This is a genomic window from Pseudomonas sp. S35 (assembly GCF_009866765.1).
Classification (GTDB): Bacteria; Pseudomonadota; Gammaproteobacteria; order Pseudomonadales; family Pseudomonadaceae; genus Aquipseudomonas.
In genome coordinates this window covers 170837-285671 of sequence record NZ_CP019431.1, presented here as the reverse complement: position 1 = coordinate 285671, position 114835 = coordinate 170837, and the positions used below count along the sequence as shown (strand labels likewise).

Sequence of the window (114835 nt, the reverse complement as noted above, 5' to 3'; positions counted from 1 at the left end):
GCGAAGCCGCTATTGGCGGCGCCCTGGGCGCAGCCGGCGGCAACGTCATTGGTCGCAGTGTCGGCGGCAGCACCGGCGCACTGGTCGGCTCGGCCGCCGGCGGTGGCGCCGGTGGTGCGTTGGGCAACTACATGGGCAACAAGAGCGATGACGATGATCGTCGTGATCGTGGGCGTGACTACCGTCGTTATGACCGTGATGATCACCCAGGCCGTGGCCATGCCTATGGGCATCGCAAGAACAAGCATCACTACCGTCACCGGTAAGCTGGACTGATGTGGGAGAGGGCAAGGCGAATCGTCGCACCGCCCCTCCCACATTTTTTTGCAGTGTTTGACGGATCGAGTCAGGCCACCAACCGCTGCAACGCCTCGCGCAACATCCCCGCAATCGTCACCGGCTGGTTCGTCTCCCGATCCACAAACACATGCACAAAGCGCCCTGCCGCGCAGGCCTCCTCTTCGCCTGTCTTGAATACCGCCAACTCATACTGCACCGAGCTATTGCCCAACTTGCCCACTCGCAGGCCGATGTCGATACGCTCGGGAAAAGCAATCGACGCAAAGTAATCACACGCCGAACTCACCACAAACCCCACGACTTCGCCGCCATGAATATCCAGCCCGCCCTGCTCGATCAGGAAGGTATTCACCGCTGTGTCGAAAAAGCTGTAGTAGGTGACGTTATTCACATGGCCATACACATCATTGTCGTGCCAGCGCGTGATGATCGGCTGGAAGTGAAGGTAATCGGCACGTTGTGGCACTGAGTCGGGCATGGGCACCTCGGGTGAAAGTGGGTTTACAGGGTATTCAAATGAGCCTCGGCCCACTCGCGCACCTCGGCGTAGGGGTAGTCTTGCAGCGCAGCAAAACCGGGAATGCCCCGCGCCTTGAGCTTGGTGAACAACGGCACGCTGATACCGCCCAGGAAACGTGTCAGCCGTTCCGCACCCGGCAATTGGCCGGTGTGCTCATGATGCCTGTGGATAAAATCACCGCACAGCCCCATGAAGTTTTTATCCACAAGCGGCGGCAGGCCCGGCGGTGGCGGCAAGTACGCCACATGGCCGTGACAGACCGAGCAATGGCCACAGCGTCGAGGGGCTTTTTCATCACCAAAATACTGAGCCAGACGCTGCCCCAGGCACTGTTCGGTGGCGAACAGATCGAGCATGGCGTGAATACGCGCCACTTCTGTCACCTCATGCTGCTTGAAGCCTGTGTATAACTCGGCGCTTAACACTTGGGGGTCGAACTCGGTATTCAGCAGGCTGTAGACCTCTGTCATCTGCTTGCTTTCCAGCTCGATCAAGCCTTGCTCCTGGAAGTAATCCAGCGCTTTGACCACGCGGCTGCGCTCAGCATTGTGCTGCTGGTAAAGCGCGTCGAAATCCACCGTGGCCCAGGTTTTCGCACGCTTGCACACTTGGATGATCGCCGCGACAAACTGCTGCCGCTCGCCGGAAAACCGCGCGAGCAAAGCGTCCGGTTCGATCAGGTACTTGAACCGGTATTCGGCATAAAACGCGTAACGCGGTGCGATCACGCCCTTGAGTTCCAACTGCACCAGCAGCGTCTTGAGTGGCAGCTCGCGGATATTGCTGTGGTCCGACAGCGACCTCAGCAAGAATTCCCACTGCCCTTCGCTGCGCGCGGCCTGCAGGTCCTCCAGCACCCGGCGGATACCGTCCTGCTCGGGCGTGTCGCCGTAGACAAAGTTTTCCAGCACGTTGAGGCTGTCGCGGTTGGCCAGCACCAGACAGTCCGACGACAGCCCATCCCGCCCGGCGCGGCCGATTTCCTGGCTGTAGTTCTCGATGGACTTGGGCAGGTCGAAGTGCACCACATTGCGGATGTCACTCTTGTCGATGCCCATGCCAAAGGCGATGGTGGCGACGATGCAATTGGAGCGCCCGCCCATGAAACGCTGCTGGATGCCTTCGCGTTTGTCGTGGGGCAAGCCTGCGTGATACGCCTCGGCCTGGATGCCGTTGCGGTTCAGGTGCTCGGCGATCTGCTCGGCGGTTTTTTGCAGGGTGACGTAGACGATGCTCGGCTGATTGGCGCGCTCGTTCATCCACTGCACCAAGCGACGGCGTTTGTCCGCACCACTCACCGGCTCTACCAACAAGGTGAGGTTGGGCCGGTAAAAGCCGGTGGTGACCACATCGCCTGGCGCAATGGCGAACTTCGCCTGCATATCGGCGATCACCTTGGGCGTGGCCGTAGCCGTCAGCAGCAGCGCCTGTGGGATCTTGAACTGGCGCTGGTAATCCGGCAGCTTGAGGTAGTCCGGACGGAAGTTGTGGCCCCACTCGGAAATACAGTGCGCCTCGTCCACCACCAGCAACGAAATCTGCACGCTTTGCAGGAAGTTACGAAAGCGCTCGTTCTTCAAGCGCTCCACGGAAATCATCAGGATCTTCAACTCGCCCGAGCGGGCTCGCGCCATCACATCATTGGCGTCATCGCGGCTCTGGGCCGAATCGATACTGCCCGCCGAAATGCCGTGGCGTTGTAAAAAGCCAAGCTGGTCCTGCATTAACGCCAACAACGGCGACACCACCACGGTCAGGTGCGGCAGCAACACCGCCGAGAGCTGGTAACACAGGGACTTGCCCGACCCAGTAGGGAAAATGGCCGCGGCCGAACGACCGGCCAGAACGGCGCTGACCGTTTGTTCCTGGCCCAAACGAAACTGTGGATAACCAAAGACCTGCTGGAGGGTGTCGTGCATAGGCTGTCACTCCATTGACCGCTGAAGGGGGCTTAAAAACGTAGCCCAGTAAGCTCAGCCGATCGAGAAAGGTCGCATGGAAAAAAGAGACAGGATGATACACAGGGTGAGGGATGGCCTAGGGCCGAAATGGGAATGGTCTGATGAGGTGGCAGGAAAGACGCAGATAAACATGTAGGAGAGGGCAGGCCCCCTCCCACATCTTAGAAATGCACTACATCTGAATCAGCGGTTGCGCACGCGCTCAATCGCCGTGTCATACACCGGATTAGCCTTCTGTTCCTTGGCCAGTTGGTAATGACGCAGCGCGTCCGAGAACTGACCCGCCGCTTCGTAGATCCGCGCAATGTTGTAGTAAGCACCCGCACGTACCGTCGCAGCATTCGCGCCGGTCGCCAGCGCAATGGCCTTGCGGTTGGCCCAGATCGACTCGGCAGTGTTGCCGGCTTTCTGATAGGCCAGGCCGAGGTTGCCGTAAGCCTTGCCGAAGCCGTTATCCAGTTCGATGGCTTGGCGGAAGTAGTCAATCGCGTCGTTCAAATTGCCCGCCTGGTAGGCGGCCTCGCCTTTGAGGTTCAGCTTTTTCGCATCGGCCTGGGCGGCCGACGTGATAGTCACCGCAGTGACCGCGACGCTGTCGTCCAGCAAGGGCTTGACTTCGTTCAGCACGTCTTTGGAGCTGACGGCGACACCGGTGAAGGTGTTGATGTCCTGGAAGTCGCCGCTGCCGGTCATGCGGAACACGGTCCACAGGTTGCCGGTGCGGTTTGTCGGGACGTAGTACGTGCGCACCAGGGACTGCCCCATGTACACGAACACCTTGGCTTCGCTATTGGACAGTGCGCTCGAACCTGGGCTGCCTTGGTTGGAGTAGTCGTGCACGGCATACACGTAGCTTTCGCCATAGTGTTTTTTCTGCAGGGTGATGGTTTCCGGGCCGTAGCTGTCGGTGTCATCCACGTCCAACGCGGCGTCAGTGCCTTGCTTGCTCGCGTAATAGATATTGTTGCCGGGGAAAATCATGTGGGAATCGAGGTCGCGGGGCGCACTGCCCCAGGTCAGCACCACACGCAGGCCGTCGAGGTTTTCCATCACCGGACTGATGGCGTACGTCATGCCTTTGCACGGGCACTTCACCACCAGGTTGGAATAGCCGGGCTTCTTGATGATCAGCAGGTTGCTGGCATCGTCAGCGGCCTCACTGGTCAGGGTCACTTGGCCCTGGGCATTGGTGCGGCCCACGACGTTTTGCGCGCCGTTACGCTGCAGCAGCACTTCGGCGTCGGCGATTTTCTGATCCTTGACCACCGCGCTGAGCACTTCAATCGGCAACTGCTCGGCTTGGACCGCAAAAGCCACTGCACACAATGACATCGCCGAAGCGACACGAAGCAAACCCATGCTTAACTCCCTTTAAGTAGCGGGCGGAATCGCCCTACAAGATTTTGCGCTGCAACATACGCTGAATTCCGCGCTTTGGCGGATTTTTTCTACAAAATGTGACGTGGTTTTTATCCCGCCTGCCCGCCGAAGCATTGCGCTGCAGTGATGCAGCACGCCTGCACCAGGCTGAGCGGGAATTATCCGAAATCGCCGTAGGCAACCTGCCGCACTTTCCACCGCCTTACGACACCGACCGCCTGCAACAATCGCTGCAAGCCACAAATGCCGGAAACAGCTGTAGGAAACGCTCAAACACCGCGACATCCCATTCCCAAACCGCTCCAAATACCCGCTCAACCCTCTACAGACGTTACCCGCTGCTGAATGAAAATAGCGCGGTCTCAACTTTCTCGGCACAAACCTGTGAACATCGAAAGGACTCAATACATAGGCCACTATGGCGCCACCTTCACACTGATTAGCTTCACTGTCGTGCCTGACAATCGGCATGTTTTAGCCAATCCATGCCTGCGTGAAGCAAAAACGGCAGCGCGACAAGTGCGCGATCAGATTCGCAAATATCACACGGGAGACATCATCGGTCTGAACGCCAATGTGAGAGCAAGCACAAGGCCTCAGCGGTCAACACGCTCAATGCATGTCTACTCTGACGGGTCTTGGTAACATGGCCCCTTACCTTCAATTCGCTTGTTTTTTCATTATCTATGGGGTGCTGCACTACCGAATCACAGACCCAATGCTCAGAAAGCGCTTCGCAGTCACATGCCTCACAACGGGCACTATTTTGACGTTCGTACTACCCTACGTAGCGGTGATCCTCAGAATGCCCCTGCTACCTGCCTGTGTATTCTTGATAGGCTTGGCACTCTTCATCACCCGAAACAAATTCCGCCCGAAACGCGACCGCCCTCTTCACCCACTCCTGCGTGCCCCCACCATGAACCTCGCCCCCAACTTCCCCGAAGACCCCGTCATGCAACAACTGCTGCAACTGCTGCACGAGGAAGTCGGCCTGCCGAAGCACAAGACCCTGCGCCTGCAAACCTCGATCAACTTCGACCTGGGCTGTGACGGCGGTGAAGCCAAGCAACTCATGGAGGCGCTGGAGCAGGAGTTTGCCCTCGACCTGGGCGACTACGACACTTATCGTTACTTCAACCCACCGGGGTTTGACGTGTTCCTCAAGCGCAGGGCAAAGGGGCGCGGCGATAAAGTGCCACTGACCATCGGCATGCTTTATCTCGCAATCAAAACTCACAGCTGGGACACGCAGACGCTGGAAAACCTGAGCTGAGCGAACACCGCCACCCGGCACACCGCAACTCAACGGCGGGAGCGGCGGTGCGACGATTCGACTTGCCCCCCGATGACTGAATATCAGCCGGTACCTCTTTGCCTGAACCACCGTTATCGGGAGCAAGCGCCCTCCCCCATTGGCCTGCACCAACCTGACGAGCCGCGCCTGCCCATCGCCTACACCATGCTCGCCGACTGACCTTTCGCGCACAAAAAAGCCGCCCACAAGGGGCGGCTTTTTCACAACAAACGAGTCTTACAACTTAGGACCCGCCGCCTTGATCGCATCGCTCACTTCAAACTTCTTGAAGTTCTCAACGAACAGACCAGCCAGCGCTTTCGCCGCTTCATCGTAGGCAGCCTTGTCAGCCCAGGTGTTACGTGGGTTCAACAGGCCGGTTTCAACGCCCGGTACGGCCAATGGCACGTCGAGGTTGATGGTGTCGAGGTGTTCGGTTTGCGCACCGATCAACGCGCCGCTCTGGATCGCTGCGATCACGCCGCGAGTAGTCGGGATGTTGAAGCGCTTGCCAACGCCGTAGCCGCCGCCGGTCCAGCCGGTGTTGACCAGGTAGACCTTGGAGGCGAAGCCGCGGATGCGCTTGATCAGCAGCTCTGCGTATTCGCCGGCCGGGCGTGGGAAGAATGGCGCGCCGAAGCAGGTGGAGAAGGTCGACTTGATGCCGCTGCCCGAACCCATTTCGGTCGAGCCCACCAGTGCGGTGTAGCCGGACAGGAAGTGGTAGGCCGCTTGTTCTTCGCTGAGGATCGACACAGGCGGCAGTACGCCAGTCAGGTCGCAGGTCAGGAAGATCACTGCGTTGGGCTCGCCGCCCAGGTTCTGCTCGGAACGCTTGGCAACGTGCTCCAGCGGGTAGGCGGCGCGGCTGTTCTGGGTCAGGCTCACATCGGCGTAATCAGCGTGCTTGGCCTCGTCGATCACGACGTTTTCCAGCACCGCGCCGTGCTTGATGGCTTTCCAGATGACCGGCTCGTTCTTCTCGGACAGGTCGATGCACTTGGCATAGCAACCGCCTTCGATGTTGAACACCACGCCCTCGCCCCAACCGTGCTCGTCGTCACCGATCAGGTAACGGCTTTCGTCGGCCGACAGGGTGGTTTTACCGGTGCCGGACAGGCCGAAGAACAAGGTCACGTCGCCCGCTTCGCCAATGTTGGCGGCGCAGTGCATCGGCAGTACGTCGGAGGCCGGCAGCAGGAAGTTCTGCACCGAGAACATGGCTTTTTTCATTTCACCGGCGTAGCGCATGCCGGCGATCAGCACTTTTTTCTGGGCGAAGTTGAGGATCACGCAACCGTCGGAGTTGGTGCCGTCACGCTCTGGCACGCACTCGAAGTTGGCCACGTTGAGCACTTGCCATTCGTCACGGCCGGCTGGGTTGTACTGGGCCGGGTTGATGAACAGGCAACGACCGAACAGGTTCTGCCAGGCAGTCTGGGTGGTCATTTTCACGGCCAGGTAGTGGTCTTCGGCAGCCCCTACGTGAACGTGGGAAACGAAGTGCTCTTGCGCGTTGTTGAAGGCCTCGACGCGCGCCCACAGGGCATCGAACTTGTCGGCCGGGAACTTGCGGTTGATCGGGCCCCAGGCGATAGCGTCCTGGGTGGAAGGCTCTTCAACGATAAAACGGTCGACCGGCGAACGACCGGTGCGGTGACCGGTTTCTACGACCAGTGCGCCAGTATCGGCAAGCACGCCTTCACCGCGCTGCAGGGCTTCTTTGACCAGATCGTCAACACTCAGATCGGTGTATACGGCGTTATTGGCTTGCGTCATGAGGTTCCCCGTCGGCCTATGGCCGAGTGCTCCAAACGTTTTGTAGTAGAAAGTTGCGCACTACTACCGCGAAAAAAGTGGGCCGGATTATGCCAGAAAAGCCCAAAAAGAGTAGGGCCCTCCCGTCAGAACACCTCTAATCCGGCATTTGTCAGGTGATTTACCTGTGCTTAAACGTTTTAGTGGCGGGTGTCGGAAGGCGTGTCGATGCCTGCGCCAGCGAACAATTGCGCGACATCAGCCGCATCGAACAGGTAGCGCTGGTTGCAGAATTGGCAGTCGATTTCGATATTGCCGCCGTGTTCCACCACCAGATTCTGCGCATCTTCCAGGCCCAGGCTGACCAGCGCGTTGCCCGAGCGCTCGCGGGAGCAACTGCAATGGAAGCGCAAGGTTTGCGCATCGAACAGGCGCACAGGGTCTTCGTGGTAGAGGCGGTGCAGGATGGTTTCGTTGTCCAGGCCCAGCAGCTCTTCGGCTTTCAGCGTGTCGGCCAGGGCGATGGTGTGGCGCCAGCTTTCAGCGCGATCATCGTCATCCTTGATGCGATCGGCCGGCAGTTGCTGCAACAGCATGCCACGGGCGCGCTTGCCGTCGGCATTGAGCCAGAACTTGGTGCCGACTTGCTGGGACATCACGAAATAGTTGGTGAAGCACTCCGACAGGGTTTTGCCGTCGAGGTCGACGATGCCCTGGTAGCGCTGGCCCACCGTCGGGTCGACGGTCAGCGCCAGTACACCGTTGGGCATCAGGTCTGCCAAGGTTGCATCCGCAGCGATCAGGTCCGCGTCGTAACGGGCCAGGCCACGGATTTCACGCTCGCTGGAGCACTCGATCATCAGCATCGGGATCGGGCCTTCCGAACGGGCCTGCAGGATCAGCAAACCGTCGAACTTCATGGTACCTACCAGCAGCGCTGCGGCAGCCATCAGCTCGCCGAGCAGTTGCGCCACCGGCTCCGGATAGGCGTGCTTGGCGAGGACTTCGGCATAGCTGAGCTCCAACGAAACCATTTCGCCGCGGGCGTCGCTCTCGTCGAAAATGAAGCGTTGGGTGAAGTCGGTATCCGGTAGATCAGTCATAGGTCTGGGTATCTGAATTGATGACAAATTGATTACAACGTTTATAAAATTAAACGCTTTAGCACCGTTTTGGTGCGGCTTTCTCCTGGAAACAGAGAGCGTATTTAGAGCGAAGAGGGACAGTTTATGAACAATCCGGGTTTGTTCCAAGCCAAGTGGAACCTCCGGCGATGGGCTCAGTGCAATCTACTCGCTATCGGGCTGCTGTGTTTTTGGCTGTGGCCCACGGGGCAGATGCTCTGTGTAATTTTCGACGAGTGGCTGTTTCATCTGCTCAATGATCCGCTGGCAACCAACGCAACGTGGCTGCACGTGTGGGCTGTGGCCAGTTTGCGGCCGTTTGATGCGGTAGTCGGGGTGGTCCTGCTGACGCTGTTGATTCGCGGCGACTGGGTGTTCAAGGCCGTGCAGGTACGTCAGGCGCTGTTAGGTTTTGTCGGCATTTTGGTGCTGTTGTTGTTCATCCGCATGCTGTTTTCAAAACTGGCGGCGTTGATGGGCTGGCAACACAGCAGCCCGTCGATGGTGATCGGCGGCGCGATTCAGATGAGTGACTATTTTCCGGGCCTGGAGAAAACCTGGGAGCTGAAGGACCGTTCGAGCCAAAGCTTTCCCGGCGATCATGCCTCGGTGTTGTTGATCTGGGGGATGTTCATGACGGTGTTTGCCCAGCGCATCAGCCAGGTACTGGTGATTTGGGCGCTGGCAGTATTGTTCATGATGCCGCGCTTGGTGGCAGGCGCGCATTGGGGGCAGGACGACTACATAGGCGGCGTGTTGCTGGCGCTGCTTGCGTTGGGCTGGGGGTATTACACGCCGTTTGTCGCTCGGGTATCGGGGTTCCTGATGCGGGTTACAGCGCCGCTCTTTGGGTTACTCGGCAAATTTCCCGTGGTCGGACGATTGAGCCTGATGCGCACGGCCTCGTAACAGTTGCGCCATTTGATCTTATTTGTACCGCAGATGTGCGCGCTCAGTCATCGTTACCACTGCCGCGAAACTTGAACAGGTCGCGGCGCTGCTTCTTGCTTGGCTTGCCATCGGTGGTCAAGCCTGAAGCACCCGCCTTGCGCATGGCCGCCGCGTTTTCGCGCTTGGCGACGCTGGCTTCGGTTTCCGCGTACAACGCCTGCGCTTCAGGCGCACCACGGCGCACAATGGAAAGTGCCTGGACAACGATGGTTTTTTCATCAAAGCCCGTGCGGATCTGAAATTCGTCGCCGACGCGCGGCTCCTTGCCTGGCTTGCAGCGCTCACCGCGATGGTGCACCTTGCCGCTCTCTATGGCGGCCTTGGCCAGGGCCCGGGTTTTATAGAAACGCGCCGCCCACAGCCACTTGTCCAGACGGACCTTTTCTTCCTCTTCCTGCTTTTGAGCCACTTGAATTCCTCGCTCTGAAAAATGTCGCAACTGTAACGTTGAAACCCTTCGACGCATAAACCCCAACGCTCACCTAAGATACGCCACACGCCGTGCGATTTGTTGCGTCAACTGATTACCGAATCCTCAGAGATATCTGTCGCCATTTACCGAATATTCTGCGTGAATACCGCGAATTCGGCGCCTGGCGCTCAATGATCGTTTGGGGGTTGTCACAATCCATGCGCACTTGGACGCTACTGTCCTCGACGACCAAGAAATATTTCTGAATTACCGGTTACCCATATTGAAGACATTTGACCATTTGACCGTTGTGGGTCTGCGTGAATGGGTGGCACTTCCCGACTTGGGAGTGGCAGGCCTGCGCGCAAAGATCGACACCGGTGCCAGCACCTCCAGCCTGCACGCCACCGATATCGAGCCCTTTGAGCGCGACGGCGAGCAATGGGTGCGCTTTACCGCACACCTGGGCAGCGTTGTACAACTGCGTCACCGCCGCTGCGAAGCGCCCCTGGTGACGATGAAAACCATCAAGAGCTCCAACGGCCATGCGCAGGTGCGCTATGTGATCAGCACCACCCTGGCGTTGGGTGATCGGGTATGGCGGGTGGAGTTCACCCTGGCCTGCCGCAAAGCCATGCGTTACCGCCTGCTGCTCGGTTCCAAGGCGTTGATTGACGGCCACCTGGTGGTCAGTCCCGGCGTCAAGTACGTTCAAGACAAGCCGGTGTTCCCGGTCTCTACTATTTCTGTCCCAGGTGCTGCATGAAGATTGCTGTGCTGTCGCGAAACCCGCGTCTGTATTCCACCCGCCGCCTGGTCGAGGCCGGCACCGAACGTGGCCACGAAATGGTGGTGATCGACACGTTGCGGGCCTATATGAACATTGCCAGCCACAAGCCGCAGATCCACTACCGAGGCAAGCCGCTGGAGGGTTTTGATGCGGTGATCCCCCGTATCGGTGCTTCGGTGACGTTTTATGGCTGCGCGGTGTTGCGCCAGTTCGAGATGATGGGGGTGTTCCCCTTGAACGAGTCCGTCGCCATTGCGCGCTCGCGGGACAAGCTGCGCTCGCTGCAATTGCTGTCGCGGCGCGGCATCGGCCTGCCGGTTACCGGCTTTGCCCACTCCCCGGACGATATCCCGGACCTGATCGAGATGGTCAACGGCGCGCCGCTGGTGATCAAGGTGCTGGAAGGCACCCAAGGCATCGGCGTGGTGCTGTGTGAAACCGCAACGGCAGCGGAGTCGGTGATCGAGGCCTTCATGGGCCTCAAGCAGAACATCATGGTGCAGGAATACATCAAGGAGGCTGGCGGTGCAGATATCCGCTGCTTCGTGGTGGGCGACAAGGTGATTGCAGCGATGAAGCGCCAGGCCAAGCCTGGAGAGTTCCGCTCCAACCTGCACCGTGGCGGCAGTGCCAGCCTGATCAAGATCACCCCAGAAGAGCGTATGACCGCGCTGAGGGCGGCCAAGGTGATGGGATTGGCCGTGGCGGGGGTGGATATCTTGCGCTCCAACCACGGGCCGCTGGTGATGGAAGTGAACTCCTCACCAGGCCTGGAAGGGATCGAGACCACCACGAGCAAGGATGTGGCAGGGATCATCATTCAGCATCTGGAGAAGAATGGTGGGCCGAACATGACCAGGACCAAGGGCAAGGGCTAACCTGCGGCCCACCGACACAACATGAAACCAAATGTGGGAGGGGCTTGCTCCCTCCCACATTTTGATCTGCATTGTTGGCTAGACCGCGTCTCTTGGCAGCATCAACCCCAGCGGCAAACGCACCCGTGCTTCCAGGCCGCCGCCTTCGCGATTACGCAACTCGACATTGCCGCCATGCATCGAGGCAATCCGTCGAACAATCGCCAAACCTAGGCCCGTGCCCTTGCCACCGCGTGCACGGTCCCCACGGGTAAACGGATTGAAGATGCCCTCCAACTCCGCCGGATCGATCCCCATGCCACGGTCCATCACACTCAGCACCACATAGGGCGCGGCGCTGTCACCCGACACGTATGCCGCCACTTCCACATCCGAACCCGCGTGATGCAAAGCATTGCCGATCAAATTGTTCAGCAGGCGCTTCATCGACACACGCCGCAACGCAAACGGCTGGATCGGCTCAAGGCGTATGCGTACCTGTTCGCCGTTCTGGTTATAGGGCGCGACCACCTCACGCACCAAATCGGTCAAGTCGACTTCCTCGACCACCTCGTCGCGGCCATCCCGGATAAACGCCAGGAACTGGTCGAGAATCGCATCCATGTCCTCGATGTCACGGACCATGTCATCGGTCAGGTCGGTGTGGTTGTCCATCAACTCCAGGGACAATCGCAAACGCGTCAATGGTGTTCGAAGGTCGTGGGACACCCCGGCCAGCATCAGTTCGCGTTCGCGCCCGGCCTGTTCGACATCCTCCGCCATCTGGTTGAACGCGCCATACACCTCGGTCATTTCACTCGGCGTATCGCTCACCGGCAGGCGCACGCTGCGTCCCTGGCCCAATTGGCGGGCGGCAAACACCAGACGCTTTAGCGGTTGGTTGAGTTGACGTACGAAAATCCACGCAGATGCCGTTGAAAGCAATCCGATAGCCAGGAACCATCCCAACACGTTCCAGATCTTCTGTCCCCGCAACGGATGGGGGTAAAGCGGCACTTTCAGCCAGTCCTCACCCAGGCTCGGCGCACGCACCCACAATGCGGGGGACACATGCATACGCAGCCGTACCTCGGTGTCGTCACCCAGTTCGGCCTGCATCTGGCGCTGGTAAATTTCGCTGTAGGGCCAATGCTGTTCGCCCTCGGGCACGCCAGCGCCGGCCACGCGCACCAGGGTGGCGGCCTTGGCGATCTTCTCGCGGTTCTCGGGATCAGCGGCCCAATAGGCGCGCAGCGTCAGGGCGACACCGTGGCTGTACTGTCGATCCACTAGCACGTCTTCGTTCATCAGCAGATAAACCAGCGTGAGTGCTTTGGAAAACAGAACGACGATCAGCACCAGCCAAAGGGTGCGGGAGAAGAAACTTTGTGGGAACCACAGCGGGGTTTTCATAGATGACAGCTGGACACCTTGCAGGAACGAGCGGCGCTCGCAGAATTACAGACGCCGGACATCCCGTCGACCCTCATCGAGTCAAACGCCGGAATGCCCGCCCCTGCAAGTCATCGGTCACTTGGTTGCAGTGCCATCCGGCACAAACACATAACCTACGCCCCATACCGTCTGGATATATCGTGGCTTGGACGGGTCCGGCTCGATCATCCGGCGCAGACGGGAGATCTGCACATCGATGGAGCGCTCAAGGGCGTCCCATTCCCGGCCACGGGCCAGGTTCATCAGTTTGTCGCGGGTCAGCGGTTGGCGTGCGTTCATCACCAAGGCCTTGAGCACGGCGAATTCGCCGGTGGTGAGCATATGCACTTCGTCGCCACGCTTGAGCTCGCGAGTCGCCAGCGACAGTTCGTAGTCGCCAAAGGTGACGCTTTCGTCTTCACTGCCCGGCGCGCCCGGTACTGGCGGTGCCTGGCGACGCAATACCGCTTTGACCCGCGCCATCAACTCGTCAGGGTTGAAGGGCTTGGCCAGGTAGTCATCCGCGCCCAGTTCGAGGCCCTTGATGCGGCTCAGCTCATCGCCTTTGGCGGTCAGCATGATGATTGGAATCTGGTTGTTCGCGCCGCGCAGGCGCTTGCAGGCGGTGAGGCCGTCTTCGCCGGGCAGCATCAGGTCGAGTACGACCAGATTGAATACCTCGCGCCCCAGCAGGCGGTCCATCTGCTCGGTGTTCGGCACCGCGCGGGCACGGTAACCCTTGGAGTTGAAAAACCGCTCCAGCAGGCTGCTCAGCCCCGGATCGTCATCAACGATCAGAATTTTCTCGCCTTCAGCAGTTTGTGCAGTGCTGCTCATTGGATGCTCCTCTTTTCTCGGCGCGCATTATGGCGTAGCTGCCGTTATACGCACCGAGTGCATTGTTAGCAGATTTTTCCTCTAGTGCCAGCGAACCCACGCCCTACAACCGCGGCGCAGTACCCCCCAAGGGCAGAACGCTGGTTATAATGCGGCGCCTTCGTGCAGGGCAACGTCGGATCTTTACCGTTTACTGCCGGGCTTTTTTTTACCCGCTTGTCGTGATTTTTTCGATTTCGAGGGTCAATAGGCTGCCTCTTGACCCAGGTAGCGGCGCCAGTCGGGCCGCTCAACCAGCTGCGCAAGGCCTTGTTTTCCGGGCCTGCGAGCTGCTTTTCAGAATTTCAGGTGGTTTTATGGACAGCATCAACAGCCGCATCGCCGAGGAACTCGGTGTACGCCCACAACAGGTCGAAGCGGCCGTCGCTCTACTGGATGAGGGCTCCACGGTGCCTTTCATCGCCCGTTACCGTAAAGAAGTGACCGGCAGCCTCGACGACATTCAATTGCGCCACCTGGAAGAGCGCCTGCGCTACCTGCGAGAACTCGACGAACGGCGTATCAGCATCCTCGCCAGTATCGAGGAGCAGGGCAAGTTGACCCCACAACTTGAGCGCGACATCAAGCTCGCCGACACCAAGACCCGCCTCGAAGACCTTTACCTGCCATACAAACAGAAACGTCGTACAAAGGGCCAGATCGCCCTCGAAGCCGGGCTGGGCGACTTGGCCGACGGCCTGTTCAACGACCCGTCGCTGACCCCCGACACTGAAGCCGCACGCTTCATCAATGCCGAAAAAGGCGTCGCCGACGTCAAGGCCGCCCTCGAAGGTGCCAAGTACATCCTCATGGAGCGCTTCGCCGAGAACGCCAGCCTCCTGGAAAAGCTGCGCACGTACCTCAAGCAGGAAGCCATTCTCAGCGCCCGCGTCATCGCCGGCAAAGAGGAAGAGGGCGCCAAGTTCCGCGACTATTTCGAACACGACGAACCGCTCAAGAGCATGCCGTCCCACCGTGCGCTGGCGATTTTCCGCGGCCGCAACGAAGGCATTCTCAGCTCCGCCCTCAAAGTCGGCGACGAGCTGCCGGGTACCATGCACCCCTGCGAAGGCATGATCGGTCAACAATTCGGCATCCAGAATCAGAATCGTCCTGCGGATAAGTGGCTCGGTGAAGTGGTGCGCTGGACCTGGAAGGTCAAGCTCTACACCCACCTGGAAACCGACCTGCTGGGCGAGCTCCGCGACGGCGCCGAGACCGAGGCGATCAACGTCTTTGCCCACAACCTGCACGACCTGCTGCTGGCAGCGCCGGCCGGCCCACGCGCCACTCTGGGCCTCGACCCGGGCCTGCGCACTGGCTGCAAGGTGGCGGTGGTCGACTCCACCGGCAAGCTGCTGGACCACGCCACCGTGTACCCGCACGTGCCACACAACAAGTGGGACCAGACCCTGGCGATCCTGGCCGCCCTGTGCGCCAAACACGCCGTGGACCTGATCGCCATCGGCAACGGCACCGCCAGCCGTGAAACCGACAAGCTGGCCGCCGAACTGATCAAAAAATACCCATCCATGAAGATGACCAAGGTCATGGTCTCCGAGGCAGGCGCTTCGGTGTACTCCGCGTCGGAACTGGCCTCCAAGGAATTCCCGGACCTCGACGTGTCGATCCGTGGCGCGGTGTCCATCGCCCGTCGCCTGCAGGATCCGCTGGCCGAGTTGGTGAAGATCGACCCTAAATCCATCGGCGTCGGCCAGTACCAGCACGACGTGTCGCAGCTGAAACTGGCGCGTGGCCTGGATGCGGTGGTGGAAGACTGCGTGAACAAGGTTGGCGTGGATGTAAACACAGCCTCGGTTGCGCTGTTGGCGCGTATCTCCGGCCTTAACACCACCCTGGCGCAAAATATCGTGACTCACCGTGACGAGAACGGTGCGTTCAAGACCCGCGCCGCGCTGAAAAAAGTCGCACGCCTGGGTGAAAAAACCTTCGAGCAAGCCGCCGGTTTCCTACGCGTAATGAACGGCGACAACCCACTGGATTCGTCGGCCGTCCACCCGGAAGCCTATCCGCTGGTGCAGCGTATTGCCGCCGAAACCGACCGCGATATCCGCTCGCTGATCGGCGACGCCGCGTTCCTCAAGCGCCTGGACCCCAAGAAGTACACCGACGAAACCTTCGGCGTACCGACCATCACCGACATCCTGCAAGAGCTGGAAAAACCCGGCCGCGACCCACGCCCTGAGTTCAAGACCGCCGAGTTCCAGGACGGCGTCGAAGACCTCAAGGACCTGCAGTTGGGCATGATCCTCGAAGGCGTGGTCACCAACGTGACCAACTTTGGCGCGTTTGTGGATATCGGCGTGCATCAGGACGGTTTGGTGCACATCTCTGCACTTTCGGAGAAGTTCATCAAAGATCCGCGCGAAGCGGTGAAAGCCGGTGACGTGGTCAAGGTCAAGGTCATGGAAGTCGACATCCCGCGCAAACGCGTCGGCCTGTCGATGCGCATGAGCGACACCCCCGGCGAGAAAATCGACGGTGCCCGTGGCGCACGCCCTGGCTCGGCGCCGCGCCAGTCGCAGAACCGCTCCGAAAACAGTCAGCCGCGCAAGGAGACCGCGACCGCAGCGCCAAGCAACAACGCAATGGCCTCGCTGTTCGCCAATGCCAAGCAGTTGAAGAAGCGCTGATGCAAACTCCTGCCGGCCTGACCCAGAGCGCATTCAGCGAGCTGATCGGCTGCCGCCTGCAACGCCTGGAAGAAGGCGTTGCCGAAGTGGCCCTGACCCTGGAGCCGCACCTGCGCAACCGCGCAGGCAAGCTGCATGGTGGGGCGATTTTCAGCCTGGTGGACATTACGATGGGGCTGGCCTGTTCCAGTTCCCATGGCTTTGACCAGCAGAGCGCGACCATCGAGTGCAAGATCAACTACATCCGCGCCGTGGAAGACGGTGACGTGCTGTGCACCAGCCGGGTGATTCACGCCGGTCGGCGCACCTTGGTGGTCGAAGCCGATGTGTATCAGGACGAAAGACTTGTCGCAAAAGCACAGGGCACCTTCGCTGTCCTATAGCTCCCCACCCTCGATTTGAGTTAATTTCGGCGCTGCGATAACGGCGTCGGAATTTTCTTGCTGCGCTATAGCCCAATTCATGGAGTGAAGTAGGCTTTTTCATAGCGGGTCAAATCGACTCAAAACCAGGCGATCACGCCAGTTTTAACTTCACCCTTGTAGACCGTCCTGCCCACCCCCATATTGGGGCGACTGACGCGTGAAGGAATCCAACTTGAGCGAACTTCTCAACCGCCGCCTGGCCCTGCTCGGCAAGCGCGAACACCTCTCCCTGCTAGAGCAGTGCCTGCATGGCATCGAGCGTGAATGCCTACGCGTCACCGGTGAGGGTCGCCTGGCGCAGACGCCGCACCCGGAAGCCCTGGGCGCCGCGCTGACCAATGAATTGATCACCACCGACTACTCGGAATCGCTGCTGGAGTTCATCACCCCGGCCCTGCCCAACCCGGCCGATACCCTGAGCAGCCTGGACAAGATCCACCGCTTTGCCTACACCAAGCTCGGCAGCGAATACCTGTGGAGCCCTTCGATGCCGTGCCCGTTGCCGGCCGAAGAAGATATTCCGATTGCCTACTACGGCACCTCCAATATCGGTCAGCTCAAGTACGTGTACCGCAAGGGCCTGGCCCTGCGTTATGGCAAGACCATGCAGTGCATCGCCGGTATCCACTACAACTTTTCCCTGCCGGAACAGCTGTGGCCACTGCTCAAGGAAACCGAAGGGTTCGTCGGCACCGACCGCGACTACCAGTCCACGGCCTATATCGCGCTGATCCGCAACTTCCGCCGCTACAGCTGGCTGCTGATGTACCTGTTCGGTGCCTCGCCGGCCCTGGATGCGGGTTTCCTGCGCGGTCGCTCGCACCAGTTGGAAGTGCTCGACGCCGACACCCTGTACCTGCCCTACGCCACCAGCCTGCGCATGAGCGACCTGGGTTACCAGAGCAACGCCCAGGCCGGCCTGACGCCGTGCTACAACGACTTGGCGAGCTACACCGACAGCCTGCGCGAAGCGGTGGCAACGCCCTACGCGCCGTATGTTGAAATCGGCACGCACAAGGACGGTGAGTGGGTGCAGCTCAACACCAACATCCTGCAGATCGAAAACGAGTACTACTCCAACATCCGCCCCAAGCGCGTGACCTATACCGGCGAGCGGCCGATCCAAGCGCTGGTGGCCCGTGGCATCCAGTACATCGAAGTGCGCTGCCTGGACATCAACCCATTCCTGCCGATGGGCATCGACCTGCCGGAATCGCGCTTCCTCGACGCGTTCCTGCTGTTCTGCGCATTGAACGACAGCCCGCTGTTCGCCAATAACGCCTGCGGCAATGCCACCGCCAACTTCCTCAGCGTGGTCAAGGAAGGTCGCCGCCCAGGCCTGCAATTGCAGCGCGATGGCGCGCCGGTGGACATGAAGGAATGGGCCAGCGAACTGCTGGAGCAGATTGCACCGTTGGCCGCCCTGCTCGATCAGAGCCACGGCATCAGCGAGCACAGCCAGGCGCTGGATGCCCAGTTGGCGAAGGTCCAGGACCCGTCCCTGACCCCATCGGCGCAGGTATTGGCGGCGATGGCCGAGCGCAAAGAAAGTTTTGCGCAGTTCTCCCTGCACCAGAGCCAGCTGCATGCCGAACATTTCCGCCAGGAGCCGTTGCCCGCAGAAGAGCAGGCACGCTTTGAAGAACTGGCGCGTAAATCGCTGGCGCAGCAAGCGGAGTTGGAGCAGAACGAAGTGGGCGACTTTGATGTGTTTGTCGGGTCGTACCAGGCAAGCATCCTCGCCATCAGCAACTAATCTAGAGCAGAACCTGGTTCAAAATGTGGGAGGGGGCTTGCCCCCGATGGTGGTGGATCAGTCAGCTTATCTGTAGCTGACACACTGCAATCGGGGGCAAGCCCCCTCCCACATTTGCCTTCACTTGACTGAACACCCGCTGCAGTTTTTCTCCACATAAGCTAATTCGAAAATGTTATTTATTTTCGGATTCTTAGATCATTTAGTCTCCTCACACGCCGACCCTCGGCCGCCTGATTGAGGAGCTTCCCCTTGAAACTGCTTACCCCTCTGCGCCTCTTGGCCGCATTGTCACTGGCCGGTGCCAGCCTGTTTGCCCAGGCGGCGGATGTGACCATCGCTTACCAGACCACCGTGGACCCGGCCAAAGTCGCCCAGGCCGACGGCGCGTACGAAAAAGCCACTAACGCCAAAATCGATTGGCGCAAATTCGACAATGGCGCCGACATCATCGCCGCCATCGCTTCCGGCGACGTACAGATCGGCTACCTCGGTTCGAGCCCGCTGACCGCCGCCATTACCCGCAAAGTGCCCGTGGAAACTTTCCTCGTGGCCACCCAGATCGGCGGCGCCGAAGCCCTGGTGGCGCGTAATGGTTCGGGGGTCAACAGCCCCCAGGACCTGATCGGCAAGAAGATCGCGGTGCCCTTCGTTTCCACCGGCCACTACAGCCTGCTGGCCGCGTTGAAGCACTGGAACATCGACCCCTCGAAAGTGACCATCCTCAACCTCGCGCCACCAGCGATCATCGCCGCCTGGAAGCGCGGTGACATCGACGCCACCTACGTATGGGACCCAGCCCTGGGCGTGGCCAAGGAAAACGGCAAGGTGCTGATCACCTCCGGCGAACTGGCCAAGTTCGGCGCGCCGACCTTCGATGCGTGGATCGTGCGTAAGGATTTTGCCGAGAAGCACCCGGAAATCGTCACGGCCTTCGCCAAAGTCACCCTGGATGCCTACGCCGCCTACCGCAAAGACCCACAAGCCTGGCTCGCCGACAAAGGCAACGTCGACAAACTGGTGAAGCTCTCCGGCGCCAAGGCCAGCGATATCCCTCTGCTGCTGCAAGGCAACGTCTACCCGCTGGCCGCTGACCAAGTGACCCTGCTGGGCGCACCGACCACCCAGGCCGTCACCGACACCGCGGCGTTCCTCAAGGAACAAGGCAAGGTCGACGCCGTGCTGCCGGACTACGCCCCTTACGTCAGCGCCAAGTTCATCACCCACTGATTCAGGAGTTCATCGCGATGGCCTTGCTACAACTGGAGCGCATCAGCGCACAGTACCCAGGCGCCCCGGAACCGGTACTGGCGGATATTTCACTCGACCTCGGGCCCCAGCAATTGCTGGTGGCCCTCGGCCCTTCCGGCAGTGGCAAGACCTCGCTGTTGAACCTGATTGCCGGTTTTGTCGAACCCTCTGCCGGGCGCATTACCCTTGATGGTGTGCCGGTCAAAGGCCCGAGCGCCGAGCGCGGCGTGGTGTTCCAGGACGACGCGTTACTGCCCTGGCAGGACGTGTTGGCCAATGTCGGGTTCGGCCTCGAACTGGCCGGCGTACCCAAGGCGCAACGCGAGGTGCGGGCCCGGGAAATGCTCGCGCTGGTGGACCTGGCGGGTTTCGACAGCCGCCGTATCTGGCAGCTGTCGGGCGGCCAGAAACAGCGCGTCGGCCTGGCCCGCGCCTTGGCCGCCGACCCTCGCGTATTGCTGATGGACGAGCCCTTCGGCGCCCTCGATGCCTTCACCCGCGAACAGATGCAGGAGCTGCTGCTGCAAGTGTGGCGGCGCACAGCCAAGCCGGTGTTCCTGATTACCCATGACATCGAAGAGGCGGTATTTCTCGCCACCGACTTGATCCTGCTGGCGCCCAACCCCGGACAGATCGTCGAGCGTCTGCAGCTGGATTTCGGCCAACGCTACGCCGCTGGCGAATCGGCGCGGGCAATCAAGTCCGATCCACGCTTTATCGAAACCCGTGAACACGTGCTGGGCAAAGTGTTCTCGCAACGGCAGGTGTCCGCATGAGCAGTTACGAACTCCCCGCCACCGCCGTCAAGCCGGTGCTGATCCCGGTGCGCCGCAGCCTGAGTACGCGCTGGATCAGCCTGTTGACGCTCATCGCGTTACTGGCCATCTGGTGGGCCGTCACCGCCACCGGCTTGATCGAACCGCTATTCCTGCCGCCGCCGTCCGCCGTGCTGCAAAAGGGCTGGCTGCTGGCAACCACGGGCTACATGGACTCGACCTTGTGGCAGCACCTGGGCGCAAGCCTCAGCCGTATTGGGCTGGGCTTGGGCTGTGCGGTACTGACCGCCGTGCCGGTGGGCATCGCCATCGGTTCCAATCGCATTGCCCGTGGCGTTCTCGACCCACTGATCGAGTTCTACCGGCCGATTCCGCCGTTGGCCTATCTGCCGTTGATCGTGATCTGGTGCGGCATCGGCGAGCTGTCCAAGGTGCTGCTGATTTACCTGGCGATCTTTGCACCGATTGCCATCGCCACCGCGACCGGCGTGCGCACCGTCGACCCGGCCAAGCTGCGTGCAGCGCAGTCCTTGGGTGCCAGCCGTGCGCAACTGATTCGCCACGTGATCCTGCCAAGCGCCCTGCCCGACATCCTCACCGGCGTGCGCATCGGCCTGGGTGTGGGCTGGTCGACATTGGTGGCCGCCGAACTGATCGCGGCCACCAGCGGCCTGGGCTTTATGGTGCAGTCGGCCGCGCAGTTTCTGGTCACCGATGTGGTGGTGCTGGGGATTCTGGTCATCGCCCTGATCGCCTTCGCTATGGAAATGGGCCTGCGCGCCCTGCAGCGTAAATTAGTGCCTTGGCATGGCCAGGCACACTGAGTGATGAGAATTAAATGAGCAGCCTGACCGTTACCCCACTAAGCACCGCCCTGGGCGCCCAGATCAGCGGCGTCGATATCACGCAACCGTTGAACCCCGAACAGCGCGACGCCATCGAACAGGCGTTGCTGACTCACTCAGTGTTGTTCTTTCGCGACCAAGCCATCACCCCACAGCAACAGGCGCGCTTCGCGGCGAACTTTGGCGACCTGCACATTCACCCGATCTACCCCAACGTGCCGGAACAGCCCGAAGTGCTGATCCTCGACACCGCCGTCACCGACGTGCGCGACAACGCCGTATGGCACACCGACGTAACCTTCCTGCCCACCCCGGCGCTCGGCGCAGTGCTCAGCGCCAAGCTGCTGCCGGCGTTTGGTGGCGACACGTTGTGGGCCAGCGGGATTGCGGCGTACGAGGCGCTGTCCGAGCCGTTGAAAGTGCTGCTCAACGGGCTCACCGCCACCCACGATTTCACCAAGTCTTTTCCGCTGGAGCGCTTCGGCAACACCGCTGAAGACCTGTTGCGCTGGGAAGAAACCCGCAGGAAGAACCCGCCGTTGTCCCACCCGGTGGTGCGCACACATCCCGTGAGTGGGCGTAAGTCGCTGTTTGTGAGTGATGGTTTCACCACCAAAATAAACGAACTGGAACCGGCCGAGAGTGAAGCGATTCTGAAGCTGCTGTTCGCCCACGCGACGCGCCCCGAATTCACCATCCGCTGGCGCTGGCAGGAGAACGACGTCGCGTTCTGGGACAACCGCGTGACCCAGCACTACGCGGTCGATGATTACCGGCCGCAGCGGCGGGTGATGCATCGGGCGACGATTCTTGGGGATGTACCGTTCTAGTCGCCACACTGAAAATCAAATGTGGGAGGGGGCTTGCCCCCTCCCACACTGACCGAGTTATTCAGCCGTCGATGGCTTTTCCCACAAGTTAATCCCACCTTCCTGCGCAAACCGATCGATCTCTGCCAGCTCTTCGGCACTGAAGCTCAAGTTCTTCAACGCCCCGACGTTCTCGATAATCTGCTCCGGCCGGCTGGCACCAATCAGCGCGCTGGTTACCCGTGGGTCGCGTAAGGTCCAGGCCAGCGCCAGTTGCGCCAGGCTCTGGCCACGACGCTGGGCGATTTCGTTCAGCGCACGCACGTGAGCGATGTTGGCTTCGGACAAGTGCTTGGCCTGCAACGAACCACCGCCAGGGCGATTGACCCGCGCATCGGCCGGCACGCCGTTGAGGTATTTGTCGGTCAGCAAGCCTTGGGCCAGCGGCGTGAAGGCGATCACCCCGGCACCGAGTTCTTCGGTGGTATCCAGCAGGTCTTTTTCCACCCAGCGGTTGAGCAGGTTGTAGGCCGGCTGGTGGATCAGCAGCGGTACTTTCCACTCTTTGAGCAGCGCCGCGATTTCACGGGTTTTTACCCCGGAATACGACGAGATGCCGATATACAACGCCTTGCCTTGTTGCACGGCGGTGGCCAGGGCGCTGGCGGTTTCTTCCAGCGGGGTGTCGGCGTCAAAACGGTGGGAGTAGAAAATATCCACATAGTCGACGCCCAGGCGTTGCAGGCTCTGATCGAGGCTGGCCAGCACGTATTTGCGCGAACCGCCGCCCTGGCCGTATGGGCCGGGCCACATGTCCCAACCGGCCTTGCTGGAGATGATCAATTCGTCGCGGTACTGCTTGAAGTCTTCGCGCAGCAAACGGCCGAAATTGATCTCGGCGCTGCCGTAGGGCGGGCCGTAGTTATTGGCCAGGTCGAAGTGGTTTATCCCTAGGTCGAACGCGGTGCGCAACAGGGTGCGCTGGGTGTCGATCGGGGTGCTGTCGCCAAAGTTGTGCCACAGCCCCAGGGACAGTGCGGGCAGCACCAACCCACTGCGGCCTACGCGGCGATACGGGATAGATTCATAGCGGTTTTCGGCAGCAATGTACGTCATCGAATCCTCTCTGGGCTTAGGGCAAATAAGGCCTGGGAATAAGGTTATTCCCAGGCCTTTTAACCAGCTGAATCGCTTAAGTCTGCCCTTTCGTTTTACAGCAAATGGCTGCCCGAATGGAACGACAAGATCGCCTCAACGCACCAGGTGCAGGAACTGCAAATGTCGCTCGTACTGGTCGAGGATGTCGTTGATGATCTGCTCCTTGGTGTAGCCCACCAGGTCGTAGTCCTGGCTGCCTTCACTCAAGTGCACTTCCGCCCGATAGTAGCGGCGGTTGTTGATCTCTTTGGAGCCCATGCCGCCACGGGCGAACGACGGTGTGAAGTAGCCGCGCATCTGCACCTGGTAGATGAACGGATGTTCCTCGCCATGGCCGATTTCCAGGCTGACGCTATCGTTGGACGGGTCCGGTTGAGTCACCACCGAAAGGCCCTTCTCGACAAACACCGCCGTCACTTCTTCAATCGCCGGGCGCACCGTCGATTCAAGGAAGCGGTACACCTCATCACGCGATGGGAAATGCACCGCCTGGCTCAAGCGCTGGCGCCAGCCGCCCTTGCCTTTGCGCGAAGCCGAGATCGGCGCCAACGAATGCAACTGTGCGATCTGCTTTTGCGACTCAAGATAGAACGCCTTGTGCAGCCCCCACATCATCAGCAGCAGGATCAGCGAGAACGGCAACGAAGTCAGCACCACCGCGGATTTCAGCGAGTCGATGCTACCGGCAAACAGCAATGCGCTGGTGACCAGCGCCGTCATCGCACCCCAGAACACCCGCAGCCATTTCGGCCCGTCTTCATCGGCGTTGCCGCCTTTGGACGACAAGGTCGACAGCACCACCGTGCCCGAGTCCGCCGAGGTGACGAAGAACACGAAGCTGATAAACACCGTCACCGCGATCACGGTTTTACTCCACGGATAGGTTTCCAGCAGCAGGTAGAGGCTCATCGACGGGTCATCGATGGCCGACTGGCCGAGGGCTGTCATGCCGTGATTGAGCACCTGGTCGATGGCGCTGTTACCAAAGATCGACATCCACGCCAGGGTGAAGCCCAGGGGGATCAGCAGCACGCCGAACACGAATTCGCGGATGGTACGGCCACGGGAAATACGCGCGATAAACAGGCCCACGAACGGCGACCATGCGATCCACCAGGCCCAGTAGAACACCGTCCAACCGCCCAGCCAGTCGCTGGGTTTATCGTAGGCGTACACATCGAAACTCTTGGTCGGCAAGGCGCCCAGGTAGTCGCCGATGTTCTGGATCAAGGTGTTGAGCAAGTGCTGGGTGGGGCCGGCAAACAACACAAACAGCAGCAGCGCACAGGCCAGCAGCATGTTGATGTCGGACATCACCCGCACACCCTTGTCCACGCCGGCCACCGCGACCAGAATCGCCGCGCCCATCATCAGGGTGATCAAACCCACCTGAATCCACTGGGTGTGAGCGATGCCGAACAAGTAGTCGAGGCCGGAGTTGAGGTGCAGCACGCCGAAGCCCATGTCGGCGCCCAGGCCAAACACCGTGGCGATGATGCCAAAGCCATCCACCGCATAGCCGATAGGCCCGTTGATGCGTTTGCCGATCAGCGGGTACAGCGCCGAGCGCAACGCCAGCGGCAGGTTATGCCGATAGGCGAAATATGCCAGCGCCATGCCGACAAACGCGAACACGCCCCAGCCGTGCAGGCCCCAGTGCAGAAACAGGATCTGCATGGCCTGGCGCGCAGCATCGGCGTTCATCGGCGCGCCTTGCGGCGGCTGCACCAGGTGCGTCAGTGGTTCAGACACGCAGAAGAAAAACAGCGTGATGCTGATCCCGGCGGCGAACAGCATGCCGGCCCAGGACAGGTAACTGAATTCGGGCTCGTCGTGGTCGGCACCGAGTTTTATCTTGCCGTAGCCCGATAGCGCGGTGACCACCACGAAGACCAGATACAGGGTCATCGCCAGCATGTAGTACCAGCCGACCGTATTGGCCGCCCAGTTTTGCGCCGCCAGCAACCAGGCACCGGCCTGTTGCGGGATAGCGATAACAGTGATGCCGAACAGCAGGATGAAGGTCGCGGCGAAGTAGAAAACCGGCGCATTCATGCGCACTTGGCCGCTGGCTGGGGTGGACGATGCACTCATGAACGATGCACCCCGAGGTTGAAGGATGTGGCTGTAGATAACGGACTCAGCAAAGGTAAGCCTCCTGTTGTGAGCGGGCAGCGAACCACCGGGTTTAACTTGAACGAACGTTCAAGTTAAACATGAATAGGTGGTTTTGGACTAATCGCAGGGCTGAGTGGTATGACGGGTGAACAAAGGAAATCGTTCAGCGACTGCTGACTGAAACACGGCCTCGGTGTGGAATGCCCCTTCCCACAGGGTTTGGTGTGATTTTCAAGACCGGCGCTATTTCTGCGCCCCATCCTCATGCTGCAAATTCGCCTGGGTGATGTTCGCCTCAGCGGGCACGCTGCGAGTCAGCCACACATTGCCGCCAATGGTCGAGCCTTTGCCGATGGTGATCCGCCCCAGGATCGTCGCCCCGGCATAGATCACCACATCGTCCTCGACGATCGGGTGACGTGGATGGCCCTTCTGCAACTGCCCATCCTCATCCGCCGGGAAGCGCTTGGCGCCCAATGTCACGGCCTGGTAGATGCGCACCCGTTCGCCGATGATCGCGGTTTCGCCGATCACCACACCCGTCCCGTGGTCGATAAAGAAACTCGGGCCGATCTGTGCACCGGGGTGGATGTCGATGCCAGTGGCCGAGTGGGCGATTTCCGCGACGATCCGCGCCAGCAACGGCAGGCCGGCGCGGTACAGGTGGTGGGCCAGGCGATGGTGAATCACCGCCAGGATCCCCGGGTAGCACAACAGCACTTCATCCACGCTGCGTGCGGCTGGGTCGCCGTGGTAGGCCGCCAGCACGTCGGTGTCGAGCAGGCTGCGCAACGACGGCAGGGCCAGGGCGAAATCCTGGATCAGGCGGATGGCATGGGCGTCGATCTGGCTGTCATCCTGGCCACCCTGACGCGCGGCATAACGCAGTTCCAGGCGCGCCTGGGCGAGCAAGGCATTCAGCGCGACATCGAGGGTATGGCCGACGTAGAAATCTTCACTTTCTTCACGCAGATCCGCCGGCCCCAGGCGCATCGGGAACAGCGCGCCACACAACGCTTCGAGGATCTGCGCAACCGCCTCCCGGGACGGCAACTCGCGGCCGCCATGCTCGCCGCTCAAGCGGCCGTTGCGCGTGCGCCACTGGTCGCGGGCGCCGCGCAACTGGCTGACGATGGTCTGTAATTGCCAATGGCTGGAACGCTCACTCACGGTATTCACTCCTGATGTAATGGCCATCACTTTACGGTATGCACCCTGGCCGCCCTTAAGAACCAATGGTGTGATGCTCAGAACCATCCGGCATAAGCGATTGACGGTTGCCCGATGAAAAGTGCCTGCCTATAGTCGCCTCATCCCTTAGCCACCGTGCGTAGCCATGATCAAGCAACAGCTCGACCGTTTTAACCGTCTGGAACTGCTGGGCGCGGCCACTGCCCTGGAAAAACTCGAGCGGCTGTCGGCCTGGCTGGGCAGGGACATCTACGTCAAGCGCGACGACACCACGCCACTGGCGATGGGCGGCAACAAGCTGCGCAAACTCGAATACCTGGCGGCCGATGCCATCGCCCAGGGCGCCGACACCCTGGTGACGGCGGGCGCCATCCAGTCCAACCATGTGCGCCAGACCGCCGCCCTCGCGGCCAAGCTCGGCCTGGGTTGCGTCGCCCTGCTGGAAAACCCCACCGGCACTGAAGACCCCAACTACCTGGGCAACGGCAACCGCCTGCTGCTGGAGTTGTTCGACGCCAAGGTGGAGTTGGTGGAAAACCTCGACAACGTCGACGACCAGCTCAATGCCCTCGCCGACCGCTTGCGCAGCAACGGCAAGAAGCCCTACCTGGTGCCCATCGGCGGCTCCAACGCCCTCGGCGCCCTGGGTTATGTACGCGCCGGCTTGGAGCTGGCCGCGCAGATCGAAGACAGCGGGGTTGAGTTCGCGGCCGTGGTGTTGGCCTCCGGCAGCGCAGGCACCCACAGCGGGCTCGCATTGGCATTGAGTGAAGTGTTGCCGCAATTGCCCGTGATCGGCATCACCGTTTCGCGCCCTGAAGAAACGCAGTTCCCGAAAGTACAGGGCCTGGCCGAACGCACCGCCGAGTTGCTCGGTGTGGATATCCCCGAAGCGTTCAAGGTGATCTTGTGGGACGAATACTTCGGCCCCCGTTATGGCGAACCGAACGCCGGCACGCTTTCGGCGGTCAAGCTATTGGCCAGCCAGGAAGGCCTGCTGCTCGACCCGGTCTACACTGGCAAGGCCATGGCCGGGTTGCTGGATGGCATCGGGCGTCAGCGCTTTGAAGACGGCCCGATTATCTTCCTGCACACCGGCGGGGCGCCGGCGTTGTTTGCCTATGAGTCGGTTTTCAACTGAATAAACGCGGGCTATATGCGGGAGGGGGCAAGTCGAATCGTCGCACCGCCCCTCCCACATTGGACTCAACCAATATTCCAAAATGGAATATGAATTAAGATTTATATTATTTTCAAGTCTTAAAACCTAGCTTTATCATCGCGCCGAAGGCGAAGACGCGCTTCGTGCTTTAAGGCAGGATACGACTACCGCGTCACCTGCTTCGCTCAACATAAAAACACAGGGGCTCTTCATGACTATTTCTGCATTTCGTCGCACATTGCTGGTCGGCACTTTGGGTCTGGCGCTCGGTGCCAGCCTGCTGGGCCAGGCCGTTGCCGGCGAGCAACTGGGTAACATCAAAAAAGCCGGCGAGATCAAAATCGGTTTGGAAGGCACCTACCCGCCGTTCAGCTTCGTCGACGAGAGCGGCAAGCTCAGCGGTTTCGAGGTCGAGCTGTCCGAAGCCCTGGCCAAGGAGCTGGGCGTCAAGGTCAAGCTGCAAGCCACGCCCTGGGACGGCATCCTCGCGGCCCTGGAATCCAAGCGCCTGGACGCTGTGGTCAACCAAGTGACCATCTCTGAGGAGCGCAAGAAGAAGTACGATTTCTCCACGCCGTACACCGTCTCCGGTATCCAGGCGCTGGTGCTGAAAAAGAACGTCGACAGCATCAAGGCCGCTAACGACCTGGCCGGCAAAAAAGTCGGCGTAGGCCTGGGCACCAACTACGAGCAATGGCTCAAGGACAACCAACCCAAAGCCATCATCAAGACCTATAACGATGACCCAACCAAGTTCCAGGACCTGAAAGTCGGCCGTATCGACGCCATCCTGATCGATCGCCTGGCCGCACTGGAATACGCCAAGAAAGCCCCGGACACCGCTGCTGCCGGCGATGCCTTCTCCCGTCAGGAAGCCGGTATTGCCCTGCGCAAAGGCGAGCCTGAACTGCTGGAAGCGGTGAACAAGGCCCTCGACAAGCTGCGCGCCGATGGCACCCTGAAGAAGCTGTCCGAGAAGTACTTCAACGCTGACGTCACTCAATAATGGAAGCAAGTTTCCAACTCGCGCTGGACTCCGCGCCCTTTCTGCTCAAGGGCGCGTACTACACGGTGATTCTTAGCCTTGGCGGGATGTTTTTCGGCTTGCTGCTGGGCTTCGGCCTGGCCTTGATGCGCCTGTCGCGCTTCAAGCTGTTGAGCTGGACCGCCCGCGTCTACGTGTCGTTCTTTCGCGGCACGCCCTTGCTGGTACAGCTGTTCTTGATCTACTACGGCTTGCCGCAAGTGGGCATCGAGCTGGATCCGATCCCGGCCGCCATGATCGGCTTTTCGCTGAACATGGCGGCCTACGCCTGTGAAATCCTGCGGGCCGCCATCGCGTCTATCGAGCGTGGCCAGTGGGAAGCCGCTGCCAGTATCGGCATGACCCGTGCGCAGACCCTGCGCCGGGCCATCCTGCCGCAAGCGATGCGCACCGCGCTGCCGCCGCTGGGCAACAGCTTTATTTCGCTGGTCAAGGACACGGCGCTGGCTGCCACCATCCAGGTGCCGGAGTTGTTTCGCCAGGCGCAACTGGTGTCGGCGCGCACCTTCGAAATTTTCACCATGTATCTGTCCGCCGCCCTGATCTACTGGGTGCTGGCGAGCATCCTGGCGCATTTTCAAAATCGTCTGGAAGACCGGGTCAACCGGCATGACCTGGAGTCTTGAAGCATGATCGTGGTTGAAAAACTGACCAAACAATTCAAGGGTCAAGTGGTGCTCAACGGCATCGACCTTGAGGTCAAGGAAGGCGAAGTCGTCGCCATCATCGGCCCCAGCGGTTCCGGCAAGACCACCTTCCTGCGCTGCCTGAATTTCCTCGAAGAACCCACCAGCGGCCGCATCAAGGTGGGTGACATCCAGATCGACGGCAGCAAACCGCTCAACCAGCAACAAGGCCTGGTGCGACGCCTGCGCCAACACGTGGGCTTTGTGTTCCAGAACTTCAACCTGTTCCCCCATCGCACGGCGCTGGAAAACGTCATCGAAGGCCCCACCGTGGTCAAGAAGATGCCGCGCGAAGACGCTATTGCCTTGGGGCGCCAACTGCTGGCCAGGGTCGGCCTGGCGGGCAAGGAAGACGCCTACCCACGGCGCCTGTCCGGTGGCCAGCAACAGCGCGTGGCGATTGCCCGTGCGTTGGCTATGGAGCCGGAGGTGATTCTGTTCGACGAACCCACCTCCGCCCTCGACCCGGAGCTGGTCGGCGAAGTGCTGGCGACCATCCGCAGCCTGGCTGAGGAGAATCGCACCATGGTCATCGTCACCCACGAAATGAGCTTTGCCCGAGACGTGGCCAACCGAGTGATCTTTTTCGACAAGGGCGTGATCGTCGAACAGGGCGAAGCCAAGGCGTTGTTTGCCAACCCGCGGGAAGAACGAACCAAGCAGTTCCTGAGCAAGTTTCTGGCCCACTAACACCGCTTGATTGTGGCGAGGGCGCTTGCCCCGTTGGGCTGCGCAGCAGCCCCAGCATTTTGCGCAGCGCTTAGCTCTTCAACGGGAGCAAGCGCCCTCGCCACACTCAGTGTTCCTACAGCAAGTCCTCGCCCGCACCGGGTAAAACAGCCCCGCAATCCCCCCTTAAAATCCCCCGCCCAGTCAGACCCATCTGAATATCCGCGAACCCGCTGTTTAGCCCTTTGCCGCCATTGACGCCCCCAGGCCAACCCTCTTATCTAAGGCCCAGAGGATTGGATCCTATCCCGGCTATTCACTGAATCGTTCCTTTCAGCCCCCTTGCGCACCCGCGCCAAAGGGCTGGAACGATGGCTGCTGGCTGCATCAAGGAGATGACATATGACGCGTACTGCAACCGAGGCAATGCTCACCGCCCCAAGCCTGCCCCAGGCTAATCGGCATGGCATCAACGCACTGGCGGCCGCACAGCTGCTGGTGGACATCGCACCTTACCCCGGCATGGATGAAGGCGACCTGATCGAGCTGTTCTGGAACAACTGCTTTGCCGCCTCACGCAGGGTGACGGCGTGCAAGGTCGGTACCCCCACCCCTTTGCGGGTCCCGGAAAGCTTTGTACAGGACGGCCTGGCACGGGTTCACTACCAGATCATGCAGATCGGCCATAGCCCGGCGCGCTCGCCCGTGACCACGGTACGGGTCAAGACCCGCTGCCCGGGCGGTGAGCCAACGGCGCTGTACAGCGACGAAAACCAGAACCTGGCCCCCGTCGGCTTGCCCGATACCATCCGCCGCTACGGCGTCAACTCAAACCAGGTCCGACGCGGTATTCCACTGACCATCGAGCCCTACCTGAACATGACCGCCGGCGACGCCATCACCCTGCGCTGGGGCGATGTGCGCCTGGACCTGCCCCCGATCCGGGCGAAAGCCGTGGGCCTGGCGGTGCAGGTCTGGATACCCTCGTCGGTGATTGTCGAAGCCGGTGATGACAGTCGCCTGGAGGTGACGTACTGCATTCTGGATCGCGTCGGCAACAACTCGCGCTGGGCGCCGGCCCGCACATTACGCATTGCCGCCTGCGCGCCGAGCCGCCCGGCCGCGACCGCGCAGATCTATCAACCACGCCCCTTCGGCTCCCCCTGTGAACCTGGGTGAAGGCCCTTCTATGCATATTCCCAAAAGTTAGTTTATTTAAATATTTAACAAGCTTAGGGTATATGCACCGGACCACCGGACATCTTTGATTTTTCTGTTTTCATTTCATTGAATGCGAGGTCGGTATGGTCAGGATTACCCCGGTGCACAACGCCAGGGCATTACGTGCAGCCAAGGAGCGGCGCTGATGTCTAACTTGGCTCTAACACCCCCCCAGCGCGATCTGGACGTAGCACCGCTGCTGTTGCCGGCCGCCGTGCTGCGCAACGACGCCGAGGCGCTTGACGCAGCCCACGCGCTGGCCCAGGCCGCGCGCCTGCAAGCTGCCACACGTGATCAGCAACGCAAGCTGCCATGGGCGCAACTCGAACAGTTCACCCGCAGCGGGCTGGGCAGTATTTCCATCCCCCGCGAGTACGGCGGCCCACAGGTGTCATTCACCACCCTGGCCGACGTGTTCGCAATCATCAGTGCGGCAGACCCGGCCCTCGGGCAGATCCCACAGAACCATTTCGGCATCCTGCACCTGTTGCAGGGTGCGGCCACCGAGCGCCAGAAAAAGCAGCTGTTCCAAAGCGTGCTCGACGGCTGGCGCATCGGCAACGGCGGCCCGGAACGCGGCACCAAGAACACCCTGGAGCTCAAGGCGCGCATCACCGCCGTGGGCGACGGTTACGTGATCAGCGGCCAGAAGTTCTACTCCACCGGCGCGCTGTTTGCCCATTGGGTGGCGGTCAAGGCGTTGAACGATGACGGCAAGCAAGTCATGGCATTCGTACGCCGTGGCACCGAAGGGCTGCGCATCGTCGATGACTGGTCCGGCTTCGGCCAACGCACCACCGCCAGCGGCACAGTGTTGCTGGACCAAGTGCCGGTGGATGCCGACCTGGTGGTCGACAACTGGCGCATCGGCGACAGCCCGAACATCCAGGGCGCGGTGTCGCAATTGATCCAGGCGGCCATCGACGCCGGCATCGCCCGTGGCGCCCTCGATGACACCATCGCGTTCGTTCGCGAGCGTTCGCGCCCGTGGATCGACGCCAAGGTCGAACGCGCCAGCGATGACCTGTACGTGATCGCCGATATCGGCAAGCTGAAGATCGAACTGCACGCCGCCGAAGCCCTGCTGCGCAAGGCCGGCCAGGTGCTGGACCAGGTCAGCGCTGCACCGATTACCGCACAGTCCGCCGCCCGCGCCTCAATCGCCGTGGCCGAGGCCAAAGTGCTGACCACCGAAGTGTCGTTGCTGGTCAGCGAAAAACTCTTCGAACTGGCCGGCAGCCGCGCCACCCTCGCCGAGTTCAACCTCGACCGGCATTGGCGCAACGCCCGCGTGCACACCCTGCACGACCCGGTGCGCTGGAAGTATCACGCCGTCGGCGCCTATCGCCTAAACGGCACCTTGCCGGCTCGCCATTCCTGGATTTAACCGACCAGACCTCTGGAGAAATACACATGACTCTTTCTCACCACGTCGCGGTTATCACCAGCGATGAACAAGCCCTTATTGTCGCCAGCGACCTGGCCGAAGACTTTCGCCGTGACAGCATCCTGCGCGACCGCGAACGCCGCCTGCCCTTGCCTGAGCTGGACGTGTTCTCGCGCTCCGGCCTGTGGGGCATCAGCGTGCCCAAGGAGTACGGCGGCGCCGGCGTGTCCAACGTCACCCTGGCCAAGGTCATCGCCCTGATCGCCCAGGCCGACGCCTCCCTGGGCCAGATCCCGCAGAACCACTTCTACGCCCTTGAAGTGCTGCGCGTGAACGGCAGCCCGGCGCAGCAACAACGCCTGTACGCCGAAGTGCTGGCCGGCCAGCGCTTGGGCAATGCCCTGGCGGAACTGGGCACCAAGACCGCCCATGACCGCGTCACACGCATCACCCGCGACGGCGATGGTTTTCGCATCAGCGGCCGCAAGTTCTACTCCACCGGTGCGATCTACGCGCAACGCATCCCCACCTCGGTGGTGGACGAACACGGCGTGCAGCAACTGGCGTTTGTACCGCGCGATAGCGAAGGCCTGAGCGTAATCGACGACTGGAGCGGCTTTGGCCAGCGCACCACCGGCAGCGGCTCGGTGGTGTTCGACAACGTGTGGGTCGCCGCCCAGGATGTGATTGCGTTCCAGAGCGCCTTTGAACGCCCGACGACGGTCGGCCCGCTGGCGCAGATCCTTCACGCCGCGATCGACACCGGTATCGCCCGCGCCGCGTTTGAAGATGCGCTGCACTTTGTACGCACCAAGACCCGCCCGTGGATCGACGCCGGCAACGACAAAGCGACTGAAGACCCGTTGACTCTCAAGAGCTTCGGCCACTTGAGCATCCGTCTGCACGCCGCCGAGGCGTTGCTGGAACGCGCAGGCGAATACCTCGACCGCGCACAAGCCGACAGCAATGCCCAAAGCGTTGCAGCCGCCTCGATTGCCGTCGCCGAAGCCCGCGCCTTGAGCACCGAAATTTCCCTGGCCGCCGGCAGCACGCTGTTCGAACTCGCCGGCAGCCAGGCGACCCTGGCCGAGCACGGCCTCGACCGCCACTGGCGCAACGCCCGCGTGCACACCCTGCACGACCCGGTGCGCTGGAAGTACCACGCCGTGGGCAATTACTACCTCAACGATGAAAACCCGCCACTGCGGGGGACCATCTGATGACGAAGAAAAAAATCCTGCTCAATGCCTTCAACATGAACTGCATCGGGCACATCAACCACGGCCTGTGGACCCACCCACGGGATACGTCCACCCAGTACAAGACCATCGAGTATTGGACTGAGTTGGCGCAAACCCTGGAGCGCGGGCTGTTCGACGGTTTGTTCATTGCCGACATCGTCGGCGTGTACGACGTCTACCAACACTCCATCGACGTACCGCTCAAGGAGTCGATCCAACTGCCGGTCAACGACCCGTTGCTGCTGGTCTCGGCGATGGCTGCGGTCACCAAAAACCTGGGCTTCGGCCTTACCGCCAACCTCACGTATGAGGCGCCGTACCTGTTCGCCCGGCGCATGTCCACGCTCGATCACCTGAGCCGTGGCCGGGTGGGCTGGAACATCGTCACTGGCTACCTCGACAGCGCCGCCAAGGCGATGGGCCTTACCGAGCAGGTCGAGCATGACCGCCGCTACGACCAGGCCGATGAGTACCTGGAGGTGCTCTACAAACTCTGGGAAGGCAGCTGGGAAGACGACGCGGTGATCAACGACCCAGCGCAGCGGGTCTACGCGCAGCCGGGCAAGGTGCACAAGGTCGAGCACCACGGCGAGTTCTATCAGGTGCAGGGGTATCACCTGTGCGAACCATCGCCGCAGCGCACGCCGGTGCTGTTCCAGGCTGGCAGCTCGGACCGTGGCCTGCTGTTCGCCGGGCGCCATGCCGAGTGCGTGTTTATCAGCGGGCAGAACAAGGCGTCGACCAAAGTCCAGGTGGACAAGGTGCGCGCCAGCGCAGTCGAGGCCGGACGCAATCCGGATGACATCAAGGTGTTCATGGGCCTCAACGTGATCGTTGGCGCTACCGAAGAGCTGGCCTGGGCCAAGCACGCCGAGTACCTGAGCTACGCCAGCGCAGAGGCCGGCGTTGCGCATTTCTCGGCCTCCACCGCGATTGATTTTGCCGAATACGAACTGGACGAACCGATCCAGTACGTGAAGAGCAACGCGATCCAGTCGGCCACCAAGAACCTGCAGAACAACGACTGGACCCGGCGCAAATTGCTGGAGCAGCACGCCCTCGGTGGGCGCTATATCACCTTGGTCGGCTCGCCCGAACAGGTGGCGGATGAGCTGGAGTCGTGGATCAGTGAGACCGGGTTGGATGGCTTCAACCTGACGCGGATTGTGACGCCGGAAAGCTATGTGGATTTCATTGACCTGGTGGTGCCGCAACTGCAGAAGCGCGGGTCGTACAAGACCGCGTATGAGCAAGGAACGTTAAGAGAAAAAGTCTTCCAAGGCAGCGCCCGTCTACCCGAACAACACACCGGTTCCACCTACCGCCACTGATTGAAAAATGTGGGAGGGGCGGTGGATCTCCACTGTTTGTACAAATACCTTATGACTGGAAATTAACCATGAAAAAAATACTGCTCTCCTACCCAGTCAAAGCACTGGCCCTGGCCCTTGGTTTGTTCAGCTCGGCGGTGTTCGCCGCCGATGCGCCGCTCAAAGTCGGCACCACCGCCGCCTTCGCGATTCCCCTGGAAGCGGCCGTCGCCGAAGCCGGCAAGCAGGGCCTCAACGTCGAGTTGGTGGAATTCACCGATTGGATCGCGCCCAACGTCAGCCTGGCGGCCGGCGATATCGACGTGAACTACTTCCAGCACATCCCGTTCCTGGAAAACGCCAAGGCCGCCGCCGGGTTTGACCTGGTGCCGTACGCGCCGGGCATCATCAACAACGTCGGGCTGTATTCGAAAAAGTACAAAAGCTTCAACGAACTGCCCGAAGGCGCCAGCGTGGCCATCGCCAACGACCCGATCAACAGCGGGCGCGGCCTGCAACTGCTGGCCAAGGCCGGGCTGATCACCCTCAAGCCAGGCGTGGGCTACAAGGCCACCGAAGAAGACATCGTCGCCAACCCGAAGAAAATCAAAATCCTGCAAGTCGAGGCCGTGCAGTTGGTGCGCGCCTATGACGATGCCGACCTGGTGCAGGGCTACCCGGCGTATATCCGTCTGTCCAAGACCTTCGATGCGGAGTCGGCGCTGCTGTTCGACGGCCTCGACCACCCGGAATACGTGATCCAGTTCGTGATCCAACCCAAGCGTAAAACCGACCCGCGTGTGATCAAGTTCGTCGATATCTACCAGCACTCGCCGGTGGTGCGCGCCGCCTTGGACAAATCCCTGGGCAAGCTCTACCAAGTCGGCTGGGAAGCTAAAAAATGACCGCCGCCAACACCCAACTGCGCGACCTGGGCACAGCGCCCAGGGACGCCGAGCAGACCGAGTTGCACCCGGACCTGAACCGCGCCCACGTGCGCTTTATCAACCTGGGCAAGACCTACGACGGCACGGTGCATGCCCTGCAAGGCATCGACCTGGCGATCCAGCGCGGTGAAGTATTCGGCATCATCGGCCGCAGCGGCGCCGGTAAATCCTCGTTGATCCGCACCATCAACCGCCTGGAGCAACCGAGCAGCGGGCGCGTGCTGATCGATCAGGTAGACATCGGCGATTTCGACGAAGACCACCTGGTGGCGCTGCGTCGGCGCATCGGCATGATCTTCCAGCACTTCAACCTGATGTCGGCCAAGACCGTGTGGCAGAACGTCGAGTTACCGCTCAAGGTGGCCGGCGTGCCCAAGCTCCAGCGCGAGCAAAAGGTGCGTGAGTTACTGGAGCTGGTGGGCTTGCAGGACAAGCACAAGGCTTACCCGGCGCAGCTGTCCGGTGGGCAGAAACAGCGCGTGGGCATCGCCCGCTCGCTGGTGCACGACCCGCAGATTTTGCTATGCGACGAAGCCACCTCGGCGCTGGATCCGGAGACCACTCAATCGATCCTCGGCCTGCTGCGCGAGATCAACCAGCGCCTGGGCCTGACCATCGTGCTGATCACCCATGAGATGGCGGTGATCCGCGACATCTGCGACCGCGTGGTGGTGCTGGAGCACGGGCGCATTGTCGAACAAGGCCCGGTGTGGGAAGTGTTTGGCAACCCTCGGCATGAGGTCAGCAAAACCTTGCTGGCGCCGCTGCAACACGGGCTGCCGGAAGAACTGCAAAGCCGTCTGCACAGCACGCCCTCATCAGCGGATGCCGCTGTGGTGCTGCGCTTGCAGCTCACTGGCGGCGCCAGCGATGAACCCGACCTGGCCGCACTGTTCAGCGCCCTCGGCGGGCGCGTGCGCTTGTTGCAAGGCGGCGTGGAACGCATCCAGGGCCACGCCTTGGGGCAATTGCTGCTGGCGGTGAATGGCTCGCCCCACAGCGCCGAAGAACTGCGCAACCGCGCCGCGAATTGGGCACAACACGTGGAGGTGCTGGGCTATGTGGTTTGATCGTTTATTGCAGGGCGCCATCGACACCTTGCTGATGGTCGGCGTGTCGTCGCTGATCGCGTTGCTGGTGGGGATTCCGCTGGCGGTGTTTCTGGTGACCAGTGACAAGGGCGGCATCTACCAGGCACCGGCGTTGAACCGGGTGCTGGGGGCCTTCGTCAATCTGTTCCGCTCGATTCCGTTTTTGATTTTGATGGTGGCCTTGATCCCGTTCACCCGGTTGATCGTGGGCACCACCTACGGCGTGTGGGCGGCGGTTGTACCGCTGACCATCGCGGCCACGCCGTTCTTCGCACGCATCGCCGAAGTGAGCCTGCGCGAGGTCGACCACGGCTTGATCGAAGCCGCACAGGCTATGGGCTGCCGCCGCTGGCACATCATCTGGCATGTGCTGCTGCCCGAAGCGCTGCCGGGGATTGTCGGCGGTTTTACGATTACGTTGGTGACCATGATCAACTCGTCGGCGATGGCCGGCGCGATTGGTGCCGGCGGCTTGGGCGACATTGCCTACCGCTACGGCTATCAGCGCTTTGATACGCAGATCATGCTCACGGTGATTGTGCTGCTGGTGGTGCTGGTGGCGGTGATTCAACTGGGCGGCGATCGCCTGGCGCGGGTGCTGAACAAGAGGTGAGGTATAGTCGGGCGATCTCAGTGCCCGGTATTCAGCCCCATGCCTCTGCAGCCCGACGACCTCGACCAGATCACCTCCACCACCCTCGGCCACTACAACAAGGTGGCCGAGGATTTCCGTGAAGGCACCCGCGACCACGATGTGAGCCAGAACATCGACGCATTGCTGCGGCATATCCAAGGTACGCCGCCGTTTACCGTGCTGGACTTCGGCTGCGGGCCGGGGCGGGATTTGCAGACCTTAACCCGCATGGGCCACATCGCCGTCGGGCTGGACGGCTCGGAGCGCTTCGCGCAAATGGCGCGTGAAGACAGCGGCTGCGAGGTGTTGCAGCAAGACTTCCTCAAGCTCGACCTGCCCGCCGAACGCTTCGACGGGATCTTTGCCAATGCGGTGCTGTTTCATATCCCCAAGCAGGAACTGCCGCGTGTGCTCAAGCAGTTGCATGGCGCGTTGAAGCCCGGCGGTGTGCTGTTCAGCTCCAATCCACGGGGTGACAACCAGGAAGGCTGGAATGGGCCGCGCTACGGCTCGTATCACGACCTGGCGGCGTGGCAAGGTTTGCTGACGACGGCAGGGTTTGTGGAGTTGGAGCACTACTACCGACCGGCCGGCTTGCCTCGGGAGCAGCAGCCCTGGTTGGCCAGCGTATGGCGTAAACCATAGAAGCAACACATTCCAAATGTGGGAGGGGGCTTGCCCCCGATGGCAGTGGGTCAGTTAGAACAACTTTGACTGACCCACTGCCATCGGGCATAGGTATCTACACAACTCTTAAAGGTTGACCCAGAACCCTGTGGTGAGCGGGCTTGCCCCGCGCTGGGCTGCGAAGCGGCCCCAATCCAGGCACCGCGCTTTTTCAGTCATAACCCATTGGCCGGTTTTGGGGCCGCTTCGCACCGCCCTCCCACATTTTTAACTGCGTTTTTCCTGTTGTTCCTGCTTGGGCTCGCGGATCTTGTACCAGGCCACATACAGCGCCGGCAAAAACAACAGCGTCAGCAACGTGGCAATGATAATCCCGCCAATCATCGCGTACGCCATCGGCCCCCAGAACACTTCCCGCGCAATCGGGATCATGCCCAGGCTCGCCGCTGCGGCCGTGAGCAAAATCGGCCGGCGCCGGTGCTCGGTGGCTTGCACCACCGCATCCCACGGCGTGTAGCCGGCCAGTTCATATTCGTGGATCTGCGTCACCAGGATCACCGAGTTGCGAATGATGATGCCGATCAGCGCCAAGATCCCCAGGATCGCCACAAAGCCCAGGGGCGTGCCCGTGGGGATCAGCGCCAGCACCACGCCGATCAGGCCCAGCGGCGCCACGCTGGCTACCAGGAACATCTTCTGCACGCTGTGCAGTTGGATCATCAGGAAGGTTGCCATCAGGAACAGCATCAACGGCACCACGCTGGCAATCGGGCCCTGGGCCTTGCCGCTTTCTTCCACAGTACCGCCCGTCGCGACCTTGTAACCCACCGGCAAACCGGCGCTGAATTTATCGATCTCGGGCTTGAGCTGCTTGACCAGATCGGTCGGCTGCATCTCGTCACGCACCGAGGCCTTGATGGTGATGGTCGGCTTGCGGTCGCGGCGCCACACCAGCGGCTGCTCCAGCTCGTAGCGCACAGTGGCGAAAGCCAGCAGCGGGATCGAGGTGCCGTTGGGCGTGACAATCTGCAGGTTCTGCAAGGTTTCCGGCGTGCCGCGTTCGGCGTCTTCGGCGCGGCCGACCACGTTGATCAGGTAGATATCGTCGTGCACCTGGGTCACCGAGGCGCCGCTGACCACGCTGTTCATCAGTTGCGCCACGTCTTCCGACGACAGCCCGAGCTGGCGCGCCTTGTCTTGGGCGATGTCGATGCGCAGCACTTTGCCGGGCTCGTTCCAGTCGTAGATGATCTCGCCCAGGTGGGTGTTTTTATCCAGCAGGGTCGCCAGTTCGATGGCGTGTTTGCGCACCTGGTCGGTGTCTTTGCCGGACACGCGATACTGGATCGGACGCCCCACCGGCGGACCCATTTCCAGCGGCTGCACAAAACTGCCGATGCCGACAAAGTCGTCACGCAGGCGTTTTTGCAGGCGCGCAATCAGCTCGCCGCGTTCTTCCAGGCCTTTGCTGACAATCACCAACTGCGCGTAATACGGGTTTTCCAATTGCTGATCGAGGGGCAGGTAGAAACGGATCGCGCCCTGGCCGATGTACGTGCTCCAGCGCGCGATGTCCGGGTCGTCCTTGATGATCGCTTCCAGGCGGTCGACGGCCTTGCGCGTCTCATTGATCGAGGCGTTTTGCGGCAGGTTCAGGTCGACGAGGATCTCCGGACGGTCCGACGACGGGAAAAACTGGTTCTGCACAAACTGCATAGAGAACACCGACGCCACAAACAGCGCCACGGTAATGCCGATGGCCCACCAGCGGTTGCGCATGGCCCAGAGCATGCCGCCATTGAAGGCGCGGCCAATGCGGCCAGGCTCGGCGTCGTGGGGTTTGACCTTGGCGCTGAGGATATGCACGCCGATCACCGGCGCAAACAGCACCGCCACCACCCACGACACCAGCATCGCCACGGCAATCACTGCGAACAGGGTGAAGGTGTACTCGCCCGCCGAACTGGCGTTGAGGCCGATCGGCACAAAACCGGCGACGGTCACCAAGGTACCGGTGAGCATCGGGAACGCCGTCGAGGTGTAGGCATAAGTTGCCGCCTGCTCCTTGGTCTCGCCCTTTTCCAGACGCGTGATCATCATCTCCACGGTGATCATCGCGTCGTCCACCAGCAGGCCGAGGGCGATGATCAACGCGCCCAACGACACGCGCTGCATGGTGATGCCGCTGTATTCCATGAACACAAACACCAGCGCCAGCACCAGCGGAATCGAGCACGCCACCACCAAGCCGGCGCGCATACCGAGGCTGATAAAGCTCACCACCAGCACGATGATCACGGCTTCGAACAGCGCACTGGTAAAGCCGCCGACAGCCTCTTCCACGACTTCGGCCTGGTCGGAAACTTTATGCACCCCGACGCCCACCGGCAGGTCGGCGGTCAGCTCATCCATACGCTCATGCAGCGCCTTACCGAAGGACTGGATATTGCCGCCCTTCTGCATGGCGATGGCCAGGCCAATCGCCGGTTTGCCGTTGAACCGGAACATCGGCCGCGCCGGGTCGACATAGCCTCGGCTGATCTCGGCGATGTCTGCCAGGCGATAGAAGCGGTCATTGAGCCGCAGGTTGACGTTGGCCAGGTCCTTCTCCGAGGCGAACTGCCCCGACGTGCGCACCGAAATCCGCTCCGGCCCGGCCTCGATCACACCCGCCGGGGTCACGGCGTTCTGCGCTTGCAGGCTCTGCACCACCTGGCGCTGGTCAATGCCCAGGGCCGCCAATTTGCGCGTGGAGAAGTTCAGGTAAATCACTTCGTCCTGCTGGCCGATCATCTCGACCTTGCCCAGCCCCGGCACCGAACGGATCTCGGCGCGCACCTGCTCCACGTAATCACGCAGTTGGCGCATCGACAGGCCGTCGCCGGTAAATGCGTACACCGAGCCGAATACATCGCCGAACTCGTCGTTGAATGACGGCCCCTGCAAACCCTGGGGGAAAGTGCCGCGAATATCGTCGATCTTCTTGCGAACCTGGTACCAGATCTCCGGGATGGCCTTGGCGCTGGTGGTGTCCTTGAGGAACACAAACACCGTGGATTCGCCCGGCCGGGTGTAGCTTTTCACGTAGTCGAGGGAGTCGAGTTCTTCGAGCTTTTTCTCGATGCGGTCGGTGACCTGCTTGAGGGTTTCTTCCTGGGTCGCACCCGGCCAACGGGTCTGGATCACCATGGTCTTGATGGTGAACGACGGGTCTTCCTCGCGGCCCAGGTTCATGTACGAGAACACGCCCATCAGCAGCGCGACGAACATCAGGTACCACACGAAGGACTGATGCTTGAGGGCCCAGTCGGATAAGTTGAAGCTCCCTTTCATCGCGGGCTGTCCTCGTCGATTTTGACTTTCTGCCCGGGCTTCAGGCTGTTCACGCCAGCGGTGACTACCCGCTCGCCGGGTTTGACGCCGCCGTTAAGCACGGCGCTGTGGCTGTCACGGCTTACGACCGTGACCTCACGCGGCTGCACGGTCTGGCTTTGGGTGTCGAGGATCCAGAGGCGGGTCTTGCCGTCGACGTCCTGCAGCGCGCTCAGCGGCAATTCCAGGCGCGGCGCGATGGCCGTGCTCAAGGTCACGCTGATGGCGGTCCCCAGGCGAAATGCGGCGGGCGTGTCGGCCAAGGTCAGGCGGGCGCGACGGGTGCGGGTGGCGCTTTGGGCCTGGGGCTCGATCTCGCGCACGATGGCGGTGGTGTTGACGCTGGGGTCCAACTGACCGGCGACCAGGAACACCACGTCCGTGGGCAGCCGCTCAGCGAGGCCGGCGGGCAGGTCAATCACCGCTTCCTTGATGTCCGGGCGGGCCAGGGTCACCACTTGTTGGCCGGCACTGACCACCTGGCCCGCCTCGGCATTCCAGGCGGTGACGATGCCGGCGTGGTCGGTGCGCAGCTCGGCGTAGTTGAGCTGGTCCTTGGCCTGGTTGACCGAAGCGCGGGCCTGGTCGAGGGAAGCCTGGGTGGTTTTCAGGTCGGTCTGGGCGATATCCAACTGCGCCTGGGCGCCAACGCCACGGTTGAACAATTGCTGCTGGCGCCGGGCGTTGGCCTGGGCGTTGATGAACTGCGCCTGCACGCGAGCCAAGTCGCCTTGGGCGGCGCGCAATTGGTTTTGCTGGTCGGTGGGGTCAAGGACCGCAAGCAAGGCGCCCTTCTGCACTTCGGCGCCCACATCCACGGCGCGGCGGGCGATACGCCCCGGCACCCGAAAGCCCAGGTTGCTTTCATAACGCGCCTGGATGGTGCCGGCGAAGCGGCCCAGCGTTTCCTGGTCTTCGGCCTTCACTTGCATGGACAGCACCGGGCGCACGGGCTCGGGCGGCGTTTCTTCCTTGGAGCAGGCCGCCAGCAAAACGCTGGTGGTGAGTATGAGCATCAGGCGCTTCATGGCTGGGCTCCCTGCTGCGCAATCTCGACCAGCATGCCGGGGTGCAGCAATTGCCCACCGGCCACCACGACGTTTTCGCCGCCTTTAAGGCCATCACTGATGATGACCTTGCCGGTGAGGTAACGCGCCACCGTGACCTTGTGCAACTGCGCCTTGCCGTCGCCATCGACCAGCCACACGGCGGGCTCGCTCAGGTCTTTGGTGAGTGCCGACCAGGGCAACTCGATGCTGGGCTTGGCAGGGCCATTGGCGGTGGCACTGACCACCGAACCGAGCTGCATGCCTTTAGGCAGAGATTGCAGCGCAATCTTCACCTGCACCGTGCCGGTATTGGCGGCCACCGCAGGGGTGACTTCGCGCACTTTGCCCTGGGCCTTGATGCTCGGGTTGTCCAACAGGCTGACGGTGATCGGCGCGTCGGGCGGCGGCTCCACCAGCAGCGACTCATAGACATTGAACACCGCGTCGCGCTCGCCATCGCTGGCCAGGCTGAAAATCGGCACCGTGGCCTGCACCACCTGGCCGACTTCGGCCTGGCGCGCCGTGATCACTCCCGGCGCATCCGCAACCAGCGCGGTATAGCCGAGTTGTTCACGGGCGTTGGCCAGTTGAGCCTGGGCAGCGGCCAAGGCGCTTTGGCTGCTGCGCAGCGCGGCCTGGGCGGCATCGTATTCACTGCGGCTGGTGTAGCCCTTGGGCAGCAGCTTTTCCTGACGCACAAAGGCCGCGGCCGTCTGCTTGACCCGCGCCTGCTCGGCCACGACCTGGGCCTGGGCCGAATCGACGTTGGTCTGCAAATCCTTGGGATCGAGCTTGGCCAGCACTTGCTTGGCGGTCACGCGGTCGCCCACGTCCACCATGCGCTGGATGATCTTGCCGCCGACGCGAAACGACAGGTCGGTTTGCACACGGGCCTGGATATCGCCCGTCAGCGTGACCGCCGCGGCAAAATCCGCCGGCTGCACCGTCTGCACAAAAACCCGGGAATGCTGCTTGGGCTCAGCTTTTTCCTGGCCACAAGCGCTCAGCAACACCACTAAACCCAGGCCGACAATACAAGTGGAAATACGACCGCCCATGCAGACTCCTTGTGCGCGATGCGATGTGCCAGTGTGTATGCGACTGTGAGCTTAGTTCAGGGTTCCTTATCTGCATGGAGGCTTTGCGTACGCAAGTGTTCCCACGCCAGCTGACCTGTTAGTTCTAACAGTAGACGGCCGTCGCCAACCCTCGTAAAAACTAATGCCGGTCTTGCTGCGCGGGCATTCACACGTGCTGCTGTGCAAGCACCTCACTCACCCTGTACTGAGGTAGACCCAATGAACAGCAAAAATACAACACAGCTTCCACCTCTGCGGATCGAGGAAGCCAAACCGCCGATTCCCCCTTCGGACGACTGGTTACTGTCTTTAAAGGACGTGCCCGGCGAGGGAGCAACCGTCATCATTCAGCCTACCAAAATAGGCACAAGCAAGGACCGCCTCCAGATTTACATCGGCGGCAAAGTGGTAGTGGATGTGGAGTTCAACAATAATCCGCCGCAGGAAATTCGGGCACGCATTCCCAGGGATGTATTGCTGCGCAACCTTGGCGTGCAGACAATCCACTACATGATCCGAATCGGCCAGGGAAATGGCGAGATGGGCGAATCTGCAAAATTTCAGATCACCCATTGAACAGAGGCCTGGATTATTGAGGATCGTTGGCCGCAATAGGCATCACCTCAAACGACGCCATCGGGGGCAAGCTCCCGATAGCGATGTAACAGTCAGTGCAGAACTAGCCCTGCCACTTCCCACCTTCAACAATCACACTCTCAGGCTTGGTGTCATCGCTCAGTTCTTTACGCACGTATTGGTCGTACAGCTTGAGCAAGAACTTCTCTTCACCCAACTTCGCCAACTCGGCATTCACCCAGTCACGCAGTTCGACGTTGCCCTTCTTCACGGCTGGTGCAATCGGTGCTTCGTCGCCGAGTTTCTCTTCCAGCACGCGGTAGCCGGGGTTCTGCTTAGCCCAGCTGAATAGCACCAGGTTGTCTTGCGCGTAGGCATCGCCACGGCCGGCCGACAGCGCTTGTAGCGATTCGGAGTTTTTCTCGAACTTGAGCAGCTTCCAGTCCGGGTGGTTTTTGGTCAGCCAGATATCCGCGGTGGTGCCGGTGGTGACGATGGTGGTGCGGCTGGCCAGGTCATCCAGGCTTTTGACCGAGCTGTCGTTCGGCACCAGGGCCTGTACCGCGACTTTCAGGTTGGGGTTGGTGAAGTCCACCGCTTCCTTGCGTTCCGGGGTCACGGTCATGTTGGCGAGGATCAGGTCGACCTTGTCGCTTTGCAGGAACGGGATGCGGCTGGCCGGCTCCACGGCGACGAATTCGACTTTGTTCTCATCGCCCAGCAGGTCCTTGGCGAATTGGCGGCCGATGTCCGTATCGAAGCCCACATAGCGGCCGGCTTCGTTGACAAAACCGAACGGTGGCTTGTCGGTAAAGACGCCGACGATCAGCTTGTCCCGCGCTTTGATTTTGTCGAGGTAGCTGACGGCGGCAGGTTTTACCGGCTCTTCGGCCTTTTTATCGCAGCCGGCCAGCAGGGCGACGGCCAACAGGGGCAGCAGTAACTTTTTCATATCAGTTCCAGTTCCTTAGGTTTCTTGGGCAGTGTTGAAACAAAGGAGAACTTCTCCAGGAACTGCTGCGCGCGTGCGGTCTGCGGGTTCGTAAAGAATGCCTCGGGGGTGTTGTGTTCGAGGATGCGACCGGCCTCCATAAACACCACGCGGTCGGCGACGGCGCGGGCGAAGGCCATTTCGTGGGTGACGATCAGCAGGGTCATGCCATCGCGTGCCAGACCCTGGATCACCTCCAGCACTTCCTTGACCATCTCGGGGTCGAGGGCGGCGGTGACTTCGTCAAACAGCATGACCTGCGGGTTCATGCACAACGAACGGACGATGGCGATGCGTTGCTGCTGGCCACCGGAGAGCTGGCGCGGGAAGGCGTCGCGCTTGTCGGCCAGGCCCACGCGCGCCAGCAGTTTTTCGGCCTGCTCGCGGGCTTCGCGGGGCTCGCGCTTTTGCACTTTGAGCGGGCCAAGCAGGATGTTGTCGAGCACGCTCATGTGCGGGAACAGGTGGTAGCTCTGGAACACCATGCCGATGTCCTGGCGCACCTGGCGCCAGTCGGTGTTTTTTCCCAGCAGTTCACGACCTGCAAACCGCAGGCTGCCGCTGTGGGCCACTTCCAGCCCGTTGAGGCAACGCAGCAAGGTGCTTTTGCCGCAGCCGCTGGGGCCGAGGATCACCACCACTTCGCCGCTCTGCACACTCAGGTCGATGCCCTTGAGCACCTGCTGTTCGCCGAAGAATTTGTTGAAACCCTGAAACTCGATCAATGCGCTCATGCTTGGGCCCAGCGCCGTTCCAGCACCTTGGAGGCGGCCGACAACGGGTAGCAGATAAAGAAGAAAAACAGGAACAGCACGCCGTAGATCAAGACCGACTCGTAGGTGCGTTCGATGATTTGCTGGCCGACCTTGATCACGTCCACCACGCCGATCAGCACCGCCAGGGAACTGGTCTTGATGATGCGCGTGTAGACGTTGATGGTCGGCGGGGTCATGCGCTTGAGAGCCTGGGGCAGCAGCACATAGCCGTACAACTGCGGGTCGGACAAACCAATCGACAAGCCCGCTTCACGCTGGCCACGGGGCAGCGAATGCAGCGCGCCGCGCACCACCTCGCCCACCTCGCTGGCGCCCCACAGCGACAGCACCAGCACCGCGCACCAGAAGCTCGGAATACTCAAGCCGAAGAAAATCGGCAGGCCGAAGAACAGCAGGTACAGCCACACCAGCACCGGGATCGCGCGGAACAACTCCAGATACACCCGCAGCACTGCGTTGATCACCTTGTTGTTCAACGTGCGCAGCACGCCATACAGCACGCCACCGACGGTGCTGAAGGCGATGCTCAGAAAGGAAATCGACAGGGTTTGCGCCGCGCCCTTGCCCAATTGCGGCAACGACACCCACAACAACTCAAGACCCGAACTGGCCATGCTGGAGCCTCCTTTCCAGGCGGCTGAGCAGCAGCGACAGCGGCAAGAACAACAGCACGCAAATCAGCGTGAGTACGGCGAGCATTTCGTAGGTCTTGTAGTAGAGCGCGATGTAGCTCTTGGTGGTGTAGAGAATCTCCGGCACCGCCACGGCAGAGACCACGGTGGTCTCCTTGAGCAGGAAGATGAAATTGGCGAACAACGCCGGCAGGCTGAGGATGCCCGCTTGAGGCAGGATCACATGGCGCAGCAGTTGCCAGTCCGACAGGCCGATGGACTTGCCCGACTCGATCTGCGCCAACGGTACGGCTTCCACACCGGCGCGCAGCACTTCGGTAAGGTAGGCGCCGCCGAGGAAGGTCATGGTGATGATTGCCGCCCAGAACCCGGAGATATTGAAGCCCAGGGCCGGCAGCGCGAAGTACACGAAAAACAGTTGGATCAGCAGCGGCGTGTTACGTGCCAGCTCCACGTACAGCGCCACCAGGCGCGACAGGTAGGGCGTGCGAAACACCAGCAGCGCAGCGTTGATCAGCGCCACCAGCAGCGAGGTGGCGATGGCGATCAAACCGACTTGCAGCGTGACCCCCACGGCTTTCAAAAACGCCGGCAAGGTGCTGAGGATAAATGCAAAATCGAAGGTCATCTTGAGTCCATATCGCTGCATGGGTAATGCCGCGAGCGCAGTCCGTTCCAACGTGGGTAACGTCGGGTAGCGCGAACTTTAAAGGTATAAAAACAAAAATTTAAATACCCAAATAGCATATTGATATCACGCAAAAACCTAACCTCCCGGATTCGCGGTTGTGGGAGGGGGCTACACCCCGATGGCCATAGGTATCTACACAACGTTTAGAGGCAGGCACAAAACCCTATGGTGAGCGGGCTTGCCCCGCGCTGGGCAAGCCCCCTCCCATCGTTGGATTGCATTCCAGGTTTCAGGCATAAAAAAACGCCGACGCTCTACAAGCCATCGGCGTTGAAACCTTGAAGGGGGTTTTAACTTACATCAGAACGCCGGCACGACCGCGCCGCTGTATTTCTTCTCGATGAAGGCTTTGACTTCCGGGCTGGTCAGGGCCTTGGCCAGCTTCTGGATGGCGTCGCTGTCCTTGTTGTCCGGGCGGGCCACCAGGTAGTTCACGTAAGGCGAGTCAGAACTTTCCAGGATCAGTGCGTCCTTGGCCGGGTTCAGCTTGGCTTCCAGGGCGTAGTTGGTGTTGATCAGGGCCAGGTCAACCTGGTCCAGTACGCGTGGCAGCAGGGCCGATTCCAGTTCTTTGAATTTCAGGTGTTTCGGGTTGTTGGCGATGTCTTTTGGCGTAGCCAGGGCGTTGGTCGGGTCTTTCAGGGTGATCACGCCGTTCTTTTGCAGCAGCAACAAGGCGCGGCCACTGTTGGAGCCTTCGTTCGGGATGGCAACGGTGGCGCCATCTTTGAGGTCTTCGATCTTCTTGATCTTTTTCGAGTAACCGCCGAAGGGTTCAACGTGCACGCCGACCACGGTGACCAGGTTGGTGCCCTTGCCTTGGTTGAAGTTTTTCAGGTACGGCAGGGTTTGGAAGTAGTTGGCGTCCAGGCGCTTCTCAGCGACTTGCACGTTTGGCTGTACATAGTCGGTGAACACTTTGATTTCCAGGTCCACGCCTTCCTTCTTCAGGGTCGGCTTGATCAGCTCAAGGATCTCGGCGTGCGGGATCGGGGTGGCAGCCACCACCAGTTTCTCGTTGGCCTGGGCGAAGCCGGCAGTCAGGGCAGCCGCCAGTGCGGTAAACAACAGAACCTTTTTCATGCAGTGTCCTTAATCGAAAGTCCGGGTCGTCTGTGACGGCCGCGTGTTATGTGGTGTGCCAGCGAAGTGCTATCGCGGCGTGAAACGGACAATACCTAGATTTTTTATTCCCGAACAATATCTTTTATTCACGTTGATATTCCATTTTGCTCATGTAGGAATTTTCGCAGTGATTCCTGCTCGGCGGGACTGGCCCGATTGAAGATGCGCTGCACTTGCTCCAACGGTGAACCCGCCGCTGGCAGGTTCAAATGCTCGGGCAAAATCTCATCGCCGCTGCTGACTAGCAGGGCAAAGTGAATAACGTTTTCCAGCTCACGGGTATTACCCGGCCAGCTGTGATGTTCCAGTACCTGCTGGGCCGCATCACTGATCAGCGGTACCGGCAGGTCCAGGCGCTGGCTGTAGATGCCGAGGAAATACTCAGCCAGGGACAGAATGTCACCGACCCGCTCGCGCAGCGCCGGCAAATCCAACTGGCCTTCGCTCAAGTAATGGAACAGGCGCTCATGAAACTTGCCCGCCGCCACGGCCTGGGCCAGGTCGATGCTGGTGGCAGCCACCAGGCGCACGTCCACCGGGCTTGGCTGATGGGCGCCGACGCGGGTGACTTCGTGGTTTTCCAGGGCCGCGAGCAATTTGACCTGGATCGGCAGCGGCAAGTCGCCGATTTCATCCAGGTACAAGGTGCCGCCATTGGCCGAACCAAACCACCCGGCGCGGCTACTGGCCGCGCCACTGTGGGCACCGGCGGCATAACCGAACAACTCGGCATCGGCGTACGTCGGGCTGATCGCGCCGCAGTTGACCGAGACAAACAGCCCGGTGCGGTCACTGCCACGGTGAATATGCCGCGCCAGCAGCTCTTTACCGCTGCCGGTCTCGCCGCGAATCAACACTGGCAAGGCACGCGGTGCGAGGCTTTCCAGGTCTTCGCGCAGTTGCCGCGAACGCGGGTCGACAAACACCAATGCCTTGGCACGAATGCTCAGCGGGCTTTTATCGGCGTCGGGGAAGGTCAGCAGCGGCTGGCCGTAGGTTTCATGCAGACTCATGGCAGGCTCCCGCCCCAAATCCACTCAAGGGACGGGGCGTTGAAAAATGTTCAGGCAGTGCGCCGGGCGTGATGCTCAAGGCGGCTTTGCAGGCGATAGAGGTAGGCGAAACCCTGCTCCCAGCGCTGGTGGCCGGACTTCACATTGATATGGCCAGCGCCCGACAAAATGCCGGCTTCGGCGCCCCAGTTGCGCGCCAGTTCCAAGGCCCGTGGGGCGCTGACGGCGGCGTCGTTGTCGGAGCTGACCACTTGGCTGGGAAACGGCAACAAGGTCGTAGGAATCGGCGCGAAATTGCGCAGGGCAGGCGAGCACGCAGGTCGTTCCACATCGGCCGGAGCCACCAACAAGGCGCCACGCACCTGACGCAGGAACTGCACCGGCGCGGTGGCGGCCCAATGGGCCACCGTGATGCAACCCAGGCTGTGGGCGATCAAAATCACCGGCGTGCTGTCGGCCGCGATAGCCTCGGCCAACGCCGCCACCCAATCCTCCCGACGCGGCGTCAGCCAATCGGCCTGCTCCACGCGAGCGCTGTTAGGCAGGCTGTTCTGCCAATGGGTTTGCCAATGATCTTCTGGCGATCCTTGCCAGCCCGGCACGATCAGATAACGAATCGACTCGCTGTGCATGGGTGTGCCCTCCTGCAACCTTTAACGATGCTGAACAGTATAGGGACGAGGGTTATATTCGTTAAGGAATAAGAAGCTATTTATTAATAACCAAAAACTCAAAGCCAATGAAGATCAAAATGTGGGAGGGGGCTTGCTCCCGATAGCGGTGTATCAGCCAGCCCATCTATAACTGAACCACCGCCATCGGGGGCAAGCCCCCTCCCACATTGATCGGATTTCACATTGGAATCGCAGCGTTTGTCAGGTCGTGTGATTGGGCTGCTGCATGCAGTCAATGGTGCGATCCACCACCGTCTTAGCCATTTCCAGCAAATGCCACACCGCATGAATTTTCGCGCGGTCGCGGGGTTGCAGGTGCTCGCAGCAGTCCCACACCGTGGCCGAGGCGCTGTGGATCAGGTGAGCGATATAAAGTTGGGCATCTTCGAAACTGAGGTTTTCGTTGGCGACAAGGCAATCGAGGGGTGGATCGGGAAGTGCTTTGGTCATGGTGTAACTCCTGATTAATTCAGAAGCCGGCCCATTCGCGACTAAACGGTGGGTGGCGGCTGTACGCAGGTTAGTCGACCGGCTAATCAGGAAAACCCGGCGCACCCGAAGGCGCCCTGCGCACAGCCACCATAAACGTCATGGAGGACTTTGCGCCTGATTAAGAGTCCGGGCGACTAAACCCGATCACTGAAAAGGCAGTGACGGATCGCAGACTAGCCACCGATTCCAACAGGCACAAGGCGGCGGGGATTGTCTCGGAAACGTCCTGCAATTTAAAGGGACGTGGCTTGCTGGCCCTTTACAAACCATGACGGTTTTTGATGGCTTCACTGACGAGCTTTCGCTTCTGACCATTGTGCAAGACCGCGTTAAATAGCCGCCTTTATCTCCTCCCCGGCCCGAGCCCCATGGACAACTCCAACATCGCCATCACCCTCGTTTTGATCTCCGCCTTCATGCACGCCACCTGGAACGCGGTCGTCCGGGCGGGGAGCAGTCGCTTCATGACTTTGGCGATGGTCGATGGTACGGCGCTGCTGATCTGCCTGGCGGCGCTGCCGCTGGTCAATGCGCCAAGCCCACAGGTGTGGGGCTATGTGCTGGTTTCCGTGGTGCTCAACACGGCCTATCGGTTGTTTCTGATCAAGGCGTATGAGACCGGCGATTTTGGGCAGGTCTACCCCGTGATGCGCGGGGTGCCACCGGTTTTAGTCGCGCTGTTTTCCTACTTTCTGCTGCATGAGCAGCTATCGCCCTACGCCATGGCAGGGGTGCTACTGATCTGTGCCGGCATTATCAGCCTGACGTTCGTACGCAGGATGACCGCGCGTATGTTCAAGCCGATCCTGATGGCGGTGTGTGCGGGGGCGTTCATCGCGTCCTACACGGTGGTGGATGCCAAGGGTGTAAGAGCCAGTGAGACGGTGCTGCAATACATCCTCTATTTGACGCTATTCCAGAGCATTCCAATTCCGGCGCTGGCGATTATCAAAAAGCGTTTGGCATTCGCAGAGGCCATTCGCAACCATTGGAAGGTCGGCGTCATGGGCGGCGTTTTTTACCTCACTTCCTACGGCCTGGTGCTGTTTGCGCTGTCGCTGGACGCGGTGGCCAAGGTCTCAGCGCTGCGGGAAACCAGTGTTATTATCGGCGCCATTATTGCCGCGCTGTTTTTTCACGAGCAGTTCGGCTGGCGGCGGATGCTTTCGGCGTTCGTCATTGTTTGCGGGATCATCCTGATCAAAGTGAGCACCTGATGGGCCAACGTCCGCCACCCACCCCCATGCTGCAAGCCTTTGTCAGCGCTGCGCAAACAGGGAGTTTCGCGCGCGCCGCCTCCCGGTTGAACCTGACCGCCAGTGCGATAAGCCATCAAATTGCGGGGCTGGAAGAGTGGTGGGGCGTGCAGTTGTTTGAACGCCACTCCCGGGGCGTGAATCTCACGGCCGCGGGGCACGTTTTGTTGCCGGTTGCTGATGGCTTTTTCAAAGAACTTGAAGCAGCGTTGCACACCCTTAACCCGAGCAAGACCCAGCCGCTTTACCTCTCGTGCACGTCTTCTCTGTGTTCCACCTGGCTAATCCCCAGAATGCATGGTTCCCACACCGATGCTTCATTCAACCTCGACCTGGTATTAACCAGTGCGGACATGAACAGCGCCAATCTCGGCGCTCATCAGTTCGATGTAGCGATTGTGATGGGGTACGGCGACTACCCGGATCATCATGCCGAACTGCTGATGCGCGATGCCGTGTTCCCGGTGTGCTCGCCAGAGTTTCAACGCGTCAATGGCGATATTCCGCTGACGAATATCGCGCAGTATCCACTCATTCACCGTGCGGACGATCAGGTGTGTCCGGGGTGGGAAAGCTGGTTTGCGTTTCAGGGCCTGGCGGCTGCGCCTTATCACCATGGGCCGCGCTTTCCGGACTCCAGCCTGGCAATCAGCCTGGCGGTGAAGGGTGGCGGAATTGCACTGGCCAGGACAGCGTTGGTGTATGACCAATTGGAAGATGGCGCGTTGGTCACACTCGGCGGGCCGGTGATGATGTCGCCGGCGGCGTACTACGTTATTTGTCGCAATGGACGGCAATCGGAACCTGATATCGCTCGGTTGATTGGCTGGCTTAAAGAAAGCGCTGGAAAGTTTCAGCGAGAAGTTGAAATCCGGTATCCGCAAATCGCTGGGGTTGGCGCACTTTGAACCTCTGGCATTGCTGAAACGCAGGCAAAAAAAAGGCCGCACCCTGCCAAGGAGACGGCCAAAAAATTGTCGAGGCTTTTGCAATTAACGAGCGGTAATCACCGACAGCTTGGTAATCCCCGCGCGTTCGATAGACGCCATGGCTCGCGCCACTTCGCCGTAGTTCACGCCGTCATCTGCCTGCAGTTGCACCCGCACATCGGGGTCCTTGGCCTTGGCCGCCTGCAGGTTGAATTCCAGCAGGTTCGGCTGGATTTCGTCCTTGTTGATAAACACTTTGCCGGCGCCGTCGATGCTCACCACCAGCGGGTCTTTTTGCTCGACCGGGGCCACAGCTTCGGTCTTGGGCAAGTTGATCGGAATCGCGTTGGTCAGCAGCGGCGCGGTGACGATAAACACCACCAGCAGCACCAGCATCACGTCCACCAGCGGCGTAACGTTGATCTCGCTCAGCACCTCATCACTGTCTTGTGTGGAGAAGGCCATTTCAGGACGCCTCCTTCACTTTCTGCGGGTTGCCGGCATTGGCTTTGTTCAGCGCCGGGTGCAGCAGGACGCGGAAGGAGTTTTTCTGCGCGAGGCTGTAGAAGTCGTGGGCAAAGTCATCAAGGTCCGCAGCCGTCAGCTTCAGGCGACGCAGGAAATAGTTGTAGACCAGCACCGCCGGCACCGCGACGGCGATACCGACGCCGGTGGCCACCAACGCCGCGCCAATCGGCCCGGCCACGGTTTCCAGGCTGGCGGAGCCGGCGGCGCTGATGCCCTTGAGCGCTTCCATGATCCCCCACACCGTGCCGAACAGGCCGATAAACGGCGAGGTACTGCCGATACTGGCGACCACGGCCAGGCCGGTTTCCAGCGAGCGGCGCTCGCGCACGATCTGTTGGCGCAGGGCGCGTTCGAGGCGGTCCTGGTGGTTGATGGCCTGGCTCAGGTCCGCCGCGTGAGGCGTTTCGCCCACCTGGATCGCGGCATAACCGGCCTGGGCCACGCGAGCTGCAGCGCCGGGCTGGGTCTCAGCCAATTCAGCGGCCGAATCAAGGCTCGACGCCGCCCAGAACTGTTTGTGGAACTTGCGATCCTGGGCCTTGAGGCGACCGAACTGCACGCCCTTGAGCAGGGCCAGGCCCCAGGTGGCGACCGAAAAGACCACCAGCAGCCAGATCACCGCGCTTTCGATGGATTCAAGTGGAGATGCTAATGCCATGATGTGTTCCCTCTGTACAAGTCGCGGCGTGTGCAACACACCGCAGCGCAATAGTTAGTGAATCTTGAAATCGATCGGCACGCTGACCCAGCCGTCCTGAGCCACCTCGCCCTGCTTGGCTGGCACAAAGCTCCAGCGCTTCACGGCGGTGAGTGCGGCGTCATCGAGTTGCTGGCGACCGCTGCTTTTCTGGATCTGGATCTCACCCGGCTTGCCGCTGGCCAACACATGCACCCGAAACAACACCGTGCCTTCCCAACCGCGACGCTGCGCCAGTGACGGATACTCCGGCGCCGGGTTCTTCAGGTACGCGGCGTTGGCCGAAGCCGGTGTAACCGGGGCGGGCGCCGGCGCAGCGACCGGTGCCGGCGCGGGTGGCGCAGGGACGGGAGGTGCAGGCGGCTGCTCAACCGGTTTAGCCACAGGTTTGGGCACAGGCTTTGGAACCGGCTTGGGTTGCGGAATCTTTTTCGGGGCCGGTTTGGCAGCCAACTCATCCACCACCGGAGGCGGGGGTTCGACCACCGGGGGTGGCGGCGGTGGCGGCACGGGCGGCGGCGGTTCAACCACCGGCGGCGCCGGCTGGGAAAATTCGATGGTCATCGGTGGGATTTCCGGCGGCACAATCGGCAGCACCGGCGTGGCCTTCTGGCTCACCCAATAGATCACCGCACCGTGCAGGGCCAGCACCAGCAGCCCCAGCAGAATCCCTTCGCGGCGACTCGAAAAGCGCTTTGGCGTCTTCTGCGTTCGCAGTTGCCCCAACGGCGCACGGTGCGGCCGGCCAAGGTCGACCAACTCACCACCCGGTGCCTGGCGCCACGGCGCCTCGTGTGCACTGGCGGCGGTCTGGACATTGCCCATTGATTCACTCCCTACGGTTTTTGAAACAAAAAACCGACAGGCCTGCATCGAAGGCCGTCGAGGGCTGAATCATCGGGGCCAGACGCTTATCTCTTAAAGTAATCTTTAAAGTTATACATAGATCTAAATTGAATAAACGCAGTCGCGGAACATGCCCAGGCCACGGCCTGCAAGGGCTGGCGTCGAGGTGTGTTTTTTCAATGCTTTTCAGGCATAAAAAATATTCATCAAAAGCATGTCTAAACCGGGCTGTTTGCGCATAAATCGAGCAACTCAGCTTGCAAGCATTGCCCCGCCCCATTCAGGCCACTGCGCGCATACAACGCCAAACGCACGCCTTGCACCGCCGGCAAACCGCTGTCCGGCCCCAGTTCCTGATGCCCGGGTTGCAGCACCCGGCGCGGCAACAAACTCACGCCCAGCCCCGCCGCCACCGCCGAACACACGCTGGCCAGGCTGGCGCTGGAATAGCCGATGCGCCAGCGCCAGCCGCCCACTTCCAGGTGGTGCAGCATTTCATTGCGATACAGCCCGCCCACCGGGAACGCCACCAGCGGCAACGGATCGCGGCCCAGGGCCGGCGTGCTGCGGCTGTCGACCCAGCACAGCGGCTCCGGCCATGAGGCCAGGCAGTCGTCGCTGTCGCCCATTTGCTTGACCAGCAGCACATCGAACTCGCCGTTGCGGTATTGCCGTTGCAACTCGGGGCCCAGGCCGCTGGTGACTTCCAGGCGTACCCGTGGATAGGCCAGCACAAAGGCTGAGAGCAACGGCATCAGGCGCTCGGCGGCAAAATCTTCCGGCACGCCGAGGCGCAGCACGCCGTCGCTCTGCTGGTTGATCAACACGTCCGCGGCCTCTTCATGCAGCGCGAGGATGCGCCGCGCATAGGCCAGCAAACGTTCGCCCTCGGCGGTGGCCACTACCTGGCGCTGGTCGCGGTCCAACAACTGGCACCCCGCCGCGTCTTCCAGGCGACGAATCTGCTGGCTGACGGTGGATTGGGTCAAGTGCAGGCGCTCGGCGGCGCGGGTGAAGTTGGCACAGTCCACCACAGCGACAAAGCTTCTGAGCAACACGGGATCGAACATGATCATTACCTTTACCACTGGTTGGCATGGTTATATTTAATTTCAGAATACCCGTGGCGCTGGCCATACTCACGCCTCATTTACCGACCGCAAGGACGCTGCATGACGCGCAACAAATCCCTCGCCGGCTGGGGCCTGCTGGTGGTGCTGGGCCTGAACCTGCGGCCGATCCTCAGTTCCATCAGCCCGCTGCTCGGCGAAATCCGCCAGGCCACCGGCCTGAGCTTCCAGAGCAGCGCCCTGCTTACCAGCCTGCCGGTGGTGTGCATGGGCCTGGTGGCGCTGGTGGGCGTGCGCGTCGAAGCGCAACTGGGTGAACGGCGCGGCATCGCCCTGGGCTTGGTGATGATTCTGCTGGCGTGCCTGGCGCGCTGGCTGATGGGCCAGGCGTCGGCGCTGCTGGTCACCGCGTTGCTCGGCGGTGCCGGGGTGGCGTTGATCCAGGCGTTGGTGCCGGCGATGATCAAACGTGAATTCCGTCACCGTGTGCCGGTGGCGATGGGCGTGTATTCGGCCTCGCTGATGGCCGGTGGCGGCTTGGCGGCGCTGCTCAGCCCGCTGGTGGCCGCGCATTTCCAGCAATGGCAGGCGGGGCTGGGCGTGTGGTTGCTGCCGGCGCTGGGCGCCTTGTTGCTGTGGGCGTGGCTGCCGTTGGGTGCGGCGAAAAACCCGCAGGTGGTGCCGGCGTTCAAAGGCCTGCGCAATCGTCGCGCCTGGTTGCTGGCGTTGTATTTCGGCCTCGTGAACTGCGGCTACATGAGCCTGGTGGCGTGGCTGCCGGCCTACTATCAGCAACTGGGCTGGGGCGTGCTGCCCAGTGGTTCGTTGCTGGCGTTCATGACCATCTTCCAGGTGCTCGCCGCGCTGTTGATGCCGGTGCTGGCCCAACGCGGCATCGACCGCCGCCCCTTGCTCTGGATCAGCCTGTTGGCACAAACAGTGGGTTACCTCGGGCTGCTGCTGGCGCCGCTGCAATTTCCCCATGTGTGGGTAGCGTTGTGTGGCTTCGGCCTGGGTGCGTGTTTCGCCCTGAGCCTGCTGCTGACCCTCGACCACCACCGCGACCCGCGGCAAGCCGGGCAACTGGCGGCCTTTGTGCAGGGCGTGGGTTTTTTGATCAATGCGGTTTCGCCGTGGATGACCGGCTGGCTGCGCGAACTCACGGGCAGTTTTGTCAGTGCCTGGGTGGTGCTGACCGTGACAGCCGTGGCGATGCTGGTGGTGACGCGGGTGTTCAGCCCGGCCACCTATCGCACTGTTGCGGTACCTGCTTAGAAGTCGTAGCGCCCGGTCACGCCCAAAGTGCGCGGCGTGCCCAGCAGGCCTTCGTAGCCGCCGTTACCGCCGGTCCACAGGGTGGTGTAGTAGGTTTTGTCGAAGGCGTTTTTAAGCCACAGCGACACGTCCCACTGCCCTTGCTGGTAGTTGCCACGCAGGCCGGTAGACAAGTTGACCACCGCGTACGCCGGAATCTGCCCGTAGTCGGAGTCTTCCACCGTACCCACCGCCTTGGAGCGGAACGCATAGCTGGCGGTGACATAGGGCTCAAAGCCGTTATCCAGGTTCCACTTGTACTCGCCGTTGGCGTTGGCGATCCATTTCGAGGCGCCCACCACCTGGTGCCCGGTCAGGTCGCAGGAGGCCGGTGCGCCGGGACGCAAGCTGACTTCCGGCGGGCACGGCGCATCCTTGTAAGACAGATAACTCACGTCGTTGAACGAGCCGTTCACGTTCAGCGTGAGGCCCTTGATCGGCACCAGGGTGCTTTCCACTTCCACGCCCCGTGAGCGCACGGAGCCGGCGTTGGTCAGGTATTGCACACGGTTGTTCTGGTCGTAGGCGTTGGTCTGGTAACCGTTGACCTGGGTCCAGAACAGGTTGGCATTGAGTTGAAGGCGGCGGTCCCACAGCGTGCTCTTGAAGCCCAGCTCGGCGTTGTTGGCGCGCTCGGTGCCCACCAACAACGAGTCCGCCCCGGCTGTCGGTGCGGAACCCACCGCCAGGTTGACCCCGCCGGACTTCTCGCCGTGGGACACCGTGGCGTAGCCCAGCAGGTTGTCGTTGAAGCGGTAGCTGAGGTTCAGCAGGCCCGAGGGGCTGGTGCTGTATTGGTTGAGATCACCAGAGTCATAGGCCCCGGCACGACCACGCCGGGCTGTGGCGGCGGCACCGGTAACTGCCGCGCCACCCAATGGCGCGTTGCGGGTCACCCAAGCGCTTTTCTCTTCGTAGGTGCCGCGCAGGCCGGCGGTGAAGTCCAGGCGCTCGGTGAGGTGCCAGGTGCCTTGGGCGAACAATGCAAAACTGTCGGTGCGAATATGCCCGTTGCCGATGCTGGTGACGTTGGCCAACGCACCGGTGGCCGTACCGTTCCAAATATCGGCCTGAGGCCCGTAATAGGAGAACGATTTGTTGTCCAGGGAGTTGCCGAAGTAATAGGCGCCGAGCACGTAATCAAAGAACCCGCCAGTGGGCGAAGCCAGGCGGAATTCCTGGGACCACTGCTTATCTTCCACCGACACACCGGCGTTATAGGACGCCGGCACGTTGAGGCCATCGTCGTTGCGCGGGGTGAAGTTCCAGAAACGGTAGGAGCTGACCGAGGTCAGGGTGAAGTCGCTCGGCAAGGTCCAGTTGGCCTCCAGGGACGTGCCGCCCTGGAACACGGTGACGTGCTGGTCGTTGTCCAGGTTGACCTTGCGATGGGTGCCATCCACCAGCGTCGCCCCGGCCGCAGCGGCACGGGACTCGTAGAGGTTGGTGCCATTGATGGTCGGGCCGGTGCTGTACAGCACGCGGGTGCCGGCGCTGGAATCTTCTTCGTTGTAGTCGCCGATCCAGCGCAGGTTGAAGCTGTCGCTCGGCTTGTACAGCAATTGCCCGCGAAAGCCCTGGCGCGAGCCGCCGTTGAGGTCATGGCCGTTGTATTCGTTCTTGATGTCACCGTCGCTGCGCGTGCGGTACGCCGAGAAGCGCCCCGCCAGGTCATCGGTGAGCGGGCCGGAAATCGTGCCCTTGGTCTGGAAGTAACCGTCCTCGCCCAGGGAGGTTTCGATGCTGCGCTCCGGGGTGAAACTCGGCGCACGGGTGCTGATATTGATCACCCCGGCCGTGGTGTTCTTGCCGAACAAGGTGCCTTGGGGGCCACGCAATACCTCAAGCTGCTCGATGTCCATCAGGTCGAACACCGCCATCCCCGGTCGCCCCAGATAAACGTTGTCGATATACAGCCCTACGCTGCCTTCCAGGCCGTCGCTGGCCGGGTTGTTGCCCAGGCCGCGAATCGACACGCTGGACTGGCGCGCATGCATGTAGGCGACGTTGACGCTGGGCACCAATTGCTGCAAATCCTGAATTCGGTAGATCCGCTGGCTTTCCAGCGCCTGGCCGCCGATCACGCTCATGGGCGTGGGCACGTCCTGGGCACTTTCGGTACGGCGGCGCGCGGTCACCGTGACGGTTTCCAGTTGGCCGCTGGCGCTCTCGCCTTCTGGTTTGGGCGCCGTCGTCTCGGCCGCGTAGCTGGGCGACCAACTGGCGCTGCCGGCCAGCAGCAGGGCCAGGGGCAGGCGTTTGAGCCTCCAGGGAGAGCAAGGTACAGCGGGCTTCAACAGACTCATAAGCGGCTCCGGAACCAGGAAATATCCACCAACCCATATTCCCTTAGGTTATTTATTTATGTTTTTACGAACATTTACTGCATAAGAGATAGCCTTTATAAGGAGTCGACCTAATGCATAGCCAATGCATTTCCCCGATATTTTTGATGTGAAAAATGCATATCGATTTGCGCCAGCTTCGCCACTTCATTGCCCTCGCCGAACAACGCAGTTTTGTCGCGGCAGCGTTGGCCGTGAACCTGTCGCAATCGGCGTTCAGCCGCAGCATCCAGGCGCTGGAACACGCCGCCGGTTGCCAGTTGGTAGACCGGGGCCGCAAGGACCTGGCGCCGACCAAGCAAGGCCAGGTGTTGCTTGAACACGCCCGGCGTCTGGTCAGCGGCGCCCAGCAACTGGCCAATGAGATCAGCCAGTTCAACGGGCTGGAGGCTGGCGAGTTGCGCTTTGGCTGCGGCCCGGCACCGGCGGCCGGGTTGGTGCCACGGGCTATCGGCAGTTTTATCGGGCGCTACCCCAAGGCGCGGGTGCAGTTTCAGGTGGATGACTGGCAAAGCCTGAGCAAGCGCCTGCTCAGCGAAGAGTTCGAGTTTTTCGTCGCCGACACCCGCCACTTCGAGGCCAACCCCGACTACCACACCCACCGCTTGCGCCCACGTCGCTGGGACTTCTGCTGCCGCGCCGGCCACCCCCTGGCCAGCCGCGACAGCGTGAGCGCCGCCGAGTTGATGAGTTACCCATTGGCCGTGACCATCCGCCCGCCCAACCTGCGCAAGGTCATCGTCGACCTCAGCGGCCGCCCGGACTACCTGCCCAATGTGGAATGCGAGAACGGCTACAGCCTGATGGGCGTGGTACTGCGCTCGGACGCCATCGGCATCGTCAGCGCCAACAGCGATGTGCTGCACATGGCACGGGGTGAGTTGGTGTGTTTGAAGATCGACGGCTTGGCCGAGGATTTGGAGGAGCGGTATACCCGTTATGGGATCGTCAGCCGGGCGGGGTATCGGTTGTCACCGTTGGCAGAGGCGATGATTGAGCAGATCAAGCAGATCGATGAGGTGGATGAGGAGGTGTGTGGGTTGGAAAATATCGCCGTCTGAACTGACGCTATCGGGGGCAAGCCCCCTCCCACAGGGGCATGTCCATGCATTCACTGCATCAAACCCAGTCCCCAAATGCACTTGCCAGCACCCCGTCCAAACGGCGAAAAAACCTGCCTGTCCTCCGTTCGGTAAAAGCCCATGTCCCAGCCCCAACCCGTGCGCAATGTGCTCTACATCATGTGCGACCAACTGCGCCGCGATTACCTGTCGTGCTACGGCCACGCCCATTTGCACACGCCGAATATCGACCGGCTCGCCGCCGCTGGCGTGCGTTTCAGCCGTGCCTACACCCAAGGCACCATTTGCGGGCCGTCGCGGATGTCGGCCTATACCGGGCGCTATGTCAGCAGCCATCAGGTGGCCTGGAACGGCGTACCGCTGCCCCTCGAAGAACTGACGATCGGCGACTACCTGCGCCCCCACGGCATCCGCACCGCGCTGGTGGGCAAGACCCACGCCACGCCCAACCTGGATGCGTTGCAGCGCCTGAATATCGACCCAGACAGCGACCAGGCCGAGCCGTTGAACGAGGTTGGCTTCGACGCGTTTTTCCGCCACGACGGCATCTACCCCGACAGCCCGGTGTTCGACGATAAACGCGAGTCAGCGCCCTACACCCATTACCTTCGGGGCTTGGGCTACAACGGCACCAACCCCTGGCACGAGTGGGCCAACGCAGCCGAAGGCGAAAACGGCGAGATCCTCAGCGGCTGGCACATGCGCAACGCCGGGCTGCCCGCACGAGTGGCCGAGGAACATTCAGAAACCGTCTACACCACCGACCGCGCCATCGATTTTATCCACGCGCAAGGCGAGCAACCGTGGTGCCTGCACTTGTCCTATATCAAGCCGCACTGGCCCTATATCGCGCCTGCGCCGTACCACGCACTGTATGGCGCCGAGCACATCCAGGCCCCGATCCAGCCCGGCAACACCAGTGATCACCCGGTGTATCAGGCGTTTCGCCAACACCAGGAGAGCCTGAATTTTTCCCGGGATGAGGTGCGGCTTACGGTGATTCCCACTTACATGGGCCTGATCAAACAGGTCGATGACCAGTTGGGGCGGCTGTTCGATTTCCTGCAAAGCAACGGGCGCTGGGATGACACGCTGATTGTGTTTACCAGTGACCACGGTGACTTCCTTGGCGACCACTTTCTCGGCGAAAAAGAGTTTTTGCTGGAGCCGGCAGTCGGCGTGCCGTTGATCGTGCGTGACCCGCGTGCCAGCGCCGATGCCACGCGTGGTTCGGTGGATGAACGCCTGGCGGAAACCATCGATGCGCTGCCGACCTTTCTCGACGCCCTCGGCCTGCCCGCCGCCGACCATCGCCTGGAAGGCCGTTCGCTGATCCCGCTGCTGCAGGGCCAGGACACCGCTTGGCGCGACTACGCCATCGCCGAATACGACTACGCCTTCCAGGCCCCGGCCCGCGAGCGCCTGGCCCAGCCCATCGACCGTTGCCGCATGACCATGGTGCGCAGTGAACGCTGGAAGTATTTGGCGTATGACGGCTTTCGGCCGCAGTTGTTTGACTTGGAAAACGACCCGCAGGAACTGCACGATCTGGGGGAAGACCCGGCATACGCCACCGTGCGCGAAACTCATCTGGGGTATTTGTTCGAATGGCTGCGAGGCTTGAAGCGGCGCACCACCATCAGCCACACCGAGATCGATCTGCGTGGTCAACGGTTTCGCTACGGTGAGCCAGAGGCGGAAAAAGTGGTGCAGATCGGCGTCTGGTAAAACACCACAAATCCATGTGGGAGGGGGCAAGCCCTCTCCCACATTTGGATGTGTATTGGCTTAGAGGCCCTTGGTGGTATGGCTACGCTGTCCTTGCACACCCACCGGCACGTCGCCCTTGAGGGTCACCCGGCGCACGATGCGCTCCTGGGTGCCGTAGTCGTCCACCGCGTAATGCTGGGTGGCGCGGTTGTCCCAGATTGCCACGTCGCCGGTGTTCCAGCGCCAGCGCACGGTGTTTTCCAGGCGGGTGACGTAGCTTTGCAGCAGGTTGAACAGCTGCGTCGAGTCGGCCTGAGAGTAGCCCTTGAGGCGCTTGACGAAATGCCCCAGCAACAAGGTTTTCTCGCCGCTGACCGGGTGCACGCGCACCACCGGGTGCTCGGTTTCGTAGACGGTGGAGGTGAACACCTTGCGGTACGCCTCCAGCTTCTCTGCCGACACGTCGGGCTTGATGGCGGCGTAGTCGTATTCGTTGCTGTGCACGGCCCACAGGCTATCCGCCAATGCCCGCAGTTCAACGCTGAGGTCGTTGTAGGCGCTGGAAGTGTTGGCCCACACGGTGTCACCACCGGACTTGGGCGCCAGCACCGAGCGCAGGACCGAGGCTTTGGGGTAGGCATCCACGAAGGTCACATCGGTGTGCCACGAATTGGCGCGCTGGCCACGGCCGCCGTCCAGCTCCATCAAAAAGCGCGTGCCGTCGCGCACCGGTACGGTGGGGTGGGCAATCGGTTCGCCGAGCAGGTGGGCGAAGGCTTCCTGGCTCTGGTCGTCGAGGTGGGTTTGCTCGCGAAAGAAGATCACCTTGTACTGCACCAGCGCCTGTTGGATGGCCTCGACGGTGGCGGCATCCAGTTCACCGGACAATTGGATGCCACGGATCTCGGCGCCGATGCGCCCGCCGATCGGGTGGATGTCCAGCGCCTGGGCGATGGGTTGAACAGCTAACGCGGCATTGCTCATTGTGATGACCCTCATGTGCCTGATGGTGGGGACGCTTTCCAGCAACGCTCTATCCATATGCTATTTAGGTCTAGCAAATGGACCAATGCTTCGTTGACGGAATAAGAGCTTGCATTTAAAACCTCAGCTCCCTCGGTCGCAAATGCCTTCGACCTATTTTTAAGATGCCGGGAAAGCATATGGATCTTCGCCAATTGCGCTACTTCATCGCCCTCAACGAACACCGCAGTTTTGTGCGCGCAGCGGACGCCATGGGCATCACCCAACCGGCGTTCAGCCGCAGTATCCAGGGGCTCGAACAGGAGTTCGGCTGCGTGTTGGTGGACCGTGGCAACAAAGATCTGCGCCCCACGCCCGAGGGCCAGGTGGTGTTGCAACATGCCCTGAGCCTGGTGCATGGCGCCGCCTTGTTGAGCAGTGAAGTCACGCGCATGACCAAGCTCGACGCCGGTGACCTGCGCTTCGGCACCGGCCCTGCACCAGCGGTGAAACTGGTGCCCGATGCGGTGGCGCGCTTTATCACTGCCCACGCGAAAATCCGCACCAGTTTCCAGGTGGATAACTGGGAAAAACTCAGCCGTGCGCTGAGCCGCGAAGAGATCGAATTTTTTATCGCCGACATCCGCCAGTTCGAAAACGACCCGAACTTCCAGACCCGCGCACTGAGCCCCAAGCGCGGCGTGTTTTTCTGCCGCCCAGGGCACCCGCTGCTGGCCAAGGACAGCCTGTCGACCAACGACATGTTCGACTACCCGCTGGCGTCGCCGCTGATCTCACAGGGCATTCGCAAGCTGTTGGCGAACCTCAGTGGGCGCATGGACTTTTCACCGAGCATCCAGACCGAACACTTTCCGGCGCTGGTGAAGATCGTGTTGCAGTCCAACGCCATCGGCGTAGGCACCGAGGAAGCGTTTGCTGATGACATCGCCCAAGGCACCCTGGTGCTGCTGCACTGGCGCAACCTGCCGCAGAACATGGAGACCATGAGCGCGCGGTGCGGGGTGGTCAGCCGCACCGGCTCGCGCCTGTCGCCGGCGGCGAAGGCGATGATCGAGACGTTGGTGGAGGTGGACAGGCAGGAGGTGAGTGTGGCGGTCTGAAAGGCCCCTCCTACATGTTGAGTTGTAAACACCGTCAAATGTGGGAGCTGGCTTGCCCGCGAAGATGCCAGCCCAGACACCGAAGAATTTAAAGCCCCGCCGCCTGCAGATTCGGCGCCACCCACTCACTGACCTTGAACGGCTTGCGAATCAGCCTTTCCTTGGCGGCCAGGTCCACCGAGTCCTGCAATTTGCCGAGAAACACCGGGTCGAGGGTCGAAGGGAACAGTTCGCTGAGCTTCTCGTTTTTCAGGTCGTTGCCGAGTATCACCGGCGGGTAACTGGCCAGCCCCGACACCAGGTCGACGTAGGCCTGCTTGTTGTTGTCATCGGTCAACCACTGCACCGCTTGCTGCTGGGCCTTGAGCAATTGGGTGATGACTTCGGGGTGCGCATCAACGAACTTGCCACTGCCCACCAACACCGCCTGGATGCTGCCTGCACCGCCGAGGTCCTTGGTGGTCAAGGGCAAGTCCGCCAACCCCTTGGCCTGCAAGGCACTGAGGCTGGAGCTGCCCCAGGTGGCATCAATCTGCTTGGCGGCCAGGGCGGCACTCGCAGCGCTGTAGTCGAGGTTGATGACTTTGAAGTCTTTTTCACTCAAGCCCTGGCTGGCCAAAGCGCTGTCAAACGAAAGCTGGCTGGCAGTGCCACGGAACACCGCGATGCGTTTGCCTTTAAGGTCCTGCAAGGTCTTGATGCCAGACCCCGGCACCACGCCCAGGTACTGCTTCACACCCCGTGCGGAGGCGCTGAGCAAGCGCGTGTCCAGGCCATTGGAGCGACCGATGATCGCCGCCAGATCGCCCAGGTAAGCCAGGTCGACCTGGCCGTTGGCGAAGGCTTCGTTGATGACGGGGCCGGCGCCCTTGAAGTAATTCCACTGGATCTTGATGCCCTGGTCGGCAAAGGCCTTCTCGTAGATCTGCTGGGTGCGCAATACATCAGTGATGCCCCCACCACTGTGCTGGCTGCCCGCACTGAGGTCAGGCACGGCAATGCGGATTTCCTTGAGATCGCCAGCGTGCACCAACCCGGCCAGCGCGGTACTCGCCAGCAGTGTGATCAGACGTTTGAAGGGCAGTTTCATAAGCGCAGCTCCTTGTGGGCGAGGGTCGCCTGGGAGGCAGAAAGTACGCACAACCCGATCAAAACTTTAAATACTATAAATTCACAATTTAATAGCTTTTAGATCTATGCGGGTTAAAACGCAGGCTCCAGAGGGCTATGCATAAACAGCATCGAAAATATTCTCCGAATGCATTGGATGCGTGTCGGGCAGAGGCTTTAAATGAATTTTCTTATCCCTCAATCATCTTGATTGCGTTTTTGTAAGATCAAAATCACATAACGCCATCGGCGACAACGGAGGTCCACCATGGCCCGAATCTCACTGTTGAGCCTGCCTCTCGCCGCTCCCAGTCAAGGCGGCACGCGCCGTTGGCCTCACCTGGGCGAGCGCCTGCTGCCGTGGCTGTTGCCGTTGGGGTTGTTCGCGCTGTGGTGGCTGGCCAGCCGCAATCACTGGATGAGCGAGCAAATTCTGCCGCCGCCTTCGCTGGTGTGGAGCAGCGCCGTGGAATTGGCCGGCGGCGAATTGTGGAGCCACCTGGCGATCAGCTTGCAGCGCCTGTTCTGGGGTTTGCTGGCGGGTATCAGCGCCGGGGCGTTGTTGGGCGCGCTGCTGGGCTTCAGCACCCGGGCCGAGCGCCTGGTATTCCCCACGTTCAGCGCGCTGTCGCAAGTGCCAACCCTGGCGTGGATCCCGCTGTTCATGGTGTTTTTCGGCATTGGCGAAACCCTGAAACTGGTGGTGCTGGTCAAGGCCATCGTGGTGCCCGTCACCCTGCATACCCTGGTGGGTGTACGTGACGCCCAGCCCAACCTGCGCGAGGCCGCCCGTGTGCTGCGCCTGCCCACTCACCTGCTGGTTCAACGCTTGATCCTGCCCGCAACACTCCCCGCATTCATGGCTGGCGTACGCCTGGCCCTGGCGGCGGGTTGGACATCGTTGCTCGCCGTTGAACTGTTGGCATCCAGCGAGGGCATCGGCTACCTGATGGTGTGGGCGCGCCAGTTGTTCATGCTCGATATTGTCTTTGTGTGCATCGTGGTCATTGGTGTGCTGGGCGTGGTGATGGATCGCGGCATCGGTTGGCTGGACCGCAAGTGGGTGCACTGGCCGCACCCGGCGACCGCGCAGATTCGTCGCGGCCCGCGTTATGAAGGCTGGCAACGCCTGCAACCCTGGCTGCTGCCATTGCTGTTGCTGGCGCTGTGGCAAGTAGCGACGCAACAGGCCTGGGTGGATGCCAACATTCTGATAAGCCCATGGGAGGTGTTGCAGACCACCGTGGCAGGCGTGCTCGACGGCAGTCTGTCCGGCGCCTTGGGTAAGAGCTTGGGACGCACCTTGGGCGGCTTGCTCCTGGGTGGCAGCCTGGGGTTTGCCATGGGCCTGTGGCTGGGCTTGTCTCACCGCAGTGAGCGGGTGTTCGGCCCGACGTTGTCGGCGCTGCGCCAGATCGCAATCTTCGCCTGGGTGCCGCTGCTCACCGCCTGGTTTGGCCTGGGTGAGTTGGCCAAGTGGGTCTTTATCGGGCTCGCCGCATTCTTCCCGTTGTTTATCGCCACCCAACGCAGCGTGCTGAACTTGTCGCCCCAGTTGCGCGAGGCGGCACAAGTGCTGCGCCTTAGCCTGTTCCAACGCCTGCGCCGCCTGGTCTTGCCCGGTGCAGCGGCGGGGATTTTCGCCGGCCTGCGCCTGAGCCTGATCTACGCCTGGCTGGGCACCATCGGCGCGGAATATTTCATGCCGTCCAACGGCGGCATCGGCAGCCTGATGATCGGCGCCCAACAGCTGCTGCGCATGGACCTGATCATGAGCGGCATGCTCCTGGTCGGCCTCACCGGCGCGGCCCTCAACCTTATCGGCCAGCGCATCGAAACCCGCGCCACCCTATGGAGACACGCATGAACGCACCCCTCGTCAGCTTCAACCATGTGGGCAAGAGCTTCGATGTGGACGGCTTCGAACTGGAAGCCATCCGCGAATTCAACCTGGACATTGCCGAAGGTGAATTCGTCGCGATTGTCGGCTCCAGCGGCTGCGGTAAATCCACGCTGTTGCGCTTGCTGATCGGGCTGGACACCCAGTTTCGCGGCGAGATCCAGGTAGACGGCAAGGCCGTGAGCGGCATCGGCAGCGAGCGCGGCATTGTGTTCCAAGAACACCGCTTGTTCCCCTGGCTGACCGTGGCCGAAAACATCGGCCTGGGCCTGGTCAACGAGCCGTTGAGCGAGACCGAGCGCAACCGGCGTATCCATGACTTCATTGAACTGGTTGGCCTTGGGGACTTCACCCGTGCCTATCCGCACCAACTGTCCGGAGGCATGGCGCAACGGGTGGCGATTGCCCGTGGCCTGGTGGCCAGCCCGCGCATCCTGTTGTTGGACGAACCCTTCGGCGCCCTCGATGCCCTGACCCGCCAGCAAATGCAGGACGAACTGTTGGCGATTCGTGCCCGCGCCAAGATCACCACGGTGCTGGTGACCCATGATGTGGAAGAGGCGATTTTCCTCGCCGACCGCGTGGTGGTCATGGAGCCAAGGCCGGGGCGGATCAAGCAGGTGGTCGATGTCGCCCTGCCCCATCCGCGCCAGCGCAGCAGTTTCGAGTTCCATCAACTGCGCGAAGAGCTGCTGCACGAATTGACCAACGATGACCACTACCAGCCGCCGCTGCGCGAACAGATCCGCGACCTGCCCCTGGCCTTTATTGCCTGCTGAATGAGGAGTGCCTTGATGCCGCAACGTCCCAATTTTCTTGTGATACTGGCCGATGACATGGGCTTTTCCGACCTCGGTGCGTTTGGCGGCGAAATCGCCACGCCGCACCTGGACGCCCTGGCGCACAACGGCCTGCGCCTGACCGACTTCCACACCGCGCCCACCTGCTCGCCCACCCGCTCGATGCTGCTGACCGGCACCGACCACCATATCGCCGGCATCGGCACCATGGCCGAGGCGTTGACCCCGGAGTTGATCGGCAAGCCTGGTTACGAAGGCTATTTGAACGACAAGGTGGTGGCCCTGCCGGAGCTGCTGCGCGAGGCCGGCTACCAGACCCTGATGAGCGGCAAATGGCACCTGGGCCTCACCGCCGAGCTGGCGCCCCATGCGCGGGGTTTCGAGCGTTCGTTTGCGCTGTTGCCGGGGGCGGCCAACCACTATGGTTTCGAGCCGACCTACGACGACACCACCCCCGGCCTGCTTAAATCCACCCCGGCGCTGTATATCGAAGACGACACCTTCGTCGAGCAGTTGCCCGAAGGTTTTTATTCTTCCGACGCGTTTGGCGACAAGCTGCTGCAGTACCTCAAGGAGCGCGACCAGGCCCGGCCGTTCTTCGCTTACCTGCCGTTTTCGGCGCCGCACTGGCCGTTGCAGGCGCCCGCCGAGATCGTCGACAAATACCGTGGCCGCTACGACGCTGGCCCCGAAGTGCTGCGCCTGGAGCGCCTGGAAAAACTCAAGGCATTGGGCTTGATCGATGCCGATGTGGAGCCCCATCCACTGATCGAGCTGAACACTCAATGGGCAGCCCTGAGCGACGAACAACGGCAAGTCTCGGCACGGGCCATGGAAGTGTATGCGGCGATGGTCGAGCGCATGGACTGGAACATCGGCCGGGTGGTGGAGTACTTGCGCCAACAGGGGCAACTGGACAACACCTTCATCGTGTTCATGTCCGATAACGGCGCCGAAGGCGCGCTGCTGGAGGCCTTCCCCAAATTTGGCCCCGAGCTGCTGACCTACCTCAACCAGCATTACGACAACAGCCTGGCCAACATCGGGCGCGCCAACTCTTACGTCTGGTATGGGCCGTCGTGGGCCCAGGTGGCGACCGCGCCGTCGCGGCTGTTCAAGGCGTTTACCACCGAGGGTGGGATTCGGGTGCCGGCACTGGTGCACTACCCCCGGCTGTCACTCAAGGGGCGGATCAGTCATGGGTTCGGTACGGTGATGGATATCACCCCGACCCTCCTGGACCTGGCCGGCGTGCGTCATCCGGGCAAACAATGGCGCGGCAAGCCGGTGGCGCCTTTGCGGGGCAAGTCGTGGCTGGGCTTCTTGTCGGGTGAAACCGCCCAGGTGCACGACGAGCACACCGTTACCGGTTGGGAGCTGTTCGGGCGCAGGGCGATTCGCCAGGGCCAATGGAAAGCCGTGTATATCCCCGGCCCCGTGGGTCCGGCCACCTGGCAGCTGTACGACCTGGGCCAGGACCCCGGCGAGATCCATGACCTCGCCTTGAGCCACCCGGACAAGCTGGCCACCCTGATCGGCCACTGGCAACAGTACGTGGACGAAACCGGCGTGATACTCAGCGCATCACCGTTTCAGCCGGACTGACCCCGCTGTTTGCGCGCGCCTGAGGCTCCAGTCGATTGGCCCGCGCAAACGTGCCGAAATCGTTGAAACGCACGCCCATTTCAGCCATCACCTTATGCGCCACTTTGGCCGTCATCTGGCGGATGTAGAACGGCTCCTTCACCACAAAATGGTGGATACCGTGAGTGCTGCCGAAGTTGAAGCAGAACGCCTGCAACGGCCACATCCACCAGGGGTTCAAGACCTGGGTTTGCTGGATCACATTGCCCAGTTCCACATCGCCGTAGTAGTGCATGTTGGAGCTGACAAAGTGCAGGCAAAAGGTGCGCAGCACATTGGGACCGATGATCACCACGGCGGCGATGTTGATCACCTGCATCACCTGCAACGTCGTCGCTGACCATTCAATCGGCGCGCCCAACAGGCTGGCGATGCCATTGGCGGCATGAAAGCCAAGGAATACATACCACGCGCCCCAATGCAGCAGCGCCAGCGGTGCGTACACCAGCAGCGAGCGCTTGAGGATGGTCAGTTTGTGCTTCCAGGTCTTGGCCCGCAGCATGCGGATAAACGCCGACATCACGTTATCGCCGACCATCAACAACCGCGCAAAGCCCCAGGGTTCGCCGTTGGTGATGGCGCGCTCTTCCATATCGGTCTCAGTACCCGACACCTTGTGGTGGTTCAGGTGCAGGTGGCGGCGAATCCACGGGTTGATGGTGCTCGGCCGCGCCAGCCACACCAGGCCCATCATCAGGTTGTGAGGCAGGCGCTGCTTGCGAAAATACATGCTGTGGATCAGGTCGTGCTCCAGCTCGTGGGTCAGCGAGGCGAGGAACGCGTTGAGCAACAGGCACGCCCACCAGGCCAGATGACCGCTGATGTAGAGCGCCGCCGAGCCCACCATACCGACCAGGGCAAAGGCCAGGATGCCCGCCCCCAGCGCATCCTGATGCAGCAGCCACGGGTGCTGCTGGCGCAAGCGCACGCCTTCGGCCAGCACCACTTCGCGGATCTTTGCCGAGCGTTGCTGCGCGTTCATCTGTTGGGGACTTGCAGAAGTACCGTCCATGCTCCCATCCTCTTGTGTATTGATGCGCCCATCCTGCCCCAAGCGATCTGGCAGGACGCTAGCCCCGGACGCCAACCTGTTGACCGCAAGCGCCAATCGTCATGACCGAACCCACCTCCCTCGCCAGCTGGACCCGCGCCCTGCGCAAGCAGCTCGATGCCCTGGGCCTCGACAGCGCCGCGCTGTGTGTGGCCGCCGGGCTCGACCCGCAGCAGATGGACGATCCCAACGCGCGCTACCCGCTGTCGGCCACCACCCGTTTGTGGGAGCTGGCAGTACAGGCCAGCGGCGACCCGGCGATTGGCTTGCGGGTGTCGCGCTTTGTCAGCCCCACCACCTTCCACGCGTTGGGGTATGCGCTGGTGGCCAGTGGCAGCCTGCGGGAGGTGTTCGAACGCATCGTGCGCTATCACCAGGTGGTCAGCGATGCCCTGACGCTTGAGCTCAGCGGCGATAGCGAACGCTACCGCTTTCGCCTGCTGCAACCCAGCGGTAGCCCGGCACCGGCGTTCGAAGCCATTGATGCCTTTGCGGCGATTTATGTGCGCACTTGCCGCAATCGCCTGGGCCGTGAGTACGCGCCGTTGGCGGTGTACCTGCGCAGGCCCGAGCCCGCCGACCCCAAGCCCTGGCACACGGTGTTTCGCGCGCCGGTGTTTTTTGGCGCCGAGGAAGACCGCCTGGAGTTCGCCGCCCAGGACTTCGACAGCCACCTGGACGACGCCAACCCGGAGCTGGCCGAACACAACGAGACCGTGCTCAAACGCACCTTGGCCCAGCTGCAGCCGCTGACGTGGGAGCGCAAGGTGCGCCGGGTGATCGAGGCGCAACTGCCCGATGGTGAGCCCAGTGCCGAACGCGTGGCGCAGGCGCTGCATTTGAGCCTGCGCAGTTTGCAGCGGCATTTGGCGGATGAGGGTTGCCGGTTTGATGCGTTGCTCAATGAATGCCGCGAGAATTTGGCGCTGCTGCATTTGCGCGACCCGCAGTGCTCATTGGCCGAGATCAGTCATTTATTGGGGTTTGCCGATACCAGCAGTTTCAACCGCGCGTTCAAGCGGTGGACGGGGATGACGCCGGGGCAGTTTCGGGAGGGGTTGCGGTAGGTGGGCTTGTGGTGTTTTTGAGGGCCTCATCGCGGGCAAGCCCGCTCCCACATTTGACTGCAGTTCAAGGTTGGAACTCGGTTACCTGTGGGAGCTGGCTTGCCTGCGATAGCGTCAGAGCGGTCACCGCCCACGCCGCAGCAGTTTCCTCACCCGCGCCACCAACGCCTTGTCCTCAAACGGCTTGAGCAAATAGTCGTCCTCGTGCAGCTCCAACCCACGTAGCCGGTCTTCAATCCCATCCTGCGTGGTTAAAAACAACACCGGCGTGTCGCCCTTTTGCCGAATCGCCTGCTGCAATTTCCAGGCGTTCAAGCCAGGCAACATCACATCAAGGATCACCAGGTCGTAATCAGCGCTTTCAACAAAGCGCAACGCCGCCATGCCATTGGCGGCGAGTTCTACCGTGAAGCCGGCCTCACTCAGGCCCTGGGCCATGCGCTGCGCCAGTTGGGGCTGGTCTTCCACTAACAACACCTGCATGCCTTACCTCGTGGTTTGATTACAACTTTGTCATCAAATTGTGCGGCTTCTGACCATGCCCGCTGACTAACGTGACGGCCTGCTTTATGGAGCCTTCACCATGTATCGCACTGCCCTGTTTTTGAGCCTTGCCGTCTGCACCGCCGCTCAGGCTACGCCACAACTGCCGCGCCATGCCGAGCTTGATCTGCGCACCGCGCGCCAACTGGCCGATGCCAGCCTGGCCCACTGCACCGCAGCACTGACCGTGCTCGACCGCGGCGGCAACCTGTTGCTGGGCCTGCGGGCCGATGGCGTCGGCCCGCACAACAGTGTCGCCAGCCAACGCAAGGCGTACACCGCGCTGTCGACCAAAACCCCGACCCGCTTGTTTGCCGAGCGCGCCCGCAACAACCCCGAAGCGGCCAACCTTAACAGCTTGCCCGAGTTGCTGTTGCTCGGCGGCGGCGTGCCGCTGTTTGCCGATGACGAATTGGTCGGTGCACTGGGCATCGCCGGTGCCGGCGGCGCTGCGCAGGATGAAGCCTGTGCCGTGCAGGCAGCCGAGCAATTGGGCTTGAAAACAACCCGCTGATCCCTCCTCGAAAGGACCTCTGAATGAAAACCTTAAGCATGACCCTTGCCGCCCTCAGCCTGAGCGGCCTGTGCAACCTGGCACTGGCAGACGGTAACCCCCTGAGCGTCCACGTGCTCAATCTGGAGAACGGCCTGCCGTCTGCCGGTGTGAGTGTCACGCTCGAACAGCAGGTGGGCGATCAATGGCAATCGCTGTCTAAAGGCGTTACCAATCAGCAAGGGCGCATCGCCGAGCTGTTCCCGGCCAACCGCAGCATGCAGCCGGGTGAGTATCGCGTGGTGTTCAAGACCGGCGATTACTACAAAAAAGCGGGCCGCGAGACGTTCTTCCCAGAAGTGCCGGTGATTTTCCAGGTCAAGCAGGCCGACCAGCATTACCACATCCCACTGTTGCTCAGCCCTTATGGGTTTTCTACCTATCGCGGTTCATAGTTCAACCGCCGACGCCTGCGGCCTGCCGCAGGCGTTGCAGGTCCAGCACCTCAATCGCGGCGTAACTCAAGCCGATGATGCCCTGCTGTTCCAGTGCCTTGAGCAGACTGTTGGTGGTCTGGCGCGACAGACCCAACATCGCCGCCAGGTCTTCCTGCGGCAACTGCAGGACGCGGCGCGCCTGGGCAATTTCGCCGTAGCCTTCAGCGATCATCAGCAGCCGGTGGGCCAGGCGCTGCGACGTGCTCATCAGGCTGATCTGCTCGATATTGATCAACGACAAGCGCAGCTTGTGGCTCATCAACAGTGCCATGTCCCGCCAATACACTGGGTGCTCAGCCAGGATTTCAAGCATCTGCGCCTGCGGCACCTGCAATAGCGTGCAAGGCCCCATCGCCAGCGCGTCGTGGGTGCGCGGCAGGCTGTCGAACAGGCAGATTTCACCGAACCAATAGGGTGCTTCGACCAGGCTCAATACCGCTTCCTTGCCCTGGGCGTTCACCGCGCTGACCCGCACCGCACCGTCCAGCACGGCATACAGGCCGCAAGGCGGGTCGCCGCGCTTGAACAGGTACTCTCCAGCCGTCAGCGAGCGCAACCGCGCCGCCGCCAACAGACTACGCTGTAGCTCAATGGGCAAGTGGCTGAACCAGTGGCCGGCGACCAACCGGGCGTGCCATTTCGACGCGATCATGAGAACTCCAAAGAGTGTCGCCCAGTTGACAGTTAGTCGAAGGCTGACAGGGCATGATCAAACATCCTACAGGAGGAATAACAATGAAAAGCCTCGTCGACCACCTTAGCCAATATGCTGCCTACCACCGCGACCCGCGTAATATCGTCAGCCACTTTATTGGCATCCCGTTGATTGTCGTCGCGGTGGCGGTGCTGCTGTCGCGCCCCGAATGGGCGGTGGGTGGATTGTGGATATCTCCCGCAGTGCTGCTGGCGCTGTTTTCGGCGTGGTTCTACCTGCGCCTTGAACTGGGACTGGGCGCACTGATGACGCTGTTGATGGGCCTGTCGGTGTGGGCCGGGCATGTGTTGGCAGCGCAGAGCACGCTGGTGTGGTTGGGCAGCGGCATCGGGATGTTTGTGGTGGGCTGGGTGATTCAGTTTGTCGGGCACTACTACGAAGGCAGGAAGCCCGCGTTTGTGGATGATGTGTCGGGGTTGATTGTGGGGCCGTTGTTTGTGGTGGCGGAGGTGGCGTTTTTGCTGGGGCTGCGGCATGAGCTCAAGCAGCAGATTGAAGATCGGTCGGGGCCTGTGGCACGCCGCGATCTAAAGCCTAGTGAGGTCTGAATGTGGGAGGGGGCTTGCTCCCGATAGCAGTGGATCAGTCAGTACAGCTGCCACTGATAGACCGCTATCGGGGGCAAGCCCCCTCCCACATTGGCCACATTTCACATTGAGTGATGTGGTGGGTTGTTAAGCCTTTTGCCAGACCTTGGGCTTGAAGAACAAGGTCTCGCCACGGGCCAAGCCCGTCAGGCTGTCGTGGTCCTTGACCACTTCGGCTTCAATCAGCTCGCTCTGGCCTTCCACCTTCAACGTCACACGCGTGGTCGCGCCCAACGGACGAATATCACGCACTTCGGCTGCATGGTGGTCTTCCAGTTCATGGCGCGACAGCGACACTTCGTGGGGGCGGAACAGCACGTGCTTGTCTTCCCCCAGGTGCAGGCGGTTGGAGTCGCCCAGGAAGTGGTACACAAAATCGCTGGCCGGGTTTTCGTAGACGTCGCCCGGTGAACCGATCTGCTCGATCACGCCCTTGTTCATCACCACGATACGGTCGGCGACTTCCATGGCCTCTTCCTGGTCGTGGGTCACGAATACCGAGGTCAGGTTGATGTCTTCGTGCAGGCGCGCCAGCCAGCGACGCAGTTCTTTACGGACCTTGGCGTCGAGGGCACCGAAAGGCTCATCGAGCAGCAACACCTTGGGTTCGACCGCCAGGGCACGGGCCAGGGCGATACGTTGGCGCTGGCCACCAGAGAGCTGTTCCGGGTAACGATCAGACAGCCAATCGAGCTGCACCATGTTCAGCAGTTCGTGAACCTTGGCCGCGATCTGGGTTTCATTCGGGCGCTGGTTCTTGGGCTTCATGCGCAGGCCGAACGCGACGTTGTCGAACACCGTCATGTGGCGAAACAGCGCGTAGTGCTGGAACACAAACCCGACGTTGCGATCACGCACATCGTGGCCGGAGACGTCTTCACCGTGGAACACGATGCTGCCGTCATCCGGGGTTTCCAGGCCGGCGATGATGCGCAGCAACGTGGTCTTGCCGCAGCCGGACGGGCCGAGCAACGCCACCAGCTCGCCACTCTGGATGTCCAGGTTGATGCTGTTCAGGGCCTTGAAGGCGTTGAAGTTCTTGCTGACATTACGGACTTCGATCGACATGACTTATTCCTCACCGGCGCTTTTGCGCAGGCGGTTGATACGGTTCTCGCTCCACTGCTTGAGCAGCAGGATGAAGAGCGCCAGGATCAGCAGCAGGCTGGCCACCGCAAACGCGGCAACGTGGTTGTATTCGTTGTAGAGGATCTCGACGTGCAGCGGCAGGGTGTTGGTCACGCCGCGAATGTGGCCGGACACCACCGACACCGCACCGAACTCCCCCATGGCCCGCGCCGTACACAGCACCACGCCGTAGATCAGGCCCCATTTGATGTTCGGCACGGTCACGTGCCAGAACATCTGCCAGCCATTGGCGCCGAGCAGGCGCGCGGCCTCTTCTTCCTGGGTGCCCTGCTCCTGCATCAGCGGGATCAACTCACGGGCCACGAACGGCACGGTGACGAAGATGGTCGCCAGCACGATGCCCGGCAAAGCGAACACGATCTGGATGTCGTGCTCCTGCAACCACGGGCCGAAGAACCCTTGGGCGCCGAACATCAGCACATACACCAGGCCCGCGATCACCGGCGAGACCGAGAACGGCAGGTCGATCAGCGTCACCAGGATGCTTTTGCCACGGAACGAATACTTGCTCACGCACCAGGCGGCGCTGACGCCGAACACCACGTTGAGCGGCACCGAAATCAATACGGCGATCACCGTGAGTTTCAACGCGGACAACGCGTCTGGCTCCAGGATTGCGCTAAAGAACGTACCCAGGCCGTTCTTCAGGCCCTGGGACACCACGATGAACAGCGGCAGCAACAGGAACAGGAAAAACACCAGCCAGCCAAGGCTGATCAGGATGCGTCGCGACACCGCACTGCCACGCCGGGCAGCGTTGGCCGAGGACGCAGCGGAAATAGACGATTGGGACATGCTCCGCGCCTCCTTATGGACGTTCGATGCGCCGCTGCAACAAGTTGATCAGCAGCAGCAGGACAAAGGAAACCACCAGCATCAGCACGCCAATGGAGGTGGCGCCGCGGTAGTCGTACTGGTCAAGCTTGACCATGATCAGCAGCGGCAGGATCTCGGTTTTCATCGGCATGTTGCCGGCGATGAAGATCACCGAACCGTACTCACCGACGCCACGGGCGAACGCCAGGGCGAAGCCGGTCAGCCAGGCGGGCAGCAGCGCGGGGACGAGGATGTAGCGGAACACCTGCAACGGCTTGGCGCCCAGGCAGGCAGCGGCTTCTTCGATTTCCCGGGGGATGTCGGCGAGTACCGGCTGCACCGTGCGCACCACGAACGGCAGGGTCACAAACGTCAGCGCCAGGGTGATACCCAGCGGCGAGTAGGCGATTTTGAAGCCCAGGTCAGCGGCGAACTGGCCGACCAGGCCGGTCGGCGTGTACAGCGCCGTCAGCGCGATACCGGCCACGGCGGTGGGTAGGGCGAACGGCAGGTCGATCATCGCATCGATGATCTTGCGGCCGGGGAAGGTGTAGCGCACCAGCACCCATGCCAGCAGCGTGCCGATCACGCCGTTGATCAACGCGGCGTAGAGCGCGGTGCTGAAGCTCAGCTTCAACGCCGCCAACACCCGCGGTGCGGAGATAATGGCCCAGAACTGATCCCAGGTGAGTTGAGCGGCGTGTACGAACATCGCCGCGAGGGGGATGAGTACGATCAGGCTGAGGTACACCACGGTGTAGCCCAGCGTCAGCCCGAAGCCGGGTATGACGGGGGAAATACGACGCGACATAAGAGTCCTTGGTTAGCGGGTAGTACCACTGCAGGAACGCACGCTCCTATGGGAGCGCGCGTTCCTATTCATTCGGCTTACTGCGCCGTGTAGATCTGGTCGAACACGCCACCGTCATTGAAGAATTTCGGTTGCGCAGTCTTCCAGCCGCCGAAGTCTTTGTCGATAGTCACCAGGTCCAGTTTCGGGAACTGCTGGGCGTATTTGGCGGCCACTGTTGCATCGCGTGGGCGGTAGAAGTTCTTGGCCGCAATCTCCTGGCCAGCCGGGCTGTACAGGTGTTTCAGGTATTCGGTAGCGATCTCGGTGTTGCCCTTTTTCTCGGCGTTCTTGTCGACCACGGCCACTGGCGGCTCCGCGAGGATCGACAGGGACGGCACGACGATATCGAACTTGTCGGCGCCGCCGTCTTCTTTGAGCGCCAGGAAGGCTTCGTTTTCCCAGGCCAGCAACACGTCACCCTGACCGTTGTTGACGAAGGTGATGGTCGAACCGCGTGCACCGGTGTCGAGGATCGGCACGTGCTTGAACAGTTCTTTCACGTATTCCTGGGCCTTGGCTTCGCTGCCGCCGGCTTTGAGGCCGTAGGCCCAGGCGGCGAGGAAGTTCCAGCGCGCACCGCCGGAGGTTTTCGGGTTAGGCGTGATCACCGACACGTCTTTCTTGATCAGGTCGCCCCAGTCCTTGATGCCTTTAGGGTTGCCCTTGCGCACCAGGAACACGATGGTCGAGGTGTACGGGGTGCTCGCTTGCGGCAGGCGGGTTTGCCAGTTTTCCGGCAGGGTCTTGCCCAGTTTTGCGATTTCGTCGATGTCACCGGCCAGGGCCAGGGTCACTACGTCGGCGCGCAGGCCGTCGATCACCGCCCGGCCCTGTTTGCCCGAACCACCGTGGGACTGCTGGATCTTGACGGTGTCGCCAGGGTGGGACTGCTTCCAGAAGTTGGTGAACTCCGCGTTGTAATCCTGGTACAGCTCACGGGTCGGGTCGTACGAGACGTTGAGCAACTCGTAGTCCTTGGCAACTGCGGAACCGGCAAACACGGCGCTGGCCAATGCGGCCAGGGCATAACGGCGAATCGACGACATAGAAGCTCCTGAAATTCTGGGGTGTTGGCTTTTTCTTATAGTGACGGGTCTATCGCCGTGGTGGCTTAGCTCGGTTTGTTACCCGGGTTCTGCAGACGGAATTTTTCCTTGCGTTCAATCTGGACCACTTGGGCGTTATGCACAGTGATTTCCACCGCGCCAAACCGCAGATCGCGCAAGGCGCTCTGGATCTCACGCAAAATGGCTGCTTCGTCCTGGCCGTCGACGCTACGTAGAGATGCGCTCATGGTCTCGCTCCTGAAATGAATAGTGCCTCGCAGTGGCGGCACTGCTTGCGGCGTAGGGCGATAGTAGATAAGCGCGGATATTCTTAAAAATACTATTTAAGAATGTTTATATAACCAAAAAGAATTTTCTGACAGGGCGCGGGGTTGCGAGAGGAATGCACCTTGCGAATATCCAAATGTGGGAGGGGGCTTGCCGCCGATGGCGGTCTGTCAGACAACAACGCTGTGATTGGCGCACCGCTATCGGGCAAGCCCCCTCCCACACTTGAATGTGTTTCAAGGCTGGAGAGTGGGCGCGCGGTCCCAGTCAATTTCATTCGCTGGCACCGGCCGTCCAAACCAATAGCCTTGGCCCAGATCACAGCCCTGCTCCAACAAAAACCGCGCCTGTTCCACCTGCTCGATCCCTTCGGCGTGAACCTGCATGCCCATGCTTTTGGCCAGCGCGATCACCACGCGCACAATCGCGGCGTCGTCTTCGTCCCACGGCAAGCCAGCGACAAACCCCTGGTCGATCTTGAGTTTCTGCACCGGCAGGCGCTTAAGGCGCAGCAGCGACGAATAGCCGGTGCCAAAGTCATCGATGGCCAGGCGCAGGCCCAGCTCGCGCAGGCGGTGCAATTGCTCAAGGGCTTCCTCGGGGTCATCCATGACGGCGCTTTCGGTGACTTCCAGCTCAAGAAACGCCGGGTCCAGGCCAGTGTCGTGCAGTACCTGGGCGACTTGCTCGTACAGTTCACGCCGGGCGAACAGGCGACTGGACACGTTGATCGCGATAAAACTCAGCGGCACGCCGTCGGCCAGCCATTGGCACATCTGGCGGCAGGCCTGTTCCATCACCCAGGCGTCGATATCGGCAATCAAACCGGTGCGCTCGGCGATAGGGATGAATTCACCAGGCGGCACCAGGCCGCGCTCCGGGTGCTGCCAGCGCACCAATGCTTCGACGCCGATCAGGCGGCTGCCGTGCAGGTCGTGCACGGGTTGGTAGTACACGCGCAGTTCCTGCTGGTCGAGGGCGCGGCGCAGCTCACTGGCGATCTCCACGCGGTTCTGCGCGTGGGCGGTGAGTTCTTCGGTGTACAAGGCGTAGCCTTCGCGGCCCACGCTTTTGGCCTTGAACAGCGCGGAGTCGGCGTTGCGCAGCAGTTGTTCGGCGCTCAGCGCATCGCTGGGGAACAGGCTGATACCGATGCTGGCGCTGATGAACAGTTGATGGCCGTCAAAGATGAACGGCTGCTTCATCACATCCAGCATGCGCTGCGCCAACGCCGCGGCCTGCACCACCTGTGAACAACTCTCGGCGAGCACCGCGAACTCGTCCCCGCCCAGGCGCGCCAGGGTCACGCCAGGGCCGAACAGCGTCTTGAGCCGCTCGCCCACCAGCTTGAGCAACTGGTCGCCGACGTTGTGGCCGAGGCTGTCGTTGATGATCTTGAAGTGGTCCAGGTCCAGCAACAGCAAGGCGCAGCCGCGTTTGTGCAACTGCGCCGAGGCCAATGCCTGCTCGGCGCGGTCGGTGAACAGCAGGCGGTTGGGCAGGTCGGTCAGGGGGTCGTGGTGCGCCAGGTGGGCCAGTTCGTGTTCGGAATCTTTGATCGCGCTGATGTCGGAAAACACCGCGACGTAATGGCTGGCCTTGCCAAGGTCGTCATGAATCACCCGGATGGTTTGCCATTGTGGATAAATCTCGCCGCTTTTGCGCCGGTTCCAGATTTCACCGCTCCACTCACCGCAGCGCTCAAGGGTTTGGAACATCTGTTGATAAAAACTCGACGAATGGCGCCCGGACTTGAACAGGCTCGGCTGCTGGCCCATGACGTCTTCGCGCTGGTAGCCGGTGATTTCCATGAACGCCCGGTTCACATGCACGATCAGGCCTTGCGCATCGGTGACCAACACCCCTTCGCGCGTGCAGTCGAACACTGCCGCTGCCTGGCGCAGGCGCTCGCGGTTCTCTTTCAAGGGTTGCTGCAGTTGGTTCGCCCGCGCAAAACGGGCACAGATCAGATAAATCACCCCGGCACTGAGCGTCACCCACACGTAGCCACGCACCTGCAGCCACAGGGTAAGGTCCCTCGGGTTATCGAGAAACTCGATCAATATGCGACTTGTGAGCCCGATCCAAGCAATCGAAACCAACAGGTATACCAGCCCCGCACGCCGGGCCCCTCGGTATGAAAACAGCATATGTTCAGTAATCCTTACCAAAAAAACAGCATCGCCCTACAAAGGCTGCGGATTATAGAATAAGAAACATCCCGTCACTCCTATCTGAAAGGGCGGCTGGTTTTCTCTGTTGGCTTAGTGATAATGCGTGAGCTGCTTTTTTCTTTATCTGAGGGCCATACAGCCTATGTGGTACAACGGTTTTCTTGACCTGTCAGCCTGGCAACTGGTGGCAGTCACGCTGTTGATGACCCACGTGACCATTGTTGGCGTCACGGTTTATCTGCACCGTTATTCAGCCCATCGCTCCCTGGAGCTCAATGCCGGCCTGAAACACTTCTTCCGCTTCTGGCTGTGGCTGACCACGGCGCAGAACACCCGCGAGTGGACGGCCATCCACCGCAAGCACCACGCCAAGTGCGAAACCGTCGATGACCCGCACAGCCCGGTCATCAAGGGTTTGTCCACCGTATTGCGCAAAGGCGCCGAGCTGTACCGCGCCGAGGCCGAAAACCCCGAGACCCTGCGCATCTACGGCAAGAACTGCCCGGATGACTGGATCGAGCGCAAGCTCTACACGCCCTACCCACTGCTGGGCGTGGCGATCATGGGCGTGATCGACCTGCTGCTGTTCGGCACCATCGGCATCACCATCTGGGCGATCCAGATGATGTGGATCCCGTTCTGGGCGGCCGGCGTGATCAACGGCCTGGGCCATGCCGTGGGCTATCGCAACTTCGAATGCCGTGATGCGGCGACCAACTTGGTGCCGTGGGGCATCATCGTCGGCGGCGAAGAACTGCACAACAACCACCACACCTACCCCAACTCGGCCAAGCTGTCGGTGAAGAAATGGGAGTTCGACCTGGGTTGGGCGTGGATCAAGTTGTTCAGCTTCCTGCGCCTGGCCAAGGTCCAGCGCGTGGCACCGATTGCCCATCGCGTCGAGGGCAAAGGCCACCTGGACATGGACACCGCGATGGCGATCCTCAACAACCGCTTCCAGATCATGGCCCAGTACCGCAAGTTGGTGATCGGCCCGCTGGTCAAGCAGGAGCTGGAGAAGGTCGATCACTCGGTGCGCCACCAGTTCCACCGCGCCAAGCGCTTGCTGTCGCGGGAAACCAGCCTGCTGGATGACCGCCACCACGTCCGCATCCAGAGCCTGCTGGAACACAGCCAGGCTCTGAAAGTGATCTACGAAAAACGCCTGGCGCTGCAGCAAATCTGGCTCAAGACCAGCACCAACGGCCACGATATGCTCGCCGCGATCAAGGAATGGGTGCACGAAGCCGAGGCCAGCGGCATCCAGTCCCTGCGGGATTTTGCCCACCAATTGAAGACCTATTCGCTGCGTCCTGCGGCGGTCTGACCGTGCTGTGGGAGGGTGCGCCCTCCCACGCACCCTCTTTTTGGCGTCATTTTCCGGGCACCGCCAATCGGCACCGTTCACGGAACTTCATCGCATTTACCTTCTCTCAATGAACACTTCGCCATCATGGTGGCCCCTTGTTGTGACCGCTGCTCCATCCTGCGGCGCGCCCAGAGAGAGTTGTGCCGATGGTTCACGAAAAGCCTGTCCCTACCGACATCCCAACCACTGAACCTCCACGTCCGGCTGCGGCGGCGACCCTGCTGGCGCTGGTGCATGCCCAGGGTGAAGTCGAGCGACTGAGTGAACGCGAACAATTGCTGAGCTCGCTGCTGGTCAGTGTGAATGCTGTGCTGTGGGCCATCGATTGGGAGACTCGCCGCGTGCTGTATGTGAGCCCGGCCTACGAGCGGATATTCGGCCGTTCCGCCGGCCTGTTGCTTGCCGACCATCGGGAATGGCGCAACAGCATTCACCCCGAAGACCTCGACTACGCCGAACACAGCCTGGCCCGCGTGCTGGAACAGGGCGCCGTAGAAGATCGCGAGTACCGCATCATCACCGCCGACGGCCAGATCCGCTGGCTGAGCGACAAGTGCTACATCAACCAGCAGGTCGAACCGGGCGAGCCGGTGATCGTCGTCGGCATGGCCGAAGACGTCACCGAAAAGAAGCAGCTGGAACTGGAACTGCACCGCCTCGCCACCACTGACGTGCTGACCCAGAGCAGCAACCGCCGGCACTTCTTCGAATGCGCCAACCAGGCCTTCGACACCGCCTGCGCCCAAGGCGCACCGCTGGCCTTCCTGCTGCTGGACATCGATGATTTCAAGGACGTCAACGACACCTACGGCCACCTTGAAGGCGATCAGGTACTGCGGCGTATCGCCGAGAGCGGTCGCGGTGTATTGCGCCGTGGCGACCTGTTCGGGCGTATTGGCGGCGAAGAGTTTGCCGCCGTACTGCCGGGCTGCGCGCCAGAAATGGCGTTGCAAGTGGCCGAGCGCCTGGGCAAGGAAATCCAGGAACTGCGTTTCAGCTATGAAGGCCAGGCGTTCGGCGTGACCATCAGCCAGGGCCTGGCCAGCCTCACCGAAGAAGACTCGACCCTGGACAGCCTGTTCGCCCGCGCCGATGCGGCGATGTATGAGGCCAAGCGCCTGGGCAAAAACCGCGTGGTTGCGGGCTAGAAGATCAACACAGATCAACTGTGGGAGGGGGCAAGCCCCCTCCCACAGTTGAGTTTCATTGTTCTCTAGGTTTGCGCACCCGCATCAGCTCCGACAACCCGATCTTGAGCAAACGTGCGGTCTTGCCACGGGCCAGTTCTTCCAGGCCTTCACGCTCAGTCAACCGTGCCATCTGCGCCGCCAGGTTCACCACCAGCGCATCGCGGCCATACACCCCGCCTTCCAGCGAATAAACCGCCGCAATCAGCTGGCGCAACTCCAGCGGCAAGCGCCAGCGCGCCCGCAACGCCGAACCATAGGCGGCCCCGAAGGTGTAGAGGGACTCGCCAACCGTCTCGTCATCCAACGCCCCACCGCCCTGGCGCCAGTCTTCCAGGCAGCGCAGCAATGCCAGGTCGCCCAACCGATGCAGGATGCCGGCGCTGTAGCAGCGTTCGTGGTCCAACTCCAGCATGCGCGCCAGGTGACGGGCGTAGTCGGCGGTGTCCTGGGACACCTGCCAATGGCGCTCGGCGTAGGCCACCAGGCCGGGGTCGCCCAGCACCACGTTGTGCTTGAGGGCCAGGCCGAGGATCAGGTTCATGCTTTGACCGGCGCCGAGTGCGTGCAGTGCCGCCGGCAAGGTCTGCACCGGCGTGCCGTGATGACCGGCGCTGTTGGCGGCGGCGACCAGCACGGCGGTGATTTGCGGGTCCATGCGCACCTGGTCCTCCAGGCGCTTGAGGTCCAGCCCATCGGGCCCGAGGCTGGCCTGTACGGCTGCTTTGACGTCGACTCGCAACGGCGCGCCATCGGACGCTTCGCGACGGCGCTCCAGGAACACCGGCAAGGTCATGCCCGGTGCCAGGGCGGGGATTTCGCAGTAAACGGTTTCGCCTTCGTTGAGCAGCAGGTCTTGCAGGCGCTGGGTCAGGCTTTCCATGTTCAGGGGTTTGGTGAGGTACGCCGTCGGCGCCAGGGGCAGTGCTTCACGCACGCTGGCGCTGTCGTTGCGGCTGCTCAGCAGAATGAACGGCAACACGGGCGAGCGCCGCTGCTGGCGCACGTTGCGCAGCAGGCTCAGGCCGTCGATGCCCGGTAGCTCCCAATCTGCCAGGATCAGGTCGTAGGCCTTTTCTCGCAGCAACGTCGCTGCGTGCTGGCCATCGGCACACACATCCAGCCGCGCATCGCAGCGCACGTTCAACAGCACTTGCTTGAGCAGATCCCGCGACCAAGGGTCTGCCTCGGCAATCAACACTCGGGGTACAGCCGGTAAATCAACTGCAGTCATCCAGCACGCTCCATCGGCAATGCTTGCAACCTTAGCCAATGACGCCGACTGCGTAAAATGTCGGGGCACAAAAAACCGCCGAAGCGGTTTTTTGTTATTTGTAGGAGCAAGCTTGCTCGCTCCTACAGGGGCTGCGTTACAGCTCGGAGAAGCACTCTTCGATGATCGCCAAGCCTTTGTCCAACTGCTCGTCTGGCGAGGTCAGCGGCACCAGTACACGCAACACGTTGCCGTAGGTACCGCAGGACAGCAGGATCAAGCCCTTGTCACGCGCCTTGGCCACCACAGCGGCAACGGCGGCGGCGTTCGGCTTGTGGCTGTCGCCGTCTTCGAACAGCTCCACAGCGATCATCGCGCCCAGGGCACGGACTTCGCCGATCACCGGGTACTTGGCCTGGATAGCCTTGAGGCCAGTCACCAGGCGCTCGCCCACTGCCTTGCAGCGGTCCAGCAGGTGCTCTTCTTCAAACACTTCCATCACCGCCAGCGCAGCGGCGCACGCGATCGGGCTACCGGCGTAGGTGCCGCCCAGGCCGCCTGGCGCGATGGCGTCCATGTATTCGGCCTTGCCGCACACACCGGCCAGCGGGAAGCCGCCAGCGATGGACTTGGCGAAGGTGGTCAGGTCGGCGGCAACGCCCATCTGTTCCATGGCGAAGAAGGTACCGGTACGGCCGGCACCGGTTTGCACTTCATCAGCGATCAGCAGGATGCCGTGCTTGTCGCACAGTTCGCGCAGGCGCTTCATGAACGACTTAGGCGCGACGTAAAAACCGCCTTCACCCTGCACCGGCTCGATGATGATGGCCGCGATGTCACGCGGCTCGGCGTCGTTCTTGAAGATGCGTTCGATGCTGGCGATGGAATCGTCGTCGCTCACGCCGTGCAGCTCGTTCGGGTACAGCGCGCGGAACACGCCGCCTGGCATCAGCCCCATGCCGGCCGAGTAAGGCACGACTTTACCGGTCAGACCCAGGGTCATCATGGTGCGGCCGTGGTAAGCGCCGGTGAAGGCGATCACGCCAGCACGGCCAGTGGCGGCGCGGGCGATTTTCACGGCGTTTTCGACAGCTTCGGAACCGGTGGTGACCAGCAGGGTTTTCTTGACGAAATCACCTGGCACCTTGGCGTTGATCTTTTCGCACACTTCTACGTAAGGCTCGTAGGCCAGTACCTGGAAGCAGGTGTGGGTCAGCTTGTTCAGCTGCTCGGTCACGGCGGCGATGATCTTCGGGTGCACGTGGCCGGTGTTCAGCACGGCGATACCGCCGGCGAAGTCGATGAACTCGCGACCTTCAACGTCGGTCACGGTGGCGTTCTTCGCCGACTCGGCGAAGATCGGGTGAATCTGGCCAACACCGCGCGGTACAGCGGCTTCGCGGCGTTTCATCAGGGATGCGTTGGTCTTGCTCATAAAGTCCTCATTCGCCACTCATCGGGTGGCGTGGTTCAAGGAATACGTGGCGGGGAGGCACCTGCAACAGCATGCGATGATCGACTGCCGCAGCGTTCCCGGTCACTACGAATAACGGTGTAAAACACGCAAAGGGTCAGCGCTCTCGTGCCCTTTGCGTTTACTGCAATGCCAAACCGGGGCTTAGATGCCCAGGCAGAGGTATTTGATTTCCAGGTAATCCTCGATCCCGTACTTGGAGCCTTCACGGCCCAGGCCCGAGGCCTTGATGCCGCCGAACGGCGCCACTTCGTTGGAGATCAACCCGGTGTTGACGCCGACCATGCCGTATTCCAGGGCTTCGGCCACACGGAACACACGGCCCAGGTCGCGGGCGTAGAAGTACGAGGCCAGGCCGAACTCGGTGTCGTTGGACATCGCGATCACTTCGGCTTCGTCTTTGAAACGGAACAGCGGCGCCAGCGGACCGAAGGTTTCTTCCTTGGCGACAGCGGCGTTTTTCGGCACGTCGACCAGGATGGTTGGCTCGAAGAAGTTGCCTTCCATCACCTTGCCACCGGCCAACAGCTTGGCGCCTTTGCTCAGGGCATCAGCGATGTGTTCCTGAACCTTGGCCACGGCTTTTTCGTCGATCAGCGGGCCGGTGGTGGTGCCGTCTTCCAGACCGTTGCCGATCTTGAGTTTGGCCACGGCCACTTTGAGTTTTTCGGCGAACGCGTCGTACACCGAATCCTGGATGTACAGGCGGTTGGCGCAGACGCAGGTCTGGCCGTTGTTGCGGTACTTGGAAATGATCGCGCCTTCGACGGCCTTATCCAGGTCCGCGTCGTCGAACACGATGAACGGCGCGTTGCCGCCCAGCTCCAGGGACACTTTCTTGATGTCCTTGGCGCATTCGGCCATCAGCTGACGACCGATTTCGGTCGAACCCGTAAAGGACAATTTACGCACGATCGGGTTGCTGGTCAGCTCGCCGCCGATGTCGCCGGCGCTGCCGGTAACCACGCTCAGCACGCCTTTCGGAATACCGGCACGGTGCGCCAGCTCAACCAGGGCCAGGGCCGAGAACGGGGTTTGCGACGCAGGCTTGATCACCATGGTGCAACCGGCGGCCAGGGCCGGGCCGGCTTTACGGGTGATCATCGCCGCAGGGAAGTTCCACGGGGTGATGGCAGCGGTCACGCCGATTGGCTGCTTGATCACGATCAGGCGCTTGTCAGGCTGGTGGCCGGGAATCACGTCACCGTAGATGCGCTTGGCTTCCTCAGCGAACCACTCGATAAAGGAAGCGGCATAGACGATCTCGCCCTTGGCTTCAGCCAGCGGCTTGCCTTGTTCGAGGGTCATCAGGCGACCAAGGTCGTCCTGGTTTTCGATCAGCAGTTCGAACCAACGGCGCAGCTTGTTGGCGCGCTCCTTGGCGGTCAGTGCACGCCAGGCCGGCAGGGCCTTGTCAGCGGCTTCGATGGCACGGCGGGTTTCCGCGGCGCCCATCTTTGGCACGGTACCGAGAATCTCGCCCGTGGCAGGGTTGTTGACCTTGATGGTTTGACCATTGTCCGCATCGACCCAAGCGCCATCGATAAAGGCTTGCTGGCGGAACAACTGGGTATCTTTGAGCTGCATGTCGGCTTTCCTTAACAGCACCGCGCGCACGCGGAGCGAATTAGAGTTGTTGAAAGGCGCCTTGTGGGCTGCCGTCAGGGAAATCAGCCCCAGCACGCGAGGAAGTTGAATGCGCACGGGAGACAGAGCGTTTGAAATCTCAAACGAATCCTAGGATCAATGGGGGTACAGGGCAATAGTCTGTTCGAAAAAAAGAACGAAAACGGCGCATTTGCCGAATCTTTCGGATCAGCGTAGCGCAGACAGGTTTGCGCACATCGATCCCTGTTGCGCGGCGCAGGGCCTTCGTCAGGAAAATTCCTACCTTTAACGGGCCAAAGACCAGCATGGACGCCCAAGGTCGACATGGGTATGATGTCGCCCGCACAAGCATCCGTAGCTCAGCTGGATAGAGTACTGCCCTCCGAAGGCAGGGGTCGTGGGTTCGAATCCCGCCGGGTGCACCATCTTCTTTCTCTTGTATTACAAGGGGATAGCGCTCCTGACAGAAACCTGTCCTAGTCCTGAAAGTCGTTTTTGCCACAAATTTGCCACACTTAAACGTGGCGGGAATGGTCGAAATGGCAACAATCAGGAATCGTGGCGAGTATCAGTGGGAAGCGCAAATTCGCCGTAAGGGCTACCCAGCCCAGCGCAAAACCTTCGAAACCAAATCCGATGCCCAAGCCTGGGCGCGCATGATCGAAAGCGAAATCGACCGGGGTATATTTGTTTCTCGGGTCGAGGCTGAACGCACCGCCTTTCATCAACTTATTGATCGCTATATCTCTGAGATTGCTCCGAAGCACAAAGGCGCGTATTCGGAAATCAAACGTCTGGAAGCGCTCAAGCGTCATCCATTGGCAACACGTATCGTTGCCACCCTCACCTCTTCAGACTTTGCCCGCTACCGTGACGAGCGCTTGAAAATCCGCAAGGGTAATACGGTGAAGCGTGAGCTGGCTTTGTTTCAATGCGTGATCGAGGTCGCTCGACGTGAGTGGGGAATTCATATGGCAGAGAATCCAGTCAGGATGGTCAGCCGTCCCAGCTACAACGACGAGCGCTCGCGACGCCTTGACCCAATTGAAGAGCAATACATGTTCGACGCTTTGGAGCTTTGTGAGCGCCGTGCTGACGGCACCTATGCTGATGCCTCACACAACCCTTGGATACGGCCCATCGTCCAATTGGCCATTGAGACAGCGATGCGCCGTGGTGAGATTTTCGAGCTGCGCTGGAAGCATGTGAATCTGGATCGTAGAACCGCGCATCTGCCCGCAACCAAAAACGGCCTGCCCAGAACCGTCCCGCTTTCGCCGAAGGCTATTCAGTTGCTGAAGGACTTGCCGCGTTCGCTGTGCGGGCGAGTCTTCCCCACCACCGCTGATGCGCTCAAGAAGGCCTTTGTACGAGGTCTGGAGCGAGCCAGACTGAAATACTTGGGAGATTGTGGGATGGCGCAGGTAACACCTCAGGAAGACTTCCTAGTCAATCTGCGCTTTCACGATCTGCGGCATGAGGCGACCTGTCGGCTTGCGACCAAGCTACCGAATCTGATCGAGCTTGCGAGCGTGACGGGGCATCGGGAAGTGAACATGCTGAAACGGTATTACAACATCACGGCCGAAGAGCTGGCTGCCAAGTTGGCTTGATTAGTCGAACTCAAAACCGAACTCAATGGCCATTTCTTTGAACTGGCTATTGGTTTGAGCTCGATTAACGGTAGCAGCACCCCGCTCAAGTTCTTTGGTTCTGTAAGCCGCATTAAAGGCACTGATCAAATCTGCTTTCGTGAACGTAAAATCTGTAATTTGCCTCCGGGTCTTTTCCTTCAAACCGCGTACTGCAACCTGCGCAGCCTCTCTGTGGAATGATTCCATGATCAAAAACGCAAAAACGTAATCCTGGATCCACCCTTCGGAAAGAGCCCAAATCAATATCCTTTGATACGTCGGCCAAGCCATATGTGTTTGACCGCTAACGTATCGCCGCACAGTCCTTCCGTTTTCCGTGCCTATGATGCTTATCAGTTGATCTTCTAGCGAAATTTTTGACATTTTCGACGTACGTAATACGAGCCCGACCAAGTGTTGAATCCTGTCCGCAGGCACCCGAACCAAGAAATTTTTACGTCCCGACTCGCTATGATTCGTGATTTCAAGCGCCATAAAATCCAGGGCTTCATCAGGCGGCACGTCGGGTAAGAGTAGTTGGGGTTGAGTGCTTACGCTCATAAAGTGATATCCCTCTGCCAAAAAGCTGTCCTAGAAGTAAAACGCTTGGTTAGCGAAAACTGGAGTCACTCCAGAGCAATCGAGCGGAACCAAGATGACAGTAGATTACGAAACCATCCTGAAAATCCAGAAGCTTGGAGATGACGTTCTCATTGGTGTCGCGGAGGTATGAGCCGCCCGTAAGGTCGTTGTTTTCGCTTTCTTCTGAGGACATAGAGAGCTTGCGGGAGGAAATGCGGCGGGATGGTCAGTGGATGCATGAGCAGTTGAAGAGCAAAAATGGCCAGATCTAGTTGGCCTTGCATCCAAGGCCACATTATCTCTTTGCCAGATAAGCCATTTTACAGCGCATGTTGCATGAAGGCGTATCGTGACCTCATAAGCCTAATCGAACGGGACAACCCTACCTGGCGGTCCAATAGCTTGGCCAAGGTCATTTTGAGGACGCGACTGATCTCATCAACTACCAAAAATTAATTATTAGCATTGGCCGATATTCTCGCTCCAATTCACGCTCCCGCCCCAAAAGCGGCTGAATTGGATAGGCGTCCCTTTGCCGTCTCACTTCCTGCGTCGACACACCAAGACGTGCCGCTACGTCAGCGACAGGCACCTTCTTTTCGGTCACCTAGATTGACCACTCTCCGGGCTAACGCGGGTTGCTCGTGGCACCTCCTAATTGGCCTCAGTTTAAGGCAATGACTTGTCTACTAAGCGCAGAACGATTCAAAACCAAGCAGATATCCACCACCTAGGCTGCCAAAGAGGTTAAAGCCCTTAATCAAGGCAATTGCCGCTGGTGGTTGACGAACACAACTGGTTAAAATTTCCTACCGTTGGAAAAATTGTCGTATTTAAGCGCATGAGTGCTGCTAATCGCAGCGAGGACGCAATGATTAGCAAGGAAAAGAAAGAGCTAAGCGAGGCCGACATCAAGGCTAAATTCATCACCCCGGCATTGGTAAACGCTGGATGGGATGAAATGACTCAGATCCGCCGTGAAGTCACCCTTACTCCCGGCCCTGTGGTGGTACGCGGTAACCTGTCTTCCCGCAACAAGAAGAAAAAAAAGTTTGCCGATTACGTCCTACAAAAGGAAAAGGGCGTGCCAGTAGCGGTGGTCGAAGCCAAACAAAACAACTATACCGTCAGCCATGGTCTTCAGCAGGCTCTAGGCTATGCCGGCATCCTCGAGGTGCCCTGCGCCTTTAGCTCCAATGGCGACGGCTTTGCCAGCCACGATAAGACCGCACATCCTGGTGAAGATATTGAAACAGAATTTGCGCTGGAGGCCTTCCCCTCCCCGGATGAGCTCTGGCGACGCTACAAGCACTTCAGGGGCATCCTGGACGAACAGGAAGCGCTAGTTACTGAACCCTATTACGACGATGGCTCCAACAAAGAGCCCCGCTACTATCAAGCCGAGGCCATCAACCGTGTGGTTGAAAAAGTGGCTCAGGGACAGAAGCGGCTGCTGCTCGTCATGGCCACTGGCACCGGCAAGACTTACACGACCTTCCAGATTATCTGGCGCCTGTGGAAAGCGAAAAAAGTTCGACGCATCCTCTTCCTGGTAGACCGCAACATCCTGGTCGACCAAACCCTAGTCAACGACTTCAAGCCTTTCGGCTCGGTGATGACCAAAATAAAGAACCGCAAGATAGATCCTTCCTACGAGGTTTATTTAGGTTTGTATCAAGCGCTTACTGGCCCGGATGAAGAAGACAAGATTTTTAAAACCGTCTCGCGTGACTTCTTTGACCTCATCGTGATTGACGAATGTCACCGTGGCAGTGCCAACGATGATTCCGCATGGAAGGAAATCCTTGAGTACTTTAATGGTGCTATCCAGCTTGGGCTAACCGCCACGCCAAAGGAAACTAAGTACGCCTCCAACATCAACTATTTTGGCGAACCTATTTACACCTACTCGCTGAAGCAGGGCATTCAGGACGGGTTTCTGGCCCCCTACAAGGTGGTTCGAATTGATATTGACAAGGATATTCACGGCTGGACCCCGCCACCCGGCATGAAAGATGACCTAGGTAATGAAATCGAGCATCGCGAATACAGCCAGGCGGACATGGACCGGATACTGGTACTAAACAAGCGAACCAAGCTGGTGGCCCAACGGGTGATGAAACTAATGACCGCCACCGACCCCTACCAGAAAACCATCATATTCTGCGAAGACATCGACCATGCCGAGCGCATGCGCATGGCCATCGTCAATGCAGCTGGTTCGCTGGCTAAAGAAAATAGCAAATACGTAATGCGCATTACAGGCGATAGCCTTGAAGGCAAAGCCGAGCTGGACAACTTTATCGACCCCGAAAGCAGATACCCGGTTATCGCCACCACCTCTGAATTGCTCACCACGGGCGTAGACACCAAGACCTGCAAGTTGATTGTTCTCGACAAGTCCGTGAACTCAATGACCACCTTCAAGCAGATTGTGGGCCGTGGCACGCGCATCGAGGAATCGCAGAACAAGTACTTTTTCACCATCATGGACTTTAAACGGGCTACGGAACTTTTCAAAGATCCGGAATTTGATGGTGAACCCGTGGTGATCTACGAACCTGATGAGGACGACGATCCGGTGCCACCTGATCCCAATCCGGACGAGGATGGCGAAGGTGGTGATGGCGATGACGATGATGGAATTAAGAAAGTCTACGTCAGCGGTGTGGAAGTATGCATTCTCTCCGAGCGCGTCGAATACCTCGGCGAAGACGGCAAGATGGTAATGGAAAGCTACCGCGACTATAGCCGCAAAAACATCCTGAAAGAGTTCACTTCACTGGATGACTTTCTGCAGAAATGGAGCAGCGCCAAAAAGAAAACCGCCATTATCGAGGCGCTAGCTGAATACGGCATCGAGCTGCCAAAGTTGGCGCAGGATGTAGGTAAGGATTACGGCGATTTCGACTTGATCTGTCACATTGCCTTTGACCAGCCAGCTCTAACCCGTCATGAACGGGCCAACAATGTAAAAAAACGAAATTACTTCACCCATTATGGCGATCAGGCCCGCGCTGTGCTAGAAGCCCTTCTGGACAAATATGCCGACGAAGGCGTCGCCAGCATTGAGAATAACAGTGTACTCAAGCTAGCCCCTTTCAACAGGATGGGCACGCCCGTGGAAATCATAAACGGGATATTTGGCGGCAAGGCCAATTACGAGCAAGCCGTGCAGGCGCTGGAAAGCGAACTGTTTACGCAAGCCAACTGACTCAGATAGCCCCCTAATAGGCCTCAGGAATTTTAATGAGTAACGTGAGCAGTATCATCAAATCCATCCAGGACATCATGCGCAAGGATGTGGGCGTCGATGGGGACGCCCAGCGTATTAGTCAGCTGGTTTGGATGTTTTTCTTAAAAATTTATGATGACCGCGAAGGTGAGATAGAACTGCTAGAAGACCACTACCAATCGCCGATACCAGAGTCATTACGCTGGCGTAATTGGGCAGCAAACCCTGAAGGCATTACGGGTGAGGAGCTCAACGACTTTGTGAACTTGCAACTATTCCCCACCTTGAAAACCAAACTCAAACTTGTTGGTGAGACTAGCGCCCGTGCATTGGTAATACGCAATGTTTTCGAAGATGCCTACAACTACATGAAATCGGGCACCCTGATGCGGCAGGTGATTAATAAAATCTGCGAAATAAATTTCAATAACACACAAGATCGTCACACTTTCGGTAGCATTTACGAGCAGATTCTAAAAGACTTACAAAGCGCAGGCAATGCTGGAGAGTTCTACACTCCCCGAGCCGTAACCAAGTTCATTGTGGATAGGGTTGACCCACAATTAAGTGATAGCGTATTGGACCCAGCGTGTGGTACCGGAGGATTTCTGGCCTGTACTATAGATCACAAGCGGGTTAACTACGTTAAAAATAGTTCGGACGAGGCAACACTTGTCGCAAGTATTCGGGGCGTAGAAAAAAAAGCGTTACCCCACATGCTTTGTACGACGAATATGATATTACATGGCATCGACACGCCCACCCAGATTGAACACGACAACATGCTCAGCCGTCGCGCCTACAAAGACTACGGTGAAGCAGACCGAGTAAATGTCATCGTCACCAACCCTCCATTCGGTGGTATGGAGGAAGATGGCGTAGAAAATCAGTTCCCCGCAACCCTGCGCACTCGAGAAACTGCTGACTTATTCATGGCGCTGGTGGTCAAACTTTTAAAAAACAATGGCCGGGCCGCAGTGGTGTTACCTGACGGTTTTCTTTTTGGCGAAGGAATGAAAACCCGTCTTAAGGAAATGTTGCTTGATCAGTGTCATCTACACACGATCATTCGACTTCCAAACGGGGTATTCAATCCTTATACGGGAATCAAGACCAACATTTTGTTCTTTACCAAAAAACCAGAAAGTGATTGGCCGGCAACTAAAAATATTTGGTTCTATGAACATCCATACCCGGACGGTGTGAGCAGCTATAATAAAACCCGCCCAATGCAATTCGAAGAGTTTGCGACCGAACTAGCATGGTGGGGCGACGAGAAAGATAACTTCCAAACTCGGGTGGAGACGCCCCAGGCATGGAAGGTAAGCATCGACAGCATTATCGCTCGAAATTATAACCTAGACATTAAAAACCCGCACGTTGGCGAACAAGTAAACCATGATCCAGAGGAGTTACTGGAACAGTACCAGTCTCATCAAAATATCGTCCAGAACTTACGCGATCAGCTTAAAGCCGTTCTGGCCGACGCACTCAACGGAGGAAGATGATAATGGCCTCTGCCAACCGTTTAATCACAGACTATCTGGATATATGGTCCTCTGCGGTCAAGCGCAAATCATCCGCTGGCCGAGGCAACTCAAAAAGAATCGAGCTTTATGGAATAAAAAAATTACGCCACCTCATTATGGAGCTAGCGGTACGCGGATTACTGGTGAAACAGGATCCAGAAGCCGAATCGGCTAGCGGCCTGGTGGAAAATATTAAAGCTGAAAAAGCGAAGCTTATTAAAGAAGGCAGAATAAAGAAGGAAAAGCCGGCCGTTGAAACTGATAAAAAAGACACTCCCTTCGAGCTGCCTAACGGCTGGATTTGGCAGCGCATAACGGATGTATTTTACCCAATATCAGTTAGTAAGAACAAAGTTAAAACTAGTGAGCTCTCTTCGGAAGGAGCGTATCCGGTTGTTGATCAAGGTCAGACCTTCATTGCAGGATATGTGAATGACGGGGACTTATTGAACACTTTACCGGGCCCTGTCATAGTTTTTGGCGATCATACATCCGCTTTAAAATACATTGACTTCGACTTCGTAGCAGGCGCTGATGGCGTAAAGATATTACGACCACTATGCATGAATGAAAAATATTTCTTTTTAGTGTGTAAAACGCTTCCGATCGAGAGTAGAGGCTACGGCCGACATTATAGCAGATTGATTGATAATTTCTTCCCGCTACCCCCACTGACTGAACAGCATCGCATTGTTGCAAAAGTCGACGCGCTGATGAAAATATGTGACAGCCTAGAAGAAAACTCGGAAGCAAATATAACTAACCATAAGACGCTAGTGCATTCCTTACTAAACACACTGATTAATGCAGCCGACAATTCTACGGTGAATAAAGCTTGGAGCTGCATTGCGAAGAATTTTAATACATTGTTTACGACTGAGCGCAGCGTTGAGCAATTGAAGCAGACGATACTACAACTAGCGGTCACTGGAAGACTTGTCCCGCAAATCTCTAGCGATTTACCCGCTATCGACTTCCTTAGAAATATTGAAACTGAAAAATCGCGACTGGTAAAAACAGGAAGAATTAAGAAAGAAAAAATCTCGCAGCAACCCGAGTTCGATAAAGAACTTTCACCAATCCCGGCTAATTGGACGGTAACAAGACTTAAAGCAATCTCAACAATTGGCACTGGTGCAACACCTTCGCGCGATCAAAACGACTACTACTTCCCAGCAATACACAACTGGGTAACTAGTGGGGAAACGGCGCTGCCTTTTATTCACGAAACAAAAGAGAAGATTTCGGAAAAAGCAATCAGGGAAACCAATGCTACGGTATACCCAGCCGGCACTCTAATAGTTGCGATGTATGGCCAGGGTAAAACACGCGGTCAAATCACTGAGTTACTCATTCCAGCTGCAACCAACCAAGCATGTGCTGCAATCCAGCTGTTTGAACCAAGCCCCGAACACCGCGCATATATAAAACTCTTCATTCAAAAATCATATGAGGAGCTTAGGTCGCTTGCTGAGGGAGGAGCACAGCCGAATCTAAACATCGGAAAGCTTGCAAACACGCTAATCCCTATACCACCATTGGCCGAGCAGCGGCGTATAGTCGCCAAAGTAGATGAGTTGATGAGTATGTGTGAATGTCTGAAAGCTAGCCTGTGCGATCTGCATACAATTCAACTGCAACTAGCTGACGCGATCGCGGATAAAGCGCTAGAGAAAAACAATGGCGCACTATAAGGCAAGCTGGTGCCAGCAAGACGCGCACGTCAACTATGATCTGTTTGATGAGTTCAATGAATGGATAGATCAAGGAGAGGTCGACGTTTCTTTACCACTCCTTGAAAAGCTTAGCACGGTAGGGTTATCGAGCCCGAGCAAGGCTTTCTACGCGGGCGATAAGGAAGCTTACGAACAGGCGCTAAAGGCATTTCGTGTGGTCAGGAGGCATGAAGCTCTTAGTCTGCAATATCTCACTGATGAGTTCGGGTCCGTTGACGGTCTCCATTGGTATGAACGTAATGAACAACGCTTAAACCAACTCATTGAACGTCTTGCCGATGAGATGGTAGTACCCGTTATCGGCGCCGGCCTTTCAGTAGGCGGAGGCTTCCCTACTTGGGCGAATCACTTACGCCAACAGGGGCGTACGGCAGGAATTAGCGAATGTCAGATAGAAGACTGGCTAGCGAGCGGCGACTTTGAGCAGATCATCTCACATATAGAGAAAATGCATGGGCGCGATGCATTCGCCCAGGAAATCCGTGATGTCTTTGGGAGGCGGGGCAGTATCCAGGCCATTACGTTACTCATTTCTAGCATTTTCAAAGATACTCTGATCACTACCAATTATGATCAGCTACTCGAACAGTCCTTTGATACCGGAGCAGGCTCAGAAATTCAGGTAGTTAATGGCGTTACCTCCATGGAGCCGCCAGATCCAACTAAGACAACCATAATCAAAATGCATGGAGATATTAAGACCCCCACAAACTGTATTCTCGGGAAGGCGCAGTATGATCTAGCATATGGAGAGGACCAGCTAGATCTAGACCGGGCCATTCCAAAAATGCTACGTTACTACTTCACAAATAATAGCTTGCTGTTTATTGGTTGCAGCTTAAATAATGATCGAACTATTCAGGTGTTTCGGCAAGTAAAGGCGGAGGCTGGGGACTTTTCTTTCCCACAACACTTCTGCATCGAGCAAACCCCAGATGACATTAAAAGTTTGATTGCTCGCAATAGCGAGCTAGCAAGACTTGGCATTACAGCCATCTGGTACCCAAAAACTTTACATGGGCAAATAGAAGCTATATTCCGCTGCGTAAAAAACGAGTTAAACTATAGAAAAGCTGCCTTATGAGTAATTAGGGCTGATGAAGTGACACAATTAGTCGCAGGCCGTTTGGTTAGGTAGCTGGGAGGCGACGAGCCTACCAAGATCGTCAAACACACTCGAAACGCTCGCGTAGATTTTTTTATCCGCATACCTGAAGAGTTCATGTTACTTCTCCAACGCTTTTTGCCACAAATTTGCCACACTCGCCCTGCTATCAGGGGCGAAAACCCGCTAATCCCTGCTAACACAACCCATTGATTCCCCAGCTAATCCCCGCTAACGTATTGATTCTAAACGTCGACTTTTAGGACTCCGAAGGCAGGGGTCGTGGGTTCGAATCCCGCCGGGTGCACCAGATACAGACGAAAAAGCCCCAGGTCGAACGGCCTGGGGCTTTTTTGTGGGCGTCGGTTTAATGCTCCCTCAACCTCTGCAACCGCGCTGGCAAATCCTCTTCGGGAAAGCGTGCGTGCAACGCCAGCAGCTTTTCGTCCGCCGCTTTTGTCTCACCCGCCTCCCGCAACCGCACAATCGCCTGCAATTCCTCCTCCAACGAAGGCAACGCCACCGGCGCACGTTTGCTCAGCTTCGCGGGGGACTGATCCGCCATCGCGCTGGCAATTTCGGCCTGCACCGGCGCGCGCTCAGCCTTGGGCGCAGCAGCCATCCGCGTCATGGGTGCAGGCGCAGGGGCGGAAAGCGCGGGCGGGGCGGGGCGGGCGGCTTCTTCGTGCAAGGCGGAGAATGTCGCGGTGGAGATTTCGGGTTGCGGCACCGGCTCGCGCATCACCACGCCGATCATCAACGCCAAGCCTGCCACGGTGGCGAATGCCATTTGCCAGCGCGGGCGTTGGCAGGCTTGCAGCCAGCGTTGCCACAGGTTCGGTTGCGGGGCCGGGGCTTCGCGGCGGGCGGCATTGAGGATGAACGCGTCGAGGGACGCGGGCGGCTCGCCCGTGCTGTGTTGACGAAAATGCTGGAGCATCTCGTCGTCATGGTCTGGGGTGTGTCGGGAGTCAGTCATACAGGTACCTCCTCGGCCAGCAGGCGCCGCAGTTTCTGCTGGGCGTAGCGCAAGCGGCTTTTTACGGTTTCCAGCGGGGCGTTGGTGAGCGCGGCGATTTGCGGCACTTCAAGGTCACCGTGCAGGCGCAGCAGGAAGACTTCGCGCTGGTCTTCGGGCAAGGCTTGCAGGGCGGTGTCGAGGCGCGCCTGGTCGCGGCTCAGGCTCAGTTGTTGCTCGGGGCCGGCGCTGTCGTCGAGTTGGGCGTGCAGTTGCTCGTCGTAGCTGTCGTGCAACGGGTTATGGATACCGTGCTTGCGCCAGTGGTCGATCAGGCGGTTGCGGGCAATCTGGAACAACCACGTACGAAAGCTCGCCCGGCCTTGTGGCTGGGTGTTGCTGCGGATCAGGCTGAGCCAGGTTTCCTGGTAGATCTCCTCGGCCAGTTCGGCCTTGTTGCAGAGGGAAACGAGGAAACGGTAGAGGCCCTGGCGATGCCGCGCGTATAAGACTTCGAACGCGGCGGCGTCGCCGGTGCGGTAGCGGGCCAGCAGGGACTCGTCGCTGGGTGGGTTGTCGGGTACGGCCATGTAGGTGGCGAACTCCTTTCTGTCAGCCGAGGCTGATCTAACTGTGGGAGAGGGCTTGCCCCCTCCCACATTGGGTCATCGTCATGTTTGAGATCAGTGTTTCAGGCTTTGGGCCAGTTCGACCAGTTGCACAAATTCATTGCGCAGGCCGAACGGGTCATCGCCCCGCGCCGAGCGGGCCAGTGCGGCGGTGTCCTTCAGGCTCATGTTGCCAGTGTAGCGGCCATCGCCCTTGAGCTGTTGGGCGAAGGCGGCCACCGCCGCCGCGAAGCGCAGGTCGTCGCTGGCCTTGTCGCAGACGTTGGCAATCGGCCGCTCGATCAAGCGGCTATCACCGCCCGCCGCTGGCTTATAGCGCACGCGCAGCATCGCCAGCTCATCGGTCTTGCCTTGCGTCGGCGTTGCACTGGCGTAGCGCAGCGGCTCCAACCAGCCCTTCTCGCCCATCGGTACGATTTCGTACAGTGCGGTCACGGTATGCCCTGCGCCGATTTCACCGGCATCGACTTTGTCGTTGTTAAAATCCTCACGCTTCAAGGCGCGGTTTTCATAACCCAGCAAGCGATATTCGCTGACCTGCGCCGGGTTGAATTCCACCTGCAGTTTCACATCCCGCGCCACCACGGCCAGGGTCGAGCTGAGCTGGTCCACCAGCACCTTGCGGGCTTCGCGCAGGGTGTCGATGTAGGCGTAGTTGCCGTCGCCGGCGTCGGCCAGTTGTTCCATCAGGTGTTCGTTGTAGTTATCCACACCGAAACCGAGGGTGGTCAGCGACACGCCGCTTTTACGCTGCTCGACGGCCATCTGCTTGAGGCTGTCAAAGTCGCTGATGCCCACGTTGAAGTCACCGTCAGTGGCCAGCAGGATGCGGTTGATACCCTGGTCGATAAAGCCCGCGCGGGCCATCTGGTAGGCCAACTGGATACCGGACGCACCGGCGGTGGAGCCGCCAGCGGTGAGTTGGTCGATGGCGTTGCGGATCTTGGCCTTGTCGCGCCCGGAGGTGGGCGGGAGCACCACGCGGGATTCACCGGCGTACACCACCAGTGACACGCGGTCTTGGGCGCGCAGTTGCTCCACCAGCAATTTCAGCGTGCCTTGCACCAGCGGCAAGCCTTCGCGGCGGTCCATCGAGCCGGACACGTCCACCAGGAACACCAGGTTGGCCGGCGCCAGCTCCGCTACGGCGCGGTCGGACGCCTTGATGCCGATGCGCAACAGCTTCGTGCGCGGGTTCCAGGGCGTGGCGGTGACTTCGGTGGTCACGCCAAACGGTGAGCCGTCGCTGGGCTGGGCGTAGTTGTAAGGAAAGTAGTTGAGCATTTCCTCCAATCGCACAGCGCCTTCAGGCGGCAGGCTGCCTTGGTTGAGGAAACGTCGTACGTTGGCGTAGCTGCCGGTGTCGACATCGACGCTGAAGGTCGAGACCGGTGTTTCGGCCACGCGGTGCACCGGGTTGTCCGGCAGGTTGGCGTATTGCTCGCGGGGTTCGCTGCGGTAGTCGATGGCCATTGACTCCTGCATCCGCATCGGGGCGGGCATGGCCATGCGTTTGACCATAGCGCCCTGGGGCGACGCGCTGTGCAGCTCGGCGACGGGTGCAGCCGGTTTGGCCAAGTCGGGGGAAGAAGACAACTCACACCCAGCCAGCGCCACCAGCACGGAAACGGCAACGCCTTGGGCGGCAGGACGCAGGAAGAGCAGTGGGTGGGACATGGGCTGAGCCTCGTGAGTGAATGATCCGTTCACAAGGTCAGACGCGGGGGGTGGGGTGTTCGGGTTAAACCGGATTCAGATAAACACCACATTCAACTGTGGGAGGGGCGGTGCGACGATTCGCACTTGCTCCCGATGGCGGAGTGTCAGTCACCAAACTTATTGACTGCCCCACCGCTATCGGGGGCAAGCCCCTCCCATATTTTGACCAGCCGTGTTTTCGGAGCCGGGATCAGTCCGTGCCGTACTTGGGGTTGCGCGGGCCGTACAGGATCCCGGCGCGTTGGCCCGGTGACAGCAACCGTGCGCTGGTGATCCCGGCAATCGGGTGCGCAGCATCGGTAGAGCTGTTGATCACCTGCTTGACCGCTGCCGTGATCAACATGCCCACCAGGCCACCGCCATTGTTGTTGCCTTCCTCGCTGGAAGCCCGCGCCGAGCCGGTCCACAGGGTGGTGCCGGTGCGCAGGTCGACCAGTTTGGCCGAGGCGGTCACCGCGGTGTCGCTGGCGATCAGCATGTACTTGGTGCCGTACTCGCTGACGGTGATGTACAGCGCCGCGTCCGCACCAAAGATGTCATGCAGCTTGGTCGGCGCCAGGCCCTGGATATCGTTGGCGGTGGTCAGGCCGTTCTGGCGGAAGGTTTCGTCCACCAGGGCAATCGGCAGCACGTAATAGCCGGCTTCGGCCAGCGGGTAGGTCACTTGCGAGACCAGGCTGTACGAGGCCTGCACTTCCGGCGATTCGTTGATCGGCGGCAACACCAGGATCGACTTCGGCCGGGCCTGTTTATATGCCGTGTAATCGACGGTCTTGGGCGTTGCACAGCCGCCGAGCAACGCCAGGGCCAGCAGGGCGCCAGTGAGTTTTAACAGGCTCATTTGGTGGCCACTCCGGTCTTGGCGTTTTTCAGCAGGAAGTCCATGTACGCAGCGGACTCGGGGAACAGGGCCTTCTCGGTGCGAAATTCCTGCACCATCTGGTCATCCTTGCCCATGCTCAGGTACAGCATGCCCAGGTGCGCGTGGTAACCCGGCGGCGCCTTGCGGCCACTGGCGTTGATCTTTTGCAGATCACGTTCCAGTGCCTCGACCTGCGCTTCCTTGGGCTCGCCCTTGAAATACTCGTAAACCTGCGGCTGGTAGCTTTCCCATTGATACAGGGGTTGGGGCGCCGTGTGGCACCCGGCGACTGCCGCGATTGCTGTCAGCGTCAGCGCCAACTTCACTGCCTTGCTCATCCGTGTACTGCTCCTTGAGGTGTTGCTGATCAGTTACGCGGGTTCCAGGCGCCGGCGTTGATGCCGTCGACCAGGCGGTTGATCGCTTCGCGCATGGCCAGGTCCAGGACCTTGCCATTGAGGGTGGAGTCGTAGCTGGCGGTGCCGCCAAAGCCGACCACTTCGCGGTTGGACAGCGCGTACTCACCGGCGCCCTGGGTGGAATACACCACTTCGGAGGTGCTGATGTTGACGATATTCAACGCCACTTTGGCGTAGGCCACTTGGGTCTTGCCACGGCCGAGGATGCCGAACAGTTGGCGGTCGCCGGTTTCTTTACGGCCGAATTCGGTCACGTCGCCGGTTACCACATAGTCAGCGCCCTTGAGCTTCTGCGCGGTGCCTTTGATCGCGGCTTCCTGGGAGATTTCGCCCATGTTGTCGCGGTCCAGCACGCTGAAGCGGTTGGTCTGCTGCAGGTGGGTGATGAGAATGGTCTTGGCCTGGCCACCGAGGCGGTCGACGCCGTCGGAGAAGATGCCGCGCATGTAGCTGGAGCGGTTATCGAACTTGCCCACGGCGATCGGCACGCGCACGCCGGAATAGGCAACGTGGGCGCTGGCAACTTGCTCCACCGGCAGGGCGCGATTGCTTTCGGTGGCGCAACCGGCCACGGTCAGCAGCGCTGCGGCGGTGAGGCCCGACAGCAGGATTTTGGAGAGTGTTTTCACGTAGTGCTCCTGGGGTGATAAATCGGTAGTAAACAGCATTAACGAGAAGGAATGGCGCGCAGGTCGTCGACGATATCGCGGCTCAAGACGCCGGTATAAAAACGCTCAACACTGGAGTTGCCGGAGTTGGTGATGATACCGCCCATGGTCCTCCACTTTTGTGCTTCACCCATCACACCAGCGGGCACAAGGTTGTTACGCGTCTTTGCAAAATGCAGCACCTCGCCACCGCCCTTCTTGACCTTGACCTGATAGCTGAAGTCGACAGCGGCCAAAATGGTGTTGTCGTCGACAATCAACGTCGTGAGGCCGCCTTTGGAGTCCGGGATATGACGCGTATAGACGATGCTCACGTCCAATAAGTAATCGGCCTTTTCCTTGCTGGTCGCGTAACGCTTGGCGCTGAGCAGGCGGTCGACCAGATCGACGCCCAATTGCTGGCGCACCTTGTCATCCGGCAAAAAACGCTCGTTTTTGCCCACCACTTCGACGTCAAAGGTATCGAGCCAGTAAGTGGCAGTCTTGGGAATAGTCACCGGCGCCGGGGAAATGTAGTACTCCGGCTTGGAGGCGCAGCCCGCCATCAGGCAGGCGACGAGGAATACGGCAAATGCGCGCATGTCTGAATTCGTCCCTGAAAAGTATCGTGCTTTAAACAATCGCCGCATTTTACGGAGTTGAGAGGGGTTCTCAAGGTGTTTCGTCGGATACCGTGCGGTGACGCACACCCCTAAAGTTATGCGCCAACAGGTCGAGACAGTGACTCGGCTTGCTCACTTATAGGGATATTGCGTGCTTAACACTCTGCTCCGGGCCACAGCCCTGCTCGCCGCCCCGCTCCACCCGGTATCCGTCAGCAGCCCGCGCAGCGCGCAAGTCGCCGATGTGGCGGTGCAGCGCAAGTTGCTCTGATCAACCCAAGGTAACCTGCAAACAGGGGCTTTTGTGGTGAGCGGGCGGTGCGACGATTCGACAAGCCCGCTCACTACAGAAGTGCTGCGTTTAGAAGGCGTAGCGCGCTTTGAGCATCACGCCGTCAGCATCAAAACCACTGCGCGCCTGGCGCGTGTAGCTGGCACCGACGCTGAAGTCCGAGACCTGGTAGTTCACGCCCACGCTTGCCTCGTAGCTGTCACGGGCCACCGACGCACCGGTCACGGTAAACGCCGAACCACCGGCCACGAAGCTGGAGGTTTGCGCCACGCGGTCACCCATCAGGTCGTGATAAGCCATCAAGGTCGCTTCCGGCTGCAAGCTGCCCGCGCCCATCGGCAGGTTGCCGGCCAGGCGTACACCCGCGCCCAACTCACCCACTTCATAACGCTGCGACTGGGTGCTCAGTGCGGCCGAGGAGCCTTTCTCGTCGTAGCCATCCAGGCGCACGTTGGAGTAACGCGCGGCAACGCGAGGCTCGATCACCACCGCTTGCGACGGCTTGAAGCTGTAACCGCCGATCACGCTGGCCGACAACACATTGCTGTCGTAACTGCCCTTGGCCGTGGTGCCGGCGATGTGGCGCTTGCTGTCGTTTTCGTTGTGGCCGTAGCTCAAGCTGGCGTCGACAAACCAGTCTTGCAGCGACCAGTTACCGTACAGCGACAGCGCGTGGCCTTCGACGTCGGTCTTGTTGCCCAGGTCCGAATGGATATTCGAATTGAGGTAGCTGTAGGCCACACCCAAGGTGGTGGTGTCGCTCACACGACTGTCCACACCCACCGCCATGCCGCTGCTGTTGGCCGAGTAGCCGTTGTTGCCGCCGCGACCGTCCTGGTCCATGTTGCTGCTTAGGCCCTGCACCCACACGCCGCCGGCTTTTTTGGCTGCACGCTGCTCGGTGAGGCGATTGAAGATCGCCCCGTTGACCACCGTTTGCCCCGACAACGCCACGTCCAGCGCGCCACGGTTGACCTCCGGCGTGAGCTGGTCGCCGATCTGCGCCAGTTGCTCCGCAGTGCCGGCGTTGGCCAGGGCCTGGAACACTTGATCGTCCGCGCTGAGTCGGCTCAGCACGCCGTTCTTGAAGGTGTTGAGCACGGTCGCCGTCGACGCACGAGCACCGACACCGGCCAGGGCCTGTTGCACCTGCGCGTTGTCTTTCACCGCCACCACGGCCTTGACCGTTTGTGCATCGGCCGAATAGCTGAGCACGTCCAGCAACGCTGAAGAACTGGCCACGGACAAGCCGTTGTCTTGCACGCTGGTGGCTTGCAGCAGGGTGTATTGGGTGCCGTTGTCAGTGCTGGCGAAGTCGCCTGGCTGCGCGCTGACGGTCAACGTGGACGCCTGGGCAAACGTCGCGGCGCCGTTGACGGTCAGGTACGGCGTGGTCGGCACGACGCTGTCGGACAGGCGCATATCAATGCCCGCGCCGCTGGCCACATTGAGGTTGCCGGTGATGGCGGTGCCAGGCGCCGAAAGGTTCAGCGACCCTGAGTTGACCGACACTGGCGCGATGATGCGGTTGCCCGTGAACCCCGCCTGGCCGTCGATATTCACCGCGCTCAGGTTGAGTACGTCGCCGATGATATCGCCACCGGTCCAGTTCAGGGTTGCCAGGTTGCGCGCATCGATGGCGGTACCGGCGTTGCTGCGGATTTCGCCGGCTTGCTGGTTGATCTCAAACGATGACACTTGATCGGGGCCGACCAGAATCGCCGTGCCATCAGCGATGACCGTGCCACGGTTGACGATGCCACGCGCACCGCTCGCACTGTTCTGGGCGAAGGTGGCCTCCAGGAACTCAAAGGCATTGGCATTGGTGCCCTTGGCCTCAAGCGTGCCGGTGTTGAGGATGTAATCGATGGTGCCGTTATAAAAAAATATGCCTTTGGCGTCATTGCCGTTGGCAGAAATCAAGCCGCTGTTTTCGATACGCAGCGGGCTGGTGTCGGTTTCCACTTCGATGCCCCAGGCGCCTTCACCTGTCGCCCGGATAGTGCCGGAGTTGAGGATCTTGCCGCCGATGGTGGTCGGGGTGTTGTTGTCGCGATCCAGCACGATGCCAATCGCGCCTTCGCCGGCCATGTCGATCAGGCCGGTGTTGGACACGTCGCCGCCGATGGTGGTGCCGTGCAGGTAAATGCCCTCGCCCCCGCCGATATAGAACGGCGGCGGCGCAGGCGCCGAAGGTGCCGTCGAAATGATCGTGCCGGAGTTGATCACGCTGCCGCCAATATTGGTCTTGCCGATCTCCAGGCCTTCGTCGCCACCGTTGTTCATCAGGATGTTGCCAGCCTGCACCACGTCACCGGTGACGGAACCTGGGTTGAGGTTGGGCGGGCCGGTCCAGAACATCGGGTCCAGGGCAAAGCCTCGCACGGTGTAGCCGTCGGCATTGAGCGTAATGTCGGCGCGGTTGATCAACGAACCCTGGATGTGGGTATCGGCGACACCCAGCCCGGCTGGGGGCGCACTGGTCGGTGTGGTCACCTGGGTGGTTTGCCCGGTGAGGATCAGCGACTCGTTGTAGGTCTCGCTGACAAACTGGGTCTTGCCCGCGCCAAGGTCCACTTCCACCGCGAGCACCTGCGTGCTGATGGCGCCGACCATGATTGCCAACAGGCTTTTCTGGAACTGCTTACGCTTCATTTCAAACTCCATGAACTACAGGTCAAAGCCGCCAACAGGCCCGGCGGCAGTAGGTGTATCGAGTGAGGGGTCAAAGGACCCAAAGGCATCCCCCCGGCGCGTTTGTGAAATACACAGGCGCGACTATTCGCACCGCACAAGGCAGTGGCGAAGAAGGGAATAAGGGGAAAAAGCTCACATCAATCCTTAATGTTTTTGAAAACGCTGCAGTCCATGCAGCCCGACCGCGTGCGGGTGGGCGGGGTTACAGACCTTCGAATGTACGAAAAGGTTCGGGATTGTGTCGGAAAGATGTGCAGTCGATCACAATACGGTGGTGTTAGCGGGGAGCGGGCCTGGGTCGGCGGCGGGGGCTATGCCTTGCGTGGGTTTGGGCGGGGGGCTTATAGTCCGGCCGTCGTCCAACAGGGCGATCGGATTTGGCGATCCGTTGACCGTATGCGAAAGCTTTCTGCTTGATTGCAGGAGTTTCCGTACCCGCATTGCTGCTCTCTATGGCAGCTGTGCGCGGGAGACCTTCGGGTCTGCCGGAACTCGGTCCCGGTTCGCCAACCTGCGTACAGCTGTCACCCATTCGTTTGGCGACGATAGGTGACAGCCTCACTCTACTGACCGAGGTTTTTACCTATGAACCGCTACATGCCCCTGACCGGCCACGACTGCACCGTTCCCGCCCTGCTTATCGACACCCAGGCGCCCCTCGACGTGCTTCATGACGCCGCTGTGCACCGCATCCAAGCCGTCACCCAACTGCTGGAAAACCTGGCCTTTCGCGAACAGCTCAGCAGCGACGCCGTAGTGCTGCAGGACTTCGCCCATCTGCTGGCGATTCCGTTGCGTGACGGTTGTGATTTGTTGGATGTGATCAGTCGCAGGCTCAACGCCAACCCGGCGTGAGTTAAACCGGGCGGCCTGTGCCGCCCATCCCGTCATTGCCTGCAAGGCGTGCCGACGACCCGGGCGCCTCGCAATGGGCTAGGGCTCAATCCAAAACCGGCCGACCAGATAGGCGGCCGCTGCTGCGAGCACCACCACCGCAGCAACCCGACTGACCATAAATCGCACCGTCGCCCGCGGCGTGCGAGGCTGCTCAAACACAAACGCGAACAACAGTCCGATGGCGCACCACAAAACACCGGCCGCCGCCGAGCCCAACATTGACGCACGCCTATCGAAGTAGACCCAGACCAGCATGAACGCAGTGGCACTGACGGCCATTACCAGCAGGCACAACCCTTGCGCGACTCGACAGCCGATACTCAACGTGCGCGCCAGGGGTGTTGGAATACGGGGGTTCATTGGTCATCCTTGAAGAGAGAAAATAGCTCAGCGCGCCGATTATCCGGGTTGTGGTAGCCAGTCACAGGCACTACACAACAGTAAACCAGTTTAAATTAATAGATCACCGATCAGCGTCACACCCTAACCAAGATGTCTCTTCTATTACAGGAACACTAACGGAGTTTGGAGTAGATTTGTGGGGATCCCTCAGGGTCTGACCCCTATTTCCCCATCAAAAAAGCCCTCTGCATCAATGTCCGCTCTCTTAGAGGCATTTTTAAAAAACTGATCGGCGTCACTCATAAAGTTCGTTGGGCCTGGAACCGCCTCGCTAGTTGAAACACGTACTTCTTTTGCTCCTAGCCCCTCGCATCACCCAACCAAAAGTTTTTTAGGAAATAGGGGTCAGACCACTATTCCTCTATTCTTTTAGCTCACACTTTTTGGGCGTCCTGGCACACCCTGCGAAACTCGTTTACCTAATGCCTGCTCAATCTCCGCCGCAAACTTCTGATCGCCCAAAACGTAATTACCGTTTGTAGAAAATCGCAAAACCGTGGTCTGACCCCTATTTTCCCAGCTGTCACTCATTCGTTTGGCGACGTTTGAGTGATGGCATTCATCACTTAAGTAGAGAGTCCAAAAATGAACAGATACATGCCCCTAACAGGCCACGATTCAACCATCCCAGCGCTGGTGATCGACACACAAGCTCCCCTTGATGTTCTCTATGACGCCGCCGCGTACCGCATTCGTGTGGTGACTCAGTTTTTGGAGAACCTCGCATTTCGGGAGGAGATCAGCAGTGATGCGATAGTGCTTCACGACTTTGCGCTGTTACTGGCAATTCCGCTGAGAGATGGGTGTGATTTGCTCGACGTGATTGGGCGGAAGTTGAATTCACAAAACTTATAAATAAAAATGGGCGGTTATTTTTATAACCGCCTTGTTTGACAATTTCAAACAGATGAAGATAAAAAATCTATTTTTAAAGAACATAATATTTCCAAACCAATTCCACAGAAACTCAAACAAAAAGGGTGTCTGGCCCCGATTACCCACTCGAGATGCTCGTCCATACTGATGTGGATGTTGCTGTAAAATTCGCATCATTAGCCGCTGATTTACCGTTACCGACTAACTTTGTTTCACCAGACAGCAAGCCGCCCGCAGGTCCTTTTGAACCATCAACATACCCAGGAAATGCGATCTCCATCTAAGTAATATAGTCCCTCAAGCCTTCCTGAAATTTCAGGCAGTTCGAGAAGAGAGTCTGAAGCATATGAAAAAGGAAGCCCGTTCCTTAACTCTTGAGCCCTTGCAGAGTAGTCTGCCCAAGAAGGTTCAACCATCCCATTCCAGAATGTAACAAACGAGCCATCTTCAAGAAGAATGACAGGCTTTATATATTCAACTTCCCCACCGCCATCCCAGTACAGATAGCCCACGTAACTAGAACCATCCCCCCCAACAAAACTAGCGCGAACGATTATTTGAGCGTCAGTACAAGTTTCCTTATCAATGAGAGGGCGGACTGTTAGCTCATCTTCCGCAGACTCATCCATAGGAAAATACCAAACTCCAAAAGAAGCCAGATCATCAATGGCCAACTCATATATCTGCTTATCAGTCATGCTTGCATACCTATTTAATCAGATGTTTGATTGAGTCAAACAATTCGGGCCGCCCTATATCACCATAGGCTTTCTGCAACCCCGAGCTTATTTGCCCAGAAGTATACGTAGCCGGCTTACCACCTACCATGGAAAAACAGGGGTCAGACCACCAAAAGAAAAATAGGGGTCAGACCACCAACATACATTGCTGCACTAATCGTGGTCTGACCCCTATTTTCTCAGAGGCTGGAGTAGATTTGTGGAGACTCCTCAGGGCCTGCCCCCTTTTTTTCACTTATTCAGCCGTCGCTTTGACTCAAAATATTTATCTCACGCCAGTAGACAGTCGCTGGTAGAGACTGATTCTGATTAAACAAGGAAAAAACCTCGATTACATCATCAATATTAAACCACTCATCCTTTTTTAATGGTACACGGCCTGCACCAAACGACAGCAAGCTTCCATCTTCAAAGTTTGTACTAGAATTTGAATGATAACCTCTAAACAGTTTTTTACTTTTAGCGTCATATCTTTCAATAAAACAAGTGAATCTGCCTCCAGCCACTTGCACATAGTTACCCTCATCATCAGTTATACATGCGAATGAGCTAGGGCCGTAGCTTTTTAATTTTTTTAGCGTCTTTATAATCTGCGCTTGATTTACACCTACTACTACAGGACTATTTTCGGCTTCGAGCTTCATATTTCCAACCTTTATGGCACATAGACTGTTGTAGCGCTTTCGATGACTTGTCCATTTAGCCGTCCTTTCCCTTGCGCCCCAAACTCATTAACAAAGTAATCGGTAAATTCTTGATAGCTGGTCTTACTAGCCGACCCGCTTTTTACCTCAAGACCGTGCAATTTACCGTTTGCGTCACGTACTACAATGTCATACCTACGATCACCGAGAGGACCTTTAACAACCATCTCAGTCCCCACAACTTCCATTCCATTTGATTCCAAATGTTTAGCAAACTCATCTGCCTTGACTGTTCCCGGAGGAGATACACCAGTCGGACTTGCAAATTTTCCATCAGGGGTTCGATAGCTTCCATCTGAATGCTGTTTTATTTCGGGAGTTAGATTAGCCTCTAAGCCAACTTTCGTCCCCTCAGTTGTAGCTGTATCTGCTACCTCGTTTGGACCATCAGTCGCTTTTGGCCCAGCCTCCTTTACCGGGTGGGCATACGGCATGCCGGCCTCAGCATCCGGCGAGACAGTCGAGGTATATGGCGCCTTTCCTGTGCCCGTCCCTTTTGCACCACCTACCGCTTTGCCCAAAGCAATGGCTGCGGCGAATTTTAGAACATCCTCCCTGCTGGCGCCATTATCGACAAGGTTGATCACCCCCGGTACATCTACGGGAGCCAAGTTTGAACCGATTAATCCATCCTGCTGAGCAAGCGTGACAATCTTCTCGTTGCTTAGCCCTTGACGCTTCCACTCGGCGATCTTCTCACTAGTCCTAATCGCATCGACGTAAGGATTGCCGATCACTCCCGCCGGCGCCCAATCCACGCCTGAAAGCGAATATATATCAAGAAAGCCTGCGCCCTCTCCATTACGCTGCCCTTCTTTCACTCCGTCCAGCATGGCGATGGCATAGTCGACCACAAGAACGTTGTACTCATCCCGTGTCAGTCTCCCACTCTGGTAAAGGCCCAGGAGTTTTTTCCCTGCTTCATTTTCTTGATTGCGGTATTCATTACGAATGTCGCGCTCGCACGCACCATCACCAGCGCAACCCTTGTAGCGCTTTTGCAGATCATCAATGCTGCCTATGTCCGCTTCCTTGAGTTTCTCATAGAGTTCAAGGCCGGCTTTATCCAGCTTTTTTAGACCGTACTTGTTCGCCAACAGGTTATTTTCAACCGCATTCTTCCCAACCTGCGCGGCTGCCACCGCATTCAGCGCGTCCTTGCCAACCAACGATCCGGAGAGCCCAGCCGCCAAAGTCGAGAGACTGGAAATCGTCTGCTTTTGCGCTTCGGACAGGTTTTCGTTACTGACATCGCCATACAAATTCTCTTTGATCAGCTGTGCGGTTTTCTCCGCCACCACGGCCCCGGCTGCTCCTGCCAACGCCGAGTTACCACCTGCCCGCGCCAACACCGCCCCCAGCACCGCATGAGCCATCAGGTTGGCGTAAGGGTCGCCTTCAGTCTTTTTCTTGATCTCCTGTGCCAGGTACGGCGCTGCGGCACCTGCCAACGCGCCACCTACACTGCCGCCCATGGCCGCTTGCACCACGGCAGTCACTGCCTGGCTGGCCTTCTGGAAGCTACTGCCAACGCCGTAATCCTGTTGGGCACGCTGGCTGACTTGTTCCGGTGTCGGGTTGGCGATACCGTCATCAATCAGCTTCTGCCGCGTGGCTTTACTGACGTCGCTGTTTGGGTCGTTGGCGGCCCTGATCCTGGCCGCAGCAATCGCATCGCCAATGCCCTTGGTCAGCTCCATCGAGCTTTTGATCAGGTCCATGCGTTCCTGCATGGCCTTTTCGTCAGGCTTGTCGAGACGTTGGTTGGCGTTGGCCGTGTCGCGGTTCAGGCCGACCAGGTCACCCGCGCCCTCGGGGTTACGCACCACGATCGTCCCTTCGCTGACGGCACTGCGCGTGTAACTGTGGTCCGAATCGTTCAGCGACATGCCATACAAGGCGCCCGGCGTGAGGGTACTCGCGCCGCTACTGTAGGAACCGGAGACGCTGACGCCGGCCGATTGGCTCTTGATCTCGCTCTTATTCTTGATGTCGCTGACCAGCAGTCGGTCGGTGAGCAGCAGGTTCTTGTCGGCCGTGGCTTCACTGGCAATCACCGCACCTTGCAGGGTGGTGTTTTTGGCCACGTCGATGGTGTAGCCACCCTTACCAGCAAAGAACCCGCTCTGGTCGGTGACGGCCTGGTAGTCGCTGTTCATCTTCGACGCCGCCAGGTTCGCGGACGCGGTTACCGGGGAGCCATAACAGATCGGCGGAATGCAGATGCTCGCACCGAAGCCCGCGCTGTTCTGCTTGCTCTTGGACGTTTCGGTGTCTTGGCGCGACAGGATGTTGAGGTTGCCGCCGATGTTGGCATCGATGCGGTCAGCGCGTACCTGCGCGCCGATCAGGCTGGTGTCCTGGCCGCTGCGCAGTACCAGCGAGCCGGTGTCCAACGTGGTATTGACCTGGGTAACCGAGCCACCCGAACCGAGGTTCTTGGCGGTTTGGGCACCGAGGTCGATGGTGAAACCGTTTTGCTCACCGATGTTGAAGCTGGCACCGATAGCGGTCCTGTTGCGTGAGCCGTCGTTTTTGCGGTCAGTGGTGTTCTGTGCGCTCTGCATCAGGATGTTGTTTTTCGCGGACAGCAACGTGCTGTCGGCTTTCAACGTACTGCCGGTGATCGTCAAGTCACCCACAGTGCCCGGCGCGTCGCCCGCAGCGATGATCGACAGTTTGCCCCCGGCGTTGAGGTTGCTCTGGTGAGCGGTCTGCGCCGTGTATTCGCTGCTGTTTTTGGTGCGGGTATTGGCCAGTTCGGTGCCGATCTTGATGAACGAACCGTTGCCGACGGAGCCACCGGTTTTGTCCTTGAAGCCGGTGCTTTGCTTAGCGAGTTCGCCCGCCTGGTTATTGAGGTTGTACATCGACAGCGCCGCCTGGGCGATCTTCACTGCCTTGAGACGCGGGTCGTCGGAGCTGCGCGCCGCCTCGGCTGCGTCGCGGATGCTGTTGGCGGTGTCGACCACGGTGCCCGCGATCACTCGCCCAACCGCCAAGCTCTTGGAACTGTCCTTACTGGTCTGACTGGCCGTCTCCATCCCTGAAGTAACGGTGACATTCGCCCCGCTCAACTCCATGTTTTTGGTGCTCACCAGATCACTGGCCACCACCTTCAACTCACGCCCCGCCGTCAACGACACATTGCCCGCACTCGAGCCAATGGTGCTGCCGGTCAAGGTCATTTCATTGGCGGTGCCGTTGTGCTTCGAGCTGTTGATGTACAGCTTCTGGTTGCCGGTCATGTCATCCAGACCGAGCTTGTTGCCGGTCAGCACGCCGGTGAGGTCGCGATTTTTTTCCTTGTGCATGTCGGTGCGGGCGAAGGTGTTTTGCGCCGCGTCGATGGTCAGGTCGCGGCCAGCCTGGACGGCGAGGTCGCCGGTGCTGACCAGGTTGGAACCGGTGACCGTGGCATCGCGTTTGGCCGCGACGGTGACGGTTTCGCCGGAGACCATGCTGCCCATCGCGGTGGTGCGTTTTTCGTCGACTTTGTCCTCAACCTTGCTCGACTTCAGGCCGCCCCAGCTGCTTTTACTTTCCTTGCGTTCGTGACGGGCGCTGTCGGCGTTGCTGACGGCGAGGATGTTCACGTCTTGGCCGGCCACCAGTTGCGTGGCGCCTTTTTCAGCGGTGACGGCACTGCCGGCCAGCAGCAGGTCGGCACCGGCGACGACGGTGCTGTTCGTCCCCGCGCTGACCAGGCTGCCAACGTTGTTCACCACATCGGTTTCATCCAGGCGGAATTTTTTGCCCTGGGAGGTTTTCTTGGTCTTGCTGTAGAAGCTGTAGTCCTGGTTTTCGGCGGCTTTGAGCTCGAGGTTTTTGCCGGAGACCAGGTACGCCTCGTTGTCGGCATTCACCTGGCTGGCCACCAGTTGCAGGTTCTGCCCGGCGCTCAGGGTGGCGTCGCCGCCGGCCTTGATCACGCTGGACACTTGCTGCACGTGGTCTTCGATGCTTTTGAT

101 protein-coding genes, 1 tRNA gene and 2 pseudogenes (2 of these 104 cut by a window edge) are annotated in these 114835 nt (G+C 59.8%); 50 read left to right on the top strand and 54 right to left on the bottom strand.

Going from position 1 to position 114835, the window contains the following annotated elements; translation table 11 throughout:
- Positions 1-266, top strand: partial view of a glycine zipper domain-containing protein gene (locus tag PspS35_RS01275; protein ID WP_159932440.1) — the 3' portion only. It extends 214 nt beyond the left edge of the window; the window shows 266 of its 480 coding nt (coding positions 215-480); the start codon falls outside the window, past its left edge; it ends in the stop codon at positions 264-266.
- 80 nt (positions 267-346) lie between these two features.
- Here the strand turns inward: PspS35_RS01275 and PspS35_RS01270 are convergent, their stop codons facing one another.
- From PspS35_RS01270 to PspS35_RS01260, 3 genes are all read right to left on the bottom strand, one after another.
- Positions 347-778 (bottom strand): thioesterase family protein, encoded by a 432-nt coding sequence (locus PspS35_RS01270; RefSeq protein WP_159932439.1) that lies wholly within the window; start codon positions 776-778, stop codon positions 347-349.
- 23 nt (positions 779-801) lie between these two features.
- Entirely contained in the window at positions 802-2739 is a 1938-nt protein-coding gene (locus tag PspS35_RS01265) for a RecQ family ATP-dependent DNA helicase (RefSeq protein WP_159932438.1), read from the bottom strand.
- Between the two features lie 225 nt (positions 2740-2964).
- Positions 2965-4140, bottom strand: coding sequence for a tetratricopeptide repeat protein (locus tag PspS35_RS01260; protein WP_159932437.1), 1176 nt, complete (start codon positions 4138-4140; stop codon positions 2965-2967).
- 155 nt (positions 4141-4295) lie between these two features.
- Here PspS35_RS01260 and PspS35_RS30170 point away from each other — a divergent pair.
- The 3 genes and pseudogenes from PspS35_RS30170 to PspS35_RS30490 form a co-directional block, all read left to right on the top strand.
- Positions 4296-4385 (top strand): annotated as a pseudogene (locus PspS35_RS30170) (cell filamentation protein Fic); the annotation flags it as partial.
- A gap of 695 nt (positions 4386-5080) precedes the next feature.
- On the top strand, positions 5081-5437 hold the full coding sequence (locus PspS35_RS01250; protein WP_159932436.1) for a DUF1493 family protein: 357 nt from the start codon (positions 5081-5083) through the stop codon (positions 5435-5437).
- Between the two features lie 72 nt (positions 5438-5509).
- On the top strand, positions 5510-5638 hold the full coding sequence (locus tag PspS35_RS30490) for a hypothetical protein (protein ID WP_275113835.1): 129 nt from the start codon (positions 5510-5512) through the stop codon (positions 5636-5638).
- 57 nt (positions 5639-5695) lie between these two features.
- Here the strand turns inward: PspS35_RS30490 and PspS35_RS01245 are convergent, their stop codons facing one another.
- Together PspS35_RS01245 and hslO are read right to left on the bottom strand one after the other, a co-directional pair.
- Positions 5696-7237 carry a phosphoenolpyruvate carboxykinase gene (locus PspS35_RS01245; RefSeq protein ID WP_159932435.1) on the bottom strand — a complete coding sequence of 514 codons (1542 nt, stop codon included), beginning with the start codon at positions 7235-7237 and terminating at the stop codon, positions 5696-5698.
- A 179-nt stretch (positions 7238-7416) separates the two neighbouring features.
- Complete coding sequence (hslO, locus tag PspS35_RS01240) at positions 7417-8319, bottom strand: Hsp33 family molecular chaperone HslO (RefSeq protein ID WP_159932434.1); 903 nt, start codon at positions 8317-8319, stop codon at positions 7417-7419.
- Between the two features lie 126 nt (positions 8320-8445).
- On the opposite strand from hslO, the gene PspS35_RS01235 reads away from it, so the two are divergent.
- Complete coding sequence (locus PspS35_RS01235; protein ID WP_159932433.1) at positions 8446-9249, top strand: phosphatase PAP2 family protein; 804 nt, start codon at positions 8446-8448, stop codon at positions 9247-9249.
- A 43-nt stretch (positions 9250-9292) separates the two neighbouring features.
- On the opposite strand, the gene PspS35_RS01230 is transcribed toward PspS35_RS01235, so the two are convergent.
- On the bottom strand, positions 9293-9700 hold the full coding sequence (locus tag PspS35_RS01230; RefSeq protein ID WP_159932432.1) for a S4 domain-containing protein: 408 nt from the start codon (positions 9698-9700) through the stop codon (positions 9293-9295).
- A 319-nt stretch (positions 9701-10019) separates the two neighbouring features.
- Here PspS35_RS01230 and PspS35_RS01225 point away from each other — a divergent pair, with 319 nt between their 5' ends.
- Together PspS35_RS01225 and rimK are read left to right on the top strand one after the other, a co-directional pair.
- Positions 10020-10469 carry an ATP-dependent zinc protease gene (locus PspS35_RS01225; protein WP_174244850.1) on the top strand — a complete coding sequence of 150 codons (450 nt, stop codon included), beginning with the start codon at positions 10020-10022 and terminating at the stop codon, positions 10467-10469.
- Complete coding sequence (rimK, locus tag PspS35_RS01220; protein ID WP_065937176.1) at positions 10466-11371, top strand: 30S ribosomal protein S6--L-glutamate ligase; 906 nt, start codon at positions 10466-10468, stop codon at positions 11369-11371. Before PspS35_RS01225 ends, rimK begins: the two co-directional genes overlap by 4 nt.
- A gap of 78 nt (positions 11372-11449) precedes the next feature.
- Here rimK and PspS35_RS01215 read toward each other — a convergent pair whose 3' ends face one another.
- Complete coding sequence (locus tag PspS35_RS01215) at positions 11450-12763, bottom strand: ATP-binding protein (RefSeq protein ID WP_159932430.1); 1314 nt, start codon at positions 12761-12763, stop codon at positions 11450-11452.
- A 117-nt stretch (positions 12764-12880) separates the two neighbouring features.
- Positions 12881-13621 carry a two-component system response regulator OmpR gene (gene ompR, locus PspS35_RS01210; RefSeq protein ID WP_015373500.1) on the bottom strand — a complete coding sequence of 247 codons (741 nt, stop codon included), beginning with the start codon at positions 13619-13621 and terminating at the stop codon, positions 12881-12883.
- A 356-nt stretch (positions 13622-13977) separates the two neighbouring features.
- On the opposite strand from ompR, the gene PspS35_RS01205 reads away from it, so the two are divergent.
- The 7 genes from PspS35_RS01205 (at position 13978) to tauD (ending at position 22197) form a co-directional block, all read left to right on the top strand.
- Positions 13978-16314, top strand: a complete 2337-nt coding sequence (locus PspS35_RS01205; protein ID WP_159932429.1) for a Tex family protein — start codon at positions 13978-13980, stop codon at positions 16312-16314.
- Positions 16314-16697: a PaaI family thioesterase gene (locus PspS35_RS01200; RefSeq protein ID WP_159932428.1), complete on the top strand. Its 384-nt coding sequence runs from the start codon at positions 16314-16316 to the stop codon at positions 16695-16697. Before PspS35_RS01205 ends, PspS35_RS01200 begins: the two co-directional genes overlap by 1 nt.
- Positions 16698-16911: 214 nt before the next feature.
- Complete coding sequence (gene gshA / locus PspS35_RS01195; protein WP_159932427.1) at positions 16912-18495, top strand: glutamate--cysteine ligase; 1584 nt, start codon at positions 16912-16914, stop codon at positions 18493-18495.
- Positions 18496-18747: 252 nt separating this feature from the next.
- A complete protein-coding gene (gene tauA, locus PspS35_RS01190; protein ID WP_159932426.1) occupies positions 18748-19725 on the top strand; it encodes a taurine ABC transporter substrate-binding protein in 978 nt (325 codons plus the stop codon).
- A 17-nt stretch (positions 19726-19742) separates the two neighbouring features.
- A complete protein-coding gene (tauB, locus tag PspS35_RS01185; protein WP_159932425.1) occupies positions 19743-20522 on the top strand; it encodes a taurine ABC transporter ATP-binding subunit in 780 nt (259 codons plus the stop codon).
- Positions 20519-21346 carry a taurine ABC transporter permease TauC gene (gene tauC, locus PspS35_RS01180; protein ID WP_159932424.1) on the top strand — a complete coding sequence of 276 codons (828 nt, stop codon included), beginning with the start codon at positions 20519-20521 and terminating at the stop codon, positions 21344-21346. The genes tauB and tauC overlap by 4 nt, the downstream gene beginning before the upstream one ends.
- A 14-nt stretch (positions 21347-21360) precedes the next feature.
- Positions 21361-22197 (top strand): taurine dioxygenase, encoded by an 837-nt coding sequence (gene tauD / locus PspS35_RS01175; RefSeq protein WP_159932423.1) that lies wholly within the window; start codon positions 21361-21363, stop codon positions 22195-22197.
- A gap of 57 nt (positions 22198-22254) precedes the next feature.
- On the opposite strand, the gene mgrA is transcribed toward tauD, so the two are convergent.
- From mgrA to epsC, 3 genes are all read right to left on the bottom strand, one after another.
- Positions 22255-23292, bottom strand: coding sequence for an L-glyceraldehyde 3-phosphate reductase (gene mgrA, locus PspS35_RS01170; RefSeq protein ID WP_159932422.1), 1038 nt, complete (start codon positions 23290-23292; stop codon positions 22255-22257).
- Between the two features lie 135 nt (positions 23293-23427).
- Positions 23428-25389, bottom strand: coding sequence for a choline transporter BetT (gene betT / locus PspS35_RS01165; RefSeq protein WP_163033287.1), 1962 nt, complete (start codon positions 25387-25389; stop codon positions 23428-23430).
- Positions 25390-25695: 306 nt separating this feature from the next.
- Entirely contained in the window at positions 25696-26622 is a 927-nt protein-coding gene (gene epsC, locus PspS35_RS01160; protein ID WP_159932421.1) for a serine O-acetyltransferase EpsC, read from the bottom strand.
- 166 nt (positions 26623-26788) lie between these two features.
- On the opposite strand from epsC, the gene PspS35_RS01155 reads away from it, so the two are divergent.
- From PspS35_RS01155 to PspS35_RS01100, 12 genes are all read left to right on the top strand, one after another.
- Positions 26789-27784 (top strand): D-cysteine desulfhydrase, encoded by a 996-nt coding sequence (locus tag PspS35_RS01155; RefSeq protein ID WP_159932420.1) that lies wholly within the window; start codon positions 26789-26791, stop codon positions 27782-27784.
- Positions 27785-28016: 232 nt separating this feature from the next.
- Positions 28017-28811, top strand: a complete 795-nt coding sequence (gene tcyJ, locus PspS35_RS01150; RefSeq protein WP_159932419.1) for a cystine ABC transporter substrate-binding protein — start codon at positions 28017-28019, stop codon at positions 28809-28811.
- A complete protein-coding gene (gene tcyL / locus PspS35_RS01145; RefSeq protein ID WP_159932418.1) occupies positions 28811-29476 on the top strand; it encodes a cystine ABC transporter permease in 666 nt (221 codons plus the stop codon). The genes tcyJ and tcyL overlap by 1 nt, the downstream gene beginning before the upstream one ends.
- A 3-nt stretch (positions 29477-29479) precedes the next feature.
- Positions 29480-30226 carry an L-cystine ABC transporter ATP-binding protein TcyN gene (gene tcyN, locus PspS35_RS01140; protein ID WP_159932417.1) on the top strand — a complete coding sequence of 249 codons (747 nt, stop codon included), beginning with the start codon at positions 29480-29482 and terminating at the stop codon, positions 30224-30226.
- 381 nt (positions 30227-30607) lie between these two features.
- Positions 30608-31384 carry a hypothetical protein gene (locus PspS35_RS01135; protein WP_159932416.1) on the top strand — a complete coding sequence of 259 codons (777 nt, stop codon included), beginning with the start codon at positions 30608-30610 and terminating at the stop codon, positions 31382-31384.
- Positions 31385-31571: 187 nt separating this feature from the next.
- Positions 31572-32813 (top strand): SfnB family sulfur acquisition oxidoreductase, encoded by a 1242-nt coding sequence (locus PspS35_RS01130; RefSeq protein WP_159932415.1) that lies wholly within the window; start codon positions 31572-31574, stop codon positions 32811-32813.
- A 26-nt stretch (positions 32814-32839) separates the two neighbouring features.
- Positions 32840-34033 carry an SfnB family sulfur acquisition oxidoreductase gene (locus PspS35_RS01125; protein WP_159932414.1) on the top strand — a complete coding sequence of 398 codons (1194 nt, stop codon included), beginning with the start codon at positions 32840-32842 and terminating at the stop codon, positions 34031-34033.
- Positions 34033-35385 carry an LLM class flavin-dependent oxidoreductase gene (locus tag PspS35_RS01120; protein WP_159932413.1) on the top strand — a complete coding sequence of 451 codons (1353 nt, stop codon included), beginning with the start codon at positions 34033-34035 and terminating at the stop codon, positions 35383-35385. The genes PspS35_RS01125 and PspS35_RS01120 overlap by 1 nt, the downstream gene beginning before the upstream one ends.
- Before the next feature lie 68 nt (positions 35386-35453).
- On the top strand, positions 35454-36269 hold the full coding sequence (locus tag PspS35_RS01115) for a MetQ/NlpA family ABC transporter substrate-binding protein (RefSeq protein WP_159932412.1): 816 nt from the start codon (positions 35454-35456) through the stop codon (positions 36267-36269).
- On the top strand, positions 36266-37381 hold the full coding sequence (locus PspS35_RS01110) for an ATP-binding cassette domain-containing protein (RefSeq protein ID WP_159932411.1): 1116 nt from the start codon (positions 36266-36268) through the stop codon (positions 37379-37381). The genes PspS35_RS01115 and PspS35_RS01110 overlap by 4 nt, the downstream gene beginning before the upstream one ends.
- Positions 37371-38015 (top strand): methionine ABC transporter permease, encoded by a 645-nt coding sequence (locus PspS35_RS01105; RefSeq protein WP_056858169.1) that lies wholly within the window; start codon positions 37371-37373, stop codon positions 38013-38015. The genes PspS35_RS01110 and PspS35_RS01105 overlap by 11 nt, the downstream gene beginning before the upstream one ends.
- Before the next feature lie 39 nt (positions 38016-38054).
- On the top strand, positions 38055-38681 hold the full coding sequence (locus PspS35_RS01100; protein WP_159932410.1) for a class I SAM-dependent methyltransferase: 627 nt from the start codon (positions 38055-38057) through the stop codon (positions 38679-38681).
- Positions 38682-38930: 249 nt separating this feature from the next.
- Here PspS35_RS01100 and PspS35_RS01095 read toward each other — a convergent pair whose 3' ends face one another.
- From PspS35_RS01095 to PspS35_RS01085, 3 genes are read right to left on the bottom strand one after another with little or no spacing between them, the layout of a single operon-like run.
- Positions 38931-41996: an efflux RND transporter permease subunit gene (locus PspS35_RS01095; RefSeq protein WP_159932409.1), complete on the bottom strand. Its 3066-nt coding sequence runs from the start codon at positions 41994-41996 to the stop codon at positions 38931-38933.
- Positions 41993-43063 (bottom strand): efflux RND transporter periplasmic adaptor subunit, encoded by a 1071-nt coding sequence (locus PspS35_RS01090; RefSeq protein WP_159932408.1) that lies wholly within the window; start codon positions 43061-43063, stop codon positions 41993-41995. The genes PspS35_RS01095 and PspS35_RS01090 overlap by 4 nt, the downstream gene beginning before the upstream one ends.
- Positions 43060-44142, bottom strand: coding sequence for an efflux RND transporter periplasmic adaptor subunit (locus tag PspS35_RS01085; RefSeq protein ID WP_159932407.1), 1083 nt, complete (start codon positions 44140-44142; stop codon positions 43060-43062). Before PspS35_RS01085 ends, PspS35_RS01090 begins: the two co-directional genes overlap by 4 nt.
- Positions 44143-44382: 240 nt before the next feature.
- Between PspS35_RS01085 and PspS35_RS01080 the strand changes: the two genes are divergently transcribed.
- Positions 44383-44739: a hypothetical protein gene (locus PspS35_RS01080; protein ID WP_159932406.1), complete on the top strand. Its 357-nt coding sequence runs from the start codon at positions 44383-44385 to the stop codon at positions 44737-44739.
- A gap of 103 nt (positions 44740-44842) precedes the next feature.
- Here PspS35_RS01080 and PspS35_RS01075 read toward each other — a convergent pair whose 3' ends face one another.
- The 8 genes from PspS35_RS01075 to PspS35_RS01040 form a co-directional block, all read right to left on the bottom strand.
- Positions 44843-45691: a transporter substrate-binding domain-containing protein gene (locus tag PspS35_RS01075; protein WP_159932405.1), complete on the bottom strand. Its 849-nt coding sequence runs from the start codon at positions 45689-45691 to the stop codon at positions 44843-44845.
- Positions 45688-46464, bottom strand: coding sequence for an amino acid ABC transporter ATP-binding protein (locus tag PspS35_RS01070; RefSeq protein ID WP_159932404.1), 777 nt, complete (start codon positions 46462-46464; stop codon positions 45688-45690). Before PspS35_RS01070 ends, PspS35_RS01075 begins: the two co-directional genes overlap by 4 nt.
- On the bottom strand, positions 46461-47120 hold the full coding sequence (locus tag PspS35_RS01065) for an amino acid ABC transporter permease (protein WP_017736877.1): 660 nt from the start codon (positions 47118-47120) through the stop codon (positions 46461-46463). The genes PspS35_RS01070 and PspS35_RS01065 overlap by 4 nt, the downstream gene beginning before the upstream one ends.
- Entirely contained in the window at positions 47101-47766 is a 666-nt protein-coding gene (locus PspS35_RS01060) for an amino acid ABC transporter permease (protein ID WP_003187615.1), read from the bottom strand. The genes PspS35_RS01065 and PspS35_RS01060 overlap by 20 nt, the downstream gene beginning before the upstream one ends.
- A gap of 363 nt (positions 47767-48129) precedes the next feature.
- Entirely contained in the window at positions 48130-48912 is a 783-nt protein-coding gene (locus tag PspS35_RS01055) for a MetQ/NlpA family ABC transporter substrate-binding protein (RefSeq protein WP_159932403.1), read from the bottom strand.
- 128 nt (positions 48913-49040) lie between these two features.
- Complete coding sequence (locus PspS35_RS01050; RefSeq protein WP_159932402.1) at positions 49041-49967, bottom strand: sigma 54-interacting transcriptional regulator; 927 nt, start codon at positions 49965-49967, stop codon at positions 49041-49043.
- A gap of 50 nt (positions 49968-50017) precedes the next feature.
- A complete protein-coding gene (locus tag PspS35_RS01045) occupies positions 50018-50599 on the bottom strand; it encodes an alpha/beta hydrolase (protein ID WP_159932401.1) in 582 nt (193 codons plus the stop codon).
- Between the two features lie 243 nt (positions 50600-50842).
- Entirely contained in the window at positions 50843-51091 is a 249-nt protein-coding gene (locus tag PspS35_RS01040) for a hypothetical protein (protein ID WP_159932400.1), read from the bottom strand.
- Between the two features lie 410 nt (positions 51092-51501).
- Here PspS35_RS01040 and PspS35_RS01035 point away from each other — a divergent pair, with 410 nt between their 5' ends.
- Positions 51502-52350 (top strand): EamA family transporter, encoded by an 849-nt coding sequence (locus PspS35_RS01035; protein WP_159932399.1) that lies wholly within the window; start codon positions 51502-51504, stop codon positions 52348-52350.
- Complete coding sequence (locus PspS35_RS01030; RefSeq protein ID WP_159932398.1) at positions 52350-53297, top strand: LysR substrate-binding domain-containing protein; 948 nt, start codon at positions 52350-52352, stop codon at positions 53295-53297. Before PspS35_RS01035 ends, PspS35_RS01030 begins: the two co-directional genes overlap by 1 nt.
- 84 nt (positions 53298-53381) lie before the next feature.
- On the opposite strand, the gene PspS35_RS01025 is transcribed toward PspS35_RS01030, so the two are convergent.
- The 4 genes from PspS35_RS01025 to PspS35_RS01010 form a co-directional block, all read right to left on the bottom strand.
- Positions 53382-53783: a biopolymer transporter ExbD gene (locus PspS35_RS01025; RefSeq protein ID WP_159932397.1), complete on the bottom strand. Its 402-nt coding sequence runs from the start codon at positions 53781-53783 to the stop codon at positions 53382-53384.
- Between the two features lies 1 nt (position 53784).
- The gene (locus PspS35_RS01020) at positions 53785-54507 is read right to left on the bottom strand and encodes a MotA/TolQ/ExbB proton channel family protein (RefSeq protein WP_159937961.1); all 723 of its coding nucleotides are present in this window, start codon (positions 54505-54507) and stop codon (positions 53785-53787) included.
- Between the two features lie 51 nt (positions 54508-54558).
- Positions 54559-55368, bottom strand: a complete 810-nt coding sequence (locus tag PspS35_RS01015; RefSeq protein WP_159932396.1) for an energy transducer TonB — start codon at positions 55366-55368, stop codon at positions 54559-54561.
- 239 nt (positions 55369-55607) lie between these two features.
- Entirely contained in the window at positions 55608-56459 is an 852-nt protein-coding gene (locus PspS35_RS01010) for a LysR family transcriptional regulator (protein ID WP_159932395.1), read from the bottom strand.
- A gap of 102 nt (positions 56460-56561) precedes the next feature.
- Here PspS35_RS01010 and PspS35_RS01005 point away from each other — a divergent pair.
- Positions 56562-57716 (top strand): annotated as a pseudogene (locus PspS35_RS01005) (CynX/NimT family MFS transporter); the annotation flags it as partial.
- Between the two features lie 14 nt (positions 57717-57730).
- Here PspS35_RS01005 and PspS35_RS01000 read toward each other — a convergent pair.
- A complete protein-coding gene (locus PspS35_RS01000; RefSeq protein WP_159932393.1) occupies positions 57731-60079 on the bottom strand; it encodes a TonB-dependent receptor in 2349 nt (782 codons plus the stop codon).
- Positions 60080-60234: 155 nt separating this feature from the next.
- On the opposite strand from PspS35_RS01000, the gene PspS35_RS00995 reads away from it, so the two are divergent.
- Together PspS35_RS00995 and PspS35_RS00990 are read left to right on the top strand one after the other, a co-directional pair.
- On the top strand, positions 60235-61179 hold the full coding sequence (locus tag PspS35_RS00995) for a LysR family transcriptional regulator (protein ID WP_159932392.1): 945 nt from the start codon (positions 60235-60237) through the stop codon (positions 61177-61179).
- 141 nt (positions 61180-61320) lie between these two features.
- Positions 61321-62928 carry an alkaline phosphatase family protein gene (locus PspS35_RS00990; protein ID WP_159932391.1) on the top strand — a complete coding sequence of 536 codons (1608 nt, stop codon included), beginning with the start codon at positions 61321-61323 and terminating at the stop codon, positions 62926-62928.
- Between the two features lie 60 nt (positions 62929-62988).
- On the opposite strand, the gene PspS35_RS00985 is transcribed toward PspS35_RS00990, so the two are convergent.
- Positions 62989-63894: a TauD/TfdA family dioxygenase gene (locus tag PspS35_RS00985; RefSeq protein WP_159932390.1), complete on the bottom strand. Its 906-nt coding sequence runs from the start codon at positions 63892-63894 to the stop codon at positions 62989-62991.
- Between the two features lie 179 nt (positions 63895-64073).
- Between PspS35_RS00985 and PspS35_RS00980 the strand changes: the two genes are divergently transcribed.
- Positions 64074-64994, top strand: a complete 921-nt coding sequence (locus PspS35_RS00980; RefSeq protein ID WP_159932389.1) for a LysR family transcriptional regulator — start codon at positions 64074-64076, stop codon at positions 64992-64994.
- 88 nt (positions 64995-65082) lie between these two features.
- On the opposite strand, the gene PspS35_RS00975 is transcribed toward PspS35_RS00980, so the two are convergent.
- Complete coding sequence (locus PspS35_RS00975; RefSeq protein WP_159932388.1) at positions 65083-66084, bottom strand: ABC transporter substrate-binding protein; 1002 nt, start codon at positions 66082-66084, stop codon at positions 65083-65085.
- Between the two features lie 288 nt (positions 66085-66372).
- Between PspS35_RS00975 and PspS35_RS00970 the strand changes: the two genes are divergently transcribed.
- The 3 genes from PspS35_RS00970 to PspS35_RS00960 are packed head-to-tail and all read left to right on the top strand — an operon-like array spanning position 66373 to position 70409.
- On the top strand, positions 66373-67971 hold the full coding sequence (locus PspS35_RS00970) for an ABC transporter permease subunit (protein ID WP_159932387.1): 1599 nt from the start codon (positions 66373-66375) through the stop codon (positions 67969-67971).
- Entirely contained in the window at positions 67968-68783 is an 816-nt protein-coding gene (locus PspS35_RS00965) for an ABC transporter ATP-binding protein (protein WP_159932386.1), read from the top strand. The genes PspS35_RS00970 and PspS35_RS00965 overlap by 4 nt, the downstream gene beginning before the upstream one ends.
- A 15-nt stretch (positions 68784-68798) precedes the next feature.
- Positions 68799-70409: an arylsulfatase gene (locus tag PspS35_RS00960; RefSeq protein WP_159932385.1), complete on the top strand. Its 1611-nt coding sequence runs from the start codon at positions 68799-68801 to the stop codon at positions 70407-70409.
- Here PspS35_RS00960 and PspS35_RS00955 read toward each other — a convergent pair.
- A complete protein-coding gene (locus PspS35_RS00955; protein WP_159932384.1) occupies positions 70381-71460 on the bottom strand; it encodes a fatty acid desaturase in 1080 nt (359 codons plus the stop codon). The two genes, PspS35_RS00960 and PspS35_RS00955, sit on opposite strands and share 29 nt — an antisense overlap.
- A gap of 101 nt (positions 71461-71561) precedes the next feature.
- Here PspS35_RS00955 and PspS35_RS00950 point away from each other — a divergent pair, with 101 nt between their 5' ends.
- Positions 71562-72566: an AraC family transcriptional regulator gene (locus tag PspS35_RS00950; RefSeq protein ID WP_159932383.1), complete on the top strand. Its 1005-nt coding sequence runs from the start codon at positions 71562-71564 to the stop codon at positions 72564-72566.
- 123 nt (positions 72567-72689) lie between these two features.
- Here the strand turns inward: PspS35_RS00950 and PspS35_RS00945 are convergent, their stop codons facing one another.
- Entirely contained in the window at positions 72690-73049 is a 360-nt protein-coding gene (locus tag PspS35_RS00945; protein WP_159932382.1) for a response regulator, read from the bottom strand.
- Between the two features lie 100 nt (positions 73050-73149).
- On the opposite strand from PspS35_RS00945, the gene PspS35_RS00940 reads away from it, so the two are divergent.
- Complete coding sequence (locus PspS35_RS00940; RefSeq protein ID WP_159932381.1) at positions 73150-73623, top strand: heme-binding protein; 474 nt, start codon at positions 73150-73152, stop codon at positions 73621-73623.
- A gap of 23 nt (positions 73624-73646) precedes the next feature.
- Entirely contained in the window at positions 73647-74057 is a 411-nt protein-coding gene (gene uraH, locus PspS35_RS00935) for a hydroxyisourate hydrolase (RefSeq protein WP_159932380.1), read from the top strand.
- A gap of 1 nt (position 74058) precedes the next feature.
- Here uraH and PspS35_RS00930 read toward each other — a convergent pair whose 3' ends face one another.
- Positions 74059-74751 carry a Crp/Fnr family transcriptional regulator gene (locus tag PspS35_RS00930; RefSeq protein WP_159932379.1) on the bottom strand — a complete coding sequence of 231 codons (693 nt, stop codon included), beginning with the start codon at positions 74749-74751 and terminating at the stop codon, positions 74059-74061.
- Between the two features lie 83 nt (positions 74752-74834).
- Here PspS35_RS00930 and PspS35_RS00925 point away from each other — a divergent pair, with 83 nt between their 5' ends.
- Positions 74835-75362 (top strand): Mpo1-like protein, encoded by a 528-nt coding sequence (locus tag PspS35_RS00925; protein ID WP_159932378.1) that lies wholly within the window; start codon positions 74835-74837, stop codon positions 75360-75362.
- A 126-nt stretch (positions 75363-75488) separates the two neighbouring features.
- On the opposite strand, the gene PspS35_RS00920 is transcribed toward PspS35_RS00925, so the two are convergent.
- The 6 genes from PspS35_RS00920 to dibA all read right to left on the bottom strand — a co-directional run bounded on the left by PspS35_RS00920 (position 75489) and on the right by dibA (position 81703).
- The gene (locus PspS35_RS00920) at positions 75489-76469 is read right to left on the bottom strand and encodes a sulfate ABC transporter ATP-binding protein (protein ID WP_159932377.1); all 981 of its coding nucleotides are present in this window, start codon (positions 76467-76469) and stop codon (positions 75489-75491) included.
- Positions 76470-76472: 3 nt separating this feature from the next.
- The gene (gene cysW / locus PspS35_RS00915) at positions 76473-77345 is read right to left on the bottom strand and encodes a sulfate ABC transporter permease subunit CysW (RefSeq protein ID WP_159932376.1); all 873 of its coding nucleotides are present in this window, start codon (positions 77343-77345) and stop codon (positions 76473-76475) included.
- Between the two features lie 13 nt (positions 77346-77358).
- Positions 77359-78177 carry a sulfate ABC transporter permease subunit CysT gene (gene cysT / locus PspS35_RS00910; protein ID WP_064450147.1) on the bottom strand — a complete coding sequence of 273 codons (819 nt, stop codon included), beginning with the start codon at positions 78175-78177 and terminating at the stop codon, positions 77359-77361.
- 77 nt (positions 78178-78254) lie between these two features.
- Positions 78255-79265 (bottom strand): sulfate ABC transporter substrate-binding protein, encoded by a 1011-nt coding sequence (locus PspS35_RS00905; protein WP_159932375.1) that lies wholly within the window; start codon positions 79263-79265, stop codon positions 78255-78257.
- 65 nt (positions 79266-79330) lie between these two features.
- The gene (oscA, locus tag PspS35_RS00900) at positions 79331-79513 is read right to left on the bottom strand and encodes a sulfur starvation response protein OscA (RefSeq protein ID WP_003170956.1); all 183 of its coding nucleotides are present in this window, start codon (positions 79511-79513) and stop codon (positions 79331-79333) included.
- Positions 79514-79789: 276 nt separating this feature from the next.
- The gene (gene dibA, locus PspS35_RS00895) at positions 79790-81703 is read right to left on the bottom strand and encodes a phosphodiesterase DibA (protein WP_159932374.1); all 1914 of its coding nucleotides are present in this window, start codon (positions 81701-81703) and stop codon (positions 79790-79792) included.
- A gap of 166 nt (positions 81704-81869) precedes the next feature.
- On the opposite strand from dibA, the gene desA reads away from it, so the two are divergent.
- Together desA and PspS35_RS00885 are read left to right on the top strand one after the other, a co-directional pair.
- Positions 81870-83054, top strand: a complete 1185-nt coding sequence (gene desA / locus PspS35_RS00890; RefSeq protein ID WP_159932373.1) for a delta-9 fatty acid desaturase DesA — start codon at positions 81870-81872, stop codon at positions 83052-83054.
- A 188-nt stretch (positions 83055-83242) separates the two neighbouring features.
- The gene (locus PspS35_RS00885) at positions 83243-84244 is read left to right on the top strand and encodes a sensor domain-containing diguanylate cyclase (RefSeq protein WP_159932372.1); all 1002 of its coding nucleotides are present in this window, start codon (positions 83243-83245) and stop codon (positions 84242-84244) included.
- Positions 84245-84299: 55 nt separating this feature from the next.
- Here PspS35_RS00885 and PspS35_RS00880 read toward each other — a convergent pair whose 3' ends face one another.
- The 3 genes from PspS35_RS00880 to gabD all read right to left on the bottom strand — a co-directional run bounded on the left by PspS35_RS00880 (position 84300) and on the right by gabD (position 88557).
- Complete coding sequence (locus tag PspS35_RS00880; RefSeq protein ID WP_159932371.1) at positions 84300-85517, bottom strand: HDOD domain-containing protein; 1218 nt, start codon at positions 85515-85517, stop codon at positions 84300-84302.
- A gap of 136 nt (positions 85518-85653) precedes the next feature.
- Positions 85654-86931 (bottom strand): 4-aminobutyrate--2-oxoglutarate transaminase, encoded by a 1278-nt coding sequence (gene gabT / locus PspS35_RS00875; protein ID WP_159932370.1) that lies wholly within the window; start codon positions 86929-86931, stop codon positions 85654-85656.
- A 183-nt stretch (positions 86932-87114) separates the two neighbouring features.
- Positions 87115-88557, bottom strand: coding sequence for an NADP-dependent succinate-semialdehyde dehydrogenase (gene gabD, locus PspS35_RS00870; RefSeq protein ID WP_095186318.1), 1443 nt, complete (start codon positions 88555-88557; stop codon positions 87115-87117).
- Positions 88558-88926: 369 nt separating this feature from the next.
- On the opposite strand from gabD, the gene PspS35_RS00865 reads away from it, so the two are divergent.
- Together PspS35_RS00865 and PspS35_RS00860 are read left to right on the top strand one after the other, a co-directional pair.
- A tRNA-Arg gene (locus PspS35_RS00865) sits at positions 88927-89003 on the top strand.
- Between the two features lie 105 nt (positions 89004-89108).
- Positions 89109-90191: a site-specific integrase gene (locus tag PspS35_RS00860; RefSeq protein WP_238785963.1), complete on the top strand. Its 1083-nt coding sequence runs from the start codon at positions 89109-89111 to the stop codon at positions 90189-90191.
- Here the strand turns inward: PspS35_RS00860 and PspS35_RS00855 are convergent, their stop codons facing one another.
- Positions 90192-90773, bottom strand: a complete 582-nt coding sequence (locus tag PspS35_RS00855) for a hypothetical protein (RefSeq protein WP_159932369.1) — start codon at positions 90771-90773, stop codon at positions 90192-90194. It abuts the gene before it with no gap.
- An 892-nt stretch (positions 90774-91665) separates the two neighbouring features.
- On the opposite strand from PspS35_RS00855, the gene PspS35_RS00850 reads away from it, so the two are divergent.
- From PspS35_RS00850 to PspS35_RS00835, 4 genes are read left to right on the top strand one after another with little or no spacing between them, the layout of a single operon-like run.
- The gene (locus tag PspS35_RS00850; protein WP_159932368.1) at positions 91666-94008 is read left to right on the top strand and encodes a DEAD/DEAH box helicase family protein; all 2343 of its coding nucleotides are present in this window, start codon (positions 91666-91668) and stop codon (positions 94006-94008) included.
- Between the two features lie 35 nt (positions 94009-94043).
- Complete coding sequence (locus tag PspS35_RS00845; RefSeq protein ID WP_159932367.1) at positions 94044-95537, top strand: class I SAM-dependent DNA methyltransferase; 1494 nt, start codon at positions 94044-94046, stop codon at positions 95535-95537.
- 2 nt (positions 95538-95539) lie between these two features.
- Complete coding sequence (locus PspS35_RS00840; protein ID WP_159932366.1) at positions 95540-97252, top strand: restriction endonuclease subunit S; 1713 nt, start codon at positions 95540-95542, stop codon at positions 97250-97252.
- The gene (locus PspS35_RS00835) at positions 97239-98378 is read left to right on the top strand and encodes an SIR2 family protein (protein WP_159932365.1); all 1140 of its coding nucleotides are present in this window, start codon (positions 97239-97241) and stop codon (positions 98376-98378) included. The genes PspS35_RS00840 and PspS35_RS00835 overlap by 14 nt, the downstream gene beginning before the upstream one ends.
- A gap of 388 nt (positions 98379-98766) precedes the next feature.
- On the opposite strand, the gene PspS35_RS00830 is transcribed toward PspS35_RS00835, so the two are convergent.
- From PspS35_RS00830 to PspS35_RS00795, 8 genes are all read right to left on the bottom strand, one after another.
- Positions 98767-99378: a hypothetical protein gene (locus PspS35_RS00830; protein ID WP_159932364.1), complete on the bottom strand. Its 612-nt coding sequence runs from the start codon at positions 99376-99378 to the stop codon at positions 98767-98769.
- Positions 99375-99947, bottom strand: coding sequence for an RNA polymerase sigma factor (locus PspS35_RS00825; RefSeq protein WP_159932363.1), 573 nt, complete (start codon positions 99945-99947; stop codon positions 99375-99377). Before PspS35_RS00825 ends, PspS35_RS00830 begins: the two co-directional genes overlap by 4 nt.
- A gap of 93 nt (positions 99948-100040) precedes the next feature.
- Positions 100041-101663, bottom strand: coding sequence for a VWA domain-containing protein (locus PspS35_RS00820; RefSeq protein ID WP_159932362.1), 1623 nt, complete (start codon positions 101661-101663; stop codon positions 100041-100043).
- A 232-nt stretch (positions 101664-101895) separates the two neighbouring features.
- A complete protein-coding gene (locus PspS35_RS00815) occupies positions 101896-102546 on the bottom strand; it encodes a DUF799 domain-containing protein (protein ID WP_159932361.1) in 651 nt (216 codons plus the stop codon).
- Positions 102543-102905 carry a DUF4810 domain-containing protein gene (locus PspS35_RS00810; protein ID WP_159932360.1) on the bottom strand — a complete coding sequence of 121 codons (363 nt, stop codon included), beginning with the start codon at positions 102903-102905 and terminating at the stop codon, positions 102543-102545. Before PspS35_RS00810 ends, PspS35_RS00815 begins: the two co-directional genes overlap by 4 nt.
- Positions 102906-102934: 29 nt before the next feature.
- Positions 102935-103615, bottom strand: coding sequence for a CsgG/HfaB family protein (locus PspS35_RS00805; protein ID WP_112192902.1), 681 nt, complete (start codon positions 103613-103615; stop codon positions 102935-102937).
- Positions 103616-103653: 38 nt separating this feature from the next.
- Positions 103654-104235, bottom strand: a complete 582-nt coding sequence (locus PspS35_RS00800; RefSeq protein WP_159932359.1) for a hypothetical protein — start codon at positions 104233-104235, stop codon at positions 103654-103656.
- A 382-nt stretch (positions 104236-104617) separates the two neighbouring features.
- Positions 104618-107203 (bottom strand): autotransporter outer membrane beta-barrel domain-containing protein, encoded by a 2586-nt coding sequence (locus tag PspS35_RS00795; protein ID WP_159932358.1) that lies wholly within the window; start codon positions 107201-107203, stop codon positions 104618-104620.
- Between the two features lie 639 nt (positions 107204-107842).
- On the opposite strand from PspS35_RS00795, the gene PspS35_RS00790 reads away from it, so the two are divergent.
- Positions 107843-108100 (top strand): hypothetical protein, encoded by a 258-nt coding sequence (locus PspS35_RS00790; RefSeq protein ID WP_159937959.1) that lies wholly within the window; start codon positions 107843-107845, stop codon positions 108098-108100.
- Between the two features lie 78 nt (positions 108101-108178).
- Here PspS35_RS00790 and PspS35_RS00785 read toward each other — a convergent pair whose 3' ends face one another.
- Positions 108179-108502 (bottom strand): hypothetical protein, encoded by a 324-nt coding sequence (locus PspS35_RS00785; RefSeq protein ID WP_159932357.1) that lies wholly within the window; start codon positions 108500-108502, stop codon positions 108179-108181.
- A gap of 639 nt (positions 108503-109141) precedes the next feature.
- Between PspS35_RS00785 and PspS35_RS00780 the strand changes: the two genes are divergently transcribed.
- The gene (locus tag PspS35_RS00780) at positions 109142-109399 is read left to right on the top strand and encodes a hypothetical protein (RefSeq protein WP_159937958.1); all 258 of its coding nucleotides are present in this window, start codon (positions 109142-109144) and stop codon (positions 109397-109399) included.
- 272 nt (positions 109400-109671) lie between these two features.
- On the opposite strand, the gene PspS35_RS00775 is transcribed toward PspS35_RS00780, so the two are convergent.
- From PspS35_RS00775 to PspS35_RS00765, 3 genes are all read right to left on the bottom strand, one after another.
- Positions 109672-110118 carry a hypothetical protein gene (locus PspS35_RS00775; protein ID WP_116079824.1) on the bottom strand — a complete coding sequence of 149 codons (447 nt, stop codon included), beginning with the start codon at positions 110116-110118 and terminating at the stop codon, positions 109672-109674.
- 281 nt (positions 110119-110399) lie between these two features.
- Positions 110400-110804, bottom strand: coding sequence for a hypothetical protein (locus PspS35_RS00770; RefSeq protein ID WP_074848310.1), 405 nt, complete (start codon positions 110802-110804; stop codon positions 110400-110402).
- An 11-nt stretch (positions 110805-110815) separates the two neighbouring features.
- Positions 110816-114835 carry the 3' portion of a hemagglutinin repeat-containing protein gene (locus tag PspS35_RS00765; protein WP_238785962.1) on the bottom strand. 4452 nt of this gene lie beyond the right edge of the window, so the window shows 4020 of its 8472 coding nt (coding positions 4453-8472); its start codon lies beyond the right edge, outside the window; its stop codon occupies positions 110816-110818.

Excerpts from the sequence above, each read along its gene's own strand:
- PspS35_RS01245 (WP_159932435.1), bottom strand. The coding sequence starts at position 7,237 with ATGACGCAAGCCAATAACGCCGTATACACCGATCTGAGTGTTGACGAT.
- dibA (WP_159932374.1), bottom strand. The coding sequence starts at position 81,703 with ATGCTGTTTTCATACCGAGGGGCCCGGCGTGCGGGGCTGGTATACCTG.
- tauC (WP_159932424.1), top strand. The coding sequence starts at position 20,519 with ATGAGCAGTTACGAACTCCCCGCCACCGCCGTCAAGCCGGTGCTGATC.
- tcyJ (WP_159932419.1), top strand. The coding sequence starts at position 28,017 with ATGACTATTTCTGCATTTCGTCGCACATTGCTGGTCGGCACTTTGGGT.
- PspS35_RS01205 (WP_159932429.1), top strand. The coding sequence starts at position 13,978 with ATGGACAGCATCAACAGCCGCATCGCCGAGGAACTCGGTGTACGCCCA.
- PspS35_RS00825 (WP_159932363.1), bottom strand. The coding sequence starts at position 99,947 with ATGGCCGTACCCGACAACCCACCCAGCGACGAGTCCCTGCTGGCCCGC.
- PspS35_RS01235 (WP_159932433.1), top strand. The coding sequence starts at position 8,446 with ATGAACAATCCGGGTTTGTTCCAAGCCAAGTGGAACCTCCGGCGATGG.
- PspS35_RS00960 (WP_159932385.1), top strand. The coding sequence starts at position 68,799 with ATGCCGCAACGTCCCAATTTTCTTGTGATACTGGCCGATGACATGGGC.
- PspS35_RS00880 (WP_159932371.1), bottom strand. The coding sequence starts at position 85,517 with ATGACTGCAGTTGATTTACCGGCTGTACCCCGAGTGTTGATTGCCGAG.
- PspS35_RS00840 (WP_159932366.1), top strand. The coding sequence starts at position 95,540 with ATGGCCTCTGCCAACCGTTTAATCACAGACTATCTGGATATATGGTCC.
- PspS35_RS00950 (WP_159932383.1), top strand. The coding sequence starts at position 71,562 with ATGACCGAACCCACCTCCCTCGCCAGCTGGACCCGCGCCCTGCGCAAG.
- PspS35_RS00940 (WP_159932381.1), top strand. The coding sequence starts at position 73,150 with ATGTATCGCACTGCCCTGTTTTTGAGCCTTGCCGTCTGCACCGCCGCT.
- PspS35_RS01155 (WP_159932420.1), top strand. The coding sequence starts at position 26,789 with ATGATCAAGCAACAGCTCGACCGTTTTAACCGTCTGGAACTGCTGGGC.
- hslO (WP_159932434.1), bottom strand. The coding sequence starts at position 8,319 with ATGACTGATCTACCGGATACCGACTTCACCCAACGCTTCATTTTCGAC.
- PspS35_RS01270 (WP_159932439.1), bottom strand. The coding sequence starts at position 778 with ATGCCCGACTCAGTGCCACAACGTGCCGATTACCTTCACTTCCAGCCG.
- PspS35_RS01030 (WP_159932398.1), top strand. The coding sequence starts at position 52,350 with ATGGGCCAACGTCCGCCACCCACCCCCATGCTGCAAGCCTTTGTCAGC.
- PspS35_RS01120 (WP_159932413.1), top strand. The coding sequence starts at position 34,033 with ATGACGAAGAAAAAAATCCTGCTCAATGCCTTCAACATGAACTGCATC.
- PspS35_RS00800 (WP_159932359.1), bottom strand. The coding sequence starts at position 104,235 with ATGCGCGCATTTGCCGTATTCCTCGTCGCCTGCCTGATGGCGGGCTGC.
- PspS35_RS01115 (WP_159932412.1), top strand. The coding sequence starts at position 35,454 with ATGAAAAAAATACTGCTCTCCTACCCAGTCAAAGCACTGGCCCTGGCC.
- ompR (WP_015373500.1), bottom strand. The coding sequence starts at position 13,621 with ATGAGCAGCACTGCACAAACTGCTGAAGGCGAGAAAATTCTGATCGTT.
- PspS35_RS00830 (WP_159932364.1), bottom strand. The coding sequence starts at position 99,378 with ATGACTGACTCCCGACACACCCCAGACCATGACGACGAGATGCTCCAG.
- PspS35_RS01045 (WP_159932401.1), bottom strand. The coding sequence starts at position 50,599 with ATGCACAGCGAGTCGATTCGTTATCTGATCGTGCCGGGCTGGCAAGGA.
- PspS35_RS00780 (WP_159937958.1), top strand. The coding sequence starts at position 109,142 with ATGCCCCTAACAGGCCACGATTCAACCATCCCAGCGCTGGTGATCGAC.
- PspS35_RS01080 (WP_159932406.1), top strand. The coding sequence starts at position 44,383 with ATGAACAGCAAAAATACAACACAGCTTCCACCTCTGCGGATCGAGGAA.
- PspS35_RS00975 (WP_159932388.1), bottom strand. The coding sequence starts at position 66,084 with ATGAAACTGCCCTTCAAACGTCTGATCACACTGCTGGCGAGTACCGCG.
- PspS35_RS00990 (WP_159932391.1), top strand. The coding sequence starts at position 61,321 with ATGTCCCAGCCCCAACCCGTGCGCAATGTGCTCTACATCATGTGCGAC.
- PspS35_RS01075 (WP_159932405.1), bottom strand. The coding sequence starts at position 45,691 with ATGAAAAAGTTACTGCTGCCCCTGTTGGCCGTCGCCCTGCTGGCCGGC.
- gabT (WP_159932370.1), bottom strand. The coding sequence starts at position 86,931 with ATGAGCAAGACCAACGCATCCCTGATGAAACGCCGCGAAGCCGCTGTA.
- PspS35_RS01085 (WP_159932407.1), bottom strand. The coding sequence starts at position 44,142 with ATGGGCGGTCGTATTTCCACTTGTATTGTCGGCCTGGGTTTAGTGGTG.
- PspS35_RS00790 (WP_159937959.1), top strand. The coding sequence starts at position 107,843 with ATGCCCCTGACCGGCCACGACTGCACCGTTCCCGCCCTGCTTATCGAC.
- PspS35_RS00860 (WP_238785963.1), top strand. The coding sequence starts at position 89,109 with ATGGTCGAAATGGCAACAATCAGGAATCGTGGCGAGTATCAGTGGGAA.
- PspS35_RS00930 (WP_159932379.1), bottom strand. The coding sequence starts at position 74,751 with ATGATCGCGTCGAAATGGCACGCCCGGTTGGTCGCCGGCCACTGGTTC.
- PspS35_RS00850 (WP_159932368.1), top strand. The coding sequence starts at position 91,666 with ATGATTAGCAAGGAAAAGAAAGAGCTAAGCGAGGCCGACATCAAGGCT.
- PspS35_RS01060 (WP_003187615.1), bottom strand. The coding sequence starts at position 47,766 with ATGACCTTCGATTTTGCATTTATCCTCAGCACCTTGCCGGCGTTTTTG.
- cysW (WP_159932376.1), bottom strand. The coding sequence starts at position 77,345 with ATGTCCCAATCGTCTATTTCCGCTGCGTCCTCGGCCAACGCTGCCCGG.
- PspS35_RS01065 (WP_017736877.1), bottom strand. The coding sequence starts at position 47,120 with ATGGCCAGTTCGGGTCTTGAGTTGTTGTGGGTGTCGTTGCCGCAATTG.
- PspS35_RS01055 (WP_159932403.1), bottom strand. The coding sequence starts at position 48,912 with ATGAAAAAGGTTCTGTTGTTTACCGCACTGGCGGCTGCCCTGACTGCC.
- PspS35_RS01025 (WP_159932397.1), bottom strand. The coding sequence starts at position 53,783 with ATGGCCTTCTCCACACAAGACAGTGATGAGGTGCTGAGCGAGATCAAC.
- PspS35_RS00995 (WP_159932392.1), top strand. The coding sequence starts at position 60,235 with ATGCATATCGATTTGCGCCAGCTTCGCCACTTCATTGCCCTCGCCGAA.
- PspS35_RS01070 (WP_159932404.1), bottom strand. The coding sequence starts at position 46,464 with ATGAGCGCATTGATCGAGTTTCAGGGTTTCAACAAATTCTTCGGCGAA.
- PspS35_RS01035 (WP_159932399.1), top strand. The coding sequence starts at position 51,502 with ATGGACAACTCCAACATCGCCATCACCCTCGTTTTGATCTCCGCCTTC.
- PspS35_RS00965 (WP_159932386.1), top strand. The coding sequence starts at position 67,968 with ATGAACGCACCCCTCGTCAGCTTCAACCATGTGGGCAAGAGCTTCGAT.
- tcyN (WP_159932417.1), top strand. The coding sequence starts at position 29,480 with ATGATCGTGGTTGAAAAACTGACCAAACAATTCAAGGGTCAAGTGGTG.
- PspS35_RS01090 (WP_159932408.1), bottom strand. The coding sequence starts at position 43,063 with ATGAAGCGCCTGATGCTCATACTCACCACCAGCGTTTTGCTGGCGGCC.
- mgrA (WP_159932422.1), bottom strand. The coding sequence starts at position 23,292 with ATGACGTACATTGCTGCCGAAAACCGCTATGAATCTATCCCGTATCGC.
- PspS35_RS00920 (WP_159932377.1), bottom strand. The coding sequence starts at position 76,469 with ATGTCGATCGAAGTCCGTAATGTCAGCAAGAACTTCAACGCCTTCAAG.
- PspS35_RS01110 (WP_159932411.1), top strand. The coding sequence starts at position 36,266 with ATGACCGCCGCCAACACCCAACTGCGCGACCTGGGCACAGCGCCCAGG.
- PspS35_RS30490 (WP_275113835.1), top strand. The coding sequence starts at position 5,510 with ATGACTGAATATCAGCCGGTACCTCTTTGCCTGAACCACCGTTATCGG.
- PspS35_RS00970 (WP_159932387.1), top strand. The coding sequence starts at position 66,373 with ATGGCCCGAATCTCACTGTTGAGCCTGCCTCTCGCCGCTCCCAGTCAA.
- rimK (WP_065937176.1), top strand. The coding sequence starts at position 10,466 with ATGAAGATTGCTGTGCTGTCGCGAAACCCGCGTCTGTATTCCACCCGC.
- PspS35_RS00795 (WP_159932358.1), bottom strand. The coding sequence starts at position 107,203 with ATGAAGCGTAAGCAGTTCCAGAAAAGCCTGTTGGCAATCATGGTCGGC.
- PspS35_RS01265 (WP_159932438.1), bottom strand. The coding sequence starts at position 2,739 with ATGCACGACACCCTCCAGCAGGTCTTTGGTTATCCACAGTTTCGTTTG.
- betT (WP_163033287.1), bottom strand. The coding sequence starts at position 25,389 with ATGAATGCGCCGGTTTTCTACTTCGCCGCGACCTTCATCCTGCTGTTC.
- PspS35_RS00885 (WP_159932372.1), top strand. The coding sequence starts at position 83,243 with ATGGTTCACGAAAAGCCTGTCCCTACCGACATCCCAACCACTGAACCT.
- PspS35_RS00980 (WP_159932389.1), top strand. The coding sequence starts at position 64,074 with ATGGATCTTCGCCAATTGCGCTACTTCATCGCCCTCAACGAACACCGC.
- tcyL (WP_159932418.1), top strand. The coding sequence starts at position 28,811 with ATGGAAGCAAGTTTCCAACTCGCGCTGGACTCCGCGCCCTTTCTGCTC.
- PspS35_RS00820 (WP_159932362.1), bottom strand. The coding sequence starts at position 101,663 with ATGTCCCACCCACTGCTCTTCCTGCGTCCTGCCGCCCAAGGCGTTGCC.
- PspS35_RS00985 (WP_159932390.1), bottom strand. The coding sequence starts at position 63,894 with ATGAGCAATGCCGCGTTAGCTGTTCAACCCATCGCCCAGGCGCTGGAC.
- PspS35_RS01105 (WP_056858169.1), top strand. The coding sequence starts at position 37,371 with ATGTGGTTTGATCGTTTATTGCAGGGCGCCATCGACACCTTGCTGATG.
- PspS35_RS00770 (WP_074848310.1), bottom strand. The coding sequence starts at position 110,804 with ATGAAGCTCGAAGCCGAAAATAGTCCTGTAGTAGTAGGTGTAAATCAA.
- PspS35_RS00925 (WP_159932378.1), top strand. The coding sequence starts at position 74,835 with ATGAAAAGCCTCGTCGACCACCTTAGCCAATATGCTGCCTACCACCGC.
- tauD (WP_159932423.1), top strand. The coding sequence starts at position 21,361 with ATGAGCAGCCTGACCGTTACCCCACTAAGCACCGCCCTGGGCGCCCAG.
- PspS35_RS00955 (WP_159932384.1), bottom strand. The coding sequence starts at position 71,460 with ATGGACGGTACTTCTGCAAGTCCCCAACAGATGAACGCGCAGCAACGC.
- gabD (WP_095186318.1), bottom strand. The coding sequence starts at position 88,557 with ATGCAGCTCAAAGATACCCAGTTGTTCCGCCAGCAAGCCTTTATCGAT.
- PspS35_RS01095 (WP_159932409.1), bottom strand. The coding sequence starts at position 41,996 with ATGAAAGGGAGCTTCAACTTATCCGACTGGGCCCTCAAGCATCAGTCC.
- PspS35_RS00945 (WP_159932382.1), bottom strand. The coding sequence starts at position 73,049 with ATGCAGGTGTTGTTAGTGGAAGACCAGCCCCAACTGGCGCAGCGCATG.
- PspS35_RS00810 (WP_159932360.1), bottom strand. The coding sequence starts at position 102,905 with ATGAGCAAGGCAGTGAAGTTGGCGCTGACGCTGACAGCAATCGCGGCA.
- PspS35_RS00785 (WP_159932357.1), bottom strand. The coding sequence starts at position 108,502 with ATGAACCCCCGTATTCCAACACCCCTGGCGCGCACGTTGAGTATCGGC.
- PspS35_RS01010 (WP_159932395.1), bottom strand. The coding sequence starts at position 56,459 with ATGTTCGATCCCGTGTTGCTCAGAAGCTTTGTCGCTGTGGTGGACTGT.
- PspS35_RS01015 (WP_159932396.1), bottom strand. The coding sequence starts at position 55,368 with ATGGGCAATGTCCAGACCGCCGCCAGTGCACACGAGGCGCCGTGGCGC.
- PspS35_RS01040 (WP_159932400.1), bottom strand. The coding sequence starts at position 51,091 with ATGACCAAAGCACTTCCCGATCCACCCCTCGATTGCCTTGTCGCCAAC.
- PspS35_RS01125 (WP_159932414.1), top strand. The coding sequence starts at position 32,840 with ATGACTCTTTCTCACCACGTCGCGGTTATCACCAGCGATGAACAAGCC.
- PspS35_RS01200 (WP_159932428.1), top strand. The coding sequence starts at position 16,314 with ATGCAAACTCCTGCCGGCCTGACCCAGAGCGCATTCAGCGAGCTGATC.
- PspS35_RS01130 (WP_159932415.1), top strand. The coding sequence starts at position 31,572 with ATGTCTAACTTGGCTCTAACACCCCCCCAGCGCGATCTGGACGTAGCA.
- PspS35_RS00775 (WP_116079824.1), bottom strand. The coding sequence starts at position 110,118 with ATGACTGATAAGCAGATATATGAGTTGGCCATTGATGATCTGGCTTCT.
- PspS35_RS01135 (WP_159932416.1), top strand. The coding sequence starts at position 30,608 with ATGACGCGTACTGCAACCGAGGCAATGCTCACCGCCCCAAGCCTGCCC.
- desA (WP_159932373.1), top strand. The coding sequence starts at position 81,870 with ATGTGGTACAACGGTTTTCTTGACCTGTCAGCCTGGCAACTGGTGGCA.
- PspS35_RS00845 (WP_159932367.1), top strand. The coding sequence starts at position 94,044 with ATGAGTAACGTGAGCAGTATCATCAAATCCATCCAGGACATCATGCGC.
- cysT (WP_064450147.1), bottom strand. The coding sequence starts at position 78,177 with ATGTCGCGTCGTATTTCCCCCGTCATACCCGGCTTCGGGCTGACGCTG.
- PspS35_RS00835 (WP_159932365.1), top strand. The coding sequence starts at position 97,239 with ATGGCGCACTATAAGGCAAGCTGGTGCCAGCAAGACGCGCACGTCAAC.
- uraH (WP_159932380.1), top strand. The coding sequence starts at position 73,647 with ATGAAAACCTTAAGCATGACCCTTGCCGCCCTCAGCCTGAGCGGCCTG.
- PspS35_RS01250 (WP_159932436.1), top strand. The coding sequence starts at position 5,081 with ATGAACCTCGCCCCCAACTTCCCCGAAGACCCCGTCATGCAACAACTG.
- PspS35_RS00815 (WP_159932361.1), bottom strand. The coding sequence starts at position 102,546 with ATGAGCCTGTTAAAACTCACTGGCGCCCTGCTGGCCCTGGCGTTGCTC.
- PspS35_RS01260 (WP_159932437.1), bottom strand. The coding sequence starts at position 4,140 with ATGGGTTTGCTTCGTGTCGCTTCGGCGATGTCATTGTGTGCAGTGGCT.
- PspS35_RS01215 (WP_159932430.1), bottom strand. The coding sequence starts at position 12,763 with ATGAAAACCCCGCTGTGGTTCCCACAAAGTTTCTTCTCCCGCACCCTT.
- PspS35_RS01000 (WP_159932393.1), bottom strand. The coding sequence starts at position 60,079 with ATGAGTCTGTTGAAGCCCGCTGTACCTTGCTCTCCCTGGAGGCTCAAA.
- PspS35_RS01100 (WP_159932410.1), top strand. The coding sequence starts at position 38,055 with ATGCCTCTGCAGCCCGACGACCTCGACCAGATCACCTCCACCACCCTC.
- PspS35_RS01050 (WP_159932402.1), bottom strand. The coding sequence starts at position 49,967 with ATGAGTCTGCATGAAACCTACGGCCAGCCGCTGCTGACCTTCCCCGAC.
- oscA (WP_003170956.1), bottom strand. The coding sequence starts at position 79,513 with ATGAGCGCATCTCTACGTAGCGTCGACGGCCAGGACGAAGCAGCCATT.
- PspS35_RS00905 (WP_159932375.1), bottom strand. The coding sequence starts at position 79,265 with ATGTCGTCGATTCGCCGTTATGCCCTGGCCGCATTGGCCAGCGCCGTG.
- tauB (WP_159932425.1), top strand. The coding sequence starts at position 19,743 with ATGGCCTTGCTACAACTGGAGCGCATCAGCGCACAGTACCCAGGCGCC.
- PspS35_RS00855 (WP_159932369.1), bottom strand. The coding sequence starts at position 90,773 with ATGAGCGTAAGCACTCAACCCCAACTACTCTTACCCGACGTGCCGCCT.